Origin of the sequence: Colwellia sp. MB3u-4, from assembly GCF_014077065.1 — a bacterium.
Classification (GTDB): domain Bacteria; phylum Pseudomonadota; class Gammaproteobacteria; order Enterobacterales; family Alteromonadaceae; genus Cognaticolwellia.
In genome coordinates, this window is record NZ_JACGVE010000068.1 from 1 (window position 1) to 115,343 (window position 115,343).

Here is a 115,343-nt window from a genome sequence, read left to right on the forward strand (position 1 = left end):
ATTTTTACTGGTTAAAATAACCCACTACTGCGTTATTTATTTAATAATTAGAACAACTAGTTATTAAAATAAATGCCTTATATTTGGCCATTTTTCCTGCGTATAAAGTAGACCACCTAATTAATAAAATTGGTATAATGAGACTTTTTCTGCGCAATAAATACGGCAGAATAAAAAGCTCGTTGTGTAGTCTGAGTCTGCTGGGTTTGATAACAAAAAAACGCTCGTCATTTGAGCGTAATTATAGCGTTCAAATTTTTATTAAAAGATAAGTCGTAAGTTTGACGTTATGGTTATTATGCGTCGAGGTGCTTGCTGATAAATTTCACTTTAAAATACCGCCAGGCGATATTTTAAAGTGATTTATGTCAAACAAATTCAGCTTAGTTACGTCAGCAACATATTAGTCTGATTGTTGTTAGCCCGTTTGTTATTAGGCTGATTGTTTTAGGCAATACTATGCTTCTTTTTCTTGGGCGGTTAACACAAAATCTAGTACGCCCATGGCGGCTTTTCGGCCTTGATCGATAGCGGTGACGACAAGATCTGAGCCTAGCACCATATCACCACCAGCAAAGATATTTTCCTTAGTGGTTTGCAATGCAAAACTGCTATTATCGGTTGCAATGACTCGTCCTTTTGCATCAACTTCAACACCCGCATCTTTCATCCATTGTGGTGGGCTTGGCATAAAACCAAAAGCAATAACCACGGCATCAGCAGGCATGATGAACTCAGAGTCGGCAATAACTTCAGGGTTTCTTCGCCCCTTAACATCTGGCGCACCAAGTTGTGTTTTGATAAATTTAACGCCGCAAGCATTACCGTTATCATCAGTTGCAATATCAATTGGTTGAATATTAAACTGAAAATCTACGCCTTCTTCTTTGGCATTTTTTACTTCACGTGGTGAGCCTGGCATATTAGCTTCGTCACGACGATAGGCACAAGTTACCTCGCTTGCGCCTTGGCGAATTGAACTACGGACACAATCCATCGCGGTATCACCACCGCCAAGAACAAGTACTTTTTTAGCTGAAAAGTTCACATAAGGTTTGGCGTTAACGTTGCCATCCTCTTGAGAAAGTTTCATTAATTTTTGTGTGTTCGCAGTTAAAAAATCTAGTGCCTTGTATACACCTGGCGCCGTTTCATGTTCAAAACCACCTGTCATGTCAGTGTAGGTACCAAGGGCTAAAAACACCGCGTCAAATTCATCACTGATATCATTAAAGCTGATATCGACACCGACATTGATATTTAAACGAAACTCAATACCCATACCTTCAAGAATTTCTCGGCGGGTTTGAATAACTTCTTTTTCTAATTTAAAGGCCGGAATACCAAAAGTGAGTAAGCCACCAATTTGCTGATGTTTGTCAAAAACAACCGCTTGAACACCGTTTCTAGTTAAGACATCAGCACAAGCTATGCCAGCAGGACCAGCGCCAATAATAGCCACACGCTTACCGGTCGCTACGACTTGAGATAAATCAGGTTTCCAACCTTGAGCTATAGCGGTATCGGTAATGTATTTTTCAATATTACCAATAGTCACGGCGCCAAATTCATCATTGAGCGTACAGGCTGACTCACAAAGTCTGTCTTGTGGGCAAACACGACCACACATTTCAGGCAAACTGTTGGTTTCATGACAAAGGTCTGCAGCCTCCATAATTTTGCCATCGGTCACTAACTCTAACCATTGCGGGATATAATTGTGCACAGGACACTTCCATTCACAATAAGGGTTACCGCAATCTAAGCAGCGATCCGCTTGGCCGGCACTTTGTTCGTTACTCATGGGTTGATAAATTTCTACAAAATTTATTTTACGCTCTGCTATCGCTTTTTTAGGCGGTTCGATGCGTTTAACATCGATAAATTGATAAATATTTTTACTCATGAAATAGCTGCTCCACGCGTGTACTCATTATTGTGCTTGAACACGAAGTTCTGCAGATGAACGGCTACGATGTCCCAATAGGGTTTTTACATCAACGGCCTTTGGCTTAACCAGCTTAAATAGCGGTGCGTAAGTGGCAAAATGAGTTAAAATTTCTTCTGCTCTTAAACTGCCGGTTTCATCTAAGTGTTGGTTGATAATGCCACGTAGATGTTCTTGGTGAATATTAAGCTCATCTATCGCTAACATTTCAATTGATTCATTATTCAGGCGTATGGCTAGGTCGTCTTGCTCATCTAAAACATAAGCGAAGCCGCCAGTCATACCGGCACCAAAATTAACGCCCACTTGACCTAAAACCGTCACTATGCCGCCGGTCATATATTCACAGCCATGATCACCGGTACCTTCAATAACGGCATGACAGCCGGAATTTCGCACCGCAAAACGCTCACCTGCACGGCCACAACCGTATAGCTTACCGCCGGTTGCTCCGTATAAACAGGTATTGCCCATAATCATAGTTTTATGACTTAAATATTCCACGCCTTTGGGCGGCTTGATGGTTAATTTTCCGCCGGCCATACCTTTACCGACATAATCGTTGGCATCACCTGTTAGGGTCATTTCTAAGCCGCCAGCATTCCAGACACCAAAGCTTTGACCGGCAGTGCCATTGAAAAATATTTTAATCGGGTCAGTTGCCATACCTTGGTCACCATGTTTAGAGGCAATTTCACCGGATAATGAAGCACCGACAGAACGATCGGTGTTTTGAATCGTTAAACGATATTCGCCGCCACTACTGTGGGCAATCGCATGTGAGGCAAGCGTGAGTAAACGCTGATTTAACACGCCTTTGTCAAAGGGTTCATTGCTAGCCGTTTGATATAAGGTGGTATCATCACCGGCGACAACCGGGGCAATAATGGGACGTAAATCTAGTTTTTGTTGCTTGGCGGTAATACCGGCCAAGGGCACGAATAAATCGGTACGACCAATAATAGCGGTTAAGCTTTCAACGCCTAAACTGGCTAAAATTTCACGCACATCTTGCGCAATAAATTTAAAATAATTCATCACTTGCTCAGGTAAACCTTTAAAGAATTGTTCTCGTAGCACTTCATCTTGTGTTGCTACACCCGTGGCACAATTATTTAAATGACAAATACGCAGAAACTTACAGCCTAAAGTCACCATAGGCGCGGTGCCAAAACCGAAGCTTTCGGCACCTAAAATAGCGGCTTTAACAATATCCAAGCCAGTTTTTAGACCACCATCAACTTGTAAACGCACTTTGTGGCGTAAACCGTTTGTGACCAGTGATTGGTGCGCTTCAGCTAAGCCAAGCTCCCACGGGCAACCGGCATATTTAACCGAAGTTAATGGGCTGGCACCTGTGCCGCCGTCATTACCAGAAATAGTAATAAAGTCAGCAAAGGCTTTGGCAACACCTGAGGCGATAGTGCCAACACCTGGACCTGAAACCAGTTTTACGGAAATAATCGCTTTGGGATTGACTTGCTTTAAGTCAAAAATCAGTTGGGCGAGATCTTCAATCGAATAAATATCGTGATGTGGCGGCGGTGATATTAAGGTGACTCCAGGCACTGAAAAACGCAACTTTGCAATTAACGGCGTAACTTTATCACCGGGCAATTGGCCACCTTCACCTGGTTTTGCACCTTGGGCCACTTTGATTTGCAGCACATCAGCATTCACCAGATAATACGGTGTAACGCCAAAGCGCCCAGAGGCAATTTGCTTAATACGCGAGTTTTTGACTGTGCCGTAGCGACGTTCGTCTTCACCGCCTTCACCAGAATTTGAGAAGCCACCTAGGCGATTCATCGCAATCGCTAGCGCTTCATGTGCTTCAGGACTTAAGGCACCAATTGACATAGCGGCACTATCAAAGCGTTTAAACAGTTCAGACTCTGCTTCAACTTCGGAGATATCAATGGCGGTTTGATCGTCTTTTAGGGCTAATAAATCACGTAATGCTGCGGGTGGACGTTGGTTAACGTGGTCAGCAAATATTCTGTAATCACTATAGTTGCCGCTGCGTACCGCCGCTTGTAGCGTGCTCACTACATCAGGATTATAGGCATGGTATTCACCGCCGTGGACATATTTTAGTAAACCGCCATGACTCATTTTTTGATGTGGCATAAAGGCTTTGCGAGCTAGGTTTATATTGTCTTGTTCAATGTCGGTAAAGTCAGCGCCCTGAATACGGCTAGGTAAATCAGGGAAGCAAAGTGCCATAATCTTACTATTAAGACCAATAACTTCAAATAGTCCGGCACAACGGTAGCTGGCAATGGTAGAAATACCCATTTTTGATAATATCTTTAATAGGCCTTTATTAATGCCTTCACGGTAATTTACGATGGCTTCGCGAGCCGTGAGGTTAAGTTGCTTTTGTTCAACCAGTTGTTCGATAGTCTCATAAGCTAAGAAAGGGTAAATCGCCGTTGCCCCTAAGCCAAGCAGCACGGCAAATTGATGTGAGTCACGCACTGAAGCGGTTTCGACAATAATGTTGGAATCACAACGTAATTGCTTATCAACTAAACGTTTTTGCACTGCACCCACCGCCATTGCGGCAGGAATGGGCAACATACCTTTATGTATATGGCGATCTGATAACACTAAGATTACGGTGTTTTTATCTCTGACTAATGTTTCAGCTTCATCACACAAGCGAATGATAGCGGCTTCTAAACCCTCGGCTTGATCATAGTTTAAGGTTAAGGTGTCTGAGCGGTAATGTTCAGGGTCTAGCTCGCGTAATTGTTTTAAGCCGGTATACATTAATACCGGTGTCGCAAATAGAATACGGTCGGCATGGCCAGTAGTTTCATTAAAAACATTATGCTCACGGCCAATACAAGTGCCTAACGACATCACATAGCGTTCACGCAAGGGGTCAATGGGTGGATTAGTGACCTGAGCAAATTGTTGGCGGAAATAATCATAAAGCGAGCGCGACTGACTCGATAATACTGCCATTGGGGTGTCATCGCCCATCGAGCCAGTAGCTTCTTGACCATTATCAGCTAATGCTTTGACGACCTGATGTATTTCTTCGTAGCTGTAGTTAAACATTTTATGATATTGAGCGATTTCTTGATCACTAAATATCCGTTGACCAATCAAGTTCGCTGCTAATGTATCAAAAGGGACTAAGCGACGAATGTTATTGTCTAACCATTGACGATAGGGATGGCGAACTTTTAGCTCATTGTCAATTGCATTAGAGTTGAAAATTTTCCCTGTATAGGTATCAATGGCTAACATTTCGCCCGGGCCTACGCGGCCTTTTTCAACCACTTCATCTTCGCCGTAATCCCAAATACCGACTTCAGAAGCTAAGGTAATAAAACCATCACGAGTAATAACATATCGTGCAGGTCGTAAACCATTACGGTCTAAATTACAGGCTACATGCCGGCCATTGGTGACCACAACACCTGCGGGTCCGTCCCAAGGCTCCATATGCATAGAGTTAAATTCATAAAAAGCTTTTAAATCATCATCCATTAACGGGTTGCTTTGCCAAGCAGGTGGCATTAATAATCGCATACCGCGGTAAAGATCCATGCCGCCCGCCATAAATAACTCAAGCATGTTGTCTAATGAAGAAGAGTCAGAGCCGCTTTCATTAACAAAGGGCGCTGCATCTTGTAAGTCGGGTAATAAGGGCGATCTAAAACCGTGGGTGCGCGCGCGACTCCATTGACGGTTACCTTTAATAGTATTAATTTCACCGTTGTGTGCTAAATAACGAAAAGGTTGTGCCAAGTGCCACTCGGGGGAAGTATTAGTAGAGAAGCGCTGATGAAATAGGCAAATAGCCGTTTGCATACGAATATCGGCGAGATCCAAATAAAAATTGGGTAAATCTACCGGCATCATTAAGCCTTTGTAAATGGTGACCAAGCACGACAAACTGGCGACATAGAAACGTTCATCACTGATGCGTTTTTCTGCCCGTCGTCGTGCCATATATAACCGGCGTTCAAGATCTCGGTTTCGCCAGCCTGATGGTGCATCAACAAAAACTTGTTCTATACCTGGTAAATTACCTTTGGCAATTTCACCTAAGGTGCTGGTATCGGTGGGGACGATTCTCCAGCCAACTAAGGTCAGGGTTTCACGTGCTAATTCTTCTTCTAGAATTTTTTTACTCGCGCTGGCTTTAATAGGATCTGGATTAAGAAAAATCATGCCTACCGCGTACTTTCGGCCTAATGGCCAGTTATTTTCTTCGGCAACTGCGCGGAAAAAACTGTCAGGCTTTTGCATTAATAAACCGCAACCGTCACCGGTTTTACCATCGGCAGCGATACCGCCACGATGTTGCATTCGGTCTAAGGCTTGAATGGCAGTCTTTACGAGCTTATGACTTGTTTCGCCATGCTGATGGGCAATAAGCCCAAAGCCACAATTGTCTTTTTGATATGAATGGTCGTAAAGTTGCATTATTTTCTCCTAAATAAAGACCTCGGCAATTCGGTTGGGTGAGAATAGAATAAAATTATACTTTAAGTGCATAAATAATCCCGAATTCGTCGCGAAGGACTTGTCACATTAAACATTTAAAATTAAAACGTCAATCTGAATAGAGTAAATGCTCGTTATTATTTTACATCCTTATTTTCAGATAAAAGCAGGTAGCCTGATATTTAGGTTTTTTTCATCATATTTGGTAGTTTATGCACGGTGTTTAGCTAATAATATTATTATCACCTTATTTTTTGTAATTTTATTACATTCTAATTTTTTAAGACGTTAATATTTGTCGTGTTTTGTATGCACTATTTATTCAGCGTTATCATTAGCGCTGAGTATTTTAGTCATGGTTGTAGCCGTTATTATAAACACTGGTTAGTAGGCGGGGGTGATAAGCACTTGGGCATTGAGAATTAATAGCGCCCTAATAGCAAGTTTACTAATTTTCTGATCATTTCTACTGGTTAAAACAAGCCACTGCAGCGTTATCTTTACTTATACTTCAATTCGGCTATAGCCAGTCTAGTGTTCAATTAGAAAACGCTTGTTGCTTTTATAGCGGCAGAAACAAAAATCCCTAGCCATTTTAAAAATAACTAGGGATGATTGATTTAAAGCTTAATTGGTTGGGTTAAGCTTAAAGCTAAACTTTAAGTTAAGCTTTATAGCCATCGACAATACCTTTAGTCGTCACACTCACGGCGTCATGGGCATGTAACGATTCTAAATGATTAATACGTAGCCAAAAATCATCAAATTGCTCAGAGGCATTCATGGTGTGTTGTAAACGACGAGCCGCATCTTCACAAAACATTAAGTTTTGACCATTTAAACGGGCAAATTCTTGTTCGTCTTCACGCTTTACTGCCGCTTGAACTGGGGTTTTTAGTGAATTTTCAATTAAGTCGACAAGATCTGTAATGGGAAATTCAGTGGTTGAGCGATTAAGTTTAACTTTAAGTTCAGCAACAGAGCGTTGGCTATGTGGCGTGGCCATAATACCTTCGGTAGTACCAAGCCATTCATGTACGTCGGTTAAATCCACATCTGCTTGGCCAATAAATTTTTCTTTAAAAGCTTGCTGAATAAGCTGACGAGCCAAGGCTGCAGAACAAGGGCAAGTTGAAGAGTAACGCACGTCAACAGAAAGCTCGATATCCAACGTACCTTTATTTAAGCGCCCAGTAATAGTCACGGGATAGGCTTTCCAGCCTTGTTTACCACTAATCAGTGATTTGCGGCGCAGATGATAGTCAAAACTAAACTTAACTTGGGCATTATCGCTTAGCTCTTGGTGACTACTGATAAAGCCGTCTAATAAGGTCACTAAACTCTGATGGTTTAAAACATTTGAGTTTGATAATTCATCAAGGAGCAGATATAAACGCGACATATGTATGCCTTTCGCTTGTGGCTCTTTAAGGTTAACAAACGCATCTACGTAGGCTGAAACCATACGTTCTGATTGGCCTTTTGAGGCAACCATGATAGGCATTTCTATATTACTCATGCCGACCCAATCCAAAGTCCCCTCAGTTTGTGCTGTGGTGTGATTTGCTATATCAGGCATTAATGTTGGCATTTTGACTCCGCTGTTCGCTGTGCACTAGGTAAAGGGTTATCTATGGTAACTTCAGTAGCTAGTAAAATTATAAGTAGCATTACTGTCGTAAAAATAATGACAGTCTCCACAAGTAGGTAACAATAAGTAGTTAACAAAGTGGAAGATAATGCATTGGTCCGGAAAAAGGCGGCTATTTTGAACGAAATACCCCCTAAAAGCAATGTTTGTCATAGCTATGTTGATATTGTTCTAGTATATGGTAGTTGTATTTAATATCTGTTATAAACAGGGGATGTATAAGTAATAACTTCAGGTTAAAATGTTGTTTGCTATCATATAAATAACATTAAAATTTTAATTCGACGTAGTGAAAAGCTGGCGTCACTAAGGAGGCTTCATGGTAACAACTCGGCACATAGATTTAATCTTGATTAATGGCTATTTAGAAGCGTTAGACCTAGCGGTGATTGAACAAATGTTGGATTTATATATTCAGCAGTCTGCATTGTATTTAACGGCGATTAATCATGCCATTGTTAATGCGGATCAAAAGGCATGGCAGGAGCAATGCCATAAAATGAAAGGGGCTGCAGCCAGTACAGGTTTAAGTCAAGTACACCAGAAACTTATCTTGATAGAAAAATCGGCTGAAGATAGTGAAACAAAGACTCAGCACTTGCAAGCACTGAGTTTGTTAAACCAACAAGCCATTACTGCTTTTCAACAGTGGTTGTCTGAGCAATAGCCTGAGAAGTCACTATATTAGCAGGTTAATATTAGCAGATTAATCATTTTACCCTGCTAATAGCGCTATTAATCTAGTTGGCCAATAAATCGATAACCTTCACCATGAATAGTGTTGATCAACTCTGGTGAACTTTCTACGGACTCAAAATGTTTACGTAAGCGACGAATGGTCACATCAACTGTTCGATCATTAATACGTAAGTCGCGACCGGTCATTTCTTTGATCAATTGCTGACGGGTAACAATTTGTCCGGCATTAGCGATAAGTAGACGTAGCGCGCGGTATTCACCACGAGGAATTGATATTTCTCGATTATCTGGTGTGGTCATTTTTCGTGCATTACCATCCAGAGACCACTGATTAAAGCTAATAAGTGCATCGTTTTTTTCTACATTGCTAGGTAACATGCGGCTGAGTATATTGCGCGCACGAATCGTTAGTTCACGTGGATTAAACGGTTTAGTTAGATAATCGTCAGCGCCAATTTCTAGCCCAAGAATTTTGTCAATGTCACTGTCGCGACCGGTCAGAAAAATTAAGCCTAAGTCGTTCTGGCGGGTTAATTCTCGTGCAAGTAATAGTCCATTTTTGCCCGGTAAATTAATATCCATAATAATTAAATTTATTATGCTGTTGGTTAGCGCGCTTTCCATGCTATCACCATCTATTGCTTCGGAGACCTGATAGCCTTCAGCTTCAAATAAATTTCTTAAATTAAAGCGGGTGACGTCTTCGTCTTCTACGATTAATATATGAGGTTTTTGCATGTTCATTGTCCAGTTCCGTGAGGTTTGATTTTTTCAAATTTTAATTTTATTTGTATTAATACGTGTTTATTCCTGACCATGCAATTATAGACTATTTGATGGCTAATAAATAATCGGCACATGGTATAGAAGCGACCGTTAAAAAACAATCAATAGCAGGCTAATTACTGCTTTTTATCACTTTAAAATAATGGTGACGTAAGATTATGCTAAGTGCTAGCGAATAAATGTTCATTTAACGGGTTTAAAGCCCTAAATCGTTAACAACTTAACAACTTAACAACTTAACAACTTAACTACATTGTCAATAACTTAACTATAAACTATATTGTCAACAAGTTAACTATAAACCCTATTGAAATTTAACCAAAAGCGAATTAATTGGCTACTTATTTATAGGAAAGTTAATTTCTATGCTAACGCCATGCGCTAATTCGCTGCTCAGTACTATTGAGCCACCAAGTGCTTGAGTCACTAAATTATAAACTAAATGCATGCCTAAACCACTACCCCCTTCACCACGCTTTGTGGTGGTAAACGGTTCAAAGACCTTATGTTTTATTGATTCAGCAACGCCAATACCATCATCTTTATAGAGGATGTTAAGTTGGTTGCTCAGTGACATAACTGTGATTGAAATGCGGCCCTCATCTTTACCTTCAAAACCGTGAATAATGGAGTTCATGATCAAATTAATAAGAATTTGATTAATCGGCCCTGGTTTACTATTAATGGTTAAATCATTAGGGCAATCAATATCAATAATGTAGGGTAACACATTCAGTTGTGGTTTGAGATTGAGTAAAACTTCGTTTAAAAGCTGCTTAACGTCGACAGTACGTAGGTCTTCACTTGATTGGTCTACGGCGACTTTTTTAAAGCTGGATATTAAGTCAGCGGCACGTTTTAGATTACGATAGATAATGGCGACATTTTCACAACTGTCATGCAAAAACTTTTTTAATTGGCTCGATTTTAGGGTTTTATTATCAAAAGCTTGTTTAATTTCATCTAATCTATCGGCTAATAATGTTGAGGCCGTAACCCCTAAGCCTATCGGCGTGTTGACTTCATGTGCAACGCCGGCAACCATATCTCCCAGTGAGGCCATTTTTTCGCTTTCAACCAATTGGCTTTGAAATTGATGGAGTTTCTCTAACGTAGAGAGTAACTCTTGGTTAGATTCTTTCAGGGCGTCGGTACGTTTGTTAATTTTATTTTCTAATGCTTGTGAGTGCTCAAGACTCTGCTGCCCCTGAGCATTTAATTGTGTGATGTGTTTATCTATGCGAGCAAATAACATATTAATATTAAGGGCTAAAATGTCAGCTTCACGATATGGCATAGTGTCGCATTGTTGTTGAAAGTTTTTTTGTCGAGCGGCAACTTGTACTGTGTTAATCAAAGAAGAGAATGGCGCACTGATATTGCGCTCAAGTTTGAGCGCAATAAAAATGGCGATAATAAATACTATAAAAACAATGATAATGCTGATGATTAATAATTTATCAGTTATCTGTGTGAGGTACTCGCTACTGCTTTGCAAATAAATATAACCGATAATTTTTTCTTTAACTTTAATGGCTTGCATATACTCAAGGTGTTTTTCTTTGAACCTTGGTGTTAATAAATTTTTAACGTCATGCGATTTTTGCGCAATGCTAGCCCGCTGTTCATTACGTTTGTAACTGTAAAAAAAAGTCAGTTTATCAGTGTCGCTATTGAATTTATAAAGGTGTAAGTAATTTAAATTAGGAATGTGCTGGGGTAATGAAAAATTATCTTTTAGTGCTAATCGTTCTGAGTTAACTAAATAGGGCAGACTTTCATCGGCCAAAACAGTGGCCCAATGCTTTATTTGACTAGTGGCACTGAGCTGATAACTGTTGTTAAATTGTTGGGTAATGATTGAGAGACTCAATAGTGATAATAATGTGATGGCACTGATGACGGTGCTCAAGCAAATACGACGAAGAGACCAAATAGGTTTGATTGTTGACATACAGTATTAAACTCAATTAATGGTGGCTATAAAGTGCTTGTAGAAAATATTATGGCTTTGAACAATCACACATTTTTCGTTACTTTTTCCCATTAAGATAACACTGATAAACCGCAAAACCTTTTTTAATCGCTAAGGTTTTTGTTTTACCCAGTGCTTTTTCCATGATGGGTAAGTATTTCAAAAAACTATTAGCGACAATGGTAATGCAGGCTTTGCTGGTTAAGTTTTGCTTTATCTCGGTTAAAAATTGTTCGGTAGCGCCATAATGCGTTTTTACGCCCTGATGAAATGGTGGGTTGGAAATGACAAAATCATAGCGTTCTTGAACAGTAGATAAGCTATCTGAGGCAATATATTGCCCGCTTAACTGGTTTAAAGACAGTGTTGTTTGCGCTGAATGCAAGGCTAACGCACTGACATCAACCAAGGTTAATGTTGTTTTTGGGTGAACTGTGCCGATATAAGCGGCAATAACCCCTGCACCACAACCAAAATCTAACACTTTACCTGAAATAACCTCAGGTAAGTGCGCTAATAAAACTTCTGTACCCGTGTCTAGTGCATTTTGGCTAAATACACCTGGCAAAGCGGCAATTTTTAGTACTTTATCTTGTACCTGCATTGGGTAGTATTTATAAAATTTTTGTAGTTCAAAGCGAGGTAATGAGGGTTTTAATTTGCCAATGTACATTAAGCAATGTCTTGCCGCGTCAACATTTTGGCAATATTCTAGGTAATCAATACCGAGTTTTTCGGCTGACTTTACCCCCGCTTTATTTTCCCCAACAATGACTATGGCGGCATCGTCTGTCATTGACTCAGCGAGCATAGCTAAGGTAAAACTAAATTCAGCCTTACTTTTTGGAAAATGAATGATCGCCATATCATGTTTAGTTTTGGCGATATACTCGACGCAAAAATGTGCGTCTACACGGCTGTTTTTCAATTGCTGACAAGTTTTATATTCAGCATAATTAGTGTGGTAACTATCAATATGAGCAGCGCTATGCTGACTTAAGTAATGGTTAATAAAACCATCGTCTGCGATATTAACCAAAAGAGGTCTGGTTGCGGCTAGTGCCTCAATATTGCGGTTTAATAATTGGTTAATGTTACTTATTGCCATGAAAATACCTGTAATTAAGCTAACTATTATTTATGGGGGTTATTTATGGGTGCTATTTATTGACGATATTTATGGGTCAAGTTATCTACAAATATCGGCGTTACTTTAAAGAAAACTTATCATAATGACAGGGCGAACTGAGCGAGTATTCATTAATACCGCCATAGTGAATGTGTCATAGTGCTGCGTAGTCTACGCGAATTTAATTATCTCGCCATCTTTAGTCCACAGGGAGTGAGCTATTTTGACCCAGTTCAACTTATCGGGCGTAGCTTATTTTAGTGATGGGCACTCTAGTTATTGAGGACAAAATCGTATTTACTGATTATAAAAAGAAATAAAAGCAGTAAAATCAAACTATTAAATTTAAATGATGGCATACGTCTAGCCGTCTATTGACTGTGCTTATATTTAAATGTTTTAATATTGTTGTCCCTTATTCCAGTGTGATTAATCGTAAAAGATTAATCACCGTCAATAAAGGGCCAGAAGAGGAGCGTTAACCAGGTAGTTATTGTGAAGAGATCAAACTCTAGTGAGCAATAATGAGGGGGTTTAACGCCGAGGTAACTGCCTTGTTGATAAGGTAATTGCCGGTTGTTAAGACTTAGTTGTTAATATATAACCATTAAGTTTTATAGCCATCGGATACGTTCGATGGCTACTAGGTTGAATCCTTGCAACTGTCACCTAACTAGGTGGAGAGCTTCTGGCCTTTGTAAAGGCCAAATTTCATCCTAGAAATTTTGTCTGTACAAGCGCCTAAAAGTTCTCCGAACGACAAGAGTTCGAGAGCAATGAATCAAACAAAACCGATAGAAAATCACCTGATAACAGACCGACCTTTGGTTTGGACCGCACTGATCACGCCATTATTTGATGATGACGGCATTGACTATGTTAGTTTGCGTAAGCTAGTACTGCAACAAAATGCGGCCCACAATGGCATTTTATTACTGGGCAGCACGGGCGAGGGTTTAGCGTTAACCGCGCAAGAGCATTTAAGTATAGTGCAATATGTTTGTGCGATGACGTTACAAGTGCCAATAATGGTTGCTGTTGGTGGCTATAATCTTAACGAGCAACTGGCCTGGATAGCTAAATGCAATAAATTGCCGATAAAGGCTTATTTACTTACTAGCCCTATTTACGCCAAACCGGGGCCCGTAGGTCAAACCGCTTGGTTTAAAAGTTTACTCGATGCCGCAAACGTCCCTTGTATGCTTTATAACGTGCCTTCACGCAGCAGTGTTGAAATTTCCTTTTCGGCCTTACAACAATTACAAAACCATAAAAACTGTTGGGCACTGAAAGAAGCCAGTGGCGATCTTAATAAACTGCTGGCCTATAGAGAGCATTGCCCTAACCTGGACTTGTATAGTGGTGAAGACGCCATGATGCCATACCTTGCGAGTGCCAATGTTAAAGGTTTGGTGTCGGTTTGCGCTAACGTTTGGCCAGAAGCCACTCGGCAATATGTTGCTATGGCCTTAGCTCATCAACATGAAGGAATTTTTCCGCTTTGGCATAAAGCGATATCAGCATTATTTCAAGTGTCTAGTCCGATACCGGTAAAAGTGTTAATGGCTGAGCTGAACACTATTAGCTCTGCAAAACTTCGTCTACCCTTATGCCAAGCAGAGCTTTCAGCGCAACACGGTTTACTCGACATCCATCAACAAATTCAGCAATGGTTAGCGAGTAACAGCAGCAACCCTCTAGCTCAGCATCACACGACTGATGACATTTTAAGTGCACAAACCCCTCACCCTTTAGATTTAACTAACTTACGAGCAATAAAATCATGACTTGGCAACAAACATTAACAGACTTAGAAACCGGTAAAGTTCGTGCAGCAGAACAAAATAGCGATGGCACTTGGCAAGTCAATACCGTAGTTAAACAAGCCATTTTAGCGGCATTTAAAGCCGGAGAAAATACTGAGTTCGATGGTATTTATCGTGGCTTTGTGGATAAGCATAACTTACCTGCACGCGAGTTCACCGTTGCTGATAAGGTCAGAATGGTGCCGGGTGGTTCATCGGTTCGTTGTGGTGCCTATGTGGCGCCAGGTGTAATTATTATGCCACCGGCCTATATTAATGTTGGCGCTTTTGTTGATAGCGGCACTATGATTGACAGCCATGCTTTGATTGGCTCATGCGCACAAATAGGCAAAAATGTTCACGTTTCTGCCGCAGTACAAATTGGTGGTGTGCTTGAGCCGATTGGTGCTAGTCCGGTGATTATTGAAGATAACGCCTTTTTAAGTGCTGGCGTGATTATTGTCGAAGGCATTGTAGTGAAAAAAGGTGCGGTTTTAGCCCCAGGCGTATCTTTGTCGGCCTCGGTAGCTGTTTATGACTGTGTCAATAATGTGATACTGGAAAAAGGTGCTGATATTCCTGAAAACGCGGTTGTGGTGCCAGGTACACGACCGGTTGCGGGTGACTGGGCTCAGCAGCAAGGACTTAATATGGCTTGCGCATTAATTGTTAAATACCGAGATGCAAAAAGTAATGCCGCTTTAGAACTTGAATCTGTACTGCGTTAGGATCAAAAAATGACTGCCATGTTAAATTCGACAGCTAGGCCAAACTGGCTTAGACCTGAGGTACTTGCACCGCTAGCACAGCACAGTGAAGCACTTAAAAACAGTGTGGAAGCTGAGCAAGACGAAGACGGTTTTTTTCTTTACGATTTAGACTACCTTGAGCAACACTTGTCGGTGTTGATGCAACAAGAGGTGATTAAACTCTGGTTTGCTGTTAAGGCTAATCCCTTGTCGCGCGTAATAAGCACCTTAGCTCAGCAAGGTTTTAATTTTGATGTGGCGAGTCAAGGCGAACTAACGCAAGTATTAGCACAAAATGTGCAAGCCGATCGCATTCTCAATACCGGTCCGGCCAAATCAAAGCGACAAATGAAAGCCTTTTTAAGCCAAGGCGTGCGCACTTTTGTCGTGGAGAGTTTGAACCAGTTGCAATGGCTTAATGAAGCAGCAATAGAATTGGCTTGCCAACCACAAGTATTATTAAGAGTACAATTACAGTGGCAAGAAGGTGAGAAAAATCCTTTAGGGGGTAATGAAGTGACGCCTTTTGGTTTATCTTGCCAAGAGTGGCAAACCATAAAAGTTAGTCACTTTCCGGCGTTAAATATTAATGGCTTGCATATTTTCCAATGGGGAAATATGCTCAGCAATGCTCGGATGTTTGAGCTTTGGTCACAAATGGTTACGCCATTGTTATCGCTAGCAGAACAATTGGGCATGAGGTTAGAAGTCTTAGATTTAGGCGGTGGCCTAGGTGTCGATTACCTGCAAACAGGGCAAGGCCTAAGCTGGAAACAAATTGTTGCTGACTTAGCCAAAATAAAAGCACAGGCAGGTGTTAGCGAACTCTGGTTAGAGCTAGGTCGTTTTGCCGTTGCTGACATGGGTTATTACGTGACTTCGGTTGTTGACCGTAAACAAAACTTTCAGCAGCAACAATTAGTACTTGCCGGTGGCATTAATCATTTAATTCGCCCGGCAATTACTGAACAGCCCTTTCCTGTCGCCATGCTTAGAGAGTCAGCAGCAAGCCTTTGTTATTTTGATCTACATGGCCCGCTTTGTACCAGTTTAGATAAATTGGGTACCTTGGCAATAGCCAGTGATGTTGAAGTGGGTGACCAATTAATTTTTGGCTTAGCCGGCGCTTATGGCTTTACTGAAAGTATGCCGTTTTTTCTTTGTCATCAAATTGCCGCTGAATATGTTTTACAGCAAGGCAAAATTGAGCAAGTACGTGCAGCAGAGCCTGCAACTTGGTATTTACGTTAACCTAGTCAATAAAGTCGTTCGATTGGTAAGAGATTATTTATGAATTTAATCAGTAAAGAAGTGATGCATGTCGGTGAAATGGCCAGTGGTGCTGCGCTTACCGTGCCGGTTTATCGTATTAAGGGTAAACAGCAGGGGCCTGATGTTTATATCCAGGCTAATATGCATGGCGCAGAAGTGCAGGGCAATGCGGTTATTTTTCAGTTGTTAGAGCAATTAAAAACCCTTGAATTAAATGGCAGTATTACGCTCGTGCCTTATGCCAACCCTGTCGCTTGTAATCATAAAAACGGGGAATATACCTTAGGACGATTTGATCCCATTACCGGCGTTAATTGGAACCGGATGTTTCATTTTGATGCCGATATTATTGCGCCGTTTGCACAAGCGCATTTAACCGCGACTAGCGCTGAAATTGAGCGCGCGTTTAAAGCGTTAATGCTGGAGCAAATAACCGCAAAGTTAAATCATAATATTTATGGCCTGACGACAGGGCAACGTATTGCCTTTCAACTGCAACGCCTAGCACATCAAGCTGATATTGTTTTAGATCTGCACACTGGGCCGATTTCTAGTAAGCACTTATATTGTCCTGAATATGCCATAGCCAGTGCAAAGTACTTTGATATTCCACATACTTTATTGATCCCTAACGACTTTGGCGGTGCATTAGATGAAGCCACTTTCTGTCCTTGGTGGCAGTTACAGCAGACCTTTGCTGCCCTTGGCCGTGACTTCCCTATAACTAAAACTGAGGCTAATCAAGGCCAAGATGTTATTATTAAAGAGAGTTTTACTGTTGAGCTGGGCTCACAAGAGCAGATTGATTTAGAGGTTGCCCGTGAAGATGCTTTAGGTATTTTAAGTTATCTGCAGTATCAAGGTGTGATCAATAGCCAAGATTACCAGCCGAAAACCATGACGCGTTATAGCTGTATGTTAGCCGATTACAAGGCACTATATTCCCCCATGGGCGGCATGGTGGATTACTTAGCTCAATTTGGTCAGCCTTTAGCGGCAGGAGAGCCCTTAGCGCGTATTTTACGTATGGATAATTATGGTGATGGCGACCCATTACACTATATAACCTTGGATCATAGTGTCATACCTATTTTGCATTTTGCATCGGCGAGTGTCAATCAAGGTACTGAACTCTATAAAGTATTTAGTAAGTTTAGTATTTTATAATTGTGCGTTTTAACAAGAAAAAGCGCCTTGATTTAGCTTTAAATCAAGGCGCTTTTTTTGTACCCTTATAAGGGCTATTTTTTTTAATAGCGATTTAAACCCTAGCTACTTAAGCCTTAGGTACTTAAACCTTACTTACTTAAAAACTACGTGTTCTTTTAAGTAAGTAAACAAGTCACGGTAATGTTTGCCGATTTTTTCAGCACCGTGCTCTTTTTTCGCCTGACGGACTAATTGTCTCAGCTTTTGCCTTTCCATGCTGTCGCATTCGGCTAACAAGGCTTCAATGGTGTCATTACCGTCTGCTATCAGGTCGTCACGCAATTTTTCGAGCTTTTCAAATTTGACCGACTCTTGCTGATGTTTATTGGCCATAACGTCCATTGCCTGCTTAATCGGCTCAAGATCCATTTCAGACAGTATTTTCGCGACATGACGCACATGACGACGCATAGCTTCATGCTTATTGGTGATTTTATCTGCTAGCAGCATAGCGGCTTTCAGTTCATCAGTCAGCGGTAGCTTGCTGCGTTGATGCTTCGACATTTTGACTATGATCAGGCCAAAGTCTTGCAGTCGATGCATTTCTCGTTTTATTTCTGATTTACTCAGTAATTCTTCTTCTAATTCATCGATATCGTTGGCAGAGTGGGGCATAATGTTAAGCAATAAAGTGATAATTACCTATAGTATACAACAAAGCAGTATCAGCAAAAACATTCCTGTTGCATGTATCGATAAAATGTGAGAAATAATTTACCTATGAGCGATTCAGATAGTATTCAAATGCAAATAGAACATGTGAAAAAACGTGTTAATGACGCCATGACAATGGCTAAATCACTCGGAGCCGATGGTGCTGAAGTTGCGATGAGTCGCCAACAAGGTCTTAGCGTGAGTACCCGTTTAGGCGAGGTTGAAAATGTTGAATTTACCAGTGATGGTGGGCTTGGCATTACCGTTTACAAAGACGGTCGTAAAGGTAGTGCTTCTACGGCTGATTTATCTGAAAAAGCTTTAAAACAAGCCATAGAAGCCGCGGTCAATATTGCTAAATATACCTCTGTTGATGAATGCTCAGGTATGGCAGATAAAGATTTATTGTCGATGACGCCTGAAGATTTAGATTTATATCACCCGAAAGCGTTAACCACAGAGCAAGCGATTAGTTTAGCAAAAGCCTGTGAAGACACCGCGCTTGGCTATGATAAACGTATTACTAATTCAGACGGCGCCACCTTAGAGAGCTTTGAAGGTTTTAAAGTTTACGGCAATAGTCAGGGGCAGCTAGTGGGCTATCCGAGTACGCGCCATAATTTAAGTTGTGTGATGATTGCCAAAGAAGGTGAAGACATGCAGCGCGACTATGCTTATACCGTGAGTCGTGAATTTGACGCGATGGAAAGTGCAGCCACCATAGGGCAACAAGCGGCTAAAGAAACATTATCACGCTTAGGTGCTCGTCAGTTAGCGACCGCTAAAGTACCTGTGATGTTTCGAGCTGATGTGGCTAATAGCCTATTTGGCCATTTTATTGCCGCGATTAGTGGCGGTAATTTGTATCGACAATCTTCTTTTTTGATGGACGCCATTGGCCAACAAGTTTTTCCTGAATTTTTAAGTATTAGTGAACGCCCTCATTTGAAAAAGGCCTTGGCAAGTAGTGCTTTTGACGCCGAAGGTGTCGCTACCCTAGATCGTGAAATTATTACGGATGGCAGTTTAGCCACTTACCTGTTAACTAGCTATTCAGCGCGTAAGTTAGGCATGAAATCAACCGGTCATGCCGGTGGTATTCACAATTGGCAACTCGGCATGAAAGACGCAGGCCAGGGCGGTGATTTTGATGCAATGTTAAAAACGTTAGGCACGGGTTTGTTAGTAACCGAGTTGATGGGGCAAGGCGTGAATGTAGTGACCGGTGACTATTCTCGTGGCGCAGCAGGCTTTTGGGTAGAAAATGGCGAAATAGCTTATCCAGTGGATGAAATTACCATTGCAGGTAAATTACAGGATATGTTTGCTGGCATTGTCGCTATTGGTAACGATACCGACATGCGAGGCAGTATTCGCACCGGTTCTATTATTGTTAACCAGATGCAAGTAGCGGGCAGTTAAAAATAATAGAAGTTTGAAGTTAAAAGCTGTCAGCTGTCAGAAAAAACAAGTGAACGGTAACTAGTTTCAGTTGTTTACTGACAGCTTTAAACTGAAAGCTTATCGCTATGGTTTATTTTCCTAGCAGCAAGGTCGCTGTGCCTAAGAAGGCAAATATACCCACGACATCAGTAACCGTTGTCAAAATAACACTACCGGCTAAGGCGGGATCTATATTCATTTTTTTCAACATTAATGGCACGGTAACACCGGCAATGCCAGCCGCCGTCATATTCATTAACATGGCAAAGGCAATGATGGCGCCCAGCATTAAGTTTTGCTGCCAAATCGCCACAACTGAAGCGATTAACACCGCCCAAATTAGGCCATTAAAAAAACCAATGGCCAATTCTTTATAGAGTAAAATTCGCGAGTTACTTTCACCAACATGGCCTAAGGCCATAGCGCGAATGACTAAGGTTAAAGTTTGGTTGCCGGCGACGCCGCCCATGCTAGGCACTAAAGAGTTTAACACCGCCAAAATAGCCAGTTGATTTAAAATGCCTTCAAACATGCTCGACACTGCGACAGCCATAAGAGCGGTGATTAAGTTCACGCCTAACCAAATAGAACGGCGTTGGGTACTTTTCAAGACCGGAGCAAAGGTGTCAGCCTCGTCATCTAGACCCGCCATACTCATCATAGAATGCTCGGCTTCCTCACGAATAATATCAATAACATCATCTATGGTAATACGACCCAGTAGTCGTGCTTCGTGATCGACAACAGGGGCAGAAAACCAATCGTAGCGCTCAAATAGCTGCGCGACATCCTTTTCATTCATATCGGCGGTAATGGCTTGAATATCTTTATTGATGAGGTCTGAGATAATGGTTTCTGCTTTGGCAGTAACAATAGCGGATAAAGACACTGAACCAAGGAAATGATCGGCTCTGTCAACGACATAAAAAGAGTCGGTTGCTTCAGGTAATTCACCGCGAAGTCGTAAATAACGTAGCACCACATCTACCGTAACATCAGGACGAATAGAGATGGTATCGGTATTCATGATACCGCCGGCCGTGTCTTCCTCAAATGAAAGTGCAGCTACAACACGATGGCGATCTTGCCAGTCCATCGCGTTAAGCACTTCCTGATAAACTGTGTCAGGCAGTGTTCTGAAAACTTCAGCTAAATCATCAACATCCATTCCCTCTGCAACGGCAGCTAGTTTTTCTGGATGAATATTTTTCAGAATGCCTTTTCGAACTTCTTCGTTTAACTCTTCGAGTACATCACCGTGGTGATCGGCATCAATAAGCTGCCAAAGTGCGACACGGCTTTTGCTTGGCGATGACTCTAATAATAAAGCGAGATCGTAAGCGGGCATGTCTTGCAATAGCTTGCGAACATGGACAAACATACCACTATCGAGGGCATCATTAACCTGCTGAAGGCGCTGATGATTGTATTCTTGTTTAGAACCTTCCGGCATATATTCACCTTTTGCCGTTGTAAAACGAAAACTGAAAATTATTAGGGATTGTTGAACTTACTTTAGTGCAGTTTGTTTAGTAGGTAGGCTCAGCAAACACATGATGTGTGGCTGGCTACATAGACGTATGAGCACGCCATAGCCCTTGCAAACTAACACTATTATCTTTGGGTTTATCTAACACCACTGAAGCGAGTTCAATGTTAACCCAGCAAGTTAAACAGATCCTATTATGAGAGATAACTATTAAGGTTTTGTTATAGCAAATAAATAAACATAAGCGCCGATAGATTTGGACGGTAGTGCGACTCAGGAGACAAAGTTGAAAACGGGTATGCTTGAGTTATTTCGCTTGTTCTAAAGGCTTTAATGTAGCGCTAAATTGGCTAGTATATTATTTTAATTACTAGGGTTCGTTAATAATTATCCGCGTAGAGTTTACCGTAATCTAGCCATTTTAGCAGCTTTTTTATTGACTTAAGCACGTGCTTAGCAAGGAAAAAGCGCTCTGTTACTATTCGGCTTCATGAAATTTGTTACTAAAGAGTTGGCAAATTTCTGCTAAGGCTTGTTCAGCATCTTTGCCAGAGGCAATAACCTTGACGGTTTTACCTTGGGCGCCTGCCAGCAGCATTAGGCCCATAATACTATTCGCGTCTGCTCGGTTTTCGTCTAATTCAATAATGACTTTAGCGGTAAATTTTTGGCTTAATTGGGCAAGCTTAGAAGCCGCTCGGGCATGTAGCCCAAGTTTATTGATGATAAGTACATTACGGCTCGTCGGCTTGCTCATCTTAGCTATGTGCCTTCAACGGTTAAATCACGGTGGCGAGACTGCACATCTTTACGCTCTTTACGCATATTATTTGCCAGTAATTCGGCAATATAAACCGAACGATGCTTGCCACCCGTACAACCAATAGCAATGGTGATATAACTGCGATTATTACGTTCTAAGTGGGGTAACCAGGTCATCATAAAACTGTTAATTTGCCAAACAAATTTAGTCACAATGGGCTGGCTAGCAAGAAAGTCTTGTACCGGTTTGTCTAAACCTGTGTAGCCTTTTAGCTCTTTATCCCAAAATGGGTTAGGTAAAAAGCGTGCATCAAAAACATAATCAGCATCTTGTGGTACACCATGTTTAAAACCAAATGATTCAAACACAACCACCATTGAACCAGACGTTTTACCCAGAATTCGCTCTCTAACTAAGTCAGCGAGTTGGTGTGGTGTTAGTTGACTGGTATTGATGTATAAGTCTGCCCGACTGGAAATGGGCTCAAGTAATTTTTTCTCCAAGGCAATGGCTTGGTCTAGCGCAATATTTTGCTTGATCAACGGATGTAAACGTCGCGTTTCACTGAACCGGCGAATAAGGTCACTATCATCAGCATCTAAATACAGTATGCTCAATTCTACTGCATTGGGCAGGTATTCAATAATTTCGGGTACGTCGTTAGGATCGGCTGGCAGGTTACGAACATCGAGACTTACGGCAACATTTTCATAATCATTAATCACCGTATGGGTAAGTGCGGGTAACAAGTTGACAGGGATATTATCAACACAATAATAACCTAAATCCTCTAAAACACGCAGTGCAACACTTTTCCCTGAGCCTGAACGGCCACTTACAATAATTAATTTCATCCGTGTTTAACTCGCTTGTTGTATTAACTGAAACAGTTCTTGATTACTTTGGCATTTACGCACTTGCTTGCAAAATTGCTTGTTACGAAAAATTTTTGCGATACTTTGCAGCGTACTCAAGTGGCTCTGGCATTCTTCTTCAGGAACAAATAAGGCGATAAAAATATCAACGGGACGATGATCAACAGCGTCAAAATTAATCGCTTGTTCTGTGGTAATAACCACGGCAATAGGTTTCGTAGGCGTAGCATTTTCTAAACGGCCATGAGGTATAGCAATGCCATTACCTATGCCCGTTGAGCCCAATCTTTCACGCTTAACTAAACTTTCTAAAAGCTGAAAAGTATCATGGCTGTCGAGTTTATCGGCGGCCAAGCGACTTAAATATTCTAATATACGTTTTTTACTGGCACCCGGTGCTGCACAAATAGTGCAGTCCGGGGTTAAGATGTCTTGCAACTTCATAAACTTCTAAGACCTATAGCGAAATGGCGCTAATGTTTGTTGATTTTGCCTTTATATTTCAAGATTTGGCGATCTAGCTTGTCAATTAATGCATCAATCGATGCATACATGTCACTATGTTGTGCCTTAGCATGAACTTCAGTGCCACTTAAGTGCACCGTTGATTCGGCAATCTGATTCTGTTTTTCTACCGTTAATACTACATGTACATTATTGATATGATCAAAGTGACGCTCTAGTTTTTCAAACTTGCCATTGACATAATCACGTAATGAATCGGTAACATCGACATGGTGTCCAGTAAGATTAATTTGCATATATTTCAATCCTCTTTATTGGCTGAATAAAACTGCCTACAATAGGCTTTTACGTTGATTTGATGGCGGTATAGAAAGTGACTCTCGATATTTGGCAATGGTACGCCTTGCCACTTGTATACCTTGTTCTGCTAAAATATCTGCCATTTTACTGTCGCTGAGTGGTTTTGCAGGTACTTCGGCAGCCACTAGCTTTTTAATTAATTCACGAATAGCCGTTGATGAACATTCGCCGCCGTTTTCAGTACTTACGTGGCTAGAAAAAAAGTACTTAAGCTCAAAAATCCCTCTAGGTGTGTGCATATATTTTTGCGTGGTCACACGAGAAATGGTTGATTCATGCATATCTACGGCTTCGGCAATATCGTTCAATACCATAGGGCGCATTGACTCAGGTCCGTGTTCAAAAAAGCCTTGTTGGCGTTGCACAATACAATTTGAAACCTTTAAAAGTGTTTCGTTACGGCTTTCTAAGCTTTTAATAAACCATTTTGCTTCTTGCAAGTTAGAGCGAATAAATTGATTATCAGTAGATGACTTCATTGAACGAGACATAGCGGCGTATTGCTGATTAACCGATAGTTTAGGGGCAGTGTCAGGATTGAGCTCTACTGTCCAGCGGCCGTTTTTCTTTTCAACAGACACGTCTGGGATAACATATTGTTCTTCACTTTTGATGACGCTATCACCTGGACGGGGATCTAAGCTTTGTATTAGGCGAATAACTTCGCGTAATTGCTCTTCTTTCAAGCGTAATTTACGCATCAATTGACGATAATCGCGATTACCGAGCAAGTCAATATACTCGCTGACAGCGATTTTGCTTTCCGCTAACCAAGGGGTATCTTTAGCAAATTGATTGAGCTGAATACGCAAGCACTCTGGAATTGAACGGGCAGCAACACCAATGGGGTCAAATACGTTAATACGCTTTAACACCACTTCAATTTCATCAAGTTCTACACCATCAATACCGACACTCTCTAAGATCTCTTCGGCTGAAACGGTTAAATAACCTGCTTCATCTATGGCTTCAATAATGGCAATGGCAATGGTTCTATCAGTGTCAGTAAAGGGCGTTAGTTCCATTTGCCAAATTAGATGGTCTTGTAATGAGTCTTTCGTTTCACCTTGATAAGTATAATCTTCTGAGGCATGACCAACACCGCCACTACTAACACCAGCACTGAAGTTATCATCCCATGTGCTATCGCTGTTGAGTTCTTCGGGGATGTCTGTTTTTGCTAAACCTTCAGAGGAGCTAATTTCGTCTATCGAGGGAGTGGAGTCTTCGCTGCCATCAGAGGATGCTGCTGAGTTTTCGCCTACCGTTACCGAATATCCTGCTTCTAAATGGTCAGGGGTACTTTCTGAATTGTTATCGTGCGTTTCGTCAACTTCAAGCAAAGGATTACTTTCAAGTGCTTCTTGAATCTCTAGTTGAAGATCCAAAGTTGATAATTGCAACAGTTTGATCGCCTGCTGCAATTGCGGGGTCATCGTTAACTGTTGTCCGATACGGAGTTGCAGAGTAGGACGCATTTACGTTTTCTTTTCCCTATTCAAATTCATTAATTCAATTGGTTTTATTCACTATAGCGTGAATTGTTCACCAAGGTATACATCTCTTACATGTTGATTTGCAAGAATTTGCTTTGAATTACCTTCAGCGATAAGTTCGCCATGACTAACGATGTAGGCATGCTCACAAACATCAAGTGTTTCTCGCACATTGTGATCTGTGATCAATATACCTATGCCACGATCTTTTAAGTGTAGGATAATTTTTTTTATATCACCTACTGAAATCGGGTCAACACCGGCAAAGGGTTCATCCAGTAATATAAATTTAGGATCTGCAGCTAATGCCCGGGCTATTTCAACTCGTCGGCGCTCACCGCCAGATAAACTCATGCCTAAGTTATCTTTTATATGGCCTATGTTGAACTCTTCTAATAAATGTTCAAGTTTTTCTTGTCGGTCAACATCACTAAGTGATTTACGTGTTTGTAAAATGGCCATGATGTTGTCATGTACCGATAACTTACGAAAAATAGAGGCTTCTTGTGGTAAATAACCGATACCTTTTCTCGCGCGCTCGTGCATCGGCAGTAAGGTTATATCTTCATCATTTAAGACAATTGAGCCACTGTCGTTCTTTACCAAGCCAACAATCATATAAAAAGAGGTAGTTTTACCTGCGCCATTTGGCCCTAATAAGCCAACAATTTGTCCAGCGGAAACGTGCATACTGACGTTTTTAACCACTTTTCTGCCTTTATAGGACTTGGCAAGGCCGGTTGCTGATAATGTAGAAGTTGACATTTACTCTTGCTTATCCTTTGATTTTATAGGCAATTCAGTTTTGTTCTTTGGCTGTAATACGGTTTCAACTTTAGCATTTTCTAGGCTTTCGGCATTGACATATTCTGTGGCAAAATTGTAGGTGATTTTACTGCCGCTCACTTTACTGCCTTCTTGGCTAAGGAGAGCATTGCCTGAAATAACGACGGTATTCATACTCGGCTCATAACGGATTTCATTGGCTTGCAAATTGATTGGGCTACCATCTTGAAGCGTTTGTTCAAAGGTCGCTGGAGAGCCTTTGGCAATATAAATTTTGCTGTCACTGTTTTCTTGGGTGATAACCTGTACTAACTCGGCATGTATGGTTAGTGTGCCTTGAGAAATAATGACATTATCAATATAACTGAATATTTTATTTTTGAGATCGGCAGCTTGGCGTGAAGAAGATATTTTAATCTCTTGTTCTACGTTAAATTTTTCTGCACTTGCGACAGGCACTAATAATGCTAACGCCGTGAGACAATATAAGTTATTTTTTAATTTTTTTATAAATAGTTTGTACATGTTCGGTCAATGTCATCTGTGTTGTGTTTAAGTCTACAATTAATCCTGAGCCATACATAGTAAATCCTTTACCTAATATTAAGATAGTTTGCTCTGAGCTGATAATATTAGTTTTTAAGTCCATTTCTAAATTTTTACCATGCACTTCCTGTATCAAACTTTCTTTATCAGTGGCGATTAAACGTACGCGATTTGCTAATTTTACGCGATTGTTATTATACAAGGTGCCTTCATTGGCGGTGATTTGCCAAGTAGGTTTGTTGTTCCTTGGGTATAAGGTATAGCGTGGATATTCAAAGTGTGTGACCCCTAATTCAGCATAATGTTCCATGCGTTTTGCTTCTACATTATAAGATAATGCCCCAGTGGTTTTATAAACATCACTGTTAAGGTTTTCAGCAATAAATTCAGGGTTATTCGCGGTATCGAGAATGTTGCTGGTTTCTTCCTTCGCGCCATACCATTCAAGTAAGCCATAGGTGGTTAAGGCCAATAAAAATAAGCTTATACTAACAAGGTATATGCGATTCATACGCTTGAACCCGTGGCATCAGCTAAGGTGTTTTGGCTTTGCATAATAAGATCGCAAGTCTCGCGCACGGCGCCGAAACCACCTCGGGTATAGGTGATGTAGTCACAAGATTTTAAAATGGCGGGGTGTGCGTCATTAACCGCAATACTAAAACCAACATAATTAAGGCAGTCAAAATCTGGCATATCATCGCCGATGTAAGCCACTTGTTCAGGCGCTAACTTTAATGCGGCGAGCATAGCTTTTAAAGCCGGTAGCTTATTTTCTTCACCTTGTACTATGTGCTTAACATTTAATGCACTCATCCGGGTTTGCACAATAGTTGAGGTTCTGCCCGTGATCACCGCTACATCAACGCCGCTTGCACCTAAGGCTTTAACGCCATAACCATCTTTAGTATGAAAGGCTTTTAATTCTTCACCATTATTACCTAAGTAAATACGACCATCTGAAAAAACGCCGTCTATATCACAAACAAAGAGTTTGATTTTTTGCGCTTTTTGCCAAACACTTTGCGCTACTTTTCCGTATAAACTGTTCAACTTTAGAGCACTCCAGATTTTAATAAGTCATGCATGTTCATCGCGCCAATGGGTTGGTTATTATCGTTAACAATAATTAAGCCATTAATTTTTTTGTCTTCCATGATCTTTAATGCTTCAGCCGCCAGCATATCTTGCTTAGCCACTAAAGGGTTTTTTGTCATTACGCTGGTAATGCTGTCTTGGTGAATATTAATTTCTTCATCTAAAATACGGCGTAAATCACCATCAGTAAACAGGCCTATTAAGCTATTGTTTGCGTCAACAACAGCGGTCATACCCAAGCCTTTTAGTGACATTTCAACTAAGGCATCTTTTATTTTAGCTGCTTGGCTTACTGTTGGCAGACGTTCGTCTTTGTGCATGATATCGGCCAAGCGTAATAATAGCCTTTTACCTAAGCTGCCACCGGGGTGAGATAAGGCAAAATCATCGGCAGTAAAGCCGCGCGCATTCAATAAAGCCACCGCTAGGGCATCGCCCATAACTAAGGCTGCTGTGGTGCTAGAGGTGGGTGCCAAGCCTAATGGGCAAGCCTCTTGTGCTACTTTTACACAAACATGGCTATCGGCAAGTTTAGCCAGCGTAGAGTCAGGATTACCCGTCATGGCGATGAGTTTTGTGCCGATACGCTTTAGAACCGGAATAATGGCCAAGACTTCGCCAGTTTCACCCGAATTAGAAATGGTCAGTACCACGTCATCAACAGTCACCATACCTAGATCGCCATGGCTTGCTTCCCCCGGGTGAATAAAAAATGCGGGTGTGCCGGTACTGGCTAAAGTTGCGGCAATTTTGCCACCAATATGGCCCGACTTGCCCATACCGATCACGATGACGCGGCCCCGACAATTAAACATTAACTCACAAGCTTGAGCAAAGTCGTCGTCAATAAATTGCGACAATTGTGCAATAGCTTGCTGCTCAATGTTAATGACATTTAGGGCTAATTGTTTAAAGTTTTTCATTGCTATAAACCACTTGTTACCTGTTGATTTGACTAAAAAGTAGCACTTGATAACCAATAAATACGGCTAATAATAGTAACCCTTTCGCCCGCGTGATGCGAAACTTTCCACCTCGACTAAAACAAAGTATAAATAATAAGAAGGTTGTTGCCAGCATAAATGGCGCGTCACGCACCGCGGCGGCATTATCGATATCGCCCGGCGCAATTAAGCCAGCTAACGATAAAACCGCAAGAATATTAAAGATATTTGAACCAATAATATTACCGAGCGCTAAATCATCTTCTTTTTTTATGATACTCATAATACTGGCAGCTAACTCAGGTAGGCTAGTGCCAATAGCAATAACCGTTAAGCCGATGACTAAATCACTAATACCAAAAGCTTTGGCGATAAATATTGATGAGTCAACCAGAAAACTAGCACTGAGCGGCAGTAGTATCATACCGACCACTAACCAGATTACCGATTGTTTGGTACTGACCCCATCAGGCACTTCTTGTTCTGCTTCTAAGACCATTTTATCGTCGATAGGGTTTTGTTTTGCACGCCTTAACGTGACGACAAGTAAGGTGGCGATATAAAGTACAAAACCAATAATCAGTATTAAGCCTTCATTAAAACTAAAGTTGCTGTTTGCTAGCATATAGGTCGCGATAGCCGTAACAACCAAAATAAGCGGGATTTCACGTTTAATGGTCGTTGAGGAAACGGATAAAGGATGAAACAGTGCGGTTAAGCCTAACACTAACGCAATGTTGGTAATATTTGAGCCAATGGCATTGCCGACGGCAGTATCTACATTACCCTGTAAAGAAGCGGTGACCGCTATCATCATTTCAGGTGCTGAAGAGCCCATAGCAACAATAGTTAAGCCAATTATCATGGGAGAAATACCCAGATTTCGTGCTAATGCTGAGGCACCAAATACAAATTTGTCTGCACTCCACACTAAAGTGATTAGTGAAAGTAATAAGATCAAAATTTGGATGAACATTCAAAGCTCCTGTTTGGCTAAGATAAATAAATAGTGTTTGTGCTAATTGATGAAAGACAAAGAGGAATTATAAACCACTGATGGTAACCGATGACACTCAATTAATACTCATTTTGCTAACATAACGTGAGCGAAAAGCATTATAAACTTTTTCTGATATTATTGGCACGTGGATTGACAATAAAATAACTAAGCCAAAAAAAAGGCTTATTCATTACGCTAACTTTACACTTGCGTTACATTTATATACTTTTGGTTACTCTTTTAGCACTAAATAGTTGTGAATTTGTAATGACTGAGGTGTTGCGCTGCGGTAGAATTCTACTACATAAAACAATAATTAACAGTGATGTTATTCCAAGCGATATGTCTGAAATTTTAGTTGATATCAAAAACATGACCTTTAAGCGTAACGAGCGTGTTATTTATGATGGCATTAGTTTGTCTATTCCTAAAGGTAAAGTTACCGCGATAATGGGGCCAAGTGGTATTGGTAAAACAACGTTATTGCGCTTAATTGGTGGTCAAATTAAACCAGAGTCTGGGCAGATCCTTTTCGATGGCCACGACATTCCTAAATTGTCTCGTAGTGCGTTATATGACATACGTAAACGTATGAGTATGTTATTTCAAAGTGGTGCCTTGTTTACCGACATGAGTGTCTACGACAATATCGCCTTTCCTATACGCGAGCATACTCAGTTATCAGAAGACATCATTGAAAAAATGGTGCTAATGAAATTAGAAGCGGTGGGTTTGCGTGGAGCAAGAAATTTACGCCCCAATGAGCTCTCTGGTGGTATGGCGCGTCGAGCAGCCTTAGCTCGCTCAATTGCGCTTGATCCTGAATTGATACTTTATGATGAGCCCTTTGCTGGCCAAGATCCTATTTCTATGGGCGTGATTGTCCGGCTCATTCATCAACTAGGTGATGCATTGGGATTAACCTCTGTGGTGGTTTCTCATGATGTTCCAGAAGCGATGAGTATTGCAGATTATATTTATATTATTGCCGAGCAAAAAATTATTGGCCAAGGTACGCCGGAAGAAATCTACGCGCACACCTCACCTTTAGTGCAGCAATTTGTTAAAGGTGAAGCTGATGGCCCAGTGCCATTTCATTATCCTGCGGCGTCATATAGTGAAGAGTTAATTGGTCGAGGTGTTGAGAAGTGAATCAGCTGCAAATATTGGGTCATAGCATTATCGAACAAGTCTCAGGCTTAGGTAGAGCTTTGTTGATGTTAGCATCAGCGCTCTTGCATATTCCAAACCCACGCAAAGGTTTTCCTTTGTTGTTGAGCCAATTGTATTCCGTTGGCGTATTATCTTTAGTTATCATCGTTGTTTCGGGTTTGTTTATCGGCATGGTCTTGGCTTTACAGGGCTATACTATTCTGGTTGATTTTGGCGCTGAAGCTAGCTTAGGACCAATGGTCGCCTTGTCGTTATTACGTGAGTTAGGTCCAGTGGTTGCCGCCTTACTTTTTGCTGGTCGAGCTGGGTCTGCGCTGACCGCTGAAATAGGTTTGATGAAAGCAACAGAGCAACTTTCTAGCCTTGAAATGATGGCCGTAGATCCTTTGCGTCGTGTTATTGCCCCGCGTTTTTGGGCTGGTTTTATCAGTTTGCCACTGTTAGCGGCTATATTCTCTGCGGTGGGTATTTTAGGTGCTCATTTAGTTGGTGTTGATTGGTTAGGTGTTGACAGCGGTACGTTTTGGTCGGTAATGCAGTCACAAGTGTCTTTCGAAAAAGACGTTTTAAATGGCATTATTAAAAGCGTAGTATTTGCTTTTGTGGTGACTTGGATCGCGGTTTATAAAGGTTATGCTTGTGAGCCAACCTCTGAAGGTATTAGCCGAGCAACCACTTCAACCGTAGTGCAATCGTCACTATTAGTTTTAGGATTAGATTTTGTATTAACCGCGATAATGTTTACAAGTTAATTTTTGTAAATATTTATAGCGGTTATTTAGTTAAATATTATTTGAATTTGGTGGAAGACATGGTGTCGAAAAAAATAGAATTATTGGTCGGACTCTTTGCTGCAATTGGTATTGCTGCATTGTTAATGCTAGCACTAAAAGTAGCTGACAGCGGTATTACAGGAACTGGCAACACATATCAGTTATATGCCAAATTTGACAACATTGGCGGCTTGAAAGTTCGCTCGCCAATAAAAGTCGGGGGTGTTGTCATCGGCCGTGTCAGTGCAATTTCGTTAGACAGTGCAGATTATACGCCTTTAGTGACGTTAGAAATTTTTGCCGAGTATAATAACTTCTCAGAAGCGACTTCAGTGTCAATATTAACGGCGGGTTTATTAGGTGAACAATATGTAGGTTTGTTACCAGGCTTTATTCATAGCTCAGTTGAAATCTTAAAACCAGGTGATTATATTGAAGACACCAAACCTGCATTGATATTAGAAGAACTGATTGGTCAATTTTTATTCAGCCAAGGCAGCGGTGATTAATGATGATAAATAATGCGATGAAAAAATGCTTTTTTTGTTTAGCACTGCTAGGTTTGTCGATATCGGTTAGCGCTACAGGAAATGTTGATAAAAAAGACCCTTATCAAATGATTAAAACGGTTGCCGAGATCACTTTTAAGCGTTTTGCCAATGAACAAGTGGCGATACGTGCAGAGCCTAATTTATTGAAAACCATCGTTCGCGAAGAATTAATGCCGTATATAAATTATCAATATGCCGCTTATAAAGTGATTGGTAGCAACTTCAAGAAAACCAATCAGGCTGACCGAGCTGAGTTTGTACCGGCATTTCGTGAGTATCTTATCACCGCTTATGCGCAGGTTTTTACCTTGTACGATAACCAAAAGGTCGAATTTGCACCGGCAGAAGATTTTGCTGAGCATCGCGTAGTGTCTGTTGATACGAGTGTAATAGAGCCAGGTCGCGGTCCAATTAATATTTCCTTTCGTGTGCGTAAGCATAAAAAAACCGGCGACTGGAAAGCCTATGATATGGTAGCAGAAGGTGTCAGCTTACTTGACAGCAAACAAGCGGAGTTAAGTGGTTTGATCCGTCAAAAAGGGCTAGCTCATGTCACTGAAATGCTAAAAGAAAAAAGTGCAAAGAGTATTGTTTTTAAATCATAAAAGTTAATTTTTGCCAAGCATACAGACAAAGTAGCGTATTATAAGGTTGTTAGTAGATAAAAATGATAGAAGTCCAACAAGCAGAGCAAAAAGCGATTTTTAGTGGTGCGTTAACCCGTGCTACAATAACGCCTGCATTTGATAAAAAGTACCGTAAATTAGTCAATAATGAACGAATTATTATTGACTTGGCTAAGGTGAGTCAAGTTGACACCGCAGGCTTAGCATGGATTTTATTATTAATTGAACTGGCGGCCAGCAAAGCTTGTCATATCAGTTTGATTAATTTACCTGAAGATTTATTAAAACTGGCAACGTTAAGTGCAGTTGATACGTTATTGCCGATAGAAACCCCTTAATCTACACGCTATTTGGAGCAAAAAGTGGAAGTAAAAGAGATAGAAAAATTAATTACCGATGCCGTTGAATTAGACGAGATTCATGTAGCATTCGATGGTTCACAATGTAAAGTAATTGCCATTGCTGACTTTTTAGGTGATTTAAGCCGAGTGAAAAAACAACAAACTATTTATGCTCCTTTAGCGAAAATTATTAACGAAGGTGTCATTCACGCGGTATCCATTAAAACCTTCACAACGTCTGACTGGCGCCGTGAAAAAATGTTTAACCTACCCCTTTAATTCACACCGACATAAAAGAATATACTCTTGGACGCATTTAAAATTATTGGTGGGCAACCACTACATGGCGAAGTGACTATTTCAGGCGCAAAAAATGCGGCATTACCTATTCTAATGTCGGCATTGCTCTCAGAAACTCCGGTTACTTTTTCCAATGTTCCGAAACTTAATGATATAGAAACGACGATTAAACTCTTGTCACAATTAGGTGCTAAATGCCAGTGGCTTAATGAGAGTAGCTTGATGATTGATGCTAGTAGCATCGCGCATTGTCGCGCGTCATATGAGTTAGTGAAAACTATGCGCGCTTCTATCTTGGTTTTAGGGCCTTTACTGGCACGTTTTGGTCATGCTGAAGTGTCTTTACCTGGCGGTTGTGCCATTGGTGCGCGACCGGTTAACTTGCATATTCATGGCTTAAAGCTGATGGGTGCAGACATAGCGGTTGAAAATGGTTATATCATTGCGCGCAATAGTGGTCGACTTAAAGGTGCGACTATCTTTATGGACACCGTCAGTGTTACCGGTACTGAAAATCTAATGATGGCTGCAGCTTTGGCTGATGGCATTACTATTATCGAGAATGCAGCGCGTGAGCCTGAAATTGTCGATCTAGCGCATTGTTTAAACGGCATGGGTGCTAAAGTTTCAGGCGCAGGCACAGACACCTTAACGATTACCGGCGTTGAAAAACTGCATGGTGCAAGTTATTCAGTCATGCCAGATCGCATAGAAACCGGTACATTTTTAGTTGCAGCGGCGGTCACTCAAGGTAAAGTAAAGTGTTTAAACACTGATCCTAAAGCTTTAGACGCGGTACTGGCTAAGTTAAGAGAAGCTGGCGCAGATATCACTACAGGTGATGACTGGATAGAGCTGGAAATGACCTCAAGGCCAAAAGCGGTCAATATACGCACCGCACCTCATCCGGCATTTCCAACTGATATGCAAGCACAATTTGTTGCCCTTAATGCGATAGCTGATGGCACGGCAACAACAACCGAAACGATTTTTGAAAATCGCTTTATGCATGTGCCTGAACTACAGCGTATGGGGGCAAATATAAGTCTTGAAGGCAATATAGCCATAAGTACCGGTGTGGAGCAGTTAAATGGTGCGCAAGTGATGGCGACTGATTTACGTGCCTCTGCGAGCTTAGTTATCGCCGGACTCGTTGCAAGTACTGAAACGCAAGTAGACCGTATTTATCATATTGATCGTGGCTATCAAAAAATTGAAGATAAGCTGCAAGCGTTAGGCGCAAATATCACCCGTATCACCATTAACTAAGCTTAATTAATGGTTAGCGAGTGATAAAAAATCCCAGCTACTTTGCTGGGATTTTTATTTGCCTGGTGAGTTGTTTGGTGAATTGCTGGCAGGATTTACTTTGGTACTTCAACAATAGTCACAGGTAAGGTTAATTGTTGATTATCGCGAGAGATCATAAAGCTCAATACTGTACCTGGCGCAGCTTCAGCTACAACGTCTAAGCCTTGTTTGGCATTTTGTAATCGAATATCGTCTATTTGATAAACCACATCACCTGATTGTAATCCAGCTTTCATGGCCGGACTCTCTGGCGTTACTGCACCAATAATAAAGCCCTTAAGATTGGTCACAGAATCGTTTGCCTCAACACCAAGCCAGCCACGCACCACGCGACCATGTTCAATAATTTTTAACATAATGGTACGTGCTAATTGATAAGGTACAGCAAAAAATATGCCCTGAATATTGAGATTAGGATTCGCTTGGGTAAATTTTCTTGAATTAATGCCGACTAACTCACCATTAGAATTTATCAGAGCACCACCAGAGTTGCCCTCATTAATAGCAGCATCCATTTGTAAAAATTGTAAATAACTGGTGCTTAGCCCACTTTGTCCGGTTGCGCTGACAATGCCTTGAGTAACCGTTTGTCCTAAATTTAGCGGATTACCTATGGCTAATACTACGTCACCGACTTGCGGTGTTAATGTGCTCATTTGAGGAATAACCGGCAAATTGTTCGCTTGTACTTTTAAGACAGCAAGATCGGTCAAAACATCATAACCAATGAGTTCAGCATGAAGCTCTTGGCCTCGTTGTAAAACCACTACAGTTAAATCAGCACTTTGTACCACATGGTAGTTGGTTAAAATATAACCTTGGCCGTGCATAATAACGCCACTACCTAAGCGGGTTACTTTGCGCGGTTGGCGGCCATAAGTTGGGTTTACTTGAATTTCTTCAGAGTAAATATTTACTACAGCAGGGCCAGCTAAACGTACTGCTTTTGCATAAGACAAAGGCGCTTGTATTTTCTCGACACTGGTAAATAACTGCCAAGGAAGTATGTTTTTTTCACGCAGCTCAGGTACTAGTATCAACAAAACCAACGCAAACAGGACACCGTAGCTAGCTGAACGAATGAAAAACTTTAGGGCATTGATAATTTTCAACAGGATTATTTTTATTAGTCTGATTTTTTATAGATTAACATAAAGCCTTTGTTGTTATAAAGTTTTTGTCTTAGATAATCGCTGAGCTGACGTTGAGTATGGGCTAGAGATTAGCCTGGGTTAACGAGTTGAAAGACTGATTTTGTTAGCTAAATAGTTCAAAGCTTTAATATCAGCGAGCACTTGCAGCGTTATTAAGTTGTATTTTTATCCTGCTAGCGGTGAGCAAAGTGCCTGTTCGCTAGATAATAACCGTCAACGGCAAAAAGCAACAAAGCTTACGATAAAAAGATAAAGTGATTAACGCCTACTCGGCATCGAGTGATACCAAGGTTCTAATTTTTTAATCTATCTGTTGAAATTAAAATTTTTAATCATCATTATTAGCTGATGTAGAAAACCAAACTTGTGATATTCTGGCTTAATATAAGGTACAAAATTGATGAAATTCAGAATACTATTTGTAATTTTTACGCCTAACGGAGCCGCTGTTGAAACCATATAATCAGCAAGAATTACCCCAGAAAAAACTTGATGTGTTGAGGTTTTTTGGTTTTGGTACTTCAGGAGCCTTTCTATTTTTTCTCGCCTTAATTATTGGCGCATTATTTTTACTCAGCAATATTTACATCTCCAACGTGGCTAATGAGCGAAATAATATTCTTAAGCAAAAATTATCGCTCATGTCGGACAAGATTGAAGACAGCATCGATTCACGGCTATTTATGCTTGATGAGCTTGAGTCTTATGTGCAGTTATCACCAGAAATAGATCAATCTGATTTTGAAGTCATTGCACATAGTATGTTTGAACGCCATCCAAGTTTACGTAGCCTGCAATTAGCACGTAATAGCGTGTTATCACATATTTATCCTTTGACCAATAATAAAGCTGCTTTGGGGCATGATCTCCTCGCCGATGTTAATCGGAAAGCGGACGTGTTATTGGCTTATCAGAGTAACACCGCCACTATTTCAGGGCCCTTAAATTTACGACAGGGCGGGCTTGCTTTGATCGTGCGTCAACCGGTTCATATCAAAAACAAGGCTAATCAGAGCACACAAAGCTGGGGCTTAAGCATTCTGCTCTTAGACTGGGATGAGTTATTACAAGAGACAGATCTGCTTAGTTTGGGGAATGAGCAAAGCCTAGCTTTACGTAAAAAAATCAACAATAGATGGCAGCCAGCATTCTGGGGCAATAATGATTTGTTTAGCGAGGCAGACAAAACAGCCATAATGGTTAATATTGACCTACCCAATAGTGTTTGGCAGTTGGCGATAAAACAAGATACTCAACCGTTAACGCTAATATCAAATATTGTTATAGTGGCCTGCATGGCGATTGTATTGCTGATATGTTTTTTCAGGCAAATGCTCTATAAGTTAACCTGGACTGGCCCAGCAGCACTGGCAGGGGCTTTTATTTTGCTTTGTGCGGTTATCACAGGGTTAAGCTACTATTCAATCAATAATGCACAACGCCAACAACTACTTGAAAAAGCGGAAACCATTCGAGTTGATATTCGTCAACGCTTGAAGGAAAGCCTAGATTATATTGGGCTATTAAATTTGGCACGTACATCAGATAACTTAACCCATCAGAAATTTCAACAGCGAGTGAGTCATTATGTCAGTGCTCATCCAGAGTTGATCAATATTACTTGGATTGATGCGCAATTTATCATTCGCAACGTTGCTCCCTTAACCGGAAATGAACAAATCATAGGTCTTAAAGTTGACCTTAAAGAGCCTCGTCGTGCGTCTCGCTTAGCAAAAGAGTTGCGTTTGCCAGTTTACACTCACCCATTCGTCGCCATTCAGGGGCCTGCGTCTTTTGAGGTTTGGGTGCCGGTTTATCGTGGCAATGAATTTATGGGGTTGTTCGCCGGGGTATATTCAATTCCCGCTTTGTTTAAAACTGTGGTTAGTGATGAAATTTTACATCAATTTGGTGTCAGCATGATCACCCATGATGGCCAGGTGGTTGATCGTAGCTTACTAAAAGATAACGAGGATATACGTCTTAGCCAAACAGTAGCATTGTCGCCACCGGGCTATAATATTGCTCTGCGACTTGATCGCTACCAAAGTCAGTTGTGGCGTTGGGATATTATTGTGTTGTCGTTATTAGCCTTTAGTTTAGCTATCGGTGTATTTTGGATCATGTTTATATTATTGCGGGCTCGTACAGAGTTACAACAACGTTATAAACAACTCAGCGCAGCGCAAGACGCTTTATATCGCGAGAAAGAGTTATCTCAGGTTACTTTATTGTCGATTGGTGAGGGCGTGATCACTATGGACATAAACGGTAAAATTAATAATCTCAACCCAGTAGCTGAAACTATTACCCAGTGGTCATCAAAAAAAGCTCAAGGACAACTGTTGTATCAGGTAATGCCTTTATTGGATATTACTGATCACCACTCGATGGAAAAATTATTATTAAATTGCATTGATGAGGCGATGTCTGGCGACAGCTCTGCAACCATGGGTTTATTAATTAGTGCACAAAAATACATTTTACGATGCACCTTAACTTCGATTAAAAATAAACTCGGTCAGGCCATTGGTTGCGTATTGATTTTGTACGATATTACTGAAATGCATTTGATTACGCAAAAGTTAGAACATAGGGCTAAACATGACTCGCTAACCGGCTTGGTTAACCGCATCGAATTTGAAGAACGACTTGAACATGCCGTGTCGGTTGCTAGGGTGGAAAATTGTCAACACAGCTTGCTCTACATTGATTTAGATCAATTCAAAATAGTTAATGATACTTGTGGCCATTTGGCCGGTGATGAATTGTTAGTGCAATTGACATCCCTCTTGCAAGCTCGCATAAGAGGGAGTGATACTTTAGCGCGACTAGGGGGCGATGAATTTGGTGTGCTATTGCTCAATTGTACTCTAGCGCAGGCTACAAATACTGCTGAGATGTTACGCCAACAAGTGGAAGAATTTCGTTTTATATGGCATGACAAAAGTTTTACTTTAGGGCTTAGCATAGGTTTAGTGGTTATTGATAAAAATACAGCAAACTACAGTCAGAGCTTAAGTACCGCAGATGTCGCTTGTTATATGGCTAAAGATGCTGGCCGCAATCGCGTACATGTGTATACCGAAGAAGATGAAGAAACATCAAAGCGTCATGGAGAAATGCATTGGGTGGCGCGTATTACCGCCGCACTTGAAAATGACAGCTTTGTACTTTATCGTCAGGCCATACTGCCACTGGATGAAAACCCACCGGGTAAGTACTATGAGCTATTAATACGTCTAGAAGAAGACGATGGCACATTGGTTAGCCCTAGGGCATTTTTACCTGCGGCTGAGCGATATAACATGATGATCCAGATTGATCGTTGGGTGCTTAATTCCGCGCTTAAATTTTTCCAACAATATCCTGATGAACTCAATGGCTTATTACTTTGCAGTATCAACATCTCTGCTCAATCTTTGAGTGATGAGGGATTTTTAGCTTTTCTGACAAATAGTTTAAAAAACAATCCTCAATGGTGCAATAAACTCTGTTTCGAAATCACAGAAAGCTCAGCGATAAGAAATATACAGCAAGCTAAACGCTTTATTAGTAGCTTAAAAGCATTGGGATGTCGTTTTGCCCTAGATGATTTTGGCTCAGGTATGTATTCTTTTACTTACTTGAAAAACCTGCAGGTAGATTATTTGAAAATTGATGGCAGTTTGGTCAAAAATTGTGCTCAAGACCCAATAGATTTAGCGATGGTAAAGTCGATCAATGATGTTGCTCAGGTGATGGATATGCAAACTATTACCGAGTGGGTTGAAGATGATCAGACGTTAGCTGTATTGAAAACACTGGGAGTGAATTATGTCCAAGGATATGCAGTTGGAAAACCCCAACCACTGCGTAAATAACTAAAAATTTTTGGATCTGAGACATAACATCATCATCAATGAGCCTGCAATAAAATCTGTTGCAGGCTGTCATCAATAGGCTTGTTGTCGCTTAAAAATTTCTCTAACTTATTTCTTTAGCCTATATGAAATATTTCAATGCTATAAATCTAAGGTGAGATTAAATTTCATCGCTAACTTCATCGCTAATTTTAGCGCTAATTTTAGTGCATACTACTTGAATTATGCGTATTTTAGTTATTAGCATCAAGTTGATGAAATTTATTAAACTTAATAATCGAGGTTAATTCATGACCATATTCTGCACCTTTTTCAGAATAACGGTCTAATTTTTTAACTAAAGCAAATGGGTCATCGGTTTTCATTTTTAATTTTCTAAACTCTTTAAATGCACCACCACGGGCAATGGTTCGATAATAGTCGCTAACAGAGGCTTTTATCGATGAATATTCTTTTACCCAAATAGTTTTATCACCGCGTTTTTTAAGGGCAGCAATTCTAGGTTCATCTTTATCAAACGACCAAACACCGAATATATTATAAGCTTCTCTAAAAAAACGAGATGTTGCCCAAGAACTTTCCATTGCCGCTTGTGCAATCGCAATACTTTTAGGGTGTGGTTTTAGTGCCATTAAAAGCTCTGCATCGCTTTTTGCTTTATATTCCACTTTCAGCTTGGCTATTTTATCGGCATCACTACCTGATTCTAGTGACGCTGAAACCTTATTATATCGGACCATAAGCTCAGCATAAACATCGTTTACTGCCGGAATAATAAGGTTTTTAAACCTGGCCTTTTTTTCTTGCACTGTCATTTTAGGCAGCGCTGTATCTTTTGATGAGTAAAAATAAATAACGGCAGAGAATAAGAGTATGGCAATAAGTGCAGCTAATAGTTTTGATTGCAAAGAAGTTAATTTCATATAAAGCCTTACTTAAAGGGTAAAAAAAATATTAAGCTATAATAGCATATAATTTATCTCTGCTGAAAAATCGCTCACTGAGCTGAGCGTTTACCTTGTTCGACAATAAAAGTTGTTGGTTTGGCCAGCCACTTTTTACTTGTAATAGTCTACCTGTTCAAACTTGCTGGCCAAAGACTGAACATTGGTGAAAGTGAACTGAGCAACAGACTTGTTCAGTTCACAAGAGGTGGGCCTTTAGTTTACCCAGATGGGATACAAGCAAGTGTTATTAGATTTCAGTCTCAATAATACTTAGCGCACTTATCCCTTTGTTAGTGAAGCTGTTTAGCATAAGTTCTAGCTATATTGCTGGTAATTTTGTTCAAAATTAAAGTAAAGGCGAGCCTGCAACGTGAGACATAGTGGTCAAATACGTCTTAATCCATGGCAAGTTAAAGGTTTAATCGTTGATCGCGGTAGAATAAATATTATAAAAAAAGCCTGTCGTTTGACAGGCTTAGGTTTAGTGCTTAGGTTTAGTGCTTAGGTTGGCGGTTAGGGTTTATACCGTGCCGTTAGCAGCTAGTGATAGCTCTTAAGGTGAAAGTATTAGCGGATCATCAAGAACAATGACGTATTGTTACGCTGAACATTCAGTGCAAAAACGCCCTTATGATCACTTAAGTAACCACGTAGTTCACCAATGTTATTAATGGGTTGGCGATTAATACCATTAATAACATCACCTTTGCGTAAACCCACGGCAGCAGCAGGGCTGTTTTCAGCAACTTCAGCAACACTGATACCATTACCTTGACTGTTATTTTCTAGCTCAGCACCATCAAGCATGGGATGTAAACTCGCGGCTTCAATATTAGCCATGTCAGCTTTTTTCAAAGTAACGTCATAGGTTTTTTCTTTACCGTCTTTTCTGATCACGGTAATTTTTACTGTTTGCCCAGCGCCAATTGAACCAATTTTACCTCTGAGTGCGTTAAAGGTTTTAATCATTTTACCGTTAACTTTAATAATAACATCACCGGCACGAATACCGGCTTCATCAGCGGCTGAATCTGGCATGACTTGTTCGACAAAACCGCCTTGATTAATATCAAGTTCCATTGCTTTAGCAATTTCACTGGTTACACTGCGACCGGCAACACCTAAAACGCCGCGTCGTACTTCGCCAAACTCAATAATTTGATTAACCAAGTTTTGTACCATGTTACTTGGAATAGCAAAACCAATACCAACATTGCCACCGTTAGGACCTAAAATGGCGGTGTTGATACCAATCAGCTCACCACGTAAGTTGATCAAGGCACCCCCTGAATTACCACTATTAATCGCGGCATCGGTTTGAATGAAATCTTCGTAGTTTTCAACATTTAGGCCACTACGACCTAGGGCGCTGACGATACCAGAGGTAACCGTTTGTCCTAAGCCAAATGGGCTACCTATAGCAACCGCAAAATCACCCACACGTATGTTGTCAGAGTCTGCGATTTTTACTGCGACAAGGTCATCCGCTACTATCTGTAATAAAGCGATATCGCTGGCTTCATCACCACCAATTTTTTTAGCGTCAAGTTGGCGACCATCTTTTAGCGTAATTTGAATTTCGTCAGCATCGTTAATCACATGGCTGTTAGTGACAATGTAACCTTTGTCAGCGTCAAGAATGACACCTGAGCCCAAACCCCGAAACTGTCGTTCTTTTTGTTGGCTTTGGCCTTGACCTTGGCGGGGGTTACCAAAGAAAAATTTGAAAGCTTCTGGCACACGCTGTTCAACTTCATGGGTACCACGAACTGAAATGAGCACAACTCCCGGTGTTACTTGTTCTAACATAGGTGCAAGGCTAGGCATATTTTGCCCATTGAACGATTGAGGTAATTTGGCTTGTGCGGGTAAACTTGCCATGGCAATCGTTGAGGCAAGTAAGACAATATTGATTAAAACTGATAAATTCTTCATGTAACAGAAAACTCCTAATTAAAGTATGTATAAGCAACAGGATTGTTTAGTTACATAAATCAGTTAAACAAACCTGTTGGGTCACTCAATTAAAGACCTGCAATAAAAAGATTAGTTCCTAATTATTTTTTTCAGCATTTGTAGCACTATATTTCTTATCATTAAACAAGCCACTGGGTGCGCCGGAATAATCTAACGGAGGCTCTGATGTTGTTTCGTCATTTTTGCGTAGATTTTTGTCGTGTCGTAAATTTACCGTTTCCGCTAATTGCTCTTGGGTTTCTTTAGAGAAAAAGGGCATACTTTCAATATGATCAGGGGTTACTTGTTGCAACAGTTGGGTGCTTTGCGCCATTTGAGTCATAGCAACTTGGCAGGTACTGTTCATTTGCTCAAGTAAATTGGCGGAGTTTGCAAGATGGTCTGCTACGTCAAGTTTATATCGTGCTAATTCTGCTTCACTTTGACTGGCTTTAGTCGCAAGTTTTTGTGTTTCTTGTGCCGATGAAAAAAGCGTTCTGTTAGCAAAAAAACCGACAATTGCGCCAACGATAAATAGTCCGAGCCCTAAAACAACATTCATATTTCTTTACCTTCATTGTATTCATGGAAAAAATTAGAGAAAATAAGCTTCAATAAATTTAATATAACGTGCTTCACGCTACTTACCTAATGAATATATTTGTAAAAAAAAATATTTCAAGCTTAGTTGGCTTAAACGTTATAAAAAATAAAGTCAGTATTAATTAAATGGCAGTTAAATGATCAAATTATCTCCAATTGGAAAATACACACAAGATTTAACCCGCGATGATTTTCTCTTTGACGCGGCACAAGAAAATGCAGTTAAAAATTTACAACGTTTGTACGACGATTTAATGACTCAACCTTTACCGGTAACGGGCTTTAAAAAGGTGCTCAATCGCTGGAAGCGCGTGGTAAAAAAACCCGAAATTAAGCAGATAAAGGGCATTTATTTTTGGGGGGGTGTTGGGCGTGGTAAAACCTATCTGGTTGATACTTTTTATGATGGTTTACCCTTTTCTAATAAAATGCGCGTGCATTTCCACCGTTTTATGCATCGTGTGCATGAAGAGTTAAAATTGCTTCAAGGGCAATCTGACCCACTAAAAATTATTGCTAAACGTTTTGCCGATGAAACCTGCATTATCTGCTTTGATGAGTTTTTTGTTTCAGACATTACCGATGCGATGATTTTAGGGACTTTATTTGAAGAATTATTTGCCCACAATGTCACGCTTGTAGCGACATCAAATATTATTCCAGATGACTTATATCGTAATGGCTTACAACGTGAACGTTTTATGCCGGCAATAAAATTAATTAATCAATGTTGCGATATTATCAATGTTGATAGCGGTGTCGATTATCGTCTTCGTACTTTGGAGCAAGCAGAAATATTTCATTTTCCCTTGGATCAACAAGCTGATGACAATTTAAGGCATTACTTTCAAAGCTTGTCACTTGAAGCGGGTCAAAAAGACAAGGTTATTGAAATTAATAATCGCCCATTACCCACGGTTCAGGAATCAGATGGCGTGGTGCACTTTGAGTTTTCAACCTTGTGTGAGTCTGCGCGTAGTCAGAGCGACTATATGGAGCTAAGCCGTTTATATCATACGGTATTACTGGCTAACGTTACGCAAATGGGCGTTGATAATGATGACAGTACACGGCGGTTTATTGCCTTAGTCGATGAATTTTATGAGCGCAATGTTAAATTAATCATCTCGGCAGAAGTCGCCTTAGAGTGTTTATATGTTAACGGTCGTTTAAGCTTTGAATTCAAGCGGTGTTTAAGTCGGCTGCAAGAAATGCAGTCACACAGTTATTTAGCGAGTGAGCATTTACCATAATTAATGTTTTTATGAGTAAAACATCATAAGTTGTTTTTATATTGAAAAGGAGTTTATAAAAAATGATTAACAAGCGGGTGGTTAGCTTTAGCGTCATATTCATGGCGCTAGTGTCGTTAAATGTATTTGCTGGGGTCACTGATAATCCTTTTAGGAAATCAGTCAAAATAACAGAAGCATATCTGCCAAAAGCTATTTTGACTATGTGGCAGAGTGAGCATTTGATATGGCGTGCTCAGTTATTTAATAGCGCGTGCGAGGAAAATACTCAAGCGGTAAAGCACGCGATTAATGCCGGATTTACCTTAGTGAATCAAGTCATTATTGATCAAGCGATAATAAATCATCAGCTAATTGATGAAAACGCTAAACTGATATTGCAAGATAGTAATAAGTTGTATTACCAAATTTTTAGCAGAGTATACGCCTATGCTTATACAGAACGACTGAGAATAATTCAGCAATATCACCCTGAAATCAGTGCAGATTTATGTGCGCATGCGAAGACCATTTCACAACAGTATCCGTCTGATGATTTGCCTATAGTACCTTGGCAACTAACTGATCAAACCGAGTTTAAAGCATGGCAAGCTGATTTATTTTCAATGCGTGTGGTTAATCAGCATTTTGTTGCGGCCTTTATTAAACGCCAACAAGCATTCGCTCACATCATAGATGCAGAAATTTATGCCATGATGCAACAAAATGAAAAGGCAATCAGTGCATTTTCTGCTCTTAGCGATAGCTATCAATATAACCATTTACTGATGAAAGAAATAACTCAGGCGTATAGTGAAGTAAAAGGTAAAAAATTACCTGACGAGCTTTGGCGAGCAAGTTATGCCGAGGCCGCCAGTTTATCGGCAACGTATGCCTACAAGTTAGCAACAATATCAGCATTAAGGCAAATTAGAGCGCTTTATCCTGAGCTATATCAGCGCATTGAAGCTCATACTATTAGTTATGTAAAATTGCAGTTAAGTAGATTGAAAATGAGTAAATCACAGTTGAATGAAGCGTTTAATCAGCACGAGTAGCACTTTTTGTTAATTTCGTTTGGCTTATAAAGAAAGATCAATGATTAGGCGTGATCTTTTGCGTATTGTTCTGTATAATCCGGCTTCCCTACGTTACAAAGCCTGTTCTTTTTCCAGAGGACCGGCAACGGACTCGATGCTCGAAGGGGCAATGGCGTAGTCTTTAACGGATAACTTGAGGTTTTCTTAGGTTATTATTTAAGTAACATTTATATAATTGGGTTTTTTAATGAAAACTTTTGTAGCTAAACCAGAGAGCGTACAACGCGAATGGTTCTTAGTGGACGCCGAAAATAAAACTTTAGGCCGTATCGCTACTGAAATTGCAAGCCGTTTGCGCGGTAAGCATAAAGCAGAATTTACTCCTCATGTAGATACTGGCGATTACATCGTTGTTATCAATGCTGAGAAAGTAAAAGTAACTGGTAATAAAGCGAAGGGTAAAATTTACTACTCGCATACAGAATTTGTTGGTGGTCTTAAGCAAATTAGCTTTGAAAAGCTAATCGCAAAAGCTCCAGAGCGCGTTATTGAATTCGCAGTTAAGGGTATGTTACCTAAAGGTCCTTTAGGTCGTGAAATGTTCCGTAAGCTTAAAGTTTACGCGGGTACTGAACATAAACATACTGCACAACAACCACAACTTTTGGAGCTGTAAGTCATGGCTGATAATCAATATTACGGTACTGGTCGTCGCAAGAGCTCAACTGCTCGTGTGTTCATGAAAGCTGGTAACGGTGCAATCACAATTAACAAACGTGACATTTCTGTATACTTTGGCCGTGAAACGGCTCGTATGGTTGTTCGTCAACCATTAGACTTAGTTGAAATGTTAGAAAAGTTTGATTTTAACATCACTGTTACAGGTGGTGGTATTTCTGGTCAAGCTGGCGCAATTCGTCACGGTATTACTCGTGCATTAATGGAGTTCGATGAAACTTTACGTGGTGCTCTACGTAATGCTGGTTTCGTTACTCGTGATGCTCGTAAAGTTGAACGTAAGAAAGTTGGTCTACACAAGGCTCGTAAAAAGCCACAATTTTCAAAACGTTAATATTTACGTTATGTTATTTCAAAAACCGGCTTCTGCCGGTTTTTTTATGTCAAAAATAGCGGCTATCTCACGATTATAGTGTCGTTCTTAACCATCTCGGTAATTGTTACTGCATTACTCTAATGACTGATACTAAATGGATTAACTAGCCGCTTATTTTAACTTAGTGAAATGAACAATAAATTAATGAGATTAGTCTTATATCCCTATAAGAGCATGGCTCTATGGCACTCGTGAATTCATGCACGTCGATGTGAAAGTGCGGCGATGGCAAAATTTTCTGGGTGTTATATATTACTTATTCTGTAGCAAAGTGTTCTGTACCCAAACGATAAATCAACTGTTCACTATGCCAATGCGCAACATAATAAGCTAATACGTTGTGAACGAGCATATACGCGAGCTATTACTCAAGAATATGCTCATGTGTTGTTTTAACGGTTTACTGCCATGTAAGCCTCCATTAAGCGCATTACCTGCAGGGATGTAGGTACTTATGCTTAGTCTGGAGCTATAACTATAACCATAGCCATGAGAATGTGACTATTTATCGCCATTATCCGGATTGAATTTTACTCCATGGGCATAATGTATCTGTGTACTTTAATCAACAAATGAGCTTTCAGGTGCAAGGTCACTTTTAGCTCAGTGTTCATGTCGCCAAGATGGCAAACATCCCCAGCCTACAAGTAAACTTTTAACCAACAGCGTGGTGCTTTTTCTTTTTAATAGCCAGTTAAACACTTAAAACTGACCGCCATTTTATGGCAACTTGCAAGTTAAAAAACCCTAAATACGAATGGTTTTTATTCACTTAGTGTGTGGTTATAATAATTGACTTTTATTTGCATAAACCTGTCTTGAAAAAGGTTAATTGCCTTGTAAAAAACGAGGGTTTTCTTTATTATCAGAGCAATTTTTTTATCGTTGATTTAGTAGATCAACAATCTACACAATTACTAGGTAATCCTCTTAGTCATGTGTTGTTGTATTAGCTAGATAATAATTGGAGAGTTTGAATGAGCAATGCGCCTGTTAACAACGGTCGTCGACGCTTTTTGACTGCAGCTACTTCGGTAGTCGGTGGTATTGGTGTTGTCGGTGTGGCTGTGCCTTTCATTGGTTCTTGGAACCCTAGTGCTCGTGCGAAAGCCGCAGGTGCGCCAGTAGAAGTCAATGTAAGCAAAATAGAGCCTGGTCAATTAATTCGTGCTGAATGGCGCGGTAAACCAGTGTATGTGGTACGTAGATCAGAAGAAATTCTTTCTGGTTTAAGTACACATGATGACCAATTAAAAGATCCACAATCAGAAGTGCCACAACAACCTGCTTATGCGATGAATGCACATCGCTCGATTAAACCTGATTTATTGGTGGCACTGGGTGTATGTACGCATTTAGGTTGTGCACCAACTTACCGCAAAGGTGACTTTGATCAGGAAGTTGCTGGTGTTAAAGACGGTTTTTACTGTCCTTGTCATGGCTCTAAATTTGATATGGCCGGTCGTGTTTTCCAAAATGTCCCAGCACCGACTAACTTGATGGTGCCTGAACACTCTTTCCCAAATGAAGATACCTTACTCATTGGTGTGTCTGGAGGAGAAGCATAATGTCTTTTAAATTAATGGATTGGATCGAACAGCGTCTACCTTTAATGGAAGCAATAAACAAGCATGTTACACAATACCCAGCACCAAAAAATTTCAACTTTTGGTATGTGTTTGGTATTTTAGCGAGTGTTGTTTTAGTCAACCAATTGTTAACGGGTGTTTGGTTAACAATGAACTACGAACCATCAGGTGAAGGTGCCTTTGCTTCTGTAGAGTATATTATGCGTGACGTCGACTACGGTTGGTTATTACGTTATATGCACTCAACGGGTGCATCAGCATTTTTTGTTGTTATTTACATGCATATGTTCCGTGGCATGATGTATGGCTCTTACCAAAAACCTCGTGAATTATTGTGGCTGTTCGGTATGTTGATTTTCTTGGTATTAATGGCTGAAGCCTTTATGGGCTACTTATTACCTTGGGGTAATATGTCATATTGGGGAGCGCAAGTCATTATCTCCATTTTTGGTGCTATTCCGATCATTGGTGATGACTTAACGCTGTGGATACGTGGTGATTATGTTATCTCAGGAGCGACATTAAATCGTTTCTTTGCCTTACATGTTATTGCCTTGCCATTAGTGCTGGTCGTGTTAGTTTTCCTGCATATTTTAGCGCTACATGAAGTGGGTTCAAACAACCCAGACGGCACTAATATTAAAAAGCCTAAAGGCAGCGTGGCTCCCGAAGAGTTAAGTAAATTTGCCTTTCATGAGCAGTACACTAAGAAGTACGACATTGTTGACGCTATACCTTTTCATCCCTACTACACAGTAAAAGATTTGGTCGCTATTGTGATCTTCTTAATTATATTTTGTGGGGTTATGTTCTTTGCGCCAGAAGGTGGTGGCTACTTTATAGAAGCGCCAAACTTTGAGCCGGCTAATGGCCTGAAAACACCAGAGCATATAGCACCTGTATGGTACTTTGGTCCCTTCTACACCATTTTACGTATTATTCCTGATAAGCTTCTAGGCGCTGTGGGTATGTTTGGTGCGATTATCGCCTTGTTCATGTTGCCTTGGTGTGACCGTGGTGTGGTTAAATCGATACGTTACCGTTGTACCGCTCATACGGTAAACCTTGTTCAATTCGCTATTTGTTTTATTATTTTAGGTGTTTTAGGTACTTTACCTGCATCGCCACTGAATAACATGATTGGTGTTGTGGCAAGTTTCGGTTACTTTGGCTTTTTCGTGGCTATCTGGATTTACAGTAAAAACGAAAAAACGAAGCCAGTTCCAGATAGGGTGACAGGAAAATGAAAAAATTTATTATAGCAATTTTAGCTGTGCTTCCTATGCTCGCTTTGGCAGCTGGGCCCAGCATACAATTAGATGAGGCTAATAATGACTTACGTGATAAAGCCTCGTTAAAACGTGGTTTTGAAGCTTTTATTGATAATTGTTTAGCTTGTCACCAGTTGCAGTATCAGCGTTATAATCGCACTTTTGCTGACCTGGGTATTTCTGATGAAGATGGCCTAGCAAATTATATGTACACCGGTGAAAAAGTGGGTGATCATATAACCAATACTATGCCAGCTAAAGATGCGGCTAAGTGGTTTGGTGGCGCGCCACCAGATTTAACACTTGAAGCACGCTTTAGAAGCCCTGATTGGATTTACACTTACTTGCGATCTTTTTATGTTGATGAAAGTCGTCCGTTTGGTGTGAACAATAAAGTTTTTAAAGATGTGGGTATGCCACATGTATTACAAAACCTTCAAGGTGTTAAAACAATAGATGAGCACGGTAATCTTTCTGAGGCTACTGGCGGTTCAATGACAACAGAAGAATATGATACTTTTGTTCGTGATATAACCAACTTCTTGGAATACACCGGTGAGCCAAATAAACTTGAGCGTGAAAGCCTAGGTTATTGGGTTATTGGTTTCCTCTTTATCTTGTTGTTCTTTGCCTATTTACTGAAGAAAGAATACTGGAGAGATGTACACTAATTACAAATGTTTTGTGAAACCGTGTAAACTTTAGATATTACTGGGGGCTTTGGCCCCCTTTGTTAGTTTTTTAAATAAGAATTTTTTGGAGGCATTATGGCCATCGCCGCAAACAAACGCTCTGTTATGACTTTATATTCGCATGCAGATGATATGTATAGTCATCAAACCCGCATCGTGTTGGCAGAGAAAGGTGTCGGAGTTGACATTAACTTGGTTGACTTAGCCGATTTACCTGAAGATTTATTGGATTTAAATCCGTATGGAACAGTGCCTACGTTAATTGATCGCGAATTAGCGCTTTATGAAGCGTCAATTATTATCGAATACTTGGATGAACGTTTTCCACATCCACCACTTATGCCAGTTTACCCGGTATCTCGTGGTCGTAGCCGTTTAATGATGCATCGTATCGAACAAGACTGGTACAGCCTAGCTAAAATAATCTACAGTGGACCAGCCGATGCAGCTGCAAAAGCACGTCAAGAATTGAAAGAAAGCTTGTTAAGTGTTGCGCCTATTTTGAATGAAGCACCTTATTTTATGAGTGAAGAATTCAGTTTGGTTGATTGTTATTTAGCGCCGCTATTGTGGCGTTTACCTGTTATGGGTATTGAGCTGGATGGTGAAGGCTCAAAAGAATTAAAAACTTACATGTTAAGAGTGTTTGAACGTGAATCATTTCAAGCGGCATTAACAGAGTCTGAGCGTGAACTACGCTTTGGCGCTCCAGTATAAAGTCGTAAGCTATGACAAGTGAAATGAGTTCAAATAAGCCTTATGTTGTTAAGGCTTTTTATGACTGGATTTTTGATAACGGCTTAACACCTTACATTGTTGTTGATGTGAATGTTTATGGTGTTATGGTGCCTATGTCTTATGTTAATGACGGTCAAATCGTGTTAAATGTTTCGCCGTCAGCTGTCGGTAGTATTGCCATGGGTGAAGAAATTATCGAGCTTAGCGCACGTTTTGGCGGCAAGCTTGAAAACATGAGCATACCTTATGGTGCTGTTGTGGCTATTTATGCCAAAGAAAATGGTGCTGGCACATCGCTAGCGATTGAGCACCCTGAGCCAGGCACTATTACTGAGGAACCTTTACCTTCACCGGTGAAAATGTCTTCAGTCAAAGCAGTAGATAGCAAGACAACGACTAAAACGTCAGCTAAGCAGCAAAGCACTCAAGCATCAAAAGTGAAAAAGCCCAGCCTGTCGGTAGTAAAAAATTAAGCAAAATTAAGTATATTATAATTTTGTTAACCATTAAAAAAGGTAAGCGTTATGCTTACCTTTTTTATTGTCTGCTTGATAATGTAAAGTTTACAGTTGAGCGAAACAACGTTCAGCCGCGGCTAAGGTAAATTCAACTTCTGCTTCACCGTGTGCCGTTGATACAAAGGCGGCTTCAAATGAAGAAGGGGCAAGATAAACGCCTTCATCCAACATCAAATGAAAGAAGCGTTTAAACTTTTCACCATCACATGCGGTTGCCTGAGCAAAGCAAGTCACAGTTTCTTCCTCAGTAAAAAAGAAACCAAACATACCGCCAACATAATTAACCGCTAATGATATACCATTGCGCTCTGCAGCCGCTTTTAAGCCCATTGCTAGCTTTTCTGTCGTAGCACTGAGTTGTTCGTGCTTATTACCTTTAGATAGCTCATTTAACGTCGCCAAACCGGCTGCCATAGCAATAGGGTTGCCTGATAATGTACCCGCTTGATAAACAGGTCCAATAGGGGCAATGTAATCCATGATTTCTTTTTTACCACCAAAAGCTCCTACCGGCATGCCACCACCGATAACTTTACCTAAAGTAGTTAAATCAGGCACTATGTTGTAGTGAGCTTGGGCTCCACCTAAAGCAATGCGAAAGCCGGTCATGACTTCATCAAAAATTAACAGGCTTTTATATTGATCACAAATCGCGCGTAGTCCTTCCAAGAAACCTTCGATCGGTGGTACACAGTTCATATTGCCAGCAACAGGTTCAACAATGATACAAGCGATTTCATCACCCATTTCAGCGAAAATTTGTTTTACTTCATCAAGGTTATTAAAGCTAACGGTTAACGTGTGTTTAGCAACATCTTCAGGAATACCGGGAGAGCTTGGCACGCCCATGGTTAACATGCCTGAGCCAGCCTTGACCAATAAAGAATCGGCATGGCCGTGATAACAACCTTCAAATTTTAATATTTTGTCACGACCCGTAAAGCCACGGGCTAATCGTATAGAGCTCATGGTTGCTTCAGTGCCTGAACTGGTCATACGTAATTTTTCCATTGAAGGAACCATTTCACGCACTTTTTCAGCCATGGTTATTTCGAGTTCTGTTGGAGCGCCAAAGCTAAGCCCGTTCTGGGCAGTTTCAATCACGGCGGCCAGAATTGCTGGGTGATTGTGACCTAAAATCATCGGTCCCCATGAACCAACATAATCGACATACTGTTTACCATCAACGTCAAAAATATAAGCTCCTTGAGCTTTTTTGATAAACAGTGGTGTACCACCTACGCCATTAAAGGCACGAACCGGTGAATTTACGCCACCAGGAATAATGTCTTGGGCGGCATTAAATAATTGCTGAGAATTTTTTGTCATAATATGCTACTCGCTGTTAAGGTAACCTAACTATTGAGGTTAAAATTAGTATTTATTGGTGTGCCAAATTACCGGCTTTTCATAATGGCTAAGTTGGTTTTCAACCCCTAAACTTAGGGCAAATAATGCCATACGTACCAGTACACCGTTTTGCGCTTGGCGAAATATTGCTAAATTATCTAGGTCATTTAAATCGATATCGAGTTCATTCGCTTCAGCGCGAGAATCGCGCGGTAATGGGTGCATGATCACCGTATGTTCGTGACAATATTGCTGATAAATTTTTCGATTCAAACTAAAGTGGCCACGGTATAAGTCGGCTTCATCTTTACTGGCAAAACGCTCTTGTTGAATACGGGTTTGGTAAATAACATCGCAGGCCAAATTGCCTTCAATCTTGTCAGTAATCACCACTTGGTGTCCGGCATTGGTTAAGGTAGCCACTATGCTATCTGGCATTTGCAGAGCCTTAGGGGCAATCATAGTGATTTTGATATTGTTATATAAGCTAATTAATTTCGACAGAGAATGCACGGTTCTACCATGTTTAAGATCGCCCATTAAGACAATGTTTAAGCCGTCTAGCCCCATGTCATAACGCGCCATTTCTGACTGTATGGTAAATAAATCTAGTAGCGCCTGTGTCGGGTGTTCGTTAGCGCCGTCGCCACCATTAATCACAGGCACACTGCTGCCTTTAGCAAAGTCAGCAACCGAGTGCATGGTGGGGTGGCGCATGGCAATCACGTCTGAATAACCACTAATAACACGGGCGGTGTCAAATAATGACTCGCCTTTTGAAAGCGAAGAGTTCTCTTGTCCAACTGTTTCTCTGACAAAGCCACCCAGTAAATTAAAGGCGGTACCAAAGCTAACACGTGTGCGAGTGCTGGGCTCAAAAAATAAATTACTTAATATTGCGCCTTCAAGCACATGACAACGCTTTTTTCGCATGGCGTAGGGCGCCATTAAGGTTGAAATCTCTAAAATACGGGAAATACTCTCTCTATCGAACTGCGATACAGATAAGATATGGCTTCCTTCAAATTTCATCATAGATAATACCTACATTATCGAAATCTTGAGCAAGGCACTGTGCCAGCTGATTTGATAATTTCATTATACAGTGGACCGTTGCTGTTAAGCTAACAACGAAAAATTGTTGCGAAATATAGCATAAAAGTTCAATGCTGAGAATGTATTATCAAGATTTGAATTAAGAAAATATCTGGAGTTTGACTGAAAGGTTGAGAGGGTTAAACAAGATTACAGCCTGGGCAATTCAAGGGCTGTAGTAAGGTGACTAAGCGCCACTGATAGACAGCATAAGATGCTTGTTTGCTTGTTCAGTATTTAAGTCTACGGTTTGGTATTGTGGTTTGGAAGTATGGCTTGATATTATGCTTAGATATTACGACTTGCTATAGCGGATAAGTCTTACTTTTCACCGTCAATTTAATAGGCTAGAGTAAGACTTACCTAACACCCTGTACGTGTTGTACAGGGCAGTATAATTGCACCTTTCAGCACTGATGAGTATAGCCTTTGAGCTTTAATTCGCGTTGGATATATCAGGTTATATCCAACAGCTTAATATGCCAAACTTAAAAAGGTTTTAGGTAAACTAGCAGTATGACAATCAGTAGGATAATTACAGGCACTTCGTTGAAAATGCGATAAAACTTGCCAGAACGAGTGTTTTTATCAGCGGCAAATATTTTGACTAATTTAAAGCAGTAACCATGATAAATGAGCAATAGCAGCACCAAGGATATTTTTACATGTAACCATTTTGCCGCCACAAACCAGGGATAGCCATATTGATAAATAATGGCAATCCCTAATAAAACCGTCAATAGGGCAAAGGGGGTAACAAAATAAAGTAATCGTCGCTCCATGCCTTTGAGGTGTTGATGTACAAGAGGTTCAGCTGATTCGGCATGATTAACAAAAATGCGCGGTAAATAAAAGATACCGGCAAACCACGCAACCATAAAAAAAACATGGAATGCTTTAAGCCAGAGAATGGTAACCATCAGTTGGTTTTTCCTTTTAATAAATAAGCGCTAATATAATCAAAGGTTATTATACCCATAATTTCATCTGGATTATCCTGATATATATAAACACCACCCGTCCTTTTCTTCATGAGCAGTAAATAGGCTTCAGTCAGTGTCGATTGGCTAGAAAGTGGGATCAGTGTGTGTTTTGTTAGCGTCGGCTTAGCGTCTATGTCCGTCATACTTTGCTGATAAAAAATAAATTGTGTTGTTTCATCAGGCCGTTTTATCTGGTGGATAACATTATCCTGTGGTTTTTGCTTTGATAATGCAGTGGCAATAGTCTTATCATCGACTTGTCGCAACAGCGTGATGCGCTCATCCATCACCCCAATGACTCCAATGCGCTGTAAGAACTTCTCAATAGGGGGTTGTCGGTAGGGTAAGCCCTGAATCTCTAACTGGAGAATGAAAATTGAACGATTACCAAAAAATTGTCCAGAAAACACACAAGCACTAGTGATAACAATCATGGCGGGTACAATAATCTCTATCTGATTAGACAATTCCACCACACAGAGCAATGCAGCTAACGGGGCATTAAGTGTCGCAGCCATAAAGCCGGCCATGCCCATTAATGCAAAGTCACTGGCAGAAATGTTACCGCCGATAAAGTAGCTTGCGACCACAGAGCCACAGGTACCTGCGATAGCGCCGATACCAAGAATAGGGCCAATAACACCGCCGGGAATGCCTAAGCCAAGCGCAAAAATGGTCATCAGTACTTTTGCGACTAATAAACCCAGGAGTAGTTGCAATTCAAGACTATTTTGCAAAGAAAAATTAATTGCACTTAAATCGGTCCCCATCGCATAAGGCAATGCATAACCCAAGCTGCCAGTAATTAATGCCGCAGTCAGTATTCTTGGCACAAGATGAAAACGAGCACTGTGTTTGATCACTAATATCAGATTGCGATTAAAAATAAAGGCGAAAACACCTAGCACCATGCCGAGTACAGCCAAAACAAGATAATGGTCGATGTTTAAAGTAATGGCGGTAAAATGGCCAAATTCATGGTTGACACCAAAAATATGACTGGTGGTCATCGACCCAACCAGAGCCGCAATCATTACCGGTATAAAAATATGAACTTTATACTCTCGTAAGATAACTTCCATCACAAACAAAACCGCGGCTATTGGGGTATTAAAACAAGCGGCAATACCAGCCGCAATACCGCAAGCACTTAAGCTACGAATGGCGTTATAAGGTAAATTTAACTTGTTGGCAATATAACTGCTACAGGCGGCGCCTAAATGCACAGCCGGACCTTCTCTGCCGACTGAAAAACCGGCAGCAAGTGCGGTGGCACTACCAATAAATTGATTAACCGTGTTACGAAATGGCATGACACCATTGGCAACTTTTAAGCGATGTAATACAAAGGGAATGCCGCTGCGGATATACTTGTAACCGGTTAGCCAGGCAAATAAGAGAATAACGACAGCACCCATAATAGGTAATTGAAAACGACTTAAAGCGCTGATGCTGTTATAGTCGTCTTTTTCGGGCAGAAAAAATAACTGAATGCCTTCAATGGTAAAAATAAATAGCACAACTAACAACGCCGATGCAAACCCCCCAATAGCGGCTAGTAAACAGAGTTGCCATGACGTTTGTGGCACGGCGAGACGTTTTTTTAGTTGAGTTATTGTCTTCATATTGAGTTATTTTTATTGGACATATTTACAGACACTCTGGATATCATAATACTTTCAAATGAATTGGTTAGCAAAAATAAATTTTCGCACTGTGGTGATGCGCCTTGGAAGCTTTAGTTCAGCGATTTTACTGCTGGTCATCTTGGCCATTGTATTCTTCTGCGGCTATCGCCTAGGTAATTTTTATCATGGCTATCAGACTCAGACCTTAGCACAGCAGAAAGCTCGCTTAGATTTTATCTATCAACAATTAGCTGAGAAGACTCAAGACATCAACACGTTAGAAGTTGAGCTTGAAGTTGAACGTATGGCGAATGCACGCAGCCAACAAACCTTAAAATTGATTGAACAAGCGCACTTTCAAGTTAAAAAAGAACTCGCTTTTTATGAAAAAGTCATGGCACCTGAGAAACAAGCAAATGGCCTAGTCATTGACGGTGTGACCTTAACAAAAAGCCAAAGTCCTGCTCATTACCGTTTTCAAGTGGTGTTGGTGCAACAAGTATTACGTAAGCGTTATGCGAAAGGTTTTATTGAGCTAACCATCATTGGGAGTTTAAATAATAAGCCAACGAGTATTGCCTTGTCTGAGTTGACGATACTAAACAAAGACGACCTATCTTTTAGCTTTCAATACTTTCAAATTATAAGTGGCGAGTTAACCTTACCGGAAAACTTTGTCCCTGAAACCATCAATGTGGCAGCAATATTGCCAAAAACCAGATGGCAAAAATATAATCGTATCGATCATAGTTATCCATGGCTGAAAAGTATTGATAATATTACGCAGACTTCACCATAATACTTGACTAAAACAGTCAAGTTTAAGATAATTACGTCAGTTCATCCGTTTTAAGTTGAGTTATATGTCAAATACTGAATTACCTATTAAATTTTCCGATGCTGCAGCGACCAAAGTATTATCGTTGATCACGGAAGAAGAAAACCCAGACTTGAAATTGCGTGTCTACGTTACAGGCGGCGGCTGCTCAGGATTTCAGTATGGTTTTACCTTTGACGAAAAAGTCAATGACGGCGATATGACCATAGTCAAAAAAGGCGTTACCATGGTGATTGACCCCATGAGTTTACAGTATTTAGTTGACGGCGAAGTTGATTATACTGAAGGCTTGGAAGGCAGTCGTTTCTTGGTAAACAACCCAAATGCGAGTACAACTTGTGGTTGTGGTTCTTCTTTCTCGATTTAATCACCACCGATTGTAAATAAAAGCCGACGATTGTCGGCTTTTTTGATCTTGGCTTAGCGAGAATTAAAAATCTAATGCCACATCACTAACTTGTCGTTATAAAGCAACAGGCTCTTTGTTTTGCGTTTTAAAGGCAGTTTATCTTTACACTTACCTCGGGTTTATTCTTGGTGATATGACCCAAATCAGGCGAAGTGATTGCAAGTTAATTACCTTTTATAGATACTTATACTAGGTTGATTAGTGATAACGATACCATCAATAAAAAATAATTCAGTTAAGGAAAAACATGTTCCCAAAAACAAAATTGATTGCCGGCACTTGTCTCGCCGTTTTAATGAGTGTGGGTAGTTTTGCTACTAGTGCACAACAACTAAATACTGAGCAACAAGCGCAATTAAAGCAGTTAAAAACAACGGCATTGCAATCAGATTTATCCTACCAATTAATCGAGTCATTAACTACCGAAGTAGGTCATCGCATGATGGGCTCAACAGGGGATAAGAAATCGATAGTATGGGCGGTTAATAAAATGAAAGCCTTAGGCTTTGATAAAGTATGGACCGAAGAAGTTACCGGCAGCTACTGGTTACGTGGTGAGGCAGAAGCACGCATTGTTGCACCGTATCCGCATGACGTAGTGGTTTTAGCGCTTGGTGGCAGCATAGGTACGGCTAAAGCAGGTTTGACCGCTGAGGTAGCGCATTTTGAAACTTTTGCTGATTTAAAAGCGGCACCAGATAATAGCTTAAATGGCAAAATAGCCTTTGTTTCCTATCAAATGGAGCGTCATATCGACGGTAACGGCTATGGTCCTGCTGTTGGTACGCGCGTTAATGGCGCCGTTGTCGCTGCACAAAAAGGCGCTTCTGCTCTGGTGATGCGCTCAGTAGGAACAGACAATAACCGTACCGCTCATACTGGGGTAATGCGTTATAAAGATAAAGTTAAACAAATTCCTGCGGCCGCTTTATCAAACCCTGATGCTGATTTATTAGTGAATCAACTTAAGCGTGGCGAAGCCGTTAGTCTGTATTTGAACATGACGGCTAGAACTAAAGCTGAAGTTGTTGCAACGTCGGCCAATGTTATTGGCGAGTTTACCGGTAGTGAGTTTCCAGAAGAAATTGTCGCTTTAGGTGCTCATCTAGACAGTTGGGATGTAGGCACAGGTGCATTAGACGATGGCTTAGGTATCGGTATGGTCATGGCGGCAGCGCATCACATTGGGCAATTGCCTGAACGACCAAAACGCAGCATTCGGGTGATTTTATTCGCCGCTGAAGAAGTCGGTTTATTAGGCGCGAAGCAATATGTTAAAGATCATAAAGATGATATGGCGGCGCATGTTATTGGTGCTGAGTGGGATTTTGGCATAGGGCGTATATACAAAATGACCCCGGGTGTTGGTGCACAATCGCTCAATGCAATACGTGAATTAGCGCAATACTTGGCCCCAATGGGTGTAGCGCTTGCACCAGAGAATAATGCCAAAGGTCAGTCGGATATGAGCGCGTTAAGTGACGCAGGTATGCCAAGCATTGACTTTGCACCAGACGGCTCAAATTACTTTGATTATCACCATACTGAAAATGATACTTTGGACAAAGTTGAACCTGAAGCACTCAAGGTCAATACTGCCATTTATACTATGTATGCCTACTTTGTTGCACAAGCTATGGTGGACTTTAGAAAGTAAAGCATTGCAATTGGGCTAAGTTAGCCCTTGTGTAAATGAGGGCAGTTTTTGTTATAGCACAGGCAAATTGCAGTTTGGTATGTTCGATTGAATGCAAAGTTCAATTGAGCGCAACTGCGGTTTGCCTTTTGTTAAATTTTATCATTCGTCCAGTGATCAAAATTCGCTTATCTGATTGCGATCAACATCAAAGCCTTTAGCGCTAATCTCTTTAGCCATTAGCGGACAAAAGCCACTTATAGGTATTTATGTTGATATTTATTGATATGTTACTTACTTGAAGTTAAACCAGCTAAATAAGATAAGTTAGTTGCCTGCTTAAAAGTAACTTACCTCAAGTGTGAAAAAATACTATGAGCGGTTTACTAAGTTATTTCTGCTAACGGCCGATATAAAGCATGACCTAACTTAAAGCATGATCTAACTTGAGTTACACCCTGAATCACACCTTGAATTACAAATTGTGCAAAGAGGCATTATGCAAAAACTACTTATCGCGATCTTATTGACCATAACTCATGTTATGAGTGCCTCTGCTGCTGAATTGAGGGCGGTGCAAATTTATAGTGATAACGTCTTGCTTGATTTAATAAAAGAAAACAAGCATTTAAGCCAAGTAGTTATTGATGACTGTCAATTGGTGCAAGATATTGAAGCGCGAGCGGTAAAGGCGCAAATGCCAGGCTATCAGTTCCTTTGGGGGGATATGCTTGCCTACGGTGTTTGCATAAAAAAAGATGTACCTTTGGGCTTACATTATATGCAAGCGGCAGCCGATCAGGGATTACCTGAAGCGTTAGAGCAAATGGGTCGCTATTATCATCTGGGTAAATTCGTACAAGTAGATATTCATCAAGCTATTACTTTTCTTAAAGAATCATCAGCATTGAATAACATAAAAGCACAGCTTAGATTAGCCAATATTTATTTAGCCGGTCATGGTAGCCCGTTGGATTTCCCTCAGCTATATACGCAATTACACCAATCAGTGACTGACGACAAAAAAACGCATAAAGTTATCGCTCAGCACTTAGCAAAGCTAACGGAAAAAATGCCTGAACGTGTGGTCAATGCCGCCAAAAATGGCAAGTATTAAAGGCTCAAGTCGATAAACCGTACTTTTGCGAATGTTTCAACTTTTATCTCGCTAGGTGTTAAGCAGCTCAATACGCCGCACAAGCCTGCATATTGAAGTGGCTTGGGTATATAGTTAATCTACGATATACTAAACAAAAAACCATTATTGAATAAATGTGACCAAAAACGACCCGCACCAACAGCGAGAAGCTGACAAATATGACAAGCCAGTAGCGAGCCGTGAGCTGCTATTGTCTCTGATCGAAAAATCAAACATCCCACCGACGTTTAAAGCCCTTGTGAGTCAATTGCAATATACTGATGACGACATGGTAGTGGGAGTGAAGCATCGATTACGTGCTATGGAAAACAGTGGTCAAATTGTGTTTAATAAATTTAAGCAATATGCCATAGCAAAACGTAGTGATGTGTTGACCGGCAAAGTTATTGGTCATCGTGATGGTTTTGGCTTTTTCTCTCCCGACAATGGTGACAAAGATTTTTATATTTCTTCTTATGAAATGAAACGGGTGATCCATGGTGATATTGCTGAAGCGATATTACTTGATCGCAGCGATCGTAAAGGTCGTAAAGAAGTTAAAATACTCGATGTTATTAAACCTCGCACTGCCGGTGTTGTTGGTCGATTCTTTGTTGATCATCATATCGCCTGCGTGATCCCAGATGATGCGCGTATTCCACAAGAAATTCTGATCCAACCCGATAAAAAGTTAGGCGCTCGTCATGGCGAAGTCGTGGTGGTTAACATTATTCAAAGACCTACCAAGCGCTCGAACGCCGTTGGTGAAGTGATTGAAGTGCTCGGTGAACATATGGCACCAGGCATGGAAATTGAAATTGCCTTGCGTGCACACGACTTGCCCAACCAGTTTTCTGCTGAAGTGATTGCCGAAGTTAGCGGTATTGCCGATGAAGTTGAAGAGTCAGCCAAAGCGCCAAGAGTTGATCTCCGTGATTTACCCCTAGTGACCATCGATGGCGAAGACGCCCGAGATTTTGACGATGCGGTTTATTGCCACCCCAATGCTGATGGTGGCTGGACCTTATGGGTTGCTATAGCCGATGTTAGCTATTATGTGCGTAATAAAACCGCATTAGATGAAGAAGCCATTTCTCGTGGTAATTCGGTGTATTTTCCTAGCCAAGTTATTCCTATGTTGCCGGAAAAACTCTCTAATGGACTGTGTTCATTAAATCCGGATGTTGATCGCCTTTGTATGGTTTGTGAAATGACCATCAGCGCAGCGGGAGATCTCGCAGGATCTAAATTTTATCCTGCTGTGATGAACTCTAAAGCGCGTTTCACTTATAGTAAAGTGGCGACCATTCTAGGGGTAAACCCAGAACAAAAAGATGAAGACTATCGCGCGGAATTACGCACACAATACCAGGCCTTGATTCCTGATTTAGAAAACCTCAATACCATGTATCACGTGCTAGCGGCCGCTCGTACTAAGCGCGGCGCTATTGCCTTTGAAACCACAGAATCACAGTTTCTCTTTAACAGCGAGAGAAAAATAGAGTCTATTGTGGCTATGGTGCGTAATGACGCGCATAAAATCATTGAAGAGTGCATGATTTTAGCCAATGTTGCGACCGCAGAGTTTATTGAAAAACATAAAAAACCCGGTTTATTCCGTGTTCATGATAAGCCTAGCGAAGATAAATATAATAACTTTATCAGCTACGTAAACGAGCTAGGGCTTGATTTATCTTCGATGGGAGAAACCAAAGCACAACCTGAACCTATGGATTATTGCAATATTTTAGAGAAAATAGCTAACCGACCAGATCAAGAGCTTATTCAAACCATGCTTTTGCGCTCAATGCGCCAAGCCGTTTATCAAAGTGAAAATATAGGTCACTTCGGTTTAGCATTACCCTCGTATAGCCATTTTACTTCGCCGATACGTCGTTACCCAGATTTAGTTGTGCATCGTGTGATTAAAGCCATTTTAGATGAGCAAGCACAACATGAAGCCAATGCTGGCGCACATAGTTATACACCCGAAGCAGTCATAGAACTGGGTGAACATTGCTCAATGACTGAACGCCGTGCTGATGACGCCACGCGTGATGTTTCTGATTGGCTAAAATGTGAATATATGCAAGATCATGTCGGCGATACTTTTACTGGTGTGATCTCAACGGTAACTAACTTTGGTTTATTTGTTCGTTTAGCCGACCTACATATCGAAGGCTTAGTACATATTACCTCGCTAGGTCATGACTATTATCATTTTGATGATGTACGTATGTGCTTAACCGGTGAAAATACCGGCGCTAAATATCACATCGGCGATACGGTAGAAGTACAAGTTGCCGCGGTTAATCTTGATGAGAAAAAAATCGATTTAGCCTTAGCGGGTGAAAACGCCGTCACTAAACGTGCTAAACCGGCAGCAAAAGGTAAAAGCAGCGATAAGCATAAACGTGGCAAAGGCACTGCTGGCAAGGCCAAGGCAGAAAGTGAACAAGCTAAGCCAAATAAAAAGTCAGCTAAACCTGATGATAAAGCGAGTGACAAAACCACGACTAAAGCCAAAAAGCGCAAGGCCAGAAAAAAACGTCCTGGTAAAAATGCTCGTAAAACAACCGATTAGTCATGTATACCCAAAGCACTTGCTGAAATCTGCATATTCAAGTGGCTTGGGTATAGGTCTTAGCAGGTGGCTGTGTTAGCAAATGCAATGCAGACAAGCTTTTAAAGTAATTAATTAATAGAGAAAGAAATAAGTTTATGGCAAAGCAAGAAGAATTAGTATTTGGCATCCATGCGGTAAAAGCTTTGATTGAAAATGCACCTGAACGATTTATTGAGTTATGGCTACTTAAAGGTCGTGAAGACGACCGGTTAATGCCGATTATTAACTTAGCGCAACAATACGGTATACCTGCACAAATGGCGAGCCGTAAAGTACTGGATGATAAAAGTGAAGGTGATCAGCACCAAGGTGTTGTGGCACGAGTTAAACCAGGAAAAGTCTTCACTGAAGCCGATTTAGATGACATTCTTGCTGAAGCAGCAGGTAAAGATCAAGCACCATTTTTATTGATCTTAGATGGCGTGACTGACCCGCATAACTTAGGCGCATGTTTACGAAATGCTGATGCTGCTGGTGTGCAAGCGATTATTGTGCCGAAAGATAATGCCGCTCGCTTGAGTGCAATCGTCCGAAAAGTCGCCGTTGGTGCCGCAGAAGCTGTGCCTTTAGTGCAAGTGACTAATTTATCAAGAACCATGAAAGCCTTACAACAAATGGGTGTCTGGATTATTGGCACAGCCGGTGAAACCGAGACTTGTCTTTATGATGTCAAACTTGCTGGGCCCATGGCCTTAGTGATGGGAGCAGAAGGTAAAGGTATGCGCCGTTTAACTCGCGAGAATTGCGATCAATTGGTTAAGCTACCTATGGCGGGTAGCGTCTCTAGCTTAAACGTTTCAGTAGCAACCGGTATTTGTTTATTTGAAATTGTACGACAACGTTTAACGGTTTAACGCATTGAGTATTAACCTCAAGCTGAATTTTTTCGTCTCAATGAATTTAGCTTGAAGTACTTTTTTTTAAGCTGATCCTAACCCGCATAAATACTTTTTTATGCGGGTTAGTTCATGCTTGTTAGTCTTTCCTTCGCATTATTGCTTGTCTCGTTAAGTCTGAAAATCCTTCACCTATTGGCTCACCATAAGTAAAAACAACCTTTGAAGCGGCCAAATTTAGCGCTGTTAGGCTAGTTGTCTGTGGACCTAAAACCATTTAAGTTAATGAATTTTAAGTTTAAAATTAAATAAAAAAACAATATACAGCATCTTCTTGCCTTTTTTGCTCATTTTCCCTACAATACGCCTCCTTAATTCAGCCTGAACTTTTGTTCCTTGCCTCAACTGGTGTTGGCTGAGCCAGACAATGAGGCTACAACCGTAAGGAGCTCGTAATGCGTCATTACGAAATCGTATTTATGGTTCACCCTGATCAGAGTGAACAAGTACCAGCTATGATTCAGCGTTACAGTGACATCGTCACTAATGCTGAAGGCAAAATCCACCGTCTTGAAGACTGGGGCCGTCGCCAATTAGCTTACCCAATCAATAAATTGCACAAAGCACACTATGTTTTAATTAACATTGAAGCGCCTCAAGCAGCTATTGATGAACTAGAAACTTCTTTCCGTTACAACGATGTAGTTATTCGTAACATGATTATGCGCACTAAAGACGCGGTTACTGAAGCTTCAGCTATGGCTGTTGCTAAAGAAGACCGTCGTGATGAGCGTCGCGAAGTGAAGAAAGAGGTTACTGAAGCACCAGCTACTGAAGCATCAGATGTTGAAGCACCAGTTGCTGAAGCACCAGCAGAAGAAGCTGCGAGCGAAGAATAAGTAACCTGTGACCAATTCTCTACCTATGAATAATAGCCAAGAGAATTGCTTGGTGTTGACCGGACAGGTGCTAAAAGTACCTAAAACGTCAACCAGCCCAGCGGGTATTCAACATTGTCAGTTTTCAATGGACCACAAGTCCATACAAAATGAAGCGGGCATGAACAGACAAGCGTTTGTTCGAATACAAGTTGTTGCAACAGGTAAAGTGTCACAACACTTAACTCGTGATTTAATTGAAGGCTGTAATGTTAGAGTGACTGGTTTTATAAACCGTCATGAATCTAGAAACGGAAATCCGCTTTTAGTATTACATGCCCAACAAATTGAAATGATTTAATTTAGGCTATTTTTATTTAACGGTGTTTTCACCTTAATAACTTAAGCCATATTAGGAGAAATCCATGTCTCGTTTTTTTAGACGTCGCAAGTTCTGCCGCTTTTCAGCGGAAGGTGCTGCTGCAATCGATTATAAAGATACAGCTGTACTAAAAAACTATATCACTGAAAGTGGTAAAATTGTTCCTAGCCGTATTACTGGTACAAGTGCTAAATATCAACGTCAACTTGGTCGTGCGATCAAGCGTGCTCGTTACTTAGCATTGTTACCATATACTGATTTACATAAGTAACCTAATAAGGGGTTTTGAAAATGGAAGTAATACTTCTTGATAAAATCGCCAAATTAGGCGGCCTTGGTGACAAGGTAACAGTTAAATCTGGTTACGCTCGTAACTTTTTATTACCTAAGGGCAAAGCTGTTTTTGCCTCTAAAGCAAACGTTGAGCACTTTGAAGCTCGTCGCGCTGACTTAGAGACTAAACTAGCTGAGCAACTAACTGCTGCACAAGCACGTGCGACTAAATTAACTGAATTAGCTGAAATCACTATCGCTTCTAAAGCCGGTGACGAAGGTAAATTATTTGGTTCAATTGGTACACGTGATATTGCTGATGCAATCACTGAAGCTGGTGTTAAAGTTGTTAAAGCTGAAGTACGTTTACCATTAGGTAGCATCCGTGAAACAGGTGAATTCGATATCGTAATTCACGTGCACAACGATGTAGATGCAACAATTAAAGTTGTTGTTATTGCTCAAGCTTAATTGCCTTAAGTAATCATCTATTGAAAACCCTGAATTTGATATGAATTCAGGGTTTTTTTATGTGTAAAATATTAGGCATCGATAAAGCAGTTATCCACAATAGCTTTTCAAAAAAATGCTAACAAGCAGTTTTATTACTATTAAAATAAAGCAGTTAAAGAAAAATCATCAACAAAAAATTAAAAATATATTGATTTTTTATGGTCTACAATTAATTGAATTAGCTTGATATAATACAAGGTATTAAAAGAACCTTGTTAAACCAAGTTAATTAATTACCTGTTCATTTTAAGGGTTAAAATGAAAAACACGGCGTTATAAAATTTATCAGTAGCAAAATTACTGATTAAATTTTACGCCAAGTATTTAGCCATTTTCACATAAAAAAGTAGAACACTTAATTAATCAAATTGATATTAAGTCGCTCTTAAAGAAGATTTATTTAGCAATGGAGTGCTCATGTCGGCAAAGGCTAAACTAATAGAACAACTTAAGATAAAATCCCTGTTTATGATAATGGCAGTACTTTATCTATTGGTTTGTGTTTTTTCAGTGCTAGCGGTTTACCAAGCGCAGAATAGCCAACACCATACCCTAGAAGCATTAGCGCTCAATAACCAGCAATTAGAAAACCTTGCCAGTAAAACCGCTTTGTTGAATAGAAGTTTTGCTCGATTAGCACTAAAAAAAGAAAGCAATTCTCGCCAGTTGGCTATTACTAACAGTCGCTGGTATCTAAGTTTTCAACAACCCATTTATTTAGTCTTTACCTCGCCATTACACCTTTTTTTTACCCTAGTATTATTTGTCATGGGCTGGCTACTGCAAAAAAAACTACAGGAAGAGTTAGTTATCAAGCTTAAACCTTTACAACAATTGCAACGTTGGGCCAGTCTCACTCTAATGCAGGGCTCGGCTAATACACTTGCTATTGATAACTCATCGCAAGAGATAGAAGCTATTACCTTGGCCATTCGTCAATTACAGCAGCAAATAAATGACAATACTGCTAATGATATTGCTTGGGATAAAAGTATTCGATCTAGCGCTTTACTGGATCAAGAAACCCGTATTGGTAACCGAGCATTTTTCGATAATAGATTACAAGCTTTGCTTAAAGAGGAAGATGCTCAAGGGGCAGTGCTTTTGATCCAATTTAAAGAAATAGACTTGGTACAAAACTTATATGGCTATCAGCAAGCCATGTCGCTTTTATTAACCCTTATTCAAGTCACTAAGCAAAGATTACAAGACCAGCCTGGCTATTTTCTTGCGCGGCACAGCAGTGATGAGTTATCGGTGTTATTACCCAATGTTTTCATTCAGGATGTTGAGAAATTCGCGGAGCTATTATTGAAAAAATTAGAAACTGTAGTGATGCCGGTCGGGATCAATCAAGAAGAGTCTGTTCACATCGGCGTTAGTTATTTTGGTGCTGAGCAAATACCCTATCAAATAATGTCAGAAGCGGATATGGCATTACGTGCGGCGCAGTTACAAGGGCCTTCTCAATGGTTTATGTTTGAAGTGGGTGAGTTAGCTGTAGTTAAAGCGAAAGGGTCATTAAAATGGCGCACCTTGCTCAATGCGGCGATAAACGGCAATGGTTTTGTCATCTTTTTTCAGCCTGTTATTGCCAGTGATAGTACTAAAGTTTTGCATCATGAAGTGCTATCAAAAGTTAAAGATAAAAATGGCGTTTTGATCAGTGCCCGTGTTTTCTTTCCCATGGCACAAAAATGTGGACTTATGGTGCAAATAGATTTGATCATCCTTGTACAAGTTTGTCGTATGTTAACGGCCAAAAAAGCACAACAAAAGAAGTGTAGTATTAATGTTTCGATAGACTCGTTATTATCCGCTGGGTTTGCGGAGAAATTTCTCTCAATCTTGTGCAGCTTCCCTGAAGTCAAAGACCAGCTAATGATCGAAGTTAGTGAGTATCAGTTAGTTAATCACTTGTCAAAATTACAACCCACGTTAGCCGCTTTAAGCACTGCAGGGGTGAAAATAATCGCTGACAAAGTGGGTCAATATGTTGTTAGTGCTCGCTATATTAATATCTATCCTATCTATGCGATGAAATTACACCGTAGTATTGTGATAGACATAGATAAAAAAATAGAAAACCAAGTATTTATTCAAAGTTTGAGAACCCTAGCCGCCGCCAAAAACATTCCAGTTTACGCCTTAGGGGTTGAAAGAAAAGCCGAATGGCGTGCTTTACTGCAACTTGGTATAAAAGGTGGTCAAGGTCACTTTTTTACTGAGCCGGTGGCACAGGTAGCGCAGGCCATTGCGCTGGATTAAGTAAACCACGTTCAAACATACCAGCGAGACCTTGCAAGCCACCTGTATGTAGCAGCACAATACGATGATACGCGGGGAAATAGCCAGATTTGATCAGTTCAAGTAGTGCTAAAATCATTTTCCCTGAATAAACTGGTTCAAAATCAATACCGACTATGTCACTAAAATGGCGTATTTCTTCTGCATCTTGCGCACTAAACTTAGCGTACCCGCCCCGATGAAATTGATGCACTATTCGCCAGTTTTGCAGATCTTTATCGCTGGGCGGTAATAGCGCCTTTACTTCATCTTCAAGATAACCTTGTTGTTTTAGTACCGCGATGCCTAAGAGATTATGTTGTGCTTGGTCGCCAATAATAAGCCCTGCCAGCGTACCACCACTGCCTACTGGGGTTATAATGGTATCAAATTCACTTTGTAGTTTTAACTCATTCATCACTTCAGCAACACCGGTTAACGCGAGCGCATTACTGCCACCTTCAGGGATAATAAAGTGGTTAGGGTATTGCTGCTGCAACTGCTGTAAGTAGCTGTCTTCAGAGCGCAGACGATAGGTTTTTCGGTCAACAAAAGACAACTGCATGTCCCAATGCTTAGCCCAGGCTAGAGTATAATTGTTTTGATTGTGCTCTTCGCCACGAATAATGCCAATAGCAGGCAATTGCTGCTGTTGACAAGCGAGTGCACAAGCATGAATATGATTTGAAAAACAACCGCCAAAAGTTATAACACCTTGAGCTCCAATAGATTTTGCGTAGCGTAAGTTGTATTTAAGTTTTCGCCATTTATTACCAGAAATAATTTGATGAATGTGATCATCACGCTTAACCTGTACGGTTATTTTATGCTGAGTAAAAATTGGATGAGTAATAGGTTGTAAAGCTGATAAAATAGGCATAAATTTTGCATCTTATTTTTTATCTTATTTTGTAGTTTAAGGGATGAAGTAATGAAAAACACTTGCACCGAGAATAGAATCAGCGATAATAGTTTTATGATCAAAGCTAAAAAAAATAATAATATCGCTTAATGTCAATTATTACACGTATAAAAAGTGCTTTCTCAAAAGTAAAATCCACTGACTTGATTGGTGTAGCTTTGCGACAGCAATCGATTAGTTATTTCGTTAGAAAGACTGATGAAAGTAAAGGTAAAGTTTTTGAAAATAAAGGCGATGCAATTGCAAAAGCACTAAAGGCTTTGGTAAGTGTTGAACCCTTGTCAGGACAATGTCACTTAGTGTTGGCACACGCTCATTCGCAAATTGTACAAGTAGATAAGCCTAATGTGCCAGCGGCCGAAATAAAGGCTGCTTTGAAATGGCAAATAAAAGACTTGGTTAGCATAGCACCTGAAAATATGATGTTGGATTACTTCGATGGCCCAACGTTGGCCGGGGGGCATGAAAAAATTAATGTGGTTTGCGTCGCTAAAAATGATCTGATGGAGCTAGTCTCCATATTCAACGATGCACAACTCAACATAAATAGCATAACCACTGAAGAGTTTGCCTTTGCAAGCTTACTGCCGATGCAACAAGACGCCGTATTGTTTGTTTGCCAGCAGCCTAATGAAGAAATAAATCTTTTAATTGTTAAAAACGGCCAACTATTTTTCAGTCGACGCTTGCGTGGTTTTGCACACATTGCTAATAAAAGTGAAGATGAATTAACTATGGGTATTATCGACTCTCTGAGTTTAGAGATTCAGCGTTCTACTGATTACTTTGAGCGCCAATTAAAACAAGCGCCCATCAAAACTATTGAAATTTTGCTACCTTTGGAACAAGAAGCATTTTTAGCCCGTAAGTTGGCGGAAAACACCAATGTAGAGGTTAAATTGTTTGCTATGCCAGAGACATTAGAGAGCCTTCGAGGCAGCGCCGTCGCTATCGGCGCAACACAGTTAAATTTTATGGAGCCAAATCAAGGTGGCTAAACATTCAATAAATTTATTGCAGGCTGAACTGCAAACAGTGAAAGCGTTATGGACACTGAACCGTGTTGTGGCACTATGGGGAACGACTCTAGTTGTTATGCTCGGGTTGATTTTTATCGTTCAACTGCAAGTGGGTCACTTAACTACAGAATTTGCAACCGCAAAATCTGTCAATAGTCAGCAAAAATTACAGTTAAAAAATTTAGAATCGGCCATTAGCAATAATCGTCAAGACACTGAGTTACTCGCGCAACTCAATACCATTAAGCTAGTCATTGCAAATAAACAGCATTTACACCAACAATTAACCGATCCAACAAAAACCTATAGTGCCGGTTTCTCTAGGGCGATGGAAGAACTAGCAGCGTTGCACGATAATGATATTAGCTTACAAAAAGTTAATATTGGTCATGGTAATATGACGTTTTCAGGCCTTGCACGTACCCCTGACGCCGTACCTAATTGGTTGTCTGGCTTTGAATCATCAACTTTTCTGTCAGGTCAGCGATTTATTAATTTTTCTTTAACGGAAAATGAACAAAAATTAACTGAGTTTGTGGTTAGCTCTGCACAAAGTAAAGGAGAGTAGCACAATGGCACAGTGGTTGGCTTACAGTGAGAAATTCAGCAATACCACACCACGTGAGCAATATTTAATTATTGCTAGCGGTTTAGTGGCAATAATTTTCATCTTGTATAGTTTGTTTTTGGAGGCAGCAATTCAGCGTGTTGAACAGCTTAATAAACAAGTAGTACAAACTGAGCAAAGCAATAAAAACAATCAGGATTCGATCCAAGTATTAGAGCAAGCATTAAATGAAGACCCTGATGTTGCTTTGCGAAAACAGTTAGTACAATATCAAGCTAAACTTGGTGGTATTGACGAGGGCTTGCTCACGTTAACCTCTGATTTAATTGATCCTATTCAAATGCGTTATGCCTTGATCAAACTATTAAAGTTACAAAAAGGCGTGAAATTACTTTCATTTAAAGTGCTTCCTGCCAGTGTGGTAACACAAAGCAAAACTAACTCTTCAACTGATAAAATAGCAACTGCGACCGTCGGTGACATCAAGGCACAGACCCAGCAATTACAGTTATATCGTCATGGCATTAACATTAAGCTGCAAGGGCAATATTTTCAGTTAAAAGATTATTTAACCCAAGTAGAGAGTTTGTCTTGGACATTTTTTTGGCAAGAATTTGACTATCAACTAAAAGAGTATCCAGTAAGTGAGCTAGAAATTGAAATTTATAGCTTAAGTACAGCACAGGAGTTTATTGGTGTATAAAATTATACTCGTTGCATTACTGCTATTTTTGCCTCAATACGCAAATAGTCAACAGGTTGATCCCACTAAGCCTTTTGGTGCAGTAGCCTCAGTATCAACGAATAGTAGTGAAAAGAGCACAAGGTTAGTTTTGCAGTCAGTTATCAAAAGTAACAACAACAAAAAAGCGATTATTAACGGTCAAGTACTTAATGTTGGTGATAAATATAAAGGCTTTGCATTGATTGCAATCAATGCCAATGGGGTGGTATTAGATTCACCACAAGGTAGAATGGAATTATCAATATTTTCCAGTGTTATAGCGAACTCACAATGAAAAAAGCATATAAAAATAAAAAGCAGCCAATGAAATTGTTATGTTGTTCAGCAATACTGGTATTGGTGGGTTGTCAGTCAGCGCCCAAACCGCCAACTGATGTAACACAAGCATTAGACAAAGCGATCGCTCAAGCCAATCAGCCGGCAGCGCCTAAACCCCTGCAAGCTTTACCCAACTCTGTTCGTCAAGAGCTTATGCAAAAAGAAATTCAACAAGCCCGTCATGGCTTATTAGCAGAAAAACGTCTAGAAATTGCCGCCAGTGGCGTTGCCGCTGAGCAGTTTTTAGCCGCTATTGTTGATGATTCACCTTACAGTATTGCGGTTCATCCTGACGTTACTGGCACCATCACCCTAAATTTAAAAAATGTTACCTTAGATGAAACTCTTGACGTGATTGAGTCACTCTATGGCTATGATATTCGCCGTGAAGGCCGCGTTATTCAAGTGTATCCGGCAGGTATTCGTACTGAAACTATTCCATTAGACTACTTGTATGTTAAACGCAGCGGTATCTCTAGTACTAGCGTCAACTCGGGTGGCGTTTCTGGTAATGATTCCAGTAGTGGTAATTCAAGTGGGGGCAGTAGTAATAACGGTAATAGCGGCAACAGCGGTAGCAATAGTGGCAATAACGGTAGTAATAGCAGTAATCAAAGCGGTAGTACGAGTAGTGGTGTAAATATTTATACTGAAAATGAATCTGATTTTTGGTCTGAATTAAAAGTAACATTAAGCGCATTGGTTGGCAGTGAAAATGGTCGCTCTGTGATTGTATCGCCCCAAGCCGGCCTGATTACCATTAAAGCCATGCCTGCTGAGATAACCGCAGTTAAACGCTTTATTGAAAGTACCGAAGAGCATTTACGCCGTCAGGTAATTATTGAAGCGAAAATAATGGAAGTTACCTTAAACGACGACTACCAACAAGGCGTAAAGTGGGATCAAGTGCTAGGGCACATTGAAAGCACTAACATTGATTTTTCAACAACGGGCAATATCGCAGGTAATGCTATTACCTCGGCCATTGGTGGCGTAACAAACTTAAGCTTCCTCAATAAAGACTTTAGTGGCGTGATTGAATTACTATCAACACAAGGTAATGTTCAGGTACTTTCTAGCCCGAGAATTACCGCCACTAACAATCAAAAAGCCATCATCAAAGTCGGTGAAGACGAGTATTTTGTTACTGATGTCTCCACCACCACCACCACAGGGACTTCAACCACAACGACACCTGAAATTGATTTAACGCCATTCTTTTCAGGTATTGCTCTTGATGTAACGCCGCAAATTGATGCTGATGGTGAAGTTATTCTTCATGTTCATCCATCGGTCACCATCACGGATGAGCAAACAAAAACTATCCGTTTAAGTGATCAAGATATTATCTTGCCTTTGGCACAAAGCAGTGTGCGTGAATCCGATACCATTATTCGCGCTAAATCAGGTGAAATTGTTGTCATTGGTGGTCTGATTGAAACCCGTAAAGTTGACTTGGAGTCTAAAACACCTTTCTTTGGTGATATTCCCATTGTCGGCGCATTATTTAAGAGCAAAAGTGAATCGGTGCAAAAGAAAGAGTTGGTTATTTTACTTAAACCGATTGTTATTGGCCAAGACACTTGGAAGAATCAATTACAAGATGCACGAGCTTTATTAAAACAGTGGTTCCCTGAAGATGCAGACGCAGCTAGTAATTAAGTTATAACCCTATGTATTTTAATCATTTTGGCTTAAGGGAATTACCCTTTACCCTGACCCCAAATACCAATTTTTATTTAGGTTTAGAGTCTCACAACGAGGCACTAGCTGTGCTGTTTACCGCGCTAAAAACCGGTGAAGGTTTTATTAAAGTAGTGGGTGAAGTGGGTACAGGTAAAACCTTAATATGCCGCAAATTGTTAAATGAAATACCGGATAATTTTGTTACTGCTTATATTCCCAATCCCTATTTAGAGCCTGATGAGTTACGCCGTGCGGTAGCGGTTGAGTTAGGTATTCAACAGGCACAAAGTATGTCGGTGCAGCTGTTAACTCAACGTATTCAGCAACGACTATTAGAGCTAAACAGTCAAGGTAATTCAGTGGTACTGATCCTCGATGAAGCGCAAGCGCTACCTGGTGAGAGTCTTGAGGCATTGCGCTTATTTACCAATATTGAAACCGAAACCCGCAAATTATTACAAGTGGTTTTATTTGCTCAGCCAGAGTTAGATGAAAGGTTGGCTGAAAAGGCCTTTCGGCAATTAAAACAACGTATTACATTTTCTTATCAATTGCGCCCGCTGAATACATTTGAGGTCGAACATTATATTCAACATCGATTACAAGTGGCGGGCCATAACGGCGCCCCTTTATTTAGTCGGGCTTTGGCAAAAAAAGTGGCTAAGGTCAGTGGTGGTATTCCAAGGCTGGTTAACATTATTTGCCATAAAATGCTGATGCTTGCTTATGGCGAAGGTCGTTATCAACTCACCAATAAACATTTAAGCCGAGCGATAGAAGATACTGAAGGTATGCAAGACAACACACCAGGAAAATATTATCTCATTAGCTTATTAATCGTGACCGTTTTGGCTGGTTTATACTTTTCGTGGGATATTTTGGGGACCTTGTTATGAGTGTCATTAACCAAATGTTAAAAGATTTAGATAAGCGTCAAAACGAGCAGCAAAGTGCGGCTAATCTAGCTGTTTCTGGGCCAACAAAAAACTCAAATAGTAAGCTGATTCTCGTCATAGTTACTGCGATTATTATGTTGAATGTGGCGGGCATATTTGGCTGGCAACTTTACAGTGAAAACCAGCAATTAAGAATGCAAGTACAGCAAGAAATCATGAGGCTGGCGACAGAACAAAATTTAGCCGCAACCAAGAAGCATAAAATATCGGCTACACAGCTAGCAGAAGCAAAAGCGCCAACGGCTATGGTTGCATCAAGCTTGCCAAGCCCAAGCCCTAAAGATAACCGTGCCTTGGCGAGTAATCTCCAGCAAAAAGTTGAAAATAAAGCCATCAGCATAGCCACGAAAATGACAGAAAAAAATGTCGTGCCTGTAAAGCCCTCGCCGCTTCAAGTCGCCGATAATAGTATTGAACTTGAACCGATTAATGCAACGCTGCAAGCTAAGTCAAGTTTAACTATTTCTCGCACACAATTATCACCACAAGACTTGGCAGCTAATAAAATTTCTGAAGCTGAGCAAGCCATGGAACGCAATAATCTGGCTAAAGCTGAAGCGTTATTTGAAGAAGTGCTGCTCGTTATGCCTGAGCATGAAACCGCACGTAAACAGTTAGCGGCCTTATGGTACGGCAAAAAAGCTTATCGAGATGCGATCAACCTGTTGTCGCAAGGTATTGCACTAGCACCACAAGCACAAGAAATGCGTTTAATGAGTGCTCGCATTTACTACGAACAAGGTCAGGCACGGGAAGCATACAATATATTACGGCCAATAAAAGCCAGTAATAGTGCCGAGATACAAACACTATTAGCTAACACCTCGGCAGAACTGAATGAGCATAACAGTGCCATTACCGCTTACCGAAAATTAATAACATTAGAGCCTGATGTAGGTCGATGGTGGTTAGGCGTTGCAGTTTCATTGGATAGTATGGGCAATTTTGTGCCCGCAAGAGACGCTTATAAGCAAGCAATAGCACGCAATAATTTATCTAGCAGTGCGATGAAATTTGCTCGAGAACGCCTGATAGAGTTAGGAGAATAATATGGCAGCACCTAAATTAAAAATGCGTTTGGGCGATTTACTTGTTTACGAAAACATTATCAGTAATGAGCAACTGATGGAGGCGTTAAGCAGCCAAAAAACCAGTGGCCGAAAACTGGGTGGTGCTTTAATTGAGCTAGGCCATATTAACGAACGACAACTACTCGAGTTTTTTGCCCAACAACTCGATGTGCCTTTTTTAGATATAAGCCAACGTAGAATTCCAGCTGAAGTGGCTATATTGTTACCTGAGGTGCACGCACGGCGTCTACGTGCCATTGTTATTGAAGACCAAGGTGACTCTGTGCTAATTGGCATGAGCGATCCGGCTGATTTAAGTGCCCTTGATCAACTAGAGCAAATGTTAGCACCAAAGCGTTTAAAGCTGTCTGTGGTGATGGAGTCACAACTCTTCAATGCCTTTGATGGCTTGTATCGACGCACGGCAGACATAGAGTCGTTTGCGAGTCAATTAGAGGAAGAATATGATCAAAGTAGTAACTTTGATATGTCAAACAATTTCCTTGAAGAAGGTGGTGATGCAACCGTTGGCAAGTTATTGCAGTCAGTGTTTGAAGATGCGGTGCAAATGCGCGCCTCTGATATTCATATTGAACCAGATGAAAACGCTCTGCGCATTCGCCAGCGTATTGATGGCGTGCTGCAAGAAAATATCTTAAAAGAAAATAAAATTGCCTCTGCGATGGTTTTACGCTTAAAACTCATGGCCGGCTTAGACATCTCAGAAAAGCGTTTACCTCAAGATGGTCGTTTTAATTTAAAAATTAAGGGCCATAATATCGATGTGCGTATGTCTACCATGCCAGTGCAATATGGTGAGTCTGTTGTTATGCGTTTACTTGATCAGTCAGCGGGTTTACTGTCGCTCGATGAAACCGGTATGCCAGAAGACTTTGTTAAACGTATTCGTCATCAAATTTCACGACCACACGGCATGGTGCTAGTTACTGGCCCAACCGGTAGTGGTAAAACCACCACCTTGTATGCGGCATTAAGTGAACTTAATAAAGCCAGTAAAAAAATTATCACAGCAGAAGACCCGGTAGAATATCGCTTACCGCGGGTTAATCAGGTACAAATTAACAGTAAAATTAACCTGACCTTTTCCAGTGTATTACGTACCGCCTTACGACAAGATCCTGACATTCTCATGGTGGGTGAGATGCGCGATCAAGAAACGGTAGAAATTGGATTACGAGGCGCATTAACCGGTCACTTAGTGTTATCAACACTACATACCAATGATGCCATCACCAGTGCTTTACGTCTTTTAGATATGGGTGCGGCAGGATTTTTAGTCGGCAGTTCGCTGCGCGCTATTATCGCTCAGCGCTTAGTACGTAAAGTGTGTGAAAGTTGCCGTCAAGCTTATCAACCCGAACAACAAGAAATTATGTGGTTGTCTCATCTGGTTGACGATGATATTAATGCCCTTAAATTTAGCCATGGTCGAGGTTGTCAAACTTGCCAATACACAGGATATAAAGGCCGTATTGGTGTTTTTGAGTTATTAGAAATGAATGAACCCATGATGGCGGCTTTAAAGCGTGATGACACCGAAGCTTTCACCCAAGCCGCTAAACAACATCCAGGGTTTAGGCCTTTAGCATTAGCTGCATTCGACTACGCTAAACTGGGTGTCACCAGTGTTGAAGAAGTACTGCGTTTAGTAGAAACCGTTGATGTCACAGGATAAGTCATAATATTATGCCCGCATTTAATTATATTGGCCGAGATGCTAACGGTAGCCAAGTCAAAGGTGTTATTGAAGCGGCAAACTCTGCTCTGGCGGCAGAGCAATTGTCTCGTAAACGTATTATTCCCATATCAATAGAAACGGCAAAACAGGCTAATACAGCGGTTGCTGGTAAAGATATTGATATCGAGGATTTATTAGGGCTTAATCAAGTTACCCTTGATGACGTGATTGTTTTTTGTCGACAAATGTATGCCTTGGTCAGATCAGGTGTGCCTATTTTAAGAGCCATTAAAGGGATGGCTGAATCGAGTACCTCAGTAAAGTTAAAGTCAGCGTTACTTGATATTTCAGCACAATTAGAAGGCGGCTTTCCCCTGTCAACTAGCTTGCACAAACACCCAAAAATATTTAATCCTTTATTTGTCTCATTAATCCATGTTGGCGAAAATACCGGTAATCTCGACGAAGCCTTTTTAAAGCTTGCCGGCTATTTTGAGCGCGAGCAAGAAACCCGAAAACGTATTAAAACCGCCTTACGTTATCCCAGCTTTGTGTTAATTGCCTTAGTGGCTGCGTTAGTTATTTTAAATATTTTCGTTATCCCCACGTTTGCTAATATGTTCGCCAAACTAGGCGCTGATTTACCTTGGGCAACAAAAATGCTCATTGGTAGCTCAAGCTTTTTTCTTAATTATTGGCCACATATGCTAATAGCCAGTATTGTCGGCATTTTTTCACTGAAACGTTATTTAGCCACACCAGATGGCATGTATGCTTGGGATAAACGCAAATTAAAATTGCCGATTGTTGGCAGCGTTATTGAACGCTCAATTTTGTCACGCTTTGCCCACAGTTTTTCTATTATATTGCGTGCGGGTGTACCCATGACCACCGGCTTAACCTTAGTGGCTGACGCAGTTGACAATACTTATATGCGCGATAAGATTTTGGCGATGCGCAGCAGTATTGAAAGTGGCGAAAGTTTGTTACGTTCATCGGCAACCAGTGGCTTATTTACCCCGTTGGTACTGCAAATGATTGCCGTTGGTGAGGAAACAGGCCGAGTTGATGAGTTATTAGCTGAAGTGGGTGATTACTACGAGCGCGAGGTAGATTACGAGCTAAGTACCTTAACCGCACGTATTGAACCTATTCTCATCGCCATAGTTGCCGCCATGGTGTTAGTATTAGCCTTAGGTATATTTAGCCCAATGTGGAATATGATGTCAGCCTTTCAAGGCAAGTAAGTTTATTTGTTATTAGGAGGCAAAGATCATGACATCATTACAAGTGGCAAATAAAAGTGAAAAGTCATTAACCGAAATTTTAGTGGTGGTGGTGCTCGTCGGGTCATTAATGGCGAGTTTTATTTTTTACTTTTTTAAACAGCAAGGGCAAATAAGCCAGGCCGGATTTTCATCAATAGCGCAAGTTTTCGCCGCGCGAGTCAATGGTATTCGTGGTCAATGGTTTATGGATTTAAAACCGCGTTTTGTTCGCCTTGCCAGTAACCAAATTCAACCTGATGGCGGTCTTTTGATGCAAGTGCCAGTGAATAAATGGGGTTGGGTCGATACCCATGATCAAGCTTTGTTGTGTCAAATAATTTGGCACTATGTGATGGAAGCACCTTTGTTGTATATGAAAGATCCTATTAGTGCTGTTTTGGTTGAGCAGCAAAAGCAAGTGCTGCCATATTGCCAATATAGTCTACCCAGTGGTGAGTATTTCACTTATCAGCGCCATAACGGCAAAGTGAGTGAAATTAAATTAACATATTAAGTTGGCATATTAAATGCATTGTATTATCTGTTGAGTAGCAGGTTTTGTAGCCTTTAGTAAGCATTTAATAAGCATTTAATAAGCATTTAACACGTAATGTGAATAAGTAAGTTACATTGTTGACATTTAGTTGTTAAAATGGCAACAAAGAATGGCAGTAAAGTTAGTTGTCAAAATGGCATTAGCGCTAGTTGTTAAAATAACATTACAATCGTTAAGATAATCAAGTCAATATTATTTATGATTGAGAAAACGTCAAGAGGTGGTTATGAATAAGCAGTCAGGTTTTACCCTTATAGAACTAGTTATTGTGGTGGTGATCTTAGGCTTTTTGGCGGTTACCGCAATTCCTAAGTTCCTCGACTTAACTGATCAAGCTAAGCAAGCCAATATTGAAGGCATGGCCGGCGGTTTCGCCACAGCTGTTTCGTTGGTGCGTGCTCAATGGGAGGCTGAAGGTCGTCCAAAAGATGCCACCAGCCAAAATATGGTGGATTATGACGGCACAGATTTAATATTGACTACAGAAACAGATGATATTCGTCCTGGTTATGTGGTGTCTTCAGTTGCGGGTCAAAATAATGGCGCAGCATTAGACGGTAACTTTACCAAGGCAAACTGCGTGGATATATGGCAAAGTATTTTTCAACAGCCACCGCGTTTAACTGACACCATTGCCACATTAAACAGTGACAACACCCTAGATTACCTAGCTGATAAGTCGGGTTCGGGAGCAACAACTTTATGTCATTTTTATTTGAAAGAAACCTTAAATAAAGATGCCAATAATGACTTTGCTGATCCCGGTGCTTCAACTAGCACAGGTAACAGTTTTACTTACCAACCAGCTGATAGTTCAGTGGTTGTTTATATCAACAATAATTAATTAATACTAATTAATTAACACTAAATAATTAACACTAAACAATTAATTATTAACAACAAAGGTTTATGTTATGAAGCAGTTAACAAATAATAGTTTTAGCAAGCAAAAAGGTTTTACCCTAATTGAATTAGTGGTCGTTATTGTTATTTTAGGTATTTTAGCGGCAACAGCTGCGCCTAAGTTTATTAACATACAAGATGACGCTAATACCGCAACATTACAAGCGGTTAAGGCATCAATGCAAACAGCTAGTGCATTGGTGTATAGTAAATCATTAATTGCAGGTAATCAGGATACAGCTGCTGCAGATGCGCCCACTGTAAAAATAAACGGTTCAGATTTACCTATTAATTATGGTTATCCTTTAGCTGATTATGGCACTACAGCTACAGATCCTAATTGGACTAATATAATAGAGGTTGGAGGAGACTTCACTACAGTATTTGTTACTCCTAATTTTTATGTTTATCCTACAGGTAAGGACGCCCCTACAGCCGTAACATCATCTGATACTAATAATTGTTTTGTTTATTACACCCAAGCAGCTAATGCAGGTGATCCACCAACCATTACAGTAGTTGATTGTTTGTAGTCGCTGATATAGCAAAGCAAATTTTAATAAAAGAGAGCTAAGCTCTCTTTTTTCTGTTCTGGGCTACTTAGTCCATTATTCAAGAATGAAACAATTCAAGGATAAAAAATTGGCTTGTACAAAATAATACAGGCTAAGTGTGCGCTTTATATGCGCTTTATATGCGCTTTATATGCGCTTTACATATTAAGGGTATAAGCTAGCTGAATAGTTAAAAAACTAAGCGTTTTTAGTACCTGCCATTTAAAGGTAAATAACTTGTAGAACAGTGGTAATATATTTTGAAGGCTAATTAGATTAAGCTGATTAATAGTCATATATTTATCGCTTAAGCTTTAATGGTTTTAGTATTTTGAGTTATTTAATAAAAGGGCAGTAAAGGTAGTTAATATGAATTCCAAAGGCTTCACCTTAATCGAGCTGATTGTCGTTATTATTATTATTGGCATTTTAGCAGCCACCGCCGCGCCTAAATTTATTAATTTAAACGCAGATGCACAAACGGCGACATTGCAGGGCGTTAAGGCGACATTGCAGGGTGCTGCGGCTAAGGTACATAGTAAGTCGCTGGTTAAAGGTAATCAAAAGCTTGTCACTGGTACGGTTAATATTGGTGACGGTGGTGGGGCGGCTAATGATGGTGAATTAGCTATTACTTTTGGTTATCCAGTAGCCAATGAAGACGACTGGCAACGATTGCTTAGTCTTGATGTCGCCGATTTCAAGTATCTTCAATTGGCTGGTACAGGGGGAAATGGAGATGTTATCGCTATCTATCGTAGTGATGTTACGCCGCCCACGAGCACAACGGACCCTTGTATGGTTTATTATGTTAAGCCGGCTAGTGCAGGCAGTAAACCTTCTTTTATATTAAACGACTGTATTTAGTGCCTTTGATATAGCTATTGCTGGTGGGGTAAATGTGAATATTTTTAACAGTCTGAAAAATAAAAGCGTAAATCAGGGTTTTACTTTGATTGAACTGATTATTGTGATCATTATCTTGGGCATTCTCTCAGTCACAGTAGCCCCTAAATTTTTCACCGCTAAGGGCTTTTCAGAATACGGCTATCGTACCGATGTGATAGCGAAATTACGCTTGATTCAAATCAAAGCCATGCAACAAACTCAAGCCGCACCAGACCCAGAAAACGAGAACCGATGCCACACTGTCTTGCTAACCGATAAAAAGTTAGGCACGCCTGATAACTGTGTTGACGAGCTAAGTTTTAACAGTACATGGCAAGATAGTACTACAAAAGTGAAGATAGCTGACCAAGACGATGTCATCTTTTCTGGGGAAAACATAACTGACAATAGCTTTTCATTTGATAGTATGGGCCGACCATCCTCCTCCTGTAATGCTCCTTGTCAAATCACCATTAAAGGTGAGCAAACTATCAGTGTGCAAATAGAGTCAGAAGGTTATATTCATGCGCTTTAAGCAAAAGGTATCCCCAACATTGACCCTGCCCACTAAAGCATCACAGCAAGGTTTCACCCTCATTGAAATCATTGTCGGTATTGTGGTGTTATCAATTGCCTTTTCGATATTTACCACGTTAATTTACCCGTTAGCTAATCAAAGTGCTAAGCAAGTACATCAAATTAAAGCGGCAGAACTTGGCCAGTCGATGATCAATGAAATTATTGCTAAAGCCTTTGATGAAAATTCTGATAAGTCGGGCGGTATTTATCGCTGTGGTGAAAGTGGTGCAACAGCATGTTCTTCAACGCTAGCTGATGAAGAGTCAGGGGCAAGAGAGCGATTTGATGATGTTGATGATTATAATAATTTATCAATAATGGAAAGTTCGTTGGGAGGTGATGACTCTCTAAACGATATCTATGTTGGTTATCAAATTAACGTTAAGGTGATCAACGATAGTGATTACGATGGCGACCATGACGATGAGGATGACATCTCTACCGCCAAGCTTATTACGGTAACCATCACCACACCGCAAGATTTCGATTTTGTTTTTGCGGTATATCGGGCGAATTTTTAATGTCTGGATCTAAAAATAACCTGAAAAATCATCCTAAGTATCAAGCTAAAAATCAGCAGGGCTTTACTTTAATTGAGCTAGTCACCGTGATTGTTATATTAGGTGTGCTGGCGACCGGTATTAGCTCATTTCTTCGCTTTGGCACGCAAAGTTATACCGATGCTGCAGACAGAGATGCCTTAATCTCTACCGCGAGATTCGTGGTGGAAAGGCTTAATCGTGAAGTTAGAAACGCATTACCTAATAGCATTCGTACTATCGGCGGCGATAAGAATCCATGCTTAGAGTTTGTGCCAATCGATAAAAGCGTGATTTATCTTGATATTCCTGTGGCACCAGAACCGGCAAGTGATAGTGTTGAGGTGCTTATGTTGGCAGGTGCTTTATCATCACAATATGTTGCTGTTTATGCGTTAAATAGTGACGATATATATAATAAAAAATCCGGTGTTATTGAAAAATTTTTACCATTTTTACCAGGAGATTATTCCGGCGATAGGCAAGTTGTATCAACAATAAGATTTGATAGCGAGATTAGATTTAATGAGGAATCGCCAACCGAACGTTTGTATTTTATTGGCTCACCGGTAAGTTATTGTGTTGAAGATCAAGCTATTTATCGTTACCAAGCTTATGGTTTTGGCAATTACGATTACGATAGCGATGGCAGGCCACTTAGGCCACTTATCACCAAAACTACTGAGAAAGTGTTAATGGCAGAATATGTCGATAATTATTCATCGTCTGGCACTGTTCTTCCCTTTAAAACCAGTGCAGCGACGTTACAACGAAATGGCTTAGCACTCATCAGGTTGAAGTTTGCTCGTAACCTAGAAGAGATTGTCTTTAATAATGAGATACAGGTGCCGAATGTTCCATAAACAATCGTTTATACTAACAAAATTGCCTCGCAAATTGCTTAGCCAATCAGGAAAGCCCCGATACCCAAATCAACAAGCGGGTAGCGCATTAGTTATCGCTATTTTTGTGATTATTGTCCTGTCAGTGCTCGGCGCCGCTTTAGTGAAAATGTTAGACTCGAGCCAAGAAAGTGTCGCCTATGAAGTATTAGGAACACGGGCTTATACGGCAGCACAGAGTGGCTTACAGTGGCAGTTGGCTGAAGTATTTCCGTTAAACGGCCCTGCCATTGCTTGTAAGGCTGATATTAACAATTCCCCCCTTATTTTTGACAATACGCTGGGCTTAGCACAGTGTAAAGTTAGTGTTAGCTGCGATGACTTTGATCGAGATAATGGTATTCGTTATTACACAATCACTGCCACTGGCACCTGTGTTATTAACAACGAAGAAACCTCAAGAAAAATAGCGGTGGAAGCACATAGCCTGCTTTGATTTTGTATCAAACTTTCTATATCAAACTTTCTGTATCAAACTCTCTGTATCAAACTCTCTGTAACTGCCGAGATTAATCGCTAAAGACAGGATTGAAGCTAAGCAAATTATGAAGAGGAAACACTAGATACTTAGTCAAAAGCGTAACACTTAACTCGCTTTTGACCCTACTGCCTAAGATAGCCGTTGCCGCCATTTTAAACGCTAAGCATAAGCTTGACTGGGTTAAATATCTCATCAATATTTTAGCTGCAATCATAGTCAAAATAACGACTTAGCTAAATCTATTAATATCGAAGAGGGTCAAGTCGGGCTTAAAATATCCTACTAGCATCTTACTAATATCTCACCACCTATGTTGTCTCAGAGTAAATTTTTTCAGTGACAAACCCAACCGTTAAAGCCATTCAACCTGTTGCTTACTTGGCAATAGCTGCGTTTTTAAAAATAGAATATTAAGACAAGCCATGAGTCGACGGCTTTATCAGTAGGCCTTAGCTGGATTGAAATTATTGTTTATCCTCCCACATACCTGTCAGCTGTTTTACGCTATGGTCATTTTAATAGCCATATTATTGTAAATCTGATTGCTCTTTGTAGCTTTTTTGTCTTTGGCTGATTTTCACCACAATGGCAGAGTAATTTAATCAGCAGCTTACTGGAATGCTGATTTTACTCACCCTCACTTTACTTACATAGATACTTACAACGTTAACAGTCGATCTGGTATTAAGTCGTTAGAGGTGTCTGTTGTTAACTATTACGAGACCTTCTCTGTTCAAGCAGCCACAACAAAGGTGCCTGAGCCTAGCTTCTTATTGATTTAAGCCGCAGCACTTCTAGGGTTTATATGGCGTAAACCTATTCCATAATAGCTTGATAAAAATCTTACCAACCCCGTCCATTTAAAAGCAAGTAGCGACAGCCTGATTGAAGGTGAAAATAATCCCAATGACAAGGCTGTTACAGGCAAAAAACGCGATGCCAAACAAGTGACTTAAAGGAATAGGCTGAGATCAGACAGATAAAGTGAAAACAGCGGCCCTTGCCTTATTGTTACAAAAATGATAAAAAACCCCTCCTTTTTCTCTTTATTGTTAACCTCTTGTTGTTGGGGTGATAATAAATTGGCTTTGTACGAGTTTCGCAAGTATAGCCTTTTGTATTTGGGGTTCTTTTAGAGAGATGAGACAAAAGTCTCATCCGATTCAATTATTGATCAAGATGTAATTTTCAAAGCACAAGTTTAGTTCAGCTTTAAGGTCAGCTGCTTTGGATATTTAAGGGATTAAGCGTATGAAGTATTTTATTTATTTATTTGTGTGTTTGTTTTCATTTTCGGCAAGTGCCTTTGAAGATGCTGCTGTTTATAACTACCATACTCGCTCGCCGGGTAATGATATTTTTGCATTTAAGGGGGCATCGAGTGCAAATTTGCCAGATGAGTCCAATTCCCCATTAACGGAAGTTGAAGCTACTGATACCGAGTATGCCGCTTTAAAGTCTGATGACAGTACTTACCTAGAGAGTAAGGCAACTGAAGAAACAAACTTCCCATCAATGCGCTCTGTTATTTTTATAGAGCAGGAAGAATCTACTGTTACTGAACTCGATATATTGTGGAATGGTAATGTTAAAAATGATCAAAACCAAAACCAAAACCTTAGTGTTACTTTATATATTTGGAATTTCGAGAGTAAAAGCTACGAAAACATAAAATCAGAAAAATCTAATGAAGAAATTGATCTTAAATATTCGTTAACACTTGATATTACTGACTATATTGGTGGCAAGGAAGAAAATAGCATCATTTTATATGCCGTTGCAAAACCTAAGAATGGCAACAGTAATGGAAACGGCAATGGCAACAATAATGGTAATGGTATTACCCTTTATACAGACTACGTACAAGTAACCGTTACCGTACCAGAAAGCGCTAGCACCATTGCACACTATAAATTTGACGAAACAGGCTATGTCGATGATGCAGTGATAGATGAAACCGGTAACTTTAGTGCACAAGCGGTTAACGGTGCCACTACCGGCAATGAGTCACCAGCATTAACGGGCAACCCAGGTACTTGTGGTTATGGCGCATTTGACGGTATTAATGATTATATTGAACTGCCGGAGTCATTTGAAAATCTACAAAACAGTTTTACAATAACGGCTTGGATTAACCCAGAAAATGTCAACAGTGGCTCAAGAATATTTATTGATGATGAAAATAACCAACAAGGCTTTGGTTTTAGTTTAGGTGATGCTGGCAATGGCCAATTACGTTTTTTTTCGCGTGGAGTTAATCCGGTCAGTGTTGATACTACTGCCTCTATCACGGCCAATACATGGACTTTTGTTGCGGCCGTACACAATAGCGCTACTACAACAAGAACACGGCAAATATATATAAATGGGGTGGCGCAAACGCTTAATGATGGTAACACCAGTAGTACTTATAACGGTACTTGGGGCACTGACAGCGGACTTGCTAGTATAGGTGGTGAAACAAATTCATCAGCAGAAGGTGGTAGTCGTTTTAAGTTTACTGGCAAGATTGACGAAGTTCATGTATTTAAAGGTGCGCTGACAGCGACAGAAATTAAGCAGGTTTATAATCAAAAGCATGCTTGTGCAGAGCCGGCTATTGATCATTATGAAATTGTTCATGATGGCAATGGTTTAACTTGTGCGGCTGAGCCAATTACCATAAAAGCTTGTACCAATAGCGACTGTACAACTGAAAGTACTGAATCGGTCAATGTAGACTTTACTATTACCACACCAGAAGGCAACAAGGAGAAAAAAGCTTCACTAGAATTTACGGGTAGCAGCAGCTTTAAATTTAACCATGTTACCGCTGAGACGATTGTATTATCGATTGATACTAGCAATGCTGTTGAGTGCTCAGGCGTTGATACCGGTTGTGAGATGACTTTTTCTGATACTGGCTTTAGGTTTCTTTATGGTGATAGCAATAGTGAAATTATTAGCGCGCAAACGGCAGGTAAAGAGTTTGGTGAAACGGTAAAGTTACACGCTGTTAAAAGTGAAAATGGTGTTTGTGAAGGACTTTTCAGTGGTGATGTAAAGGTAAGCCTTGCTCAACAAAATATTACCCCTAACCTGGATTTTAACGCTGGTTTAGCATTTCAAACCAAGGGTATTACTATCGCAAAACATCCAAAATTTACCGATGACGTGATACTAAATTTTGGTGCTGACAGTATGGCTACTATACCAAAAGCAAATTATCTTGATGCGGGAAAAATTCGCTTACATGCTAATTATTCCAAGAACGGCATTACGCTTGAGGGTAGCTCTAATAATTTTTGGGTAAAACCAGCGCGCTTTGCTATAACGGCGACTAATAGCAACGGTGATCTCAATGGTAATAGTGCGGATAGTCAAATAAAACACAAAGCAGGTGAAAACTTCAATTTTACTGTTAGCGCATTGAACCTTGCGGGTGATTTAACGCAAAACTATCGCCAAGCAGACGGGAGGCTACAGTTAAAAGTCTCGCGAGTAGCGCCTTCACTAAACGGTGCAATTGATGGCCGTTTTACCTACGCAGCAGGGCAGTTGATCACCGCTACCCCTCTAGCTCAAGATGTAACGCTCACCAGTTTTAATGAGGGCGTGAAAGGTCAATCGGACTTTAATGGTGCTCAATATGATGAAGTTGGGATCATTAAAAGTTATGTGCAAGATATTAATTATGGTGGTTTGGGTAATAAAAATGGCCGGGTTGAAGCGAGAGGTATAGAGGTTGGGCGTTTTACGCCAGCTTATTTTAAGCAAACTGTTAGGGAAGAACATAAAGGTGATTTTGATGCTTACCCTTACCCTGATGAAACAGGGGTTTGTAGCTTTTCTGACTGGGCTTATACCGGACAACGCAGCACAGATGATAAAGGCGCTATTGCTTATAGTCTTCAACCAAAAATAACCATTACCGCATTCAATGCTAATAACGCCATCACAGAAAATTATACCTTGGGCCAGCCTGAAGGTTTTATGAAGTTGTCGGCCAGTGGTGTTGATATTAGGTTACCGACATATGATAAAGTGCAGCAAGTTGTTGACAGTACAAGCGATGCTCATGATCCCGTTGCTATTAGTGCCGTTATGCACACAGGTAGCTTAACGGCCAGTCCTGATAATGCAGGTGAATTGCTTTATACTTTTTCGAAAAATGACCATTTCAGTTATCGCCATGATGGTAGCAGTTTATTAGCGCCTTTTACGGCAAAAATCCCCTTTGTTACTGAGCAAGTTAATGATACAGATGGCATAAAACTAGCCATAAATCTCCCGACCAATAAAGTAGCAGAATCAGCCACCAAGCCCTTTGTTACCGAGGGAGTTCAAATTCGCTTTGCTCGTATGGTAGTACAAAATAGTTACGGCTCAGAGAATGCCGAGTTACGATCGCAGTTAAGTATTGAAGTCTATGATGGTGCAAGCTTTAACACGCATACCGATGAAAGTTGTGTAACGCCGCTTATTGGTAGTGAAAAGGACGGGGCTAAATACTCAGGCAATCTGGATCTTTGGGAATATCGTTTAATCGACATTGATGGAGGTGATGACATAGAGGCAATTGATACCCAAGCTAGCGTGTCAGATGATTTTTATTATGGTATTCAAAACCAATTATTTTTCTCCAAGCCCGAAGAACAAGGGGCGCTCGAATGGGAGTATCAAGTGCCCACTTGGTTAGCATTTAAGTGGAATACCTTAGACGCTAATAATGATGGGAATTTTTACGATGACAACCCAAGTGCGACATTAAGCTTTGGGACTTATCGTGGTAATGACCGAATTATCTCATGGTACGAAGTCCTCAATTAATATTACGCTTGGCTAACTTCAGATATTTATTTAATGCGATGGGGATAATGTTTATCGAATTATCTTTTTTAGTTAAATAATCTCAATATTTCATCATATTTTGTCATTGAAATAACACAAGCGCGATAGTCTGCGCTATGATAGCGTGCTAACAGTAAAAAATATCATTTGTCAGCTAATCTGTAGCGGGCAAATTAAGTACAACAATATTCTGGCAATTTGTTGCCTAGGTTATGTTTAAAGGACATTTCGACAATATGTTTAAGAAATTACGCGGCATGTTTTCTAACGATTTATCAATTGACTTAGGAACCGCAAATACCCTTATTTATGTAAAAGACCAAGGCATTGTTTTGAATGAGCCTTCAGTTGTGGCTATTCGACAAGACCGCTCCGGTGGCTCTAAAAGTGTTGCTGCCGTGGGTACGGCAGCCAAACAAATGTTAGGTCGCACACCCGGCAATATTGAAGCTATTCGTCCGATGAAAGATGGCGTTATTGCTAACTTTTTTGTGACTGAAAAAATGTTGCAGTACTTCATTAAACAAGTACACAGCAATAATTTTTTACGACCAAGCCCACGCGTTTTAGTTTGTGTGCCTTGCGGCTCTACACAAGTTGAACGACGTGCTATTCGTGAATCAGCACTAGGTGCTGGCGCACGTGAAGTGTATTTGATTGATGAGCCTATGGCGGCAGCAATTGGCGCAGGTATGCCAGTGTCAGAAGCAACGGGTTCCATGGTGGTTGATATTGGTGGTGGTACCACTGAAGTCGGCATTATTTCTCTAAACGGTGTGGTTTATTCTTCTTCTGCCCGCATCGGAGGTGATAAGTTTGACGATGCCATTATTAATTATGTACGTCGTAACTTCGGTAGTTTAATTGGTGAAGCAACCGCTGAGCGCATTAAACATGAAATTGGCTCTGCCTACCCTGGCGACGAGGTACTTGAAATTGAAGTGCGCGGGCGTAATTTAGCAGAAGGTGTGCCACGTAGTTTCACTTTAAACAGCAATGAAATTTTAGAAGCGCTACAAGAACCGTTAACCGGTATTGTTAGTGCGATTATGGTTGCATTAGAGCAATCACCACCTGAACTAGCCTCAGATATTTCAGAGCGCGGTATGATTTTAACCGGTGGTGGCGCCTTGTTAAGAGGTATAGATCGCTTACTGATGGAAGAAACCGGTATTCCGGTTGTGGTTGCTGATGACCCACTAACTTGTGTAGCTCGTGGTGGTGGTAAGGCCATTGAAATGATTGATATGCACGGTGGCGATTTATTCTCCTACGAGTAGCATACTCATTATTTATCGCCATTTTGCTTAATACCCTTATCAAATGTACTCATTGATTAGCGTCAACTTCGTACATTTGCTGGGTATTTAAAGCCAATGGCGGTAAATAAATTAGCATTTATACAAGTTTAATTTATGAACCCTATATTTAAGCATGGACCATCTCCTGTGCACCGACTTGTTTTGGTGCTGCTTTGTTCTGCAACATTAATATTTTTTGATCATAAAATGAATAGCTTTGAGCCTGCTCGAGGCTTTTTGCAATCACTGGTCAGCCCATTACAGTATTTGGCTACCGCGCCAAAGCAAATGATGAATTGGGCGGCAGATAATATTATCACTCGTCGCCAACTCCTTGCCGATAATCAACAATACAAAATCAACGAGTTAGTCTTTCATGAGCAAGCTTTACAATTAGATATTGTTCAACGTGAAAATAATCGCCTCAGAGCCTTGCTTGCTTCACCATTGCGCGGTGATGCTAAAAAAATGGTGGCAGAAATTCTTAGCGTCGACAGTGACCCTTATACTCATCAAGTGGTGATCAACCGTGGTGCTAACGACGGCGTTTATGAAGGCCAAGCGGTCATTGATGATGAAGGCATTGTTGGCCAAATATTGCATGTGGGTACGACAAGTAGCCGCGTGTTATTGATCACTGATATTACCCACGCTGTGCCGGTGAGAATAAGCCGCAATGGGCTTAGGCTTATCGCTACTGGCGGCGGGGTTATTGATCGCTTAACCCATAATTATGTTCCTCACAGTAGTGATATTCGTACGGGCGATTTATTAGTGACGTCAGGCTTAGGCAGTAAATTCCCAGAAGGCTATCCGGTAGCAAAAGTTTCCGCCGTTATTCAAGATGAGTCACGGGCTTTTTCTCAAATTCAAAGCCAGCCAGTAGCCAAAATAGATCGTTTACGTTATGTGTTATTATTGTGGCCAGAGCAGAATAATCTTCAAGGGCCAAATAAAAGTAAAACATTGCCCGCTGAAAAGGCCAACATTAAATGAGTATTGTTAGTCGTTTAATTATGTTTTTAACGCTTTTAGTTGCACTACTCGCCAGTATTATGCCGCTACCCTTGAGCGTTGATGCTTTTCGCCCTGATTGGGTATTGGTTGTTTTACTTTACTGGTGTTTGGCATTACCCTCGCGCGTTAATGTTATTTCAGCTTGGGTTATGGGCTTTATTCTCGATGTTTTACTGGGCTCTACTTTAGGTGTGCATGCTGGCGCTATGGCGATTAGCGTTTATATTGTTGCAGGGAATTTTCAGAAAATACGTAACTTTTCTGTTTGGCAGCAAGCACTGATTATGGGTGTGTTATCGGCGTTATATCACTTAATTGTTTTTTGGTTACAACGATTTTTAACTGACGCTGTGTTTTTACCCAGTTACTTATATCCGGTGTTTACCACCATTATCCTCTGGCCCTGGGCTTTTTTACTCTTACGTAAAATAAGACGAAACTTTAGAATAACATAACATGTCTACTACTTTGATTTTGGCGTCACAATCACCGCGCCGACAAGAACTACTTCAACAAATGGGCTACGACTTTGTCTGTGCACCTGCAGATCTTGATGAAACTGTACTCGCAGCAGAAAAACCTGAACACTATGTCGCGCGCTTGGCATTAGCAAAAGCCCGAGTCATTGCCAAGCAATATGCTGATGATGTCGTGGTACTTGGCTCTGATACTAGTGTGGTCTTTGGTCAACATATATTAGGCAAACCTGAATCTCTTGCTGATTGTCTTACTATACTTAAGATGCTGTCGGGACATACTCATCAGGTAGTTACGGCGATTGCTGCTGTAAAAGGTGAACGTATTGATGTGGTTGTGGTCAGTACTGAAGTAGACTTTAAAATCCTCACCGAACAAGAAATAAAGCGCTATTGGCAAACAGGCGAGCCACAAGATAAAGCCGGTGCCTATGGTATTCAAGGAATTGCAGGACAATTTGTCAAACAAATTCGTGGTAGTTATTCTGCCGTTGTTGGCTTACCTTTATATGAAACAGCACAGCTGTTATCAGCATTTGGCGTAGAATCGTCAATGACACAAGCATAAATAGGAATCGATATGAGCGGTGAATTACTTATCAATGTTACGCCAAGTGAAACACGAGTAGCGTTAATCGAAAATGGTTCACTACAAGAAGTCCATGTTGAGCGTGAAACTCGGCGTGGCTTAGTCGGCAATATTTATCTGGGTAAAATTATTCGTGTTTTACCCGGTATGCAAGCGGCCTTTGTTGATATTAATCTCGGCAAAGCGGCTTTTTTACATGCCTCAGACATTAACTCTAAACTCATTTTAAACGAAGATAGCAGCAGTGAACAAGTGCCTGATATTAGAAATTTGGTGCATGAAGGCCAGCATATTGTGGTGCAAGTGGTTAAAGACCCTATGGGCACCAAAGGTGCGCGACTCACCACAGATATTACCATTGCGGCGCGTTATTTAGTGTTAATGCCTAACGCTAGCCACGCGGGAATATCACAGCGTATTGATGACCCAGCAGAGCGAAATCGTCTGAAATCGATTGTTACGCCTTATTGTTCGAAAGAGCATGGCTTTATTGTTCGCACCGCCGCTGAAGGTGCCAATATTGAAGAACTACAACATGATGCTGAGTTTTTGCGTCGCGTTTGGGCAAAAGTGGTTGAGCGAAAAGAGCGTAAACAAACCAAAGATCCTATCTATCAAGATTTATCGTTAGCATTTCGTGTGCTGCGCGATTTTGTTGGTGCCTCACTTGAGCGTATTCGTATTGATTCAAAACTCACTTATGAACAATTGCTTGAGTTTACCACTGAATTTGTCCCCAATTTAGCCCCTGTGTTGGAATGTTACCCAGGCGAACGACCTATTTTTGATTTGTTTAACGTTGAAAACGAAATACAGCGCTCATTGCATCGCAAAATTGATTTGAAATCAGGGGGGTCTTTGATCATAGATCAAACCGAAGCCATGACCACCATTGATATTAATACCGGTGCTTTTGTCGGGCATCGTAATTTAGAAGAAACAATTTTTAATACTAATATTGAGGCAACACAAGCGATTGCTCGACAGCTTAGGTTAAGAAACCTTGGTGGTATTATCATCGTTGATTTTATTGATATGAATATAAAAGACCATCAGCGCCGTGTTTTACATAGTTTAGATATGGCGATGGCGAAAGATAATGTTAAATACAGTTTGTCAGGTTTCTCCGCATTAGGCTTGGTGGAAATGACTCGAAAACGCACACGTGAAAGCCTAGAACATATTTTATGTGGTGAGTGTGAGGTATGTCACGGTCGTGGTTATGTGAAAACAGTAGAAACCGTTTGTTTTGAAATTCTACGAGAAATTGTGCGGGTAAATCGCGCTTATGACGCGGATAAATTTATTGTCTACACCTCATCATCGGTGAGTGAATCATTAGAAAATGACGAGTATCATAATTTGGCTGAGCTTGAAGTCTTCATCGGCAAGCAGATTAAAGTACAGACTGAAACCCTGTATAATCAAGAACAATTTGATGTGGTTATGATGTGATGCTGTTTTGTGTCTATGCTTTGAATTAGCAGGTCAAGTTTAAAGCACAATGAGCATGCAGGTCGCATTTAAGCTGTCAATTTGACGGAGAAAAGCCTGATATAATCTGTGCAAGTAGCATAAGTAGCTATCGTTTGGTTCCATTCCTATCAGTGAATAAAGTGTGTTGGTAAAATATTAATGAGTGTTTCCACGGTCTTAAATAGATGGCTCAAACGTCTGTATAAACTATTAGCAATTTTGTTAGTAGCTTTTGCCGTGTCAATTAGTCTATTGCGCTTATTTTTACCCTATGCACATAATTATCGCCAAGCGGTCGAAGATTATCTCAACAATAGCTATAAAAGTAACATCTCTATTGGTTCGTTAAGCATGGGCTGGGGTCAGTTAGGGCCAACATTGATCACCCAACAAGTTGAGCTTTTGTCTAATGACAAGAGTAAAATATACCTTGATAGTTTGGCGGTTGAATTGGACTTTTGGCGCAGCATGCGCTCAGGGAAACTGGTGACGCAAAACTTTGTTATCTCGGGCGCAGAATTAGTATTCGAACAAGCGGCACTGGCTAACTCCGCCGTAGAAATTTCTACCAATGAAGCGGATAATAAAGACTTAATAACGTCACTTTCCTCAATATTACTTGAACAAATTTCTCGTTTTTCGATTCGTGATAGTCATGTGCTTTATCATACCCTTAGTGGGGTGCGAGCCTTTACCATTAATGAATTGTTTTGGGTAAATGAAAACAATCAGCATAGAGCTAACGGTACTATTATCGTCGACGGTCTCAGCTCTAATAATTTAAAAGTGTTGTTAGACTTTCAAGGGCCAAGGTTTGATCAACTCAGTGGCCAAGCCTATTTAGAAGCCAATGACATTGACATTACCCCTTGGTTAGGGACACTTCTCGCGATTAAGGATGCCAACACCCACTCAGCGATTAATTTTAGTGCTTGGTTAAAGCTTAACACGGGTAAGCCCGAGTTTATTCAGGTCGCTCTTGGTGATAATGAAATCACTTGGCAACATCAGGGTAAAGCGCAAAAATTTGAGATTATAGGTGGTGATTTTCAAATAAAAATCTTAGACGAATTAGTGTTTAATCTAGCAAGCTCACCATTAACTGTTAAACGTAATGGTAGGGAAACTAATAAAATATCCTTGATGGCCAAGGTTAATGGTACCAATATCAATGGTTATATTAATGCTATCGAGCTAGCCAGTTTTGCCGGCGTATCACCGCTATTAGTTGACGATGTTGGCCTTGAAAAACTATTATTAGACCTTGACCCAGAGGGCCGAGTTGAAGAGATTCATTTTCGCAGTACTGCGGATAATTTCGCTATCACAGCCGCATTTAGCGATGTTGACAGCCATTTTAGTCAAGGTATTCCCGGCATTGACAATGTCAGTGGTGAATTAGTTTATGCTAATAATCAGCTGCAAATATCATTAAGTGCTGTTGATGGCGCACTCGATTTCGATAAACATTTTAAATACCCTATTCCTTACACTCGCTTAACGAGTTTGATCAATGCAAAGTTTTCAGCGGATGACTGGCAATTTTCGGTTGAAAATATAGAATTTAATTCGCCGCAGCTGAGTTTAAGTGCAGACGTAAAAATAAAGAGTGTTAAAGATCAAGCGATAACAATGTCACTCTTGGCGAGTGCAAGTCAGGATAATACAGAGTTTGCTGAATATTTTTATCCCCATCTATTAATGGGTGAGGGTTTGGTGAACTACTTAAATGGCGCGATTGTTAATGGTAAAATTAAGCAGGCTTTAGTGTTATTTAATGGGCCATTAAAAAGCTTTCCGTTTAACCACCGTGAAGGTGTTTTTGTGGTTGACGCTGAGTTGTCTCAAAGTACATTTAAATTTGACCCACAGTGGCCGGCGATTGAAAACTTCGCCGCGAACTTAAACTTCACCAATAATAGTATGCTTATTACCGGCAGAGAAGGCACATTGTCGGGTATTGACGTTAACGGTGTTCAAGCCGCTATTGCTGAGTTAACAGGTAGTCAAGTATTAACAGTTGACGCCGACTTTACTCAAACCGAGCCGCAATTAGTGCAGCAACTGATGGCGGCGAGTCCAATGCAAGAAACGATTGGTGTAACATTAGAGCAAGTGGTGGTTTCAGCGCCGATTAATGGTGATTTCTCTTTAACATTACCATTAAATAATCCTGCAGCTGTTATCGCTAAAGGTTATGTTGAGTTTAAAAATAATCATCTCGCGTTACAAGCACCGCGAATGGACTTTAGCCAAGTTAATGGCCGTTTAGACTATTATAATGATCGAATAACTGTTTCGGGTCTTGAGCTTGATTGGCGTGGTATGCCGTTAACTATTAATGTTACCGCTGAACAAAAACCTGAGCACTATAAGGTCAGTATTGAAACACTAGGTCAGTGGAAAACTAGCCAATGGCAAAGACAATTACCTGATGAATTAGTGAAATATGCCGACGGTAAAATAGACTGGCAAGGTATGCTAGCACTGAATATTAGTGATGATAAATTTAACTATGATTACCAAATAAACTCAAGCTTAGATGAGGTGAATTTAGCCTTACCCGCACCTTTTAGTAAGCGCATAGGCGAACAAGTTGCAGTAAAAATTCACGCCTTTGGCAATAAGCTTAATAGCACCATAAACGCGGATATGGGTGATGAACTAGGCTTTTATGCTTTACTGGATCATCAACAAACGCGTTTTTCATTAGCGCATTTAGTGCTAGGCAAGCAAACCTTAGGGTCACCCATTTCAGGCTTTCATATTAGTGCTGATCTAGCCCAAGCAAATTATCAGCAATGGCAGCCTTTAGTGTTAGATATTTTGGCGGCTGTTGAGCCCACACCAGACAAGATAAACCCATCAGCTGTGTCATCCGATATACAGACCCATGAGCAGAGCTTATTATCAGCGCCTGATAAAATACAGGCTCAGGTGGGCAACTTAATGGTTTATGATAAAAATTTCCAGCAAGTCAATTTTGACTTTACACCTGAGTTGGATGGATGGCTGCTCAATATCAATGCTAAAGCACTAAAAGGCTCAGCTAAGTTTTATCCTGACTGGCATCAGCAAGGTATAGACATTAATGCAGATTTTGTGCATTTAACCAGCGCTAAAAATGAGTTAGTGCCAGCAGAGAGCCTTGAAGGTTTTGTTGATAACACTTTGGTTAATAACACGTCAGTTGATAAAACTATGACTGATGAAAATCTGATCGATGAGGCAGAGGTTACTGAGGAGACAAAATCTGGCAGCACAACATCAGTAAAACTAGCGCCAACTCACGAAGTTGAGCCAGCGGTTGGCGAAGTAAAGCCAATTCAACAAAGTAACACAGTAACTGAATCTGAGCCAATAAACTCAGTTGAACAGCCAATATCGTCACCGATTGACACTGAGCGTAATGCGGAACTTTTTGCTAATGTGCCACCATTAAAGGTGACTTGTGCCAGTTGCCAGTATGATAATTATGACTTTGGTGAGGTAAGTTTCACCTTAGAGCGAGCAGATGAAGATACATTATTATTGAAAAATTTCAGTTCTAAACGCAATAATAATACGCTGGCATTTAACGCTCAGTGGCAACAAGACAATGAGGGGTCAAATACTCGTGTTACCGGCACCTTGGCGACTGATGATGTGGCGGGTGAAATAGCGCAATTAGGTTACGTTTCGATTATAAAAGATAGTGGTGTCGAGATGAAGTACAACCTTGATTGGCAGGGTGGGCCGCATGACTTTGCAACTGAGACGCTTAATGGCGAGCTATCAACAACATTTGATGATGGCTATTTGGCTGATGTTGATGATAAAGGCGTGCGTATTTTATCCTTGTTAAGTTTGCAGTCACTGGTGCGTAAACTTAGTTTTGATTTTAGAGATATTTTTAGTGATGGTATGTTTTATAGTGAGCTAAAAGGTCACTTTATGGTAAAAGATGGCGTGGCATATACTGATAATATTCAGATGAATGGCACTGCCGGTGATTTAACCATAGTGGGTAATACTAATTTAAATAATGGTAACCTTGACTATCGGATGACATATAAACCCAATTTAACCTCTAGTTTGCCGGTATTGGCTTGGATTGCGACACTAAATCCCGTAACCTTTTTAGCGGGCATGGCACTGGATGAAGTGATCACGTCGACGGTAATTACTGAAATTAATTTTGAAGTAACAGGAAACTTAGACGATCCGCAATTTAAACAAGTCAGTCGTAAAAATCAAAATATCAGCGTTGGCCGTTCATCACCGCCTAAAATAGTTGAAAATATTTCAGAAGATGCCTCTAAAATCAAGGCTTCAGAGCAGCCTGAAGAACAACCTTTGTAGTGGGACTTTGATAGATGATATGGATGGATAACCTTGATTAATGATGATAATGGGTAATAAAATAATGCAAATTTGTGCGATACAAATGTCTTCTAATACCCGTGTTGAAGACAATATTGCTGATATTGAAGAGCAATTAGCTACTCTGGAACTAGCGCAACAACAACTGGTTTTGTTGCCTGAATGCTGTTTGTTTTTTGGTGGTAAAGATAAAGCGCAACTGGCGTTGGCAAAAGAAAACCAGCAAAGCAATGGGCTAAAAACTCGGCTTGGAAAACTGGCAATAAAATATAATGTTTTTCTCGTGGCGGGCAGTATTCCCGTACTATCAAATCAGCCAGAAAAATTTACTAACAGTTGTTTTGTTTTTTCCCCTGAAGGCCAAGAGCTTGGGGGCTATGATAAAATTCATTTGTTTGATGTTGCGGTGCAAGACAACGAAAAAAATTACTGTGAATCTCGTTATGTCAAAGCCGGTGATCATACTAGCGTAGTGAATGTTGCTGGCGTTAAGGTTGGCTTGTCCATTTGTTATGATTTGCGTTTTCCAGCACTATTTCACCAGTTATGCCAACAAGGGGCAAAAATTATTACCGTACCCAGTGCTTTTACTCGGGTAACGGGCGCCGCACATTGGCAAACCTTATTGCAGGCGCGCGCGATTGAAAATCAAGTATATATTGTTGCCGCAGGGCAAGAAGGTGTGCATTTAAATGGCCGGGAAACTTGGGGCCACAGTATGATCATTAGTCCATGGGGCGAAATACTGACTCAGCTTGATACCTCAAAAGGTATTATTTGTGCTGATTACCAAGAACAAGAATTAGACAAGGTGCGTAAAGCTATGCCTGTTGCCACTCATAATCGTTTTAAAAATAAGTTGATGTCGTATGAATAATGTTGAGATAGAGCTTTTAGCCAATAGTGAAATTGATCAAAGTATGCTGATGGATACCTTGGATAACATTTTCCAACGTAAAGTCGATTTAGCGGATTTATATTTTCAATCCAGTAGCCATGAATCATGGATGCTGGAAGACGGTATAGTCAAAGAAGGCTCTTATAACATCGAACGTGGTGTCGGTGTACGTGCTATATCAGGTGAAAAAACCGGCTTTGCTTACTCTGATGATATTTCGCCCAGCGCATTAAAAAAAGCGGCTGATGCGGCGAAAGGCATCGCTAATGCTGAAAAGTCTGCGCGAGTGCAAGTTTTTGATGGCAAAAAGATGCAGCAAAATCCCGCTCAATATCAGGCAACAGATCCACTGGCTAGTTTGCCTCAAGAGCAAAAAATAACCTTATTACACGAAGTAGAGGCTCATGCCCGCAGTGTTGATAAACGGGTTAAGCAAGTGATTGTTAACTTGTCAGGTATTTATGAAAAAATATTGGTGGCGGCCAGTGATGGCACTTATGCTACCGATATACGACCATTAGTACGGCTTAATTGTTCGGTGTTAGTGGAAGAAAACGGTAAGCGAGAGCGCGCTAGTTCCGGTGGTGGTGCACGTACAGATTATAGTTATTTCTTTGAGTTAGAGCATAATAAACCACGTTATTTAGCCTATGCAGAAGAAGCTGTTCGCCAAGCGTTAGTTAACTTAGTCGCGATTGATTCACCAGCAGGATTATTACCGGTAGTGCTAGGTGCCGGCTGGCCAGGAGTATTACTTCATGAAGCGGTTGGTCATGGTTTAGAAGGTGACTTTAACCGTAAAGGCTCTTCAGCATTTTCGGGAAAAATTGGCCAAAAAGTTACCTCTGATTTATGCACTATTGTTGATGATGGCACTATGGAAAATCGTCGTGGTTCGATCAGTATTGATGATGAAGGTACGCCAGGGCAGTACAACGTGCTGATTGAAAAAGGTGTACTCAAAGGTTACATGCAAGACAAACACAATGCCGGTTTAATGGGCGTAAAGCCCACAGGTAACGGCAGACGTGAATCTTATGCACACTTACCTATGCCGCGCATGACCAACACTTATATGTTGGCAGGTGAACATAAGCCTGAAGACATTATCAAATCAGTTAAAAAAGGTATTTACGCCCCCAATTTTGCCGGTGGGCAGGTTGATATTACCTCGGGTAAATTTGTTTTCACTAGTTCAGAAGCGTATTTAATTGAAAATGGCGAAATTACTTCACCCATAAAAGGCGCTACTCTCATTGGCAGTGGCCCTGAGGCCATGAAGAACGTGAGCATGGTGGGTAATGACTTGAAACTAGATGCTGGTGTGGGTGTTTGTGGTAAAGACGGTCAGAGCTTGCCAGTTGGTGTTGGTCAACCGACCTTGAAGATTGATCAAATGACGGTAGGTGGTACGCAATAACGCTGGTCTAAAGTGCGACTCTAACGATTCATAAAAAAAGCCCTTTCGGGCTTTTTATATTTTAAGTGATGAAAAAAATTAAGAATCTTTGAGGCGAATGCCTTTCGCTTCAATGGTAATTTTACCGTTTTTCATTAAATTACCTACGGTGGCCTTAAAAGTTTTTTTACTGACCCCTAAAATACGCTTGATCAATTCTGGGTCACTTTTATCATGCAACGGACTAAAACCGTCGTGCTCGGCAATATGAGCTAATAAGACCTCACTAAAGTCTTTAACTTTACCTTCGCCTGGGCGGGTCAATGATAAATCAATACGACCATCTTCACGTACTTGCTTGATATAACCAGTTATTTTTTTACCCGTACGTAATGGCTTAAATATTTCATTATCGTAAAGTAAACCCCAGTGCAGATCATTAATAATCGCTTTAAAACCCAAGTCAGTTTTTGTGGCAATGGTTAATGTTACTTTATCCCATTTTTGATATTCGGCTGGCCAAATATCAATAAACTTATCTAACTTACTTGAGGCGACTAAACGGTCAGTTTTTAGATCGAGAAAGATCCTAACAAGATAATACTTGCCCGCTTCCATAGGAGTGTGTTGTTGGTTATAAGGTACCAGTAAATCTTTAGGTAAGCCCCAATCTAGAAAGGCACCCATTTTATTGACTTGGCTAACTTTTAACGAGACAAATTCATCAACTTCCGCTAATGGCTTTTCCGTTGTTGCCACGATTCTATCTGCAGTATCTGCATAGATAAAAACCTTAACTTCACTACCCACTTGGCAATTTTCAGGCACAAAGCGATTAGGTAATAACAGTTCACCTAATTCATTTGCATTTAAATATGCGCCATTGTCAGTAATTGCTACTACAGGAAGAGTGTTGTATTTGCCGATGCTTGCCATGTGAATTCTTGAGGTCAGTTAACTTGCGGCTATAATAACCGATCTGGCGGCAAGTTAACTATAACTTTCAATGCTGGGGCTAATTTTTATTTAACTCTGCTGCTTTTAATTGCATATTTAGTTTGGTTTGAATGTATTCACTATGTCGTAAATGCAACAAATCGGCAATCTTACGAATAATATGCTCCTCAATGCTGGCGAGTTCGCCATCGGCATAAGCGACCTGCCATAACAGCTCTAACATTCTCACCCGTTGTTCAGTACTGTAATTTTCGTTGATTTTAGAGGTAAATTGGTAAAAATCAGTAGCGTGTTCACAAAGTAAGAGCGAGTGCTTTATGATCTCAGTGACTTCATCGCTAGTTAAATGAAATTGACTAGCGATAATATCATTGAGTTTTTGTTGCTCAGCTTTATCAAGCTGACCATCGGCAAGCATGACTTCACATAATAATACACTACCGGCAATTTCTAAGCTTAACTCATCTGCTTGCTGATTATTTTCTTCGCCTAATAATTGGAAAAAGGCACTAATTTTTGACAACATAAATTACTCTCTTTGTAGATGATGAATATTAATGTACTTACTTTTAGGGACAAGTGCTTAATTAACTTACTGTTAATAAAAAATTGTAACCTTGAATATGCATAGCTTAACTCAAGTGCCTTGGTTGCGGTTAATTAAGCCACCAACAAGGACTGTGGTATTGTTAATGCTCAGTTTTTTACTTTTGTTGTTAGTGATCTTTGGTACCTTTTTCGATATATTAACGTAAAATACTTTTTTGATCATGGTGTGTATTACCTGTGTTTATATTAAGCGGGTTCATGGCTAAGTGACGGTAGACAGTAGTCATTTTTTTGGTATTACCCTAACCTTGGGCCAATAAGTACAAGAGCAACGCTTAAACGCCATTTTGTAGTATTTATCCAAAGGTTATTCTGGTATTAGTTAATTCGACTAAAAATTTTTATAAAAGTTTACTTAATAGTGAAAAAAACCAATATGTTATTAAAGTCACTATTAACTTAAGGCCTCATTTGTTTTTTTATAATAAGGAGATGTCTTAACTTATTGTTATATAATGTTATTTTATTATAATTTGGACCGTTTTGAAAAGCGGCGCGAATGTTGTAACAAGCATTTACAACTTTGTTAGTTTTGTAGCCAGTAATTTCTGTATCCTATTGGCAATTAAATTAATATTTACAACTATTTAGACTTTACGAGGACGAAATCGTGACACGGAAAAAACAAATAATTATACCTATTGTCATTTTAATCGCTGGTTTTTTGATTTTCTTTTTATTTTCAAGTATGAAAAAACCACCGGAAGAAAAAGCCGTTGTTGATAATACCCCTATCGTTGCTGTTGAAGCGATTTCACTTGCCCCCATGACCTTACTCGTAGATTCATACGGTGTGGTTAAACCAAAATATGAAACTGAATTAGTCGCTCAAGTTAGCGGAGAAGTTGTTGAATTATCAGAAGAATTTGTTCGTGGTGGTTTTGTTCAGCAAGGTCAACTATTGGCCCGTATAGATCCCAGCGATTATCAAGCCGCACTCATTGAAGCCCAAGCAACCATGGCATCAGCACAGGCATCCTTAGAGCAGGAACGTGCGCAAGGGCAAGTTGCTGAGCAAGAATGGCAACGTATTACCGATGCAGCGCCTACGCCGTTGAGTTTACGTAAACCACAATTAGCCCAAGAAGTAGCACGAGTAAAATCCGCACAAGCGTTTATTCTGCGCGCTAAACGTAATTTAGAACGCACCGAAATTAGAGCACCGTATGATGCGATGATCGACAGCCGTAATGTCGGCTTAGGTTCGTTTGTTGGTACCGGTAGTATGATAGGTAAATTACTCGGTATTGCCATTGCTGAGGTACGTTTACCCGTTGCCGATAATCAATTAGAGTTTTTAATTGCACAAGGTAAAGGCGCCAGTGTTAATTTAACCGGCATATTTGCTGGCCGTGAGACCTTATGGGCAGCGAAAATTGTCCGTAGTGAAGGTGTTATTGATAGCAAAAGTCGCATGAGTTATTTAGTGGCTGAAATTTTTGACCCTTATGCTTTACGAGATAACAATCAAAAAACGCCGCTACGCTTTGGTGCTTATGTTAAGGCAAAAATTTTAGGGGAAGCCATAGCACAAGCGGCCAGTGTGCCGCGTTATTTAGTTGAAAATAGTCGCGTTGCGCTGTTGGACAGTGAATCGAAATTACATTACTCAGCAGTAAAGATTGTTCACCAAGATGGTCAAAATGTCATTATTTCAGGTGGTTTAGCTGATGGTGACCAATTAATTGTCTCAGCGCTTGACTACCCAGTTGACGGGATGAAACTGGCGTTAATTACTGACCAAGCTGACAAGCTTAATGATCAGCCAGAAGATGCTATTGCAAGTGAGTCGCAAGTGGCATTAAATGACAGTGATTCAGGGGAATAACCATGAGCACTCTTAAGCCTAAAAAACCGGCTGAAATTGACCACAGCATTGACACTCATCGCGGCATTATAGCTTGGTTTGCTCGTAATAGTGTCGCCGCCAACTTATTGATGATTTTTATTTTAGTGGGTGGTTTACTCACCATTCAAACCATCAACAAACAAATGTTTCCGCAAGTTAAGATCAATTGGATTTCATATACAGCGCCATATCCTGGAGCCGCACCACAAGAAGTCGAAGAAGGCATAACCATTAAAATCGAAGAGGCATTGGATACGGTTCAAGGCCTTAAGCGTGTTATTACTTATTCAAATCGTAACTTTTCTAACGGTTGGTTTGAAGTTGAGTTAGATTATGATCCCCAAGTCGTGTTGGAAGAAGTTAAATCAGCAATAGACTCAATCTCTAGCTTCCCTGATGGCATGGAGCGAATAAAAGTCGAGCGGGAAAAATTTCGTCAAGAAGTGATGTACTTGAGTTTATATGGCGATCTAACCAACGGCGAATTAAAAGAGCTTGGCCGTAAAATACATAATGAAATTCAGCAACTACCTGCGGTTAATATTTCTGATTTATTTAGTGGTTTAGATTATGAAATCTCGATTGAAGTTAGCAAAGATAAGCTGCGAGAGTATGGCTTAAGTTTTAATGATATCGCCAATGCGGTGCGCAGTTCTTCTCGTAATATGTCGGCGGGACAAATCCGTGCAGAAAATGGTTATATTAACCTAAGGGTAGAAAATCAAGCTTATCGAGGCTATGAATTCGAACAAATTCCTGTGGTAACTTTAGCCGATGGCACGCGTATTGTATTAGGCGAAATTGCCACTATTATTGATGGCTTTGAAGAAGGTCTACAATATTCTAAGTTCAACGGTGAAAACTCAGTCACCTTATTTATCGGTGCCGCTGATAACCAAAGCATCACAGATATTGCCAGTGTGGTGAAAAAATACGTTGAAGAAAAGTCAGCAATATTACCCGCAGGGGTCAAGTTAGAAACTTGGGTTGACATGACCTACTACCTTGAAGGTCGCTTAAACATGATGGTAGACAACATGCAAAGTGGTGCTGTGTTGGTATTTTTAATGTTGGCGCTATTTTTACGCGTGCGCTTGGCTTTTTGGGTGATGATGGGATTACCGGTTTGTTTCCTCGGTACTTTATTTGTCATGCCACTTGAGTTTGTTAATGTCACCATCAACGTTATTAGTTTGTTCGCCTTCATTTTAGTACTAGGCATTGTGGTTGATGACGCGATTGTTATGGGGGAGAGTGCCCATGAAGAAATTGAAGAGCATGGCCATAGTACCGACAATGTTATTCGTGGTGTCAAGCGTGTTGCCATGCCGGCCACCTTTGGTGTTTTAACTACGATTGCGGTATTTTTGCCATTTCTTTTTGGCGAAGGGCCGTCTTCAGCCTTTGGTAAAGCTATTGGCTCTGTGGTTATTTTGTGCTTAATTTTTTCTTTGATTGAATCTAAACTTATTTTGCCTGCGCACTTAGTTAAAATGAAAATGAAAGCATTTAACCCTAAAAATCCGATTGATAGATTACGCGCCTGGATTGATAGCAAGTTAAAAAGCTTTATTGAGCATGTTTATAGCCCAGCTTTAGCAATATTTATTCAATATCGTTATGGGGTATTAATGTTTTTTATTAGCTTAATGCTCATCAGTGGTGGTTTGTTTAGTGGCGGTTTTGTTCGTTTTGTTGGCCAGCCTAAAATTCCACATGATTTTCCGCGTGTTACTGTCGAAATGAATGTTGATGCTTCTGAAAAAGCGACCTTAGATACCTTGCTAAATATTCAAGGGGTTATTAACCGTATTGATCAAGAAATCACCGAGCAATACGGTAATTCAATGATCTCTGATATGCAGGTCGATTTGCGCAGCAGAACCAGTGGCCAGTTAATGGTGAAGTTAGTGACACCTGAATTACGGCCGATGGATACCTTTGAACTGGCTGATTTATGGCGTAAAGCTATTCCAAATTATCCCGGCGTTAAATCATTCACCATAGGTGACAACTTATTTGGTGGCGGCCGAGATGATGGTGACATTGCCTTTCGATTAGAAAGTCAAAATGATGCAGAATTACTCGCAGCAGCAAAAGAATTAAAAACTAAGCTTAACTCGCTTAAAGGCATTGGTGATGTTAATGACAGCCGCCAAACTAGCGCTAAAGAGGTGCAATTTGAATTAAAGCCGTTAGCCTATAGCTTGAATTTAACCTTAGCAGACATTGCCTCACAAGTGAGTTATAGCTTTTATGGTTTAGAAGCGCAGCGCATTTTACGTGACAGTGAAGAAGTGAAAGTTATGGTGCGATACCCGCTTGAGCAACGCAGCTCTGTGGGTCATGTTGATGATGTAATGATACAAGCACCCAATGGTGCGGAATTACCTTTATCTGAACTGGCGGTTATTACCTTACAAGATGGTGTGACACGTATTCGCCGTGAAAATGGTAATCGTACCATCAACGTTTGGGCCAGTGTTGATGCGGATCAGGTCGAACCGTTTAAAGTGGCTAATGATATTCAAGATAATTTCATGCCAGAATTATTAAGAAAATATCCACAAGTTAACAGTGAAGTCACCGGCAGTATTCAAGAAGAAATGGATAGTGCTGATAGTCAATTACGCGATTTTGTCATCTCAGCCATGATTATATTTTCATTGCTAGCGATACCATTAAAATCATATTCACAGGCGCTGATGATTATGGTGGTTATTCCCTTTGGTGTTATTGGTGCTGTTATTGGCCACTTTATTTTAGGGATGGACTTAAGTGCATTATCTGTGATGGGAATACTAGCGGCTGCCGGGGTGGTGGTGAATGACTCGTTAGTTATGGTTGATTATGTTAATAATGCTAGAAAACGTGGCGAACGCTTAAAAGATGCGGTGATGCATGCGGGTAGTAAACGCTTTAGAGCCATCATGTTAACGTCAATTACTACCTTTATTGGTTTAGTGCCAATTATCTTCTTTGAAGTGAGTGCACAAGCACAAATTGTCATTCCAATGGCGGTGTCACTAGCTTTTGGCGTGCTATTTGCCACTATAGTCACGCTAGTACTTATCCCTTGCCTCTACCTTATTGTAGAAGATATTAAAGCCTTATTTAAGCGCAATAAAGCAGAGCCTTTAGCTCAGGCGCCCGTGTCAGATAATATTAGCAGTGAAAGCTTGTAGGGATAATGTTTTAAAACTTAAAACTTAAAACTAAAGAAGCCATCACAATGTGATGGCTTTTTATTAAGTTAAGCTATTTAATCTATCAGGTTGACGTGATCAGGTATTACTTTACGCCAAGCTCTTTTAATCTTTCTAATAAGTAACTCGCATGCGTGTGCTTTTCTGACAAGACCACTTCATTACGCGGATGTAAAAATAGCGGTAAAGAAATACGTGATTTAGCGGCATTTTCCCCTGTTGGATTAATCACTCTATGACTGGTTGATGGGAAGTAGCCTTGCGATGCTTCCTGTAACATATCACCGATGTTAACAATTAAATGACCAAAGTCAGCCGGTACATCTAGCCATTCACCATCTTGTGCTTTTACTTGTAAACCAGGCTCGTTGGCTGCGGGTAAAATAGTCAGTAGGTTGATATCTTCGTGTGCTGCTGCACGGATAGCACCGGGTTCTTCTGTACCGTTTAATGGCGGATAATGTAGAATGCGTAACAAGGTGTTTGGCGTATCTTTGATCATATGCGACAGCGGTTCAGAATAGTGTTTAGTGACCTCTGGTGGGCTATATTTTTCTACCCAATCAAGTAACTCACTCGCTAGATCTGAAGCCATTTTATAATAATTAAGAATATCAGTTTTCAGTTGTGTTGGAATGCGTCCCCAAGGGTAGACATGATAATATTCTTTAATATCTTTTTTGTTATGACCTTTGGCGGTTTCTGATATTTCAGGGGCAAAATAACCGTCTTGCTTTTCAGGATCAAAGGCAAACCCTTGTTTCTCTTCTTGTGAGAAAAACAGATACCAATCTTGATATATTTTATCGACTAAAGCTTGTTGAATTGGATGGTTAGTTAACACACCAAAACCTGTATTTCGTAAACTTTCAACAAATTTTTCTGCGGCATCACTTGCCTGATAATCAATAACTTGTACTTGCATAATATTTCCCTAATGCTTAATCTTTATCTTAGGTATTATACCTATTGAAATAATTTTCGCTAACTGATCCATTGATGAGTACCACAAGTGTTCTATATTCTAGTTAAATATACGCTAGCTACAAATAGATAAGTTAAAGGAAAAGCGGCGAATTGACTCTCGGTGGTGATAAAGCCAATAATAATGTTTATTTTACTTTAGGTTAAATAACTTTGTATTGAGTTTGTACCGTCTTTACCTAACACAGGGATATTTTAGTGTTCATAACCATCTCATTATCGGTTATTATTGGTTACTAACGAATTTTTTAAATCAAAGAGAAGTAAGATGATAAAAAACCTGGCTCTGATAGTTTCCTCCGTGGTATTTTTTTCAGCATGTAGTAGCAATAATAGTGCTTGTGAAGATGTAACATTAGCTGCAGAGCAAGTGCAGCAATGTCAGTCATTGCATAAACAAATTATTAACACTAAAAATAAACCTTTGATACGCACAGAATTGGAACGCAGATACCAACAAGATTGTATTGATATTCGCTACTATCGCGACGAGAAACAAACTGGCGTTTGTGGCAATAAAGCAGAAGTTGTTGAGTCTCAAAAAATTAGCCAGTAAAAGTAAGTTTTTAGCTATATGTATTGCCTGTTTTTTGATACTTTAAATGGTATGTAAAAAATTTGGGGATATATAATCAGCCTCATAATAAACATTTAACTGTGCAGTATGGTGTAAAAGTTGACAAATTCATTAGATACATTAGCCAATTCAAATACAGGTTCGGCAAAAGAATCTCTTACATTATTGAACGAGTATCAAAAGCTTCAAGACCGCTACACCACCTTATTGACTCTAAACCAATTATCAATTGATTGTGTTGACCTTAGTGAATTTTTTAAACAAGTTCATCACGCCATTGCTACTGTGATGAGTGCCAATAACTTTTACATCGTGCTATATGAACAAACATTATCTACCGTAGAGATTGTTTATCATATTGATGAGAAAGACAAAATGGAGCTGGGTGTTTACCCCATGGATGACTTTAAAGGTTCAATAACAAATTATGTTATTGAACATGGAAAAGCTTTATTGGCGACACCAGAAGTTATTGCACAACTAGCGCAAGAGAAAAAAATTAAGTCTATTGGAGCCTCCGGCATCGATTGGCTCGGCGTACCTTTGATACATGATGGTTTTGTCATCGGGCTTATGGCCGTGCAAAGTTACTCTGCAGCAACGCGCTATCAAGAGTATGAACGAGATTTACTGGAATTTGCCGCTCAACATATTGTCACTGCATTAACGCGCTTACAGGATCGAGAGCGATTACAAGCCGCTGTTGATGCACGTACACAAGAATTAATGGCACAAATTCGCGATCGAGAGAAAGCGGAGTTACTGCAAGAGTCGTTATACCGAATTTCAGAACTCACCAATGATCACGATTTAGATATTGATACTTTTTACAACATGGTGCACAACATTGTTGGACAGTTAATCAATGCAGAAAATTTTTATATTGCTGAATATAATCAAATAGATGATGAACTGTTTTTTGCTTATCTCCTTGACCAAGGCTGTAATAACACCGACCAAAATTATCAAGCAAGAAAACTGTCAAACCATTTTACTGAATTAGTTTTAAGAAGCGGCGAAACTGTGTTGCTAGACCAGCAAGCTATGTTAGCGTTACATCAACAAGGTAAAACCATTAAGCCGGATGTTAATGTTGTATCGTGGCTTGGCGTGCCATTAGTTCATGCGGGTGAAATGCTCGGTGCTATGGTTTTACAAAGTTACCAGCAAGCCATATGTTTTACGGAACAAGATGCTGAGTTATTGCGATTTGTTTCACGCCATGTGGCCTCAGCGATGAATCGTCGCAAAATTACTGATAATGAGCGCAAAGCGCATGAACTGTTAGAGCACCAAGTAAAACTGCGCACTGCCGATTTAGAAGATGAAATTAAACAGCGTAAAGCAGCCGAAAAACAACTGCAGCATGCTGCCTCACACGATATTCTCACCGGTTTACCTAATCGAGGCGTATTTATTGAGGTATTAAATAGTGCTATTGCTTGTAATAAACGGCGACCAGAATTTAAATTTGCTGTATTTTTCCTAGATTTAGACCGCTTTAAAATGGTCAACGACAATTTAGGTCATCACGCTGGCGACCTGTTATTGAAAGAAATTGCTCGAGCGTTAATTGACGTGGTCAGAGGCAATGACACTGTTGCGCGCTTAGGTGGTGATGAATTTGTTATTTTAATAGAAAATATAGAAAGCACTGCTGGAACATATGAAATTGCCGATCGCATAACAGCCTTGTTATCTTCACCCTTTATCATTGAAAAGCAGACCATATTTATAGGCACCAGCATAGGGGTGTTATTTAATGACGAACGCTACACCAACGCGGATTCTATGCTCAGAGATGCCGATATAGCCATGTATCACGCAAAAAATAACGGTAAAGGGCGCTTTGAGGTCTTTGACTCCAGTATGCATACAAAAATGCAAAATGCCTTGTCACTGGAAACTGATATTCGAGAGGGCATTGATAACCAAGAATTTATGCCTTACTTTCAACCTATAGTACAACTTGTTGACGGTAAGATCGTTGGCTTTGAGGCTTTGGCGCGCTGGCAGAGTGATAAGCGTGGCTTTGTGTTACCGGATGCTTTTATAGCACTAGCAGAAGAAACCAATTTAGTGATGGCGATTGATTTACAAATTCTAGAAAAATCATGCCAACAACTCAAACTGTGGCAGCAGAGTTCAGGCTCAGATCAACTTTATGTCAGTTGTAACTTATATTGTAATCATTTTTTCAGTTTACATTTACCGCAAGATATTCAAGCTATTATCGATAAAACCGGTGTGCAACCGCATCAAATTCGTGTCGAATTGACCGAGCGAGCTTTGTTAGACAATAGTGATGTTGTGCTCGAAAATATGCGGTTATTGAACAAAATGGGTGTGAAGATATTACTCGACGATTTTGGTACCGGTTATTCGAGTTTAAGCTATTTACATCGTTTCCCAATGGATGTGATCAAAATAGATCGTTCTTTTATTAATAGTGTACACGAAAGAAGTAATCATCAAGCGATCATTAAAACCATTATTGATTTAGCCGCCAATTTAAATATGGAGACGGTGGGTGAAGGTATTGAACATGAATCAGATGCGCAATTATTAAGAGCAATGGGCTGTGTTTATGGTCAAGGTTATTACTATTTTAAACCCTTACCAGCCGAAGAAATAACTAGCCTTTTGTTCAGTCAAAGCTAAACCCTAGCATTTAGTACTGAAAGAAAAATGCGGTAAAAATCCACTAATAACGATGTTATGTGTGGATTTTTTAGATCTAACCTTAGCCAAATAATTATTTTATCATCATAATGGCTATTTTTGCTCTGCATTTAAATGAACTAAAATTTGAATGTGTTGGAGTTTTTTAGCTGTTTGCGGTAATTTATGCTGTAAATAAAGTGATTAACCATAAAATTGACTGAAAATGACAAGTAACAAACCTAAAACCTTAGACCGTATCGATTTAACTATTTTAGATGCTTTACAAAAGAATGGTCGAATTTCAAATAGTACACTGGCACAACGAGTCAATTTAAGTGCTAGCCCGTGCTTAGAGCGGGTAAAACGTCTTGAACAAGAAGGCTATATCGAGCGCTACGGTGCTTTTTTAAATGCCAGTAAATTAAATTATGGCATGACAGCTTTTATTCAAGTGACGCTTGATCGTACCACTGCGGATATATTTAATAAATTTCGTGCACAGGTTATTGAAATTAAAGAAGTAGCTGAATGCCACATGGTAGTTGGTGGCTTTGATTATTTATTAAAATTACGTTTTGAAAATATGGAAGCCTATCGGATACTATTAGGTAATATTGTTGAGTTGCCAGGAGTCTCTCAAACCCATACTTATGTGGTTATGGAGCATGTAAAGCGCTACTCGGGCGTACCTATTTTCGACTAACAAGCACAAGCGTGCAAAGTTATATTAACACTGCTTGGTTTAGCCAGCGTGTGCTTTTGCAATGTGGAACTAGTTTTCTTACATGACAGTCGATATAGTGTCTTGAGATGTTTTTAGCCAATTTTAGTCAGGTATATTGCTAAATAGGCCAAAATGTAATTATAAAATAATAAAACCAAATGATTGCATTAATTGCCCAATTAGCAAGTAATTTAAGTGTCCAATTGGTAGAGGTTAATGAAATACCATGAATATATACCCATCAAAGATAATCAAAAAATCAAGCCTAGTTGCCCTGGCTATCATCGCTCTATTTGGCTGTAATAAACCAACCTCTGCGCCCTTGCAAATTAACCTAAAAGACTTATCTAGTGAGGTTAATGCTGACAATATCAAAGCCCATATAGAATTTCTGGCTGATGACACCTTACAGGGTAGAGATACCGGTAGTAGTGGCTACCAAATTGCGGCCAACTATGTGAAATCTTATTTTAAGCAGCTGGGGTTAACTCCACAAGGGAGCAATATCACCAATGAGTCTCTCGGTTTTGAACAGCAAGTCCGATTTCGTAAAAGTTATCTTATTGACGACTCTGCCCAAGCAACTATTCATGGCTTAGCGGGCGATATTGAACTGAATTTTTTGACCGATTTTTTAATGTCAGGCTCAAGCTTACAAAATGAAACGGCGATTACCGCCCCAACCGTGTTTGTTGGTTACGGGGTTATATCTGCAGAGTTTGGTTATAACGATTATGAAAACATTGATGTTAATGGCAAAATTGTTGTTGCTTTAACCGGCCGACCTGATGATTTACCCTCTGAAGAAGGTGCACATATCGGCTCAAATGCGGAGAAGAGTCGACATGCTGCAGAACATGGTGCTATCGGTTTTATTACGATACACAGTCCCAAGCGTGAAAAAGTGCGCAGTTTTGAAAAATCAGCGCAATATGCAAAAGCGCCAAGTGTCAGCTGGCTTACTCAAGATAATATGCCGTTTGGTAAACAAGAAAAAATTATAACGGGAGCTTATATAGCCCCAGAGGCAGCCGAGGCGTTATTTGTAGGCGCAGCAAGCACACTAGCGGATATTTACGCTGCCGACACTAATGATATGGCCATTAAAGGTTTTGCTTTGCCTTATCAAGTTACCTTGAAAAACCGCTCACGTCATGAACAGATCACTAGCCCTAATATTATCGCTGCCGTTACAGGTAGCGATGAAAAATTAAAAAACGAATATGTTGTCTTTAGTGCCCACCTTGATCACATTGGCATAAGCGCTGATAGTGACAATGAAGACACTATCAATAATGGCGCCTTAGATAATGCTTCGGGTGTGGCCATTTTACTTGAAACCGCACGTTTATTAGCACAAATGCCAATTAAGCCAAAACGTTCAGTGTTGTTTGTTGTCGTGACCGGCGAAGAAAAAGGTTTGCTAGGTTCGAGTTATTTTGCCCATAATCCCACCCTACCTGTGTCGCAATTAGTCGCCAATGTGAATTTAGATATGCCGTTAATTTTATATCCTTTTGCTGATGTTATCGCTTTTGGCTCTACTCATTCAACGATGGGGAAAATTGTCGCGACAGCAGCAGAGAAAATCGATATAGAACTGAGTGAAGACCCAATGCCAGAACAGGCGCTTTTTACCCGTAGTGATCATTACAGCTTTGTTAAGGTTGGCATTCCATCGGTCTTTTTAATGACAGGTTTTAAATCAACAGATGCAAGTATTGATGGTGGTGCAGTATTTGGTGATTTCTTGAAAAATCATTACCACCAACACAGTGACGAAATCAGCTTACCCATAAATTACCAAGCGGCGGCTAACTTTGCATTGGTTAATATGATGATAGGTTTGGAAATTGCTAACCAAGTGGCACGACCACAGTGGCATAGTGATGATTTTTTTGGTTCAACATTTGGGCAATAAATAAACTGACAAGCTTTTAATTAGGGCGATTAAATTCAGTCGTGAAGCGCTTAAATAAGGAAATTATGAATTAATGAATGCTCTTGAATATGCCCAGCAAGCCAATGGTTCTTTTGCCTTACCCGACGCGTGTTTTAAAATAAAAGCCTTAATGGAAGATGAGAGTTCTACGCTAGAAGATTTCGCCAATGTCATCCGTGTGGATCCCTCGATGACATCGCGTTTATTACAAATGTCTAATAGTGCCATTTACAGCTTCCCGGGTGAGATCAGTACCATTTCACGTGCCATTACTATTATTGGTACGCAAGCCATCTACAACCTGATGCTAGTCGACGTAGCCGCGACAGCCTTTAAGCACTTTTCAAATCAGTCGATCGATTTAAAGCGCTTTTGGCGTCTCAGTGTATTTTGTGGTTTAGTGACAAAGAACTTAGCCATTACCGCCGGAATTCGAGACATAGAACGGCTATTTGTTGCGGGCTTATTACAAAATTTTGGCGAGCTTATTGTGGCCAAAATTTCGCCCGCGTTAGCAAAGCAATGCGAAGCTTATAATGCGGATGTATTACCGTGGCAATTACAGCAACAGGTATTGGGTTTTAGTTACGCTGAAGTCTCTGCTGAGTTACTTAAAATTTGGCAGTTACCAGAAAAAATAATTTTACCTATTCGCCACTATAATAATGCCCATAATATTGAACTCAATAAAGATGTTAACGTGCTGTATTTAGCCTCAAGATTGGCATTAGTCGCGTGTCATCCTGAGATTTTTAGTTACGATGATAGTATTGATGCAACACTATGTCAGGCCTTGAAAATATCAACAGATGATTTAGAAATTGCGGCAAATTTCGCGACAATAGAAACCGATAATATCTTCAATATTATGAATGTAAAGTTTTATGGTTAATGGGGCTTAACAAGTGCAACAAATATTATACAGGCTACTCGATAAATGCTGCGGTTAAAAACAAGACTTTATTAAAGAAGCCTGCTAGCATCGATCAGTTAATAAAAGTTACCTCAATAAAAACGGGCGCTGTGAAGTAAAAAATTATAATTATTAGCCCTAAAAAAATACAACGAAGGATACTTATGAGTACAGAAAGAGAGCATTTCAGTTCCCGCTTAGGGTTCATTTTAGCCGCTGCGGGTTCTGCAGTTGGTATTGGTAATTTGGTTGGCTTTCCAGTGAATGCGGCCAAAAACGGTGGTGGTGCATTTTTATTAATGTACGCTGTTTTTGTTTTACTTATATGCTTACCTGTGATGGTTGCTGAAATGGCCGTTGGCCGCAAAACCGCGAAAGAACCGGTGGGGGCTTACAAAGCGTTGAGTGGCGGTAGTAAAGCTTGGGGAGCAGCAGGTTTTCTTGGCGTGTTAACGCCCTTTATGATTGCTGTATTTTATATGGTGATAACGGTATGGATTTTTGGCTATCTTGTGCTAACACTAAGCGGTAATTTAGATTATTTAGCCAGTAATAACGGCTTTAGTGAGTTTGTTAATAGCCCCTACTTATTTTTGGGTATGATTGTCGTGGCAGCCATTATTAACTTTATTCTTGTGGCGGGTG

The 115,343-nt window shown here is 40.3% G+C and carries 99 protein-coding genes and 1 riboswitch (1 of these 100 running past the window's edge); of the genes, 68 read left to right on the forward strand and 31 right to left on the reverse strand.

Annotated features, from left to right (window positions below; translation table 11 throughout):
* Positions 1-457 precede the first annotated feature (457 nt).
* The 3 genes from H4J61_RS03740 to folE2 form a co-directional block, all read right to left on the reverse strand.
* Complete coding sequence (locus H4J61_RS03740) at positions 458-1,906, reverse strand: FAD-dependent oxidoreductase (protein WP_182136703.1); 1,449 nt, start codon at positions 1,904-1,906, stop codon at positions 458-460.
* A 27-nt stretch (positions 1,907-1,933) separates the two neighbouring features.
* A complete protein-coding gene (gene gltB / locus H4J61_RS03745; protein WP_182183806.1) occupies positions 1,934-6,394 on the reverse strand; it encodes a glutamate synthase large subunit in 4,461 nt (1,486 codons plus the stop codon).
* A 685-nt stretch (positions 6,395-7,079) separates the two neighbouring features.
* Positions 7,080-8,006 (reverse strand): GTP cyclohydrolase FolE2, encoded by a 927-nt coding sequence (gene folE2, locus H4J61_RS03750; protein WP_182136701.1) that lies wholly within the window; start codon positions 8,004-8,006, stop codon positions 7,080-7,082.
* 379 nt (positions 8,007-8,385) lie between these two features.
* Between folE2 and H4J61_RS03755 the strand changes: the two genes are divergently transcribed.
* Positions 8,386-8,733 carry an Hpt domain-containing protein gene (locus tag H4J61_RS03755; RefSeq protein ID WP_182183808.1) on the forward strand — a complete coding sequence of 116 codons (348 nt, stop codon included), beginning with the start codon at positions 8,386-8,388 and terminating at the stop codon, positions 8,731-8,733.
* A 68-nt stretch (positions 8,734-8,801) separates the two neighbouring features.
* Here the strand turns inward: H4J61_RS03755 and arcA are convergent, their stop codons facing one another.
* From arcA to H4J61_RS03770, 3 genes are all read right to left on the reverse strand, one after another.
* On the reverse strand, positions 8,802-9,503 hold the full coding sequence (gene arcA / locus H4J61_RS03760; RefSeq protein WP_182136729.1) for a two-component system response regulator ArcA: 702 nt from the start codon (positions 9,501-9,503) through the stop codon (positions 8,802-8,804).
* A 385-nt stretch (positions 9,504-9,888) separates the two neighbouring features.
* The gene (locus H4J61_RS03765; RefSeq protein WP_182183811.1) at positions 9,889-11,505 is read right to left on the reverse strand and encodes a sensor histidine kinase; all 1,617 of its coding nucleotides are present in this window, start codon (positions 11,503-11,505) and stop codon (positions 9,889-9,891) included.
* A 79-nt stretch (positions 11,506-11,584) separates the two neighbouring features.
* Positions 11,585-12,634, reverse strand: a complete 1,050-nt coding sequence (locus H4J61_RS03770; protein ID WP_182183813.1) for a methyltransferase — start codon at positions 12,632-12,634, stop codon at positions 11,585-11,587.
* Between the two features lie 481 nt (positions 12,635-13,115).
* A riboswitch (Lysine riboswitch) is annotated at positions 13,116-13,351 on the forward strand.
* Positions 13,352-13,431: 80 nt separating this feature from the next.
* On the opposite strand from H4J61_RS03770, the gene dapA reads away from it, so the two are divergent.
* Genes dapA through H4J61_RS03790 form a run of 4 tightly spaced genes read left to right on the forward strand, consistent with a single transcriptional unit; the run spans position 13,432 to position 17,648 of the window.
* Positions 13,432-14,442 (forward strand): 4-hydroxy-tetrahydrodipicolinate synthase, encoded by a 1,011-nt coding sequence (gene dapA / locus H4J61_RS03775; RefSeq protein WP_182183816.1) that lies wholly within the window; start codon positions 13,432-13,434, stop codon positions 14,440-14,442.
* Positions 14,439-15,188 (forward strand): 2,3,4,5-tetrahydropyridine-2,6-dicarboxylate N-succinyltransferase, encoded by a 750-nt coding sequence (locus tag H4J61_RS03780; RefSeq protein ID WP_182183818.1) that lies wholly within the window; start codon positions 14,439-14,441, stop codon positions 15,186-15,188. The genes dapA and H4J61_RS03780 overlap by 4 nt, the downstream gene beginning before the upstream one ends.
* Before the next feature lie 9 nt (positions 15,189-15,197).
* Positions 15,198-16,460, forward strand: a complete 1,263-nt coding sequence (locus H4J61_RS03785; RefSeq protein ID WP_404852057.1) for a PLP-dependent decarboxylase — start codon at positions 15,198-15,200, stop codon at positions 16,458-16,460.
* A 39-nt stretch (positions 16,461-16,499) separates the two neighbouring features.
* Positions 16,500-17,648 (forward strand): succinylglutamate desuccinylase/aspartoacylase family protein, encoded by a 1,149-nt coding sequence (locus H4J61_RS03790; RefSeq protein WP_182183820.1) that lies wholly within the window; start codon positions 16,500-16,502, stop codon positions 17,646-17,648.
* 135 nt (positions 17,649-17,783) lie between these two features.
* Here H4J61_RS03790 and yjgA read toward each other — a convergent pair whose 3' ends face one another.
* Complete coding sequence (yjgA, locus tag H4J61_RS03795) at positions 17,784-18,317, reverse strand: ribosome biogenesis factor YjgA (protein WP_259363080.1); 534 nt, start codon at positions 18,315-18,317, stop codon at positions 17,784-17,786.
* A gap of 93 nt (positions 18,318-18,410) precedes the next feature.
* On the opposite strand from yjgA, the gene pmbA reads away from it, so the two are divergent.
* On the forward strand, positions 18,411-19,766 hold the full coding sequence (pmbA, locus tag H4J61_RS03800) for a metalloprotease PmbA (protein ID WP_182183822.1): 1,356 nt from the start codon (positions 18,411-18,413) through the stop codon (positions 19,764-19,766).
* 112 nt (positions 19,767-19,878) lie between these two features.
* Here the strand turns inward: pmbA and mgtE are convergent, their stop codons facing one another.
* The 12 genes from mgtE to H4J61_RS03860 form a co-directional block, all read right to left on the reverse strand.
* Entirely contained in the window at positions 19,879-21,240 is a 1,362-nt protein-coding gene (gene mgtE / locus H4J61_RS03805; protein ID WP_182183823.1) for a magnesium transporter, read from the reverse strand.
* A 514-nt stretch (positions 21,241-21,754) separates the two neighbouring features.
* A complete protein-coding gene (locus tag H4J61_RS03810; protein ID WP_182183825.1) occupies positions 21,755-22,033 on the reverse strand; it encodes an HPr family phosphocarrier protein in 279 nt (92 codons plus the stop codon).
* A gap of 5 nt (positions 22,034-22,038) precedes the next feature.
* Positions 22,039-22,893, reverse strand: a complete 855-nt coding sequence (rapZ, locus tag H4J61_RS03815; protein WP_182136691.1) for an RNase adapter RapZ — start codon at positions 22,891-22,893, stop codon at positions 22,039-22,041.
* A 6-nt stretch (positions 22,894-22,899) separates the two neighbouring features.
* Entirely contained in the window at positions 22,900-23,358 is a 459-nt protein-coding gene (ptsN, locus tag H4J61_RS03820) for a PTS IIA-like nitrogen regulatory protein PtsN (RefSeq protein WP_182136690.1), read from the reverse strand.
* 29 nt (positions 23,359-23,387) lie between these two features.
* A complete protein-coding gene (gene hpf / locus H4J61_RS03825) occupies positions 23,388-23,675 on the reverse strand; it encodes a ribosome hibernation promoting factor (protein ID WP_146879615.1) in 288 nt (95 codons plus the stop codon).
* 36 nt (positions 23,676-23,711) lie between these two features.
* Positions 23,712-25,217, reverse strand: a complete 1,506-nt coding sequence (locus tag H4J61_RS03830; RefSeq protein WP_182136689.1) for an RNA polymerase factor sigma-54 — start codon at positions 25,215-25,217, stop codon at positions 23,712-23,714.
* A 51-nt stretch (positions 25,218-25,268) separates the two neighbouring features.
* Positions 25,269-26,000 (reverse strand): LPS export ABC transporter ATP-binding protein, encoded by a 732-nt coding sequence (gene lptB / locus H4J61_RS03835; RefSeq protein WP_182183828.1) that lies wholly within the window; start codon positions 25,998-26,000, stop codon positions 25,269-25,271.
* Complete coding sequence (gene lptA / locus H4J61_RS03840) at positions 26,001-26,546, reverse strand: lipopolysaccharide transport periplasmic protein LptA (RefSeq protein WP_182183830.1); 546 nt, start codon at positions 26,544-26,546, stop codon at positions 26,001-26,003. It abuts the gene before it with no gap.
* Positions 26,512-27,078, reverse strand: coding sequence for an LPS export ABC transporter periplasmic protein LptC (gene lptC / locus H4J61_RS03845; RefSeq protein WP_182136686.1), 567 nt, complete (start codon positions 27,076-27,078; stop codon positions 26,512-26,514). The genes lptA and lptC overlap by 35 nt, the downstream gene beginning before the upstream one ends.
* Positions 27,075-27,620, reverse strand: coding sequence for a 3-deoxy-manno-octulosonate-8-phosphatase KdsC (kdsC, locus tag H4J61_RS03850; RefSeq protein WP_182183833.1), 546 nt, complete (start codon positions 27,618-27,620; stop codon positions 27,075-27,077). The genes lptC and kdsC overlap by 4 nt, the downstream gene beginning before the upstream one ends.
* A gap of 2 nt (positions 27,621-27,622) precedes the next feature.
* Positions 27,623-28,588, reverse strand: a complete 966-nt coding sequence (locus H4J61_RS03855) for a KpsF/GutQ family sugar-phosphate isomerase (protein ID WP_182183835.1) — start codon at positions 28,586-28,588, stop codon at positions 27,623-27,625.
* A 16-nt stretch (positions 28,589-28,604) separates the two neighbouring features.
* Positions 28,605-29,585: a calcium/sodium antiporter gene (locus H4J61_RS03860; protein ID WP_182136683.1), complete on the reverse strand. Its 981-nt coding sequence runs from the start codon at positions 29,583-29,585 to the stop codon at positions 28,605-28,607.
* Positions 29,586-29,951: 366 nt separating this feature from the next.
* Here H4J61_RS03860 and mlaF point away from each other — a divergent pair, with 366 nt between their 5' ends.
* The 7 genes from mlaF to murA all read left to right on the forward strand — a co-directional run bounded on the left by mlaF (position 29,952) and on the right by murA (position 34,642).
* Positions 29,952-30,761, forward strand: coding sequence for a phospholipid ABC transporter ATP-binding protein MlaF (gene mlaF / locus H4J61_RS03865; RefSeq protein WP_182136726.1), 810 nt, complete (start codon positions 29,952-29,954; stop codon positions 30,759-30,761).
* Positions 30,758-31,534, forward strand: coding sequence for a lipid asymmetry maintenance ABC transporter permease subunit MlaE (mlaE, locus tag H4J61_RS03870; RefSeq protein ID WP_182136682.1), 777 nt, complete (start codon positions 30,758-30,760; stop codon positions 31,532-31,534). Before mlaF ends, mlaE begins: the two co-directional genes overlap by 4 nt.
* 59 nt (positions 31,535-31,593) lie before the next feature.
* Positions 31,594-32,064: an outer membrane lipid asymmetry maintenance protein MlaD gene (gene mlaD / locus H4J61_RS03875; protein WP_182136681.1), complete on the forward strand. Its 471-nt coding sequence runs from the start codon at positions 31,594-31,596 to the stop codon at positions 32,062-32,064.
* On the forward strand, positions 32,064-32,711 hold the full coding sequence (locus H4J61_RS03880; protein ID WP_259363081.1) for an ABC transporter substrate-binding protein: 648 nt from the start codon (positions 32,064-32,066) through the stop codon (positions 32,709-32,711). The genes mlaD and H4J61_RS03880 overlap by 1 nt, the downstream gene beginning before the upstream one ends.
* A 62-nt stretch (positions 32,712-32,773) precedes the next feature.
* On the forward strand, positions 32,774-33,070 hold the full coding sequence (locus tag H4J61_RS03885; protein WP_182136680.1) for a lipid asymmetry maintenance protein MlaB: 297 nt from the start codon (positions 32,774-32,776) through the stop codon (positions 33,068-33,070).
* A gap of 24 nt (positions 33,071-33,094) precedes the next feature.
* On the forward strand, positions 33,095-33,352 hold the full coding sequence (locus H4J61_RS03890) for a BolA family protein (RefSeq protein WP_182136679.1): 258 nt from the start codon (positions 33,095-33,097) through the stop codon (positions 33,350-33,352).
* Positions 33,353-33,379: 27 nt separating this feature from the next.
* A complete protein-coding gene (gene murA, locus H4J61_RS03895) occupies positions 33,380-34,642 on the forward strand; it encodes a UDP-N-acetylglucosamine 1-carboxyvinyltransferase (RefSeq protein WP_182183837.1) in 1,263 nt (420 codons plus the stop codon).
* 95 nt (positions 34,643-34,737) lie between these two features.
* On the opposite strand, the gene H4J61_RS03900 is transcribed toward murA, so the two are convergent.
* Entirely contained in the window at positions 34,738-35,727 is a 990-nt protein-coding gene (locus tag H4J61_RS03900) for a trypsin-like peptidase domain-containing protein (protein WP_259363082.1), read from the reverse strand.
* Positions 35,728-36,287: 560 nt separating this feature from the next.
* On the opposite strand from H4J61_RS03900, the gene H4J61_RS03905 reads away from it, so the two are divergent.
* Positions 36,288-39,701: an EAL domain-containing protein gene (locus H4J61_RS03905; protein ID WP_182183840.1), complete on the forward strand. Its 3,414-nt coding sequence runs from the start codon at positions 36,288-36,290 to the stop codon at positions 39,699-39,701.
* A gap of 233 nt (positions 39,702-39,934) precedes the next feature.
* Here the strand turns inward: H4J61_RS03905 and H4J61_RS03910 are convergent, their stop codons facing one another.
* The 3 genes from H4J61_RS03910 to H4J61_RS03920 all read right to left on the reverse strand — a co-directional run bounded on the left by H4J61_RS03910 (position 39,935) and on the right by H4J61_RS03920 (position 43,166).
* A complete protein-coding gene (locus H4J61_RS03910) occupies positions 39,935-40,624 on the reverse strand; it encodes a glucosaminidase domain-containing protein (RefSeq protein WP_182183842.1) in 690 nt (229 codons plus the stop codon).
* Between the two features lie 591 nt (positions 40,625-41,215).
* Positions 41,216-42,583 (reverse strand): Do family serine endopeptidase, encoded by a 1,368-nt coding sequence (locus H4J61_RS03915; RefSeq protein ID WP_182183845.1) that lies wholly within the window; start codon positions 42,581-42,583, stop codon positions 41,216-41,218.
* Positions 42,584-42,701: 118 nt separating this feature from the next.
* On the reverse strand, positions 42,702-43,166 hold the full coding sequence (locus tag H4J61_RS03920; RefSeq protein ID WP_182183847.1) for a YhcB family protein: 465 nt from the start codon (positions 43,164-43,166) through the stop codon (positions 42,702-42,704).
* Positions 43,167-43,344: 178 nt separating this feature from the next.
* Between H4J61_RS03920 and zapE the strand changes: the two genes are divergently transcribed.
* The 9 genes from zapE to H4J61_RS03965 all read left to right on the forward strand — a co-directional run bounded on the left by zapE (position 43,345) and on the right by H4J61_RS03965 (position 51,356).
* Positions 43,345-44,460, forward strand: a complete 1,116-nt coding sequence (zapE, locus tag H4J61_RS03925) for a cell division protein ZapE (RefSeq protein ID WP_182183849.1) — start codon at positions 43,345-43,347, stop codon at positions 44,458-44,460.
* 62 nt (positions 44,461-44,522) lie between these two features.
* The gene (locus H4J61_RS03930) at positions 44,523-45,497 is read left to right on the forward strand and encodes a hypothetical protein (RefSeq protein WP_182183851.1); all 975 of its coding nucleotides are present in this window, start codon (positions 44,523-44,525) and stop codon (positions 45,495-45,497) included.
* Positions 45,498-45,726: 229 nt separating this feature from the next.
* Positions 45,727-46,155, forward strand: coding sequence for a 50S ribosomal protein L13 (gene rplM / locus H4J61_RS03935; protein ID WP_182136671.1), 429 nt, complete (start codon positions 45,727-45,729; stop codon positions 46,153-46,155).
* Between the two features lie 3 nt (positions 46,156-46,158).
* Complete coding sequence (gene rpsI / locus H4J61_RS03940) at positions 46,159-46,551, forward strand: 30S ribosomal protein S9 (protein ID WP_182136670.1); 393 nt, start codon at positions 46,159-46,161, stop codon at positions 46,549-46,551.
* A gap of 1,019 nt (positions 46,552-47,570) precedes the next feature.
* Positions 47,571-48,161 (forward strand): ubiquinol-cytochrome c reductase iron-sulfur subunit, encoded by a 591-nt coding sequence (gene petA / locus H4J61_RS03945; RefSeq protein WP_182136669.1) that lies wholly within the window; start codon positions 47,571-47,573, stop codon positions 48,159-48,161.
* Positions 48,161-49,429 (forward strand): cytochrome bc complex cytochrome b subunit, encoded by a 1,269-nt coding sequence (locus H4J61_RS03950; RefSeq protein ID WP_182136668.1) that lies wholly within the window; start codon positions 48,161-48,163, stop codon positions 49,427-49,429. The genes petA and H4J61_RS03950 overlap by 1 nt, the downstream gene beginning before the upstream one ends.
* Entirely contained in the window at positions 49,426-50,124 is a 699-nt protein-coding gene (locus H4J61_RS03955; protein WP_182136667.1) for a cytochrome c1, read from the forward strand. The genes H4J61_RS03950 and H4J61_RS03955 overlap by 4 nt, the downstream gene beginning before the upstream one ends.
* A gap of 96 nt (positions 50,125-50,220) precedes the next feature.
* Positions 50,221-50,862, forward strand: a complete 642-nt coding sequence (sspA, locus tag H4J61_RS03960; protein WP_182136666.1) for a stringent starvation protein SspA — start codon at positions 50,221-50,223, stop codon at positions 50,860-50,862.
* A gap of 11 nt (positions 50,863-50,873) precedes the next feature.
* A complete protein-coding gene (locus H4J61_RS03965) occupies positions 50,874-51,356 on the forward strand; it encodes a ClpXP protease specificity-enhancing factor (RefSeq protein WP_259363083.1) in 483 nt (160 codons plus the stop codon).
* A gap of 90 nt (positions 51,357-51,446) precedes the next feature.
* Here H4J61_RS03965 and hemL read toward each other — a convergent pair whose 3' ends face one another.
* The 4 genes from hemL to H4J61_RS03985 all read right to left on the reverse strand — a co-directional run bounded on the left by hemL (position 51,447) and on the right by H4J61_RS03985 (position 56,454).
* Positions 51,447-52,730, reverse strand: coding sequence for a glutamate-1-semialdehyde 2,1-aminomutase (hemL, locus tag H4J61_RS03970; RefSeq protein ID WP_182183853.1), 1,284 nt, complete (start codon positions 52,728-52,730; stop codon positions 51,447-51,449).
* A 45-nt stretch (positions 52,731-52,775) separates the two neighbouring features.
* Positions 52,776-53,786: an aspartate carbamoyltransferase gene (locus H4J61_RS03975; RefSeq protein WP_220460999.1), complete on the reverse strand. Its 1,011-nt coding sequence runs from the start codon at positions 53,784-53,786 to the stop codon at positions 52,776-52,778.
* A gap of 548 nt (positions 53,787-54,334) precedes the next feature.
* The gene (locus H4J61_RS03980) at positions 54,335-54,766 is read right to left on the reverse strand and encodes a CopD family protein (protein ID WP_182183855.1); all 432 of its coding nucleotides are present in this window, start codon (positions 54,764-54,766) and stop codon (positions 54,335-54,337) included.
* Positions 54,766-56,454, reverse strand: coding sequence for a chloride channel protein (locus H4J61_RS03985; protein WP_182183857.1), 1,689 nt, complete (start codon positions 56,452-56,454; stop codon positions 54,766-54,768). The genes H4J61_RS03980 and H4J61_RS03985 overlap by 1 nt, the downstream gene beginning before the upstream one ends.
* A 58-nt stretch (positions 56,455-56,512) precedes the next feature.
* On the opposite strand from H4J61_RS03985, the gene H4J61_RS03990 reads away from it, so the two are divergent.
* The 11 genes from H4J61_RS03990 to H4J61_RS04040 all read left to right on the forward strand — a co-directional run bounded on the left by H4J61_RS03990 (position 56,513) and on the right by H4J61_RS04040 (position 68,254).
* Complete coding sequence (locus tag H4J61_RS03990) at positions 56,513-57,256, forward strand: DUF6776 family protein (protein ID WP_182183859.1); 744 nt, start codon at positions 56,513-56,515, stop codon at positions 57,254-57,256.
* Positions 57,257-57,320: 64 nt separating this feature from the next.
* A complete protein-coding gene (erpA, locus tag H4J61_RS03995) occupies positions 57,321-57,662 on the forward strand; it encodes an iron-sulfur cluster insertion protein ErpA (protein WP_146879306.1) in 342 nt (113 codons plus the stop codon).
* A gap of 289 nt (positions 57,663-57,951) precedes the next feature.
* A complete protein-coding gene (locus H4J61_RS04000; protein WP_182183861.1) occupies positions 57,952-59,361 on the forward strand; it encodes a M20/M25/M40 family metallo-hydrolase in 1,410 nt (469 codons plus the stop codon).
* Between the two features lie 478 nt (positions 59,362-59,839).
* The gene (locus tag H4J61_RS04005) at positions 59,840-60,457 is read left to right on the forward strand and encodes a tetratricopeptide repeat protein (RefSeq protein ID WP_182183864.1); all 618 of its coding nucleotides are present in this window, start codon (positions 59,840-59,842) and stop codon (positions 60,455-60,457) included.
* 157 nt (positions 60,458-60,614) lie between these two features.
* Positions 60,615-63,062 carry a ribonuclease R gene (rnr, locus tag H4J61_RS04010; RefSeq protein ID WP_182183867.1) on the forward strand — a complete coding sequence of 816 codons (2,448 nt, stop codon included), beginning with the start codon at positions 60,615-60,617 and terminating at the stop codon, positions 63,060-63,062.
* Positions 63,063-63,199: 137 nt separating this feature from the next.
* Positions 63,200-63,958, forward strand: a complete 759-nt coding sequence (rlmB, locus tag H4J61_RS04015; RefSeq protein ID WP_182136658.1) for a 23S rRNA (guanosine(2251)-2'-O)-methyltransferase RlmB — start codon at positions 63,200-63,202, stop codon at positions 63,956-63,958.
* 437 nt (positions 63,959-64,395) lie between these two features.
* Entirely contained in the window at positions 64,396-64,839 is a 444-nt protein-coding gene (gene rpsF, locus H4J61_RS04020; protein WP_182136657.1) for a 30S ribosomal protein S6, read from the forward strand.
* 7 nt (positions 64,840-64,846) lie between these two features.
* Positions 64,847-65,179 carry a primosomal replication protein N gene (priB, locus tag H4J61_RS04025; protein WP_404842473.1) on the forward strand — a complete coding sequence of 111 codons (333 nt, stop codon included), beginning with the start codon at positions 64,847-64,849 and terminating at the stop codon, positions 65,177-65,179.
* 64 nt (positions 65,180-65,243) lie between these two features.
* A complete protein-coding gene (gene rpsR, locus H4J61_RS04030; RefSeq protein WP_077283912.1) occupies positions 65,244-65,471 on the forward strand; it encodes a 30S ribosomal protein S18 in 228 nt (75 codons plus the stop codon).
* A gap of 20 nt (positions 65,472-65,491) precedes the next feature.
* Positions 65,492-65,944, forward strand: a complete 453-nt coding sequence (gene rplI / locus H4J61_RS04035; protein WP_146879299.1) for a 50S ribosomal protein L9 — start codon at positions 65,492-65,494, stop codon at positions 65,942-65,944.
* Between the two features lie 459 nt (positions 65,945-66,403).
* A complete protein-coding gene (locus H4J61_RS04040; RefSeq protein WP_182183869.1) occupies positions 66,404-68,254 on the forward strand; it encodes an EAL domain-containing protein in 1,851 nt (616 codons plus the stop codon).
* Here H4J61_RS04040 and H4J61_RS04045 read toward each other — a convergent pair.
* Complete coding sequence (locus H4J61_RS04045) at positions 68,208-69,152, reverse strand: 1-aminocyclopropane-1-carboxylate deaminase/D-cysteine desulfhydrase (protein ID WP_182183872.1); 945 nt, start codon at positions 69,150-69,152, stop codon at positions 68,208-68,210. The two genes, H4J61_RS04040 and H4J61_RS04045, sit on opposite strands and share 47 nt — an antisense overlap.
* Before the next feature lie 131 nt (positions 69,153-69,283).
* Here H4J61_RS04045 and H4J61_RS04050 point away from each other — a divergent pair, with 131 nt between their 5' ends.
* The 26 genes from H4J61_RS04050 (at position 69,284) to tldD (ending at position 100,294) form a co-directional block, all read left to right on the forward strand.
* Complete coding sequence (locus H4J61_RS04050; protein ID WP_182183875.1) at positions 69,284-70,192, forward strand: MSHA biogenesis protein MshI; 909 nt, start codon at positions 69,284-69,286, stop codon at positions 70,190-70,192.
* Positions 70,185-70,781, forward strand: a complete 597-nt coding sequence (locus tag H4J61_RS04055; protein WP_182183877.1) for a PilN domain-containing protein — start codon at positions 70,185-70,187, stop codon at positions 70,779-70,781. The genes H4J61_RS04050 and H4J61_RS04055 overlap by 8 nt, the downstream gene beginning before the upstream one ends.
* A 4-nt stretch (positions 70,782-70,785) precedes the next feature.
* Positions 70,786-71,484 carry a type II secretion system protein GspM gene (gene gspM, locus H4J61_RS04060; RefSeq protein ID WP_182183880.1) on the forward strand — a complete coding sequence of 233 codons (699 nt, stop codon included), beginning with the start codon at positions 70,786-70,788 and terminating at the stop codon, positions 71,482-71,484.
* Positions 71,477-71,800: a hypothetical protein gene (locus H4J61_RS04065; RefSeq protein WP_182136650.1), complete on the forward strand. Its 324-nt coding sequence runs from the start codon at positions 71,477-71,479 to the stop codon at positions 71,798-71,800. Before gspM ends, H4J61_RS04065 begins: the two co-directional genes overlap by 8 nt.
* Positions 71,797-73,506, forward strand: coding sequence for a pilus (MSHA type) biogenesis protein MshL (gene mshL, locus H4J61_RS04070; protein ID WP_259363084.1), 1,710 nt, complete (start codon positions 71,797-71,799; stop codon positions 73,504-73,506). The genes H4J61_RS04065 and mshL overlap by 4 nt, the downstream gene beginning before the upstream one ends.
* Before the next feature lie 11 nt (positions 73,507-73,517).
* A complete protein-coding gene (locus H4J61_RS04075) occupies positions 73,518-74,426 on the forward strand; it encodes an ExeA family protein (RefSeq protein ID WP_182183882.1) in 909 nt (302 codons plus the stop codon).
* Positions 74,423-75,535 (forward strand): lipopolysaccharide assembly protein LapB, encoded by a 1,113-nt coding sequence (locus tag H4J61_RS04080; RefSeq protein WP_182183885.1) that lies wholly within the window; start codon positions 74,423-74,425, stop codon positions 75,533-75,535. Before H4J61_RS04075 ends, H4J61_RS04080 begins: the two co-directional genes overlap by 4 nt.
* Before the next feature lies 1 nt (position 75,536).
* Positions 75,537-77,252: a GspE/PulE family protein gene (locus H4J61_RS04085; protein WP_182183887.1), complete on the forward strand. Its 1,716-nt coding sequence runs from the start codon at positions 75,537-75,539 to the stop codon at positions 77,250-77,252.
* Between the two features lie 11 nt (positions 77,253-77,263).
* A complete protein-coding gene (locus H4J61_RS04090) occupies positions 77,264-78,502 on the forward strand; it encodes a type II secretion system F family protein (protein ID WP_182183889.1) in 1,239 nt (412 codons plus the stop codon).
* A 28-nt stretch (positions 78,503-78,530) separates the two neighbouring features.
* On the forward strand, positions 78,531-79,037 hold the full coding sequence (locus H4J61_RS04095) for a hypothetical protein (protein WP_182136645.1): 507 nt from the start codon (positions 78,531-78,533) through the stop codon (positions 79,035-79,037).
* A gap of 268 nt (positions 79,038-79,305) precedes the next feature.
* Complete coding sequence (locus H4J61_RS18045) at positions 79,306-79,923, forward strand: prepilin-type N-terminal cleavage/methylation domain-containing protein (protein ID WP_182183891.1); 618 nt, start codon at positions 79,306-79,308, stop codon at positions 79,921-79,923.
* 70 nt (positions 79,924-79,993) lie between these two features.
* Complete coding sequence (locus H4J61_RS18050; protein WP_182183893.1) at positions 79,994-80,515, forward strand: prepilin-type N-terminal cleavage/methylation domain-containing protein; 522 nt, start codon at positions 79,994-79,996, stop codon at positions 80,513-80,515.
* 390 nt (positions 80,516-80,905) lie between these two features.
* A complete protein-coding gene (locus H4J61_RS18055) occupies positions 80,906-81,403 on the forward strand; it encodes a prepilin-type N-terminal cleavage/methylation domain-containing protein (RefSeq protein ID WP_182183896.1) in 498 nt (165 codons plus the stop codon).
* 34 nt (positions 81,404-81,437) lie between these two features.
* Entirely contained in the window at positions 81,438-81,959 is a 522-nt protein-coding gene (locus H4J61_RS04115) for a prepilin-type N-terminal cleavage/methylation domain-containing protein (protein WP_182183898.1), read from the forward strand.
* Positions 81,949-82,524 carry a prepilin-type N-terminal cleavage/methylation domain-containing protein gene (locus H4J61_RS04120; protein WP_182183900.1) on the forward strand — a complete coding sequence of 192 codons (576 nt, stop codon included), beginning with the start codon at positions 81,949-81,951 and terminating at the stop codon, positions 82,522-82,524. The genes H4J61_RS04115 and H4J61_RS04120 overlap by 11 nt, the downstream gene beginning before the upstream one ends.
* Entirely contained in the window at positions 82,524-83,405 is an 882-nt protein-coding gene (locus H4J61_RS04125) for a PilW family protein (RefSeq protein ID WP_182183903.1), read from the forward strand. The genes H4J61_RS04120 and H4J61_RS04125 overlap by 1 nt, the downstream gene beginning before the upstream one ends.
* Complete coding sequence (locus H4J61_RS04130; RefSeq protein WP_182183906.1) at positions 83,395-83,880, forward strand: pilus assembly PilX N-terminal domain-containing protein; 486 nt, start codon at positions 83,395-83,397, stop codon at positions 83,878-83,880. Before H4J61_RS04125 ends, H4J61_RS04130 begins: the two co-directional genes overlap by 11 nt.
* Before the next feature lie 1,296 nt (positions 83,881-85,176).
* Entirely contained in the window at positions 85,177-88,734 is a 3,558-nt protein-coding gene (locus H4J61_RS04135) for a LamG domain-containing protein (protein ID WP_182183908.1), read from the forward strand.
* Positions 88,735-88,991: 257 nt separating this feature from the next.
* Positions 88,992-90,035, forward strand: a complete 1,044-nt coding sequence (locus H4J61_RS04140; RefSeq protein ID WP_146879278.1) for a rod shape-determining protein — start codon at positions 88,992-88,994, stop codon at positions 90,033-90,035.
* Between the two features lie 135 nt (positions 90,036-90,170).
* The gene (gene mreC / locus H4J61_RS04145; protein WP_182183910.1) at positions 90,171-91,052 is read left to right on the forward strand and encodes a rod shape-determining protein MreC; all 882 of its coding nucleotides are present in this window, start codon (positions 90,171-90,173) and stop codon (positions 91,050-91,052) included.
* Positions 91,049-91,528, forward strand: a complete 480-nt coding sequence (gene mreD, locus H4J61_RS04150) for a rod shape-determining protein MreD (RefSeq protein WP_182136636.1) — start codon at positions 91,049-91,051, stop codon at positions 91,526-91,528. The genes mreC and mreD overlap by 4 nt, the downstream gene beginning before the upstream one ends.
* Before the next feature lies 1 nt (position 91,529).
* Positions 91,530-92,117 carry a nucleoside triphosphate pyrophosphatase gene (locus tag H4J61_RS04155; RefSeq protein WP_182136635.1) on the forward strand — a complete coding sequence of 196 codons (588 nt, stop codon included), beginning with the start codon at positions 91,530-91,532 and terminating at the stop codon, positions 92,115-92,117.
* Positions 92,118-92,129: 12 nt separating this feature from the next.
* Positions 92,130-93,593, forward strand: coding sequence for a ribonuclease G (gene rng, locus H4J61_RS04160; protein WP_182183913.1), 1,464 nt, complete (start codon positions 92,130-92,132; stop codon positions 93,591-93,593).
* 180 nt (positions 93,594-93,773) lie between these two features.
* Positions 93,774-97,955, forward strand: a complete 4,182-nt coding sequence (locus H4J61_RS04165; protein ID WP_259363085.1) for a YhdP family protein — start codon at positions 93,774-93,776, stop codon at positions 97,953-97,955.
* Between the two features lie 40 nt (positions 97,956-97,995).
* Positions 97,996-98,853: a carbon-nitrogen hydrolase family protein gene (locus tag H4J61_RS04170; protein ID WP_259363086.1), complete on the forward strand. Its 858-nt coding sequence runs from the start codon at positions 97,996-97,998 to the stop codon at positions 98,851-98,853.
* Complete coding sequence (gene tldD / locus H4J61_RS04175; protein ID WP_182183917.1) at positions 98,846-100,294, forward strand: metalloprotease TldD; 1,449 nt, start codon at positions 98,846-98,848, stop codon at positions 100,292-100,294. Before H4J61_RS04170 ends, tldD begins: the two co-directional genes overlap by 8 nt.
* A gap of 78 nt (positions 100,295-100,372) precedes the next feature.
* On the opposite strand, the gene H4J61_RS04180 is transcribed toward tldD, so the two are convergent.
* Together H4J61_RS04180 and H4J61_RS04185 are read right to left on the reverse strand one after the other, a co-directional pair.
* A complete protein-coding gene (locus H4J61_RS04180; protein WP_182136631.1) occupies positions 100,373-101,209 on the reverse strand; it encodes a S1 RNA-binding domain-containing protein in 837 nt (278 codons plus the stop codon).
* A 79-nt stretch (positions 101,210-101,288) separates the two neighbouring features.
* Positions 101,289-101,756 (reverse strand): TerB family tellurite resistance protein, encoded by a 468-nt coding sequence (locus H4J61_RS04185; protein WP_182136630.1) that lies wholly within the window; start codon positions 101,754-101,756, stop codon positions 101,289-101,291.
* A gap of 693 nt (positions 101,757-102,449) precedes the next feature.
* Between H4J61_RS04185 and H4J61_RS04190 the strand changes: the two genes are divergently transcribed.
* The gene (locus H4J61_RS04190; protein WP_182183919.1) at positions 102,450-103,667 is read left to right on the forward strand and encodes an efflux RND transporter periplasmic adaptor subunit; all 1,218 of its coding nucleotides are present in this window, start codon (positions 102,450-102,452) and stop codon (positions 103,665-103,667) included.
* Positions 103,668-103,669: 2 nt separating this feature from the next.
* A complete protein-coding gene (locus H4J61_RS04195) occupies positions 103,670-106,873 on the forward strand; it encodes an efflux RND transporter permease subunit (RefSeq protein WP_182183921.1) in 3,204 nt (1,067 codons plus the stop codon).
* A gap of 106 nt (positions 106,874-106,979) precedes the next feature.
* On the opposite strand, the gene H4J61_RS04200 is transcribed toward H4J61_RS04195, so the two are convergent.
* Positions 106,980-107,819: an isopenicillin N synthase family oxygenase gene (locus tag H4J61_RS04200; RefSeq protein ID WP_182183924.1), complete on the reverse strand. Its 840-nt coding sequence runs from the start codon at positions 107,817-107,819 to the stop codon at positions 106,980-106,982.
* A gap of 327 nt (positions 107,820-108,146) precedes the next feature.
* On the opposite strand from H4J61_RS04200, the gene H4J61_RS04205 reads away from it, so the two are divergent.
* The 6 genes from H4J61_RS04205 to H4J61_RS04230 form a co-directional block, all read left to right on the forward strand.
* Positions 108,147-108,434, forward strand: a complete 288-nt coding sequence (locus tag H4J61_RS04205) for a hypothetical protein (protein WP_182136626.1) — start codon at positions 108,147-108,149, stop codon at positions 108,432-108,434.
* A gap of 120 nt (positions 108,435-108,554) precedes the next feature.
* A complete protein-coding gene (locus tag H4J61_RS04210) occupies positions 108,555-111,116 on the forward strand; it encodes an EAL domain-containing protein (protein WP_182183927.1) in 2,562 nt (853 codons plus the stop codon).
* A gap of 226 nt (positions 111,117-111,342) precedes the next feature.
* Entirely contained in the window at positions 111,343-111,822 is a 480-nt protein-coding gene (locus tag H4J61_RS04215) for a winged helix-turn-helix transcriptional regulator (RefSeq protein WP_182136624.1), read from the forward strand.
* Between the two features lie 247 nt (positions 111,823-112,069).
* Positions 112,070-113,764, forward strand: coding sequence for a M28 family metallopeptidase (locus tag H4J61_RS04220; RefSeq protein ID WP_182183929.1), 1,695 nt, complete (start codon positions 112,070-112,072; stop codon positions 113,762-113,764).
* Between the two features lie 73 nt (positions 113,765-113,837).
* Complete coding sequence (locus tag H4J61_RS04225) at positions 113,838-114,677, forward strand: HDOD domain-containing protein (RefSeq protein ID WP_182136622.1); 840 nt, start codon at positions 113,838-113,840, stop codon at positions 114,675-114,677.
* A gap of 185 nt (positions 114,678-114,862) precedes the next feature.
* Positions 114,863-115,343, forward strand: the beginning of a protein-coding gene (locus tag H4J61_RS04230) for a sodium-dependent transporter (RefSeq protein WP_182136621.1). Its footprint extends 944 nt past the window's final position; 481 of the gene's 1,425 nt are visible here — the first part of the coding sequence; the start codon lies at positions 114,863-114,865; its stop codon lies off the right edge, out of view.

What these genes read in the sequence shown, in the direction of transcription:
- H4J61_RS03755 (WP_182183808.1), top strand. Translation starts at nt 8,386, where the DNA reads ATGGTAACAACTCGGCACATAGATTTAATCTTGATTAATGGCTATTTA.
- H4J61_RS18050 (WP_182183893.1), top strand. Translation starts at nt 79,994, where the DNA reads ATGAAGCAGTTAACAAATAATAGTTTTAGCAAGCAAAAAGGTTTTACC.
- H4J61_RS04170 (WP_259363086.1), top strand. Translation starts at nt 97,996, where the DNA reads ATGATGATAATGGGTAATAAAATAATGCAAATTTGTGCGATACAAATG.
- H4J61_RS03930 (WP_182183851.1), top strand. Translation starts at nt 44,523, where the DNA reads ATGATTAACAAGCGGGTGGTTAGCTTTAGCGTCATATTCATGGCGCTA.
- petA (WP_182136669.1), top strand. Translation starts at nt 47,571, where the DNA reads ATGAGCAATGCGCCTGTTAACAACGGTCGTCGACGCTTTTTGACTGCA.
- H4J61_RS03990 (WP_182183859.1), top strand. Translation starts at nt 56,513, where the DNA reads ATGAATTGGTTAGCAAAAATAAATTTTCGCACTGTGGTGATGCGCCTT.
- H4J61_RS03980 (WP_182183855.1), bottom strand. Translation starts at nt 54,766, where the DNA reads ATGGTTACCATTCTCTGGCTTAAAGCATTCCATGTTTTTTTTATGGTT.
- H4J61_RS04050 (WP_182183875.1), top strand. Translation starts at nt 69,284, where the DNA reads ATGTCAATTATTACACGTATAAAAAGTGCTTTCTCAAAAGTAAAATCC.
- H4J61_RS03780 (WP_182183818.1), top strand. Translation starts at nt 14,439, where the DNA reads ATGACTTGGCAACAAACATTAACAGACTTAGAAACCGGTAAAGTTCGT.
- H4J61_RS03965 (WP_259363083.1), top strand. Translation starts at nt 50,874, where the DNA reads ATGACAAGTGAAATGAGTTCAAATAAGCCTTATGTTGTTAAGGCTTTT.
- H4J61_RS03765 (WP_182183811.1), bottom strand. Translation starts at nt 11,505, where the DNA reads ATGTCAACAATCAAACCTATTTGGTCTCTTCGTCGTATTTGCTTGAGC.
- H4J61_RS03880 (WP_259363081.1), top strand. Translation starts at nt 32,064, where the DNA reads ATGATGATAAATAATGCGATGAAAAAATGCTTTTTTTGTTTAGCACTG.
- H4J61_RS04205 (WP_182136626.1), top strand. Translation starts at nt 108,147, where the DNA reads ATGATAAAAAACCTGGCTCTGATAGTTTCCTCCGTGGTATTTTTTTCA.
- H4J61_RS04165 (WP_259363085.1), top strand. Translation starts at nt 93,774, where the DNA reads ATGAGTGTTTCCACGGTCTTAAATAGATGGCTCAAACGTCTGTATAAA.
- H4J61_RS03790 (WP_182183820.1), top strand. Translation starts at nt 16,500, where the DNA reads ATGAATTTAATCAGTAAAGAAGTGATGCATGTCGGTGAAATGGCCAGT.
- H4J61_RS04075 (WP_182183882.1), top strand. Translation starts at nt 73,518, where the DNA reads ATGTATTTTAATCATTTTGGCTTAAGGGAATTACCCTTTACCCTGACC.
- H4J61_RS03975 (WP_220460999.1), bottom strand. Translation starts at nt 53,786, where the DNA reads ATGATGAAATTTGAAGGAAGCCATATCTTATCTGTATCGCAGTTCGAT.
- H4J61_RS03915 (WP_182183845.1), bottom strand. Translation starts at nt 42,583, where the DNA reads ATGAAGAATTTATCAGTTTTAATCAATATTGTCTTACTTGCCTCAACG.
- rplM (WP_182136671.1), top strand. Translation starts at nt 45,727, where the DNA reads ATGAAAACTTTTGTAGCTAAACCAGAGAGCGTACAACGCGAATGGTTC.
- rlmB (WP_182136658.1), top strand. Translation starts at nt 63,200, where the DNA reads ATGGCAAAGCAAGAAGAATTAGTATTTGGCATCCATGCGGTAAAAGCT.
- ptsN (WP_182136690.1), bottom strand. Translation starts at nt 23,358, where the DNA reads ATGAAGTTGCAAGACATCTTAACCCCGGACTGCACTATTTGTGCAGCA.
- mlaF (WP_182136726.1), top strand. Translation starts at nt 29,952, where the DNA reads ATGTCTGAAATTTTAGTTGATATCAAAAACATGACCTTTAAGCGTAAC.
- erpA (WP_146879306.1), top strand. Translation starts at nt 57,321, where the DNA reads ATGTCAAATACTGAATTACCTATTAAATTTTCCGATGCTGCAGCGACC.
- H4J61_RS04080 (WP_182183885.1), top strand. Translation starts at nt 74,423, where the DNA reads ATGAGTGTCATTAACCAAATGTTAAAAGATTTAGATAAGCGTCAAAAC.
- rng (WP_182183913.1), top strand. Translation starts at nt 92,130, where the DNA reads ATGAGCGGTGAATTACTTATCAATGTTACGCCAAGTGAAACACGAGTA.
- H4J61_RS03955 (WP_182136667.1), top strand. Translation starts at nt 49,426, where the DNA reads ATGAAAAAATTTATTATAGCAATTTTAGCTGTGCTTCCTATGCTCGCT.
- H4J61_RS04180 (WP_182136631.1), bottom strand. Translation starts at nt 101,209, where the DNA reads ATGGCAAGCATCGGCAAATACAACACTCTTCCTGTAGTAGCAATTACT.
- lptA (WP_182183830.1), bottom strand. Translation starts at nt 26,546, where the DNA reads ATGTACAAACTATTTATAAAAAAATTAAAAAATAACTTATATTGTCTC.
- H4J61_RS03910 (WP_182183842.1), bottom strand. Translation starts at nt 40,624, where the DNA reads ATGAAATTAACTTCTTTGCAATCAAAACTATTAGCTGCACTTATTGCC.
- mshL (WP_259363084.1), top strand. Translation starts at nt 71,797, where the DNA reads ATGAAAAAAGCATATAAAAATAAAAAGCAGCCAATGAAATTGTTATGT.
- H4J61_RS04040 (WP_182183869.1), top strand. Translation starts at nt 66,404, where the DNA reads ATGTCGGCAAAGGCTAAACTAATAGAACAACTTAAGATAAAATCCCTG.
- mreC (WP_182183910.1), top strand. Translation starts at nt 90,171, where the DNA reads ATGAACCCTATATTTAAGCATGGACCATCTCCTGTGCACCGACTTGTT.
- rpsF (WP_182136657.1), top strand. Translation starts at nt 64,396, where the DNA reads ATGCGTCATTACGAAATCGTATTTATGGTTCACCCTGATCAGAGTGAA.
- H4J61_RS04120 (WP_182183900.1), top strand. Translation starts at nt 81,949, where the DNA reads ATGCGCTTTAAGCAAAAGGTATCCCCAACATTGACCCTGCCCACTAAA.
- H4J61_RS04085 (WP_182183887.1), top strand. Translation starts at nt 75,537, where the DNA reads ATGGCAGCACCTAAATTAAAAATGCGTTTGGGCGATTTACTTGTTTAC.
- H4J61_RS03740 (WP_182136703.1), bottom strand. Translation starts at nt 1,906, where the DNA reads ATGAGTAAAAATATTTATCAATTTATCGATGTTAAACGCATCGAACCG.
- H4J61_RS03860 (WP_182136683.1), bottom strand. Translation starts at nt 29,585, where the DNA reads ATGTTCATCCAAATTTTGATCTTATTACTTTCACTAATCACTTTAGTG.
- H4J61_RS04005 (WP_182183864.1), top strand. Translation starts at nt 59,840, where the DNA reads ATGCAAAAACTACTTATCGCGATCTTATTGACCATAACTCATGTTATG.
- folE2 (WP_182136701.1), bottom strand. Translation starts at nt 8,006, where the DNA reads ATGCCAACATTAATGCCTGATATAGCAAATCACACCACAGCACAAACT.
- H4J61_RS03950 (WP_182136668.1), top strand. Translation starts at nt 48,161, where the DNA reads ATGTCTTTTAAATTAATGGATTGGATCGAACAGCGTCTACCTTTAATG.
- H4J61_RS04130 (WP_182183906.1), top strand. Translation starts at nt 83,395, where the DNA reads ATGTTCCATAAACAATCGTTTATACTAACAAAATTGCCTCGCAAATTG.
- H4J61_RS03785 (WP_404852057.1), top strand. Translation starts at nt 15,198, where the DNA reads ATGACTGCCATGTTAAATTCGACAGCTAGGCCAAACTGGCTTAGACCT.
- H4J61_RS04220 (WP_182183929.1), top strand. Translation starts at nt 112,070, where the DNA reads ATGAATATATACCCATCAAAGATAATCAAAAAATCAAGCCTAGTTGCC.
- lptC (WP_182136686.1), bottom strand. Translation starts at nt 27,078, where the DNA reads ATGAATCGCATATACCTTGTTAGTATAAGCTTATTTTTATTGGCCTTA.
- rpsI (WP_182136670.1), top strand. Translation starts at nt 46,159, where the DNA reads ATGGCTGATAATCAATATTACGGTACTGGTCGTCGCAAGAGCTCAACT.
- arcA (WP_182136729.1), bottom strand. Translation starts at nt 9,503, where the DNA reads ATGCAAAAACCTCATATATTAATCGTAGAAGACGAAGACGTCACCCGC.
- pmbA (WP_182183822.1), top strand. Translation starts at nt 18,411, where the DNA reads ATGAGCGATTCAGATAGTATTCAAATGCAAATAGAACATGTGAAAAAA.
- H4J61_RS04215 (WP_182136624.1), top strand. Translation starts at nt 111,343, where the DNA reads ATGACAAGTAACAAACCTAAAACCTTAGACCGTATCGATTTAACTATT.
- sspA (WP_182136666.1), top strand. Translation starts at nt 50,221, where the DNA reads ATGGCCATCGCCGCAAACAAACGCTCTGTTATGACTTTATATTCGCAT.
- H4J61_RS04225 (WP_182136622.1), top strand. Translation starts at nt 113,838, where the DNA reads ATGAATGCTCTTGAATATGCCCAGCAAGCCAATGGTTCTTTTGCCTTA.
- H4J61_RS04045 (WP_182183872.1), bottom strand. Translation starts at nt 69,152, where the DNA reads ATGCCTATTTTATCAGCTTTACAACCTATTACTCATCCAATTTTTACT.
- zapE (WP_182183849.1), top strand. Translation starts at nt 43,345, where the DNA reads ATGATCAAATTATCTCCAATTGGAAAATACACACAAGATTTAACCCGC.
- H4J61_RS03985 (WP_182183857.1), bottom strand. Translation starts at nt 56,454, where the DNA reads ATGAAGACAATAACTCAACTAAAAAAACGTCTCGCCGTGCCACAAACG.
- mreD (WP_182136636.1), top strand. Translation starts at nt 91,049, where the DNA reads ATGAGTATTGTTAGTCGTTTAATTATGTTTTTAACGCTTTTAGTTGCA.
- H4J61_RS03770 (WP_182183813.1), bottom strand. Translation starts at nt 12,634, where the DNA reads ATGGCAATAAGTAACATTAACCAATTATTAAACCGCAATATTGAGGCA.
- hpf (WP_146879615.1), bottom strand. Translation starts at nt 23,675, where the DNA reads ATGCAAATTAATCTTACTGGACACCATGTCGATGTTACCGATTCATTA.
- H4J61_RS18045 (WP_182183891.1), top strand. Translation starts at nt 79,306, where the DNA reads ATGAATAAGCAGTCAGGTTTTACCCTTATAGAACTAGTTATTGTGGTG.
- gspM (WP_182183880.1), top strand. Translation starts at nt 70,786, where the DNA reads ATGGCACAGTGGTTGGCTTACAGTGAGAAATTCAGCAATACCACACCA.
- H4J61_RS03885 (WP_182136680.1), top strand. Translation starts at nt 32,774, where the DNA reads ATGATAGAAGTCCAACAAGCAGAGCAAAAAGCGATTTTTAGTGGTGCG.
- H4J61_RS04000 (WP_182183861.1), top strand. Translation starts at nt 57,952, where the DNA reads ATGTTCCCAAAAACAAAATTGATTGCCGGCACTTGTCTCGCCGTTTTA.
- rplI (WP_146879299.1), top strand. Translation starts at nt 65,492, where the DNA reads ATGGAAGTAATACTTCTTGATAAAATCGCCAAATTAGGCGGCCTTGGT.
- lptB (WP_182183828.1), bottom strand. Translation starts at nt 26,000, where the DNA reads ATGTCAACTTCTACATTATCAGCAACCGGCCTTGCCAAGTCCTATAAA.
- H4J61_RS04195 (WP_182183921.1), top strand. Translation starts at nt 103,670, where the DNA reads ATGAGCACTCTTAAGCCTAAAAAACCGGCTGAAATTGACCACAGCATT.
- H4J61_RS04090 (WP_182183889.1), top strand. Translation starts at nt 77,264, where the DNA reads ATGCCCGCATTTAATTATATTGGCCGAGATGCTAACGGTAGCCAAGTC.
- mgtE (WP_182183823.1), bottom strand. Translation starts at nt 21,240, where the DNA reads ATGCCGGAAGGTTCTAAACAAGAATACAATCATCAGCGCCTTCAGCAG.
- rpsR (WP_077283912.1), top strand. Translation starts at nt 65,244, where the DNA reads ATGTCTCGTTTTTTTAGACGTCGCAAGTTCTGCCGCTTTTCAGCGGAA.
- H4J61_RS04155 (WP_182136635.1), top strand. Translation starts at nt 91,530, where the DNA reads ATGTCTACTACTTTGATTTTGGCGTCACAATCACCGCGCCGACAAGAA.
- dapA (WP_182183816.1), top strand. Translation starts at nt 13,432, where the DNA reads ATGAATCAAACAAAACCGATAGAAAATCACCTGATAACAGACCGACCT.
- rapZ (WP_182136691.1), bottom strand. Translation starts at nt 22,893, where the DNA reads ATGAAATTAATTATTGTAAGTGGCCGTTCAGGCTCAGGGAAAAGTGTT.
- H4J61_RS04135 (WP_182183908.1), top strand. Translation starts at nt 85,177, where the DNA reads ATGAAGTATTTTATTTATTTATTTGTGTGTTTGTTTTCATTTTCGGCA.
- H4J61_RS04095 (WP_182136645.1), top strand. Translation starts at nt 78,531, where the DNA reads ATGACATCATTACAAGTGGCAAATAAAAGTGAAAAGTCATTAACCGAA.
- H4J61_RS04200 (WP_182183924.1), bottom strand. Translation starts at nt 107,819, where the DNA reads ATGCAAGTACAAGTTATTGATTATCAGGCAAGTGATGCCGCAGAAAAA.
- H4J61_RS03830 (WP_182136689.1), bottom strand. Translation starts at nt 25,217, where the DNA reads ATGCGTCCTACTCTGCAACTCCGTATCGGACAACAGTTAACGATGACC.
- H4J61_RS18055 (WP_182183896.1), top strand. Translation starts at nt 80,906, where the DNA reads ATGAATTCCAAAGGCTTCACCTTAATCGAGCTGATTGTCGTTATTATT.
- H4J61_RS04140 (WP_146879278.1), top strand. Translation starts at nt 88,992, where the DNA reads ATGTTTAAGAAATTACGCGGCATGTTTTCTAACGATTTATCAATTGAC.
- gltB (WP_182183806.1), bottom strand. Translation starts at nt 6,394, where the DNA reads ATGCAACTTTACGACCATTCATATCAAAAAGACAATTGTGGCTTTGGG.
- H4J61_RS04185 (WP_182136630.1), bottom strand. Translation starts at nt 101,756, where the DNA reads ATGTTGTCAAAAATTAGTGCCTTTTTCCAATTATTAGGCGAAGAAAAT.
- H4J61_RS03920 (WP_182183847.1), bottom strand. Translation starts at nt 43,166, where the DNA reads ATGAATGTTGTTTTAGGGCTCGGACTATTTATCGTTGGCGCAATTGTC.
- H4J61_RS03810 (WP_182183825.1), bottom strand. Translation starts at nt 22,033, where the DNA reads ATGAGCAAGCCGACGAGCCGTAATGTACTTATCATCAATAAACTTGGG.
- H4J61_RS03855 (WP_182183835.1), bottom strand. Translation starts at nt 28,588, where the DNA reads ATGAAAAACTTTAAACAATTAGCCCTAAATGTCATTAACATTGAGCAG.
- tldD (WP_182183917.1), top strand. Translation starts at nt 98,846, where the DNA reads ATGAATAATGTTGAGATAGAGCTTTTAGCCAATAGTGAAATTGATCAA.
- mlaD (WP_182136681.1), top strand. Translation starts at nt 31,594, where the DNA reads ATGGTGTCGAAAAAAATAGAATTATTGGTCGGACTCTTTGCTGCAATT.
- hemL (WP_182183853.1), bottom strand. Translation starts at nt 52,730, where the DNA reads ATGACAAAAAATTCTCAGCAATTATTTAATGCCGCCCAAGACATTATT.
- H4J61_RS04125 (WP_182183903.1), top strand. Translation starts at nt 82,524, where the DNA reads ATGTCTGGATCTAAAAATAACCTGAAAAATCATCCTAAGTATCAAGCT.